Annotated in this window: 123 protein-coding genes (2 of these 123 cut by a window edge); 80 read left to right on the top strand and 43 right to left on the bottom strand. The window is 69.7% G+C overall.

Going from position 1 to position 110,875, the window contains the following annotated elements:
• The 4 genes from KF837_16460 to KF837_16445 form a co-directional block, all read left to right on the top strand.
• On the top strand, nt 1–368 hold the end of the coding sequence (locus tag KF837_16460; GenBank protein MBX3228916.1) for a phosphatase PAP2 family protein. Its footprint begins 754 nt before the window's first position; 368 of the gene's 1,122 nt are visible here — the last part of the coding sequence; the start codon falls outside the window, past its left edge; its stop codon occupies nt 366–368.
• A 233-nt stretch (nt 369–601) separates the two neighbouring features.
• On the top strand, nt 602–1,363 hold the full coding sequence (locus KF837_16455; GenBank protein ID MBX3228915.1) for a hypothetical protein: 762 nt from the start codon (nt 602–604) through the stop codon (nt 1,361–1,363).
• Between the two features lie 17 nt (nt 1,364–1,380).
• Nucleotides 1,381–2,700, top strand: a complete 1,320-nt coding sequence (locus KF837_16450; GenBank protein MBX3228914.1) for a carboxypeptidase regulatory-like domain-containing protein — start codon at nt 1,381–1,383, stop codon at nt 2,698–2,700.
• A gap of 51 nt (nt 2,701–2,751) precedes the next feature.
• Nucleotides 2,752–3,333, top strand: coding sequence for a histidine phosphatase family protein (locus KF837_16445; GenBank protein MBX3228913.1), 582 nt, complete (start codon nt 2,752–2,754; stop codon nt 3,331–3,333).
• Nucleotides 3,334–3,340: 7 nt separating this feature from the next.
• Here the strand turns inward: KF837_16445 and KF837_16440 are convergent, their stop codons facing one another.
• The 5 genes from KF837_16440 to KF837_16420 all read right to left on the bottom strand — a co-directional run bounded on the left by KF837_16440 (nt 3,341) and on the right by KF837_16420 (nt 8,874).
• Nucleotides 3,341–4,618, bottom strand: a complete 1,278-nt coding sequence (locus KF837_16440) for a hypothetical protein (protein MBX3228912.1) — start codon at nt 4,616–4,618, stop codon at nt 3,341–3,343.
• Entirely contained in the window at nt 4,618–5,919 is a 1,302-nt protein-coding gene (locus KF837_16435; protein ID MBX3228911.1) for a hypothetical protein, read from the bottom strand. The genes KF837_16440 and KF837_16435 overlap by 1 nt, the downstream gene beginning before the upstream one ends.
• Nucleotides 5,920–5,934: 15 nt before the next feature.
• Complete coding sequence (locus KF837_16430; GenBank protein ID MBX3228910.1) at nt 5,935–7,185, bottom strand: MFS transporter; 1,251 nt, start codon at nt 7,183–7,185, stop codon at nt 5,935–5,937.
• 20 nt (nt 7,186–7,205) lie between these two features.
• Nucleotides 7,206–7,685: a hypothetical protein gene (locus KF837_16425; protein ID MBX3228909.1), complete on the bottom strand. Its 480-nt coding sequence runs from the start codon at nt 7,683–7,685 to the stop codon at nt 7,206–7,208.
• A 127-nt stretch (nt 7,686–7,812) separates the two neighbouring features.
• Entirely contained in the window at nt 7,813–8,874 is a 1,062-nt protein-coding gene (locus KF837_16420) for a hypothetical protein (GenBank protein ID MBX3228908.1), read from the bottom strand.
• 387 nt (nt 8,875–9,261) lie between these two features.
• On the opposite strand from KF837_16420, the gene KF837_16415 reads away from it, so the two are divergent.
• From KF837_16415 to KF837_16290, 26 genes are all read left to right on the top strand, one after another.
• Nucleotides 9,262–10,023 carry an alpha/beta fold hydrolase gene (locus KF837_16415; GenBank protein MBX3228907.1) on the top strand — a complete coding sequence of 254 codons (762 nt, stop codon included), beginning with the start codon at nt 9,262–9,264 and terminating at the stop codon, nt 10,021–10,023.
• 92 nt (nt 10,024–10,115) lie between these two features.
• Nucleotides 10,116–10,544 carry a hypothetical protein gene (locus KF837_16410; protein ID MBX3228906.1) on the top strand — a complete coding sequence of 143 codons (429 nt, stop codon included), beginning with the start codon at nt 10,116–10,118 and terminating at the stop codon, nt 10,542–10,544.
• 57 nt (nt 10,545–10,601) lie between these two features.
• On the top strand, nt 10,602–13,412 hold the full coding sequence (locus KF837_16405) for a hypothetical protein (protein MBX3228905.1): 2,811 nt from the start codon (nt 10,602–10,604) through the stop codon (nt 13,410–13,412).
• Nucleotides 13,409–14,500 (top strand): formylglycine-generating enzyme family protein, encoded by a 1,092-nt coding sequence (locus KF837_16400; GenBank protein MBX3228904.1) that lies wholly within the window; start codon nt 13,409–13,411, stop codon nt 14,498–14,500. Before KF837_16405 ends, KF837_16400 begins: the two co-directional genes overlap by 4 nt.
• Before the next feature lie 244 nt (nt 14,501–14,744).
• On the top strand, nt 14,745–15,089 hold the full coding sequence (gene rplV / locus KF837_16395) for a 50S ribosomal protein L22 (protein MBX3228903.1): 345 nt from the start codon (nt 14,745–14,747) through the stop codon (nt 15,087–15,089).
• A gap of 10 nt (nt 15,090–15,099) precedes the next feature.
• On the top strand, nt 15,100–15,804 hold the full coding sequence (gene rpsC, locus KF837_16390; protein ID MBX3228902.1) for a 30S ribosomal protein S3: 705 nt from the start codon (nt 15,100–15,102) through the stop codon (nt 15,802–15,804).
• Between the two features lie 3 nt (nt 15,805–15,807).
• Entirely contained in the window at nt 15,808–16,224 is a 417-nt protein-coding gene (rplP, locus tag KF837_16385; protein ID MBX3228901.1) for a 50S ribosomal protein L16, read from the top strand.
• Complete coding sequence (gene rpmC / locus KF837_16380; protein ID MBX3228900.1) at nt 16,221–16,526, top strand: 50S ribosomal protein L29; 306 nt, start codon at nt 16,221–16,223, stop codon at nt 16,524–16,526. Before rplP ends, rpmC begins: the two co-directional genes overlap by 4 nt.
• A gap of 2 nt (nt 16,527–16,528) precedes the next feature.
• Nucleotides 16,529–16,873 (top strand): 30S ribosomal protein S17, encoded by a 345-nt coding sequence (gene rpsQ, locus KF837_16375; protein MBX3228899.1) that lies wholly within the window; start codon nt 16,529–16,531, stop codon nt 16,871–16,873.
• Nucleotides 16,874–16,878: 5 nt separating this feature from the next.
• Nucleotides 16,879–17,247 (top strand): 50S ribosomal protein L14, encoded by a 369-nt coding sequence (rplN, locus tag KF837_16370; protein ID MBX3228898.1) that lies wholly within the window; start codon nt 16,879–16,881, stop codon nt 17,245–17,247.
• Entirely contained in the window at nt 17,247–17,603 is a 357-nt protein-coding gene (gene rplX / locus KF837_16365) for a 50S ribosomal protein L24 (GenBank protein ID MBX3228897.1), read from the top strand. The genes rplN and rplX overlap by 1 nt, the downstream gene beginning before the upstream one ends.
• A gap of 8 nt (nt 17,604–17,611) precedes the next feature.
• Nucleotides 17,612–18,265, top strand: a complete 654-nt coding sequence (gene rplE / locus KF837_16360) for a 50S ribosomal protein L5 (protein MBX3228896.1) — start codon at nt 17,612–17,614, stop codon at nt 18,263–18,265.
• A gap of 19 nt (nt 18,266–18,284) precedes the next feature.
• The gene (locus tag KF837_16355) at nt 18,285–18,470 is read left to right on the top strand and encodes a type Z 30S ribosomal protein S14 (protein MBX3228895.1); all 186 of its coding nucleotides are present in this window, start codon (nt 18,285–18,287) and stop codon (nt 18,468–18,470) included.
• Between the two features lie 4 nt (nt 18,471–18,474).
• Nucleotides 18,475–18,873, top strand: coding sequence for a 30S ribosomal protein S8 (gene rpsH, locus KF837_16350; protein ID MBX3228894.1), 399 nt, complete (start codon nt 18,475–18,477; stop codon nt 18,871–18,873).
• Between the two features lie 4 nt (nt 18,874–18,877).
• Entirely contained in the window at nt 18,878–19,471 is a 594-nt protein-coding gene (gene rplF, locus KF837_16345; protein ID MBX3228893.1) for a 50S ribosomal protein L6, read from the top strand.
• An 11-nt stretch (nt 19,472–19,482) separates the two neighbouring features.
• Nucleotides 19,483–19,842: a 50S ribosomal protein L18 gene (rplR, locus tag KF837_16340; protein ID MBX3228892.1), complete on the top strand. Its 360-nt coding sequence runs from the start codon at nt 19,483–19,485 to the stop codon at nt 19,840–19,842.
• Between the two features lie 2 nt (nt 19,843–19,844).
• Nucleotides 19,845–20,393, top strand: coding sequence for a 30S ribosomal protein S5 (rpsE, locus tag KF837_16335; protein ID MBX3228891.1), 549 nt, complete (start codon nt 19,845–19,847; stop codon nt 20,391–20,393).
• Complete coding sequence (gene rpmD / locus KF837_16330; GenBank protein MBX3228890.1) at nt 20,390–20,572, top strand: 50S ribosomal protein L30; 183 nt, start codon at nt 20,390–20,392, stop codon at nt 20,570–20,572. The genes rpsE and rpmD overlap by 4 nt, the downstream gene beginning before the upstream one ends.
• 6 nt (nt 20,573–20,578) lie before the next feature.
• Nucleotides 20,579–21,052: a 50S ribosomal protein L15 gene (gene rplO, locus KF837_16325; GenBank protein MBX3228889.1), complete on the top strand. Its 474-nt coding sequence runs from the start codon at nt 20,579–20,581 to the stop codon at nt 21,050–21,052.
• 6 nt (nt 21,053–21,058) lie between these two features.
• Nucleotides 21,059–22,399, top strand: coding sequence for a preprotein translocase subunit SecY (gene secY, locus KF837_16320; protein ID MBX3228888.1), 1,341 nt, complete (start codon nt 21,059–21,061; stop codon nt 22,397–22,399).
• On the top strand, nt 22,399–23,034 hold the full coding sequence (locus KF837_16315) for an adenylate kinase (protein ID MBX3228887.1): 636 nt from the start codon (nt 22,399–22,401) through the stop codon (nt 23,032–23,034). Before secY ends, KF837_16315 begins: the two co-directional genes overlap by 1 nt.
• An 8-nt stretch (nt 23,035–23,042) precedes the next feature.
• Entirely contained in the window at nt 23,043–23,285 is a 243-nt protein-coding gene (gene infA, locus KF837_16310) for a translation initiation factor IF-1 (protein ID MBX3228886.1), read from the top strand.
• A gap of 27 nt (nt 23,286–23,312) precedes the next feature.
• Nucleotides 23,313–23,426: a 50S ribosomal protein L36 gene (gene rpmJ / locus KF837_16305; protein MBX3228885.1), complete on the top strand. Its 114-nt coding sequence runs from the start codon at nt 23,313–23,315 to the stop codon at nt 23,424–23,426.
• Between the two features lie 14 nt (nt 23,427–23,440).
• Entirely contained in the window at nt 23,441–23,821 is a 381-nt protein-coding gene (gene rpsM, locus KF837_16300) for a 30S ribosomal protein S13 (GenBank protein MBX3228884.1), read from the top strand.
• A 20-nt stretch (nt 23,822–23,841) separates the two neighbouring features.
• On the top strand, nt 23,842–24,258 hold the full coding sequence (gene rpsK / locus KF837_16295; protein MBX3228883.1) for a 30S ribosomal protein S11: 417 nt from the start codon (nt 23,842–23,844) through the stop codon (nt 24,256–24,258).
• Between the two features lie 274 nt (nt 24,259–24,532).
• Nucleotides 24,533–25,552: a P1 family peptidase gene (locus KF837_16290; protein MBX3228882.1), complete on the top strand. Its 1,020-nt coding sequence runs from the start codon at nt 24,533–24,535 to the stop codon at nt 25,550–25,552.
• Here KF837_16290 and KF837_16285 read toward each other — a convergent pair.
• The 6 genes from KF837_16285 to KF837_16260 form a co-directional block, all read right to left on the bottom strand.
• Nucleotides 25,535–27,781 (bottom strand): serine/threonine protein kinase, encoded by a 2,247-nt coding sequence (locus tag KF837_16285; GenBank protein MBX3228881.1) that lies wholly within the window; start codon nt 27,779–27,781, stop codon nt 25,535–25,537. The two genes, KF837_16290 and KF837_16285, sit on opposite strands and share 18 nt — an antisense overlap.
• Nucleotides 27,782–27,817: 36 nt before the next feature.
• Nucleotides 27,818–28,972: a hypothetical protein gene (locus tag KF837_16280; GenBank protein ID MBX3228880.1), complete on the bottom strand. Its 1,155-nt coding sequence runs from the start codon at nt 28,970–28,972 to the stop codon at nt 27,818–27,820.
• 14 nt (nt 28,973–28,986) lie between these two features.
• Nucleotides 28,987–29,244, bottom strand: a complete 258-nt coding sequence (xseB, locus tag KF837_16275) for an exodeoxyribonuclease VII small subunit (GenBank protein ID MBX3228879.1) — start codon at nt 29,242–29,244, stop codon at nt 28,987–28,989.
• Nucleotides 29,241–31,397 carry a HEAT repeat domain-containing protein gene (locus tag KF837_16270; GenBank protein ID MBX3228878.1) on the bottom strand — a complete coding sequence of 719 codons (2,157 nt, stop codon included), beginning with the start codon at nt 31,395–31,397 and terminating at the stop codon, nt 29,241–29,243. The genes xseB and KF837_16270 overlap by 4 nt, the downstream gene beginning before the upstream one ends.
• The gene (locus KF837_16265; protein ID MBX3228877.1) at nt 31,394–32,638 is read right to left on the bottom strand and encodes a thrombospondin type 3 repeat-containing protein; all 1,245 of its coding nucleotides are present in this window, start codon (nt 32,636–32,638) and stop codon (nt 31,394–31,396) included. Before KF837_16265 ends, KF837_16270 begins: the two co-directional genes overlap by 4 nt.
• Nucleotides 32,639–33,354: 716 nt before the next feature.
• A complete protein-coding gene (locus KF837_16260) occupies nt 33,355–34,032 on the bottom strand; it encodes a GTP cyclohydrolase II (GenBank protein MBX3228876.1) in 678 nt (225 codons plus the stop codon).
• A gap of 162 nt (nt 34,033–34,194) precedes the next feature.
• On the opposite strand from KF837_16260, the gene KF837_16255 reads away from it, so the two are divergent.
• Together KF837_16255 and KF837_16250 are read left to right on the top strand one after the other, a co-directional pair.
• Complete coding sequence (locus KF837_16255; GenBank protein MBX3228875.1) at nt 34,195–34,983, top strand: VOC family protein; 789 nt, start codon at nt 34,195–34,197, stop codon at nt 34,981–34,983.
• Between the two features lie 60 nt (nt 34,984–35,043).
• A complete protein-coding gene (locus KF837_16250) occupies nt 35,044–35,433 on the top strand; it encodes a hypothetical protein (GenBank protein MBX3228874.1) in 390 nt (129 codons plus the stop codon).
• Between the two features lie 10 nt (nt 35,434–35,443).
• On the opposite strand, the gene KF837_16245 is transcribed toward KF837_16250, so the two are convergent.
• Entirely contained in the window at nt 35,444–35,587 is a 144-nt protein-coding gene (locus KF837_16245; GenBank protein ID MBX3228873.1) for a hypothetical protein, read from the bottom strand.
• Nucleotides 35,580–35,825 (bottom strand): hypothetical protein, encoded by a 246-nt coding sequence (locus tag KF837_16240; GenBank protein MBX3228872.1) that lies wholly within the window; start codon nt 35,823–35,825, stop codon nt 35,580–35,582. The genes KF837_16245 and KF837_16240 overlap by 8 nt, the downstream gene beginning before the upstream one ends.
• Nucleotides 35,826–35,878: 53 nt before the next feature.
• On the opposite strand from KF837_16240, the gene KF837_16235 reads away from it, so the two are divergent.
• Nucleotides 35,879–36,229, top strand: a complete 351-nt coding sequence (locus KF837_16235; protein ID MBX3228871.1) for a hypothetical protein — start codon at nt 35,879–35,881, stop codon at nt 36,227–36,229.
• Nucleotides 36,230–36,280: 51 nt separating this feature from the next.
• Here KF837_16235 and KF837_16230 read toward each other — a convergent pair whose 3' ends face one another.
• Genes KF837_16230 through KF837_16205 form a run of 6 tightly spaced genes read right to left on the bottom strand, consistent with a single transcriptional unit; the run spans nt 36,281 to nt 42,958 of the window.
• Nucleotides 36,281–37,597 carry a sigma 54-dependent Fis family transcriptional regulator gene (locus KF837_16230; protein MBX3228870.1) on the bottom strand — a complete coding sequence of 439 codons (1,317 nt, stop codon included), beginning with the start codon at nt 37,595–37,597 and terminating at the stop codon, nt 36,281–36,283.
• A gap of 16 nt (nt 37,598–37,613) precedes the next feature.
• Nucleotides 37,614–38,483: a hypothetical protein gene (locus tag KF837_16225; GenBank protein MBX3228869.1), complete on the bottom strand. Its 870-nt coding sequence runs from the start codon at nt 38,481–38,483 to the stop codon at nt 37,614–37,616.
• On the bottom strand, nt 38,480–40,138 hold the full coding sequence (locus tag KF837_16220; protein MBX3228868.1) for a protein kinase: 1,659 nt from the start codon (nt 40,136–40,138) through the stop codon (nt 38,480–38,482). Before KF837_16220 ends, KF837_16225 begins: the two co-directional genes overlap by 4 nt.
• Nucleotides 40,139–40,146: 8 nt before the next feature.
• Nucleotides 40,147–41,085, bottom strand: coding sequence for a hypothetical protein (locus tag KF837_16215; protein ID MBX3228867.1), 939 nt, complete (start codon nt 41,083–41,085; stop codon nt 40,147–40,149).
• The gene (gene holA, locus KF837_16210; protein ID MBX3228866.1) at nt 41,082–42,146 is read right to left on the bottom strand and encodes a DNA polymerase III subunit delta; all 1,065 of its coding nucleotides are present in this window, start codon (nt 42,144–42,146) and stop codon (nt 41,082–41,084) included. Before holA ends, KF837_16215 begins: the two co-directional genes overlap by 4 nt.
• A complete protein-coding gene (locus KF837_16205; protein MBX3228865.1) occupies nt 42,143–42,958 on the bottom strand; it encodes a hypothetical protein in 816 nt (271 codons plus the stop codon). The genes holA and KF837_16205 overlap by 4 nt, the downstream gene beginning before the upstream one ends.
• A 229-nt stretch (nt 42,959–43,187) precedes the next feature.
• Between KF837_16205 and KF837_16200 the strand changes: the two genes are divergently transcribed.
• The 4 genes from KF837_16200 to KF837_16185 all read left to right on the top strand — a co-directional run bounded on the left by KF837_16200 (nt 43,188) and on the right by KF837_16185 (nt 46,976).
• A complete protein-coding gene (locus KF837_16200) occupies nt 43,188–44,984 on the top strand; it encodes a serine/threonine protein kinase (protein ID MBX3228864.1) in 1,797 nt (598 codons plus the stop codon).
• Nucleotides 44,985–45,063: 79 nt separating this feature from the next.
• A complete protein-coding gene (locus tag KF837_16195; protein MBX3228863.1) occupies nt 45,064–45,597 on the top strand; it encodes a Uma2 family endonuclease in 534 nt (177 codons plus the stop codon).
• 120 nt (nt 45,598–45,717) lie between these two features.
• On the top strand, nt 45,718–46,713 hold the full coding sequence (locus KF837_16190; protein MBX3228862.1) for a hypothetical protein: 996 nt from the start codon (nt 45,718–45,720) through the stop codon (nt 46,711–46,713).
• Between the two features lie 26 nt (nt 46,714–46,739).
• Nucleotides 46,740–46,976: a hypothetical protein gene (locus tag KF837_16185; GenBank protein MBX3228861.1), complete on the top strand. Its 237-nt coding sequence runs from the start codon at nt 46,740–46,742 to the stop codon at nt 46,974–46,976.
• An 8-nt stretch (nt 46,977–46,984) separates the two neighbouring features.
• On the opposite strand, the gene KF837_16180 is transcribed toward KF837_16185, so the two are convergent.
• From KF837_16180 to KF837_16105, 16 genes are all read right to left on the bottom strand, one after another.
• Entirely contained in the window at nt 46,985–47,374 is a 390-nt protein-coding gene (locus KF837_16180; protein MBX3228860.1) for an HPF/RaiA family ribosome-associated protein, read from the bottom strand.
• A 229-nt stretch (nt 47,375–47,603) separates the two neighbouring features.
• Nucleotides 47,604–47,909: a hypothetical protein gene (locus tag KF837_16175; protein MBX3228859.1), complete on the bottom strand. Its 306-nt coding sequence runs from the start codon at nt 47,907–47,909 to the stop codon at nt 47,604–47,606.
• Nucleotides 47,910–47,911: 2 nt separating this feature from the next.
• Complete coding sequence (locus KF837_16170; GenBank protein MBX3228858.1) at nt 47,912–48,787, bottom strand: hypothetical protein; 876 nt, start codon at nt 48,785–48,787, stop codon at nt 47,912–47,914.
• Between the two features lie 52 nt (nt 48,788–48,839).
• Nucleotides 48,840–50,207: a flagellar hook-associated protein FlgK gene (gene flgK / locus KF837_16165; protein ID MBX3228857.1), complete on the bottom strand. Its 1,368-nt coding sequence runs from the start codon at nt 50,205–50,207 to the stop codon at nt 48,840–48,842.
• Nucleotide 50,208: 1 nt separating this feature from the next.
• On the bottom strand, nt 50,209–50,514 hold the full coding sequence (locus KF837_16160; GenBank protein ID MBX3228856.1) for a hypothetical protein: 306 nt from the start codon (nt 50,512–50,514) through the stop codon (nt 50,209–50,211).
• Nucleotides 50,511–50,768, bottom strand: coding sequence for a flagellar biosynthesis anti-sigma factor FlgM (locus tag KF837_16155; GenBank protein ID MBX3228855.1), 258 nt, complete (start codon nt 50,766–50,768; stop codon nt 50,511–50,513). Before KF837_16155 ends, KF837_16160 begins: the two co-directional genes overlap by 4 nt.
• Before the next feature lie 67 nt (nt 50,769–50,835).
• Complete coding sequence (locus KF837_16150) at nt 50,836–51,114, bottom strand: hypothetical protein (protein ID MBX3228854.1); 279 nt, start codon at nt 51,112–51,114, stop codon at nt 50,836–50,838.
• Nucleotides 51,111–52,196, bottom strand: coding sequence for a flagellar basal body P-ring protein FlgI (locus KF837_16145; GenBank protein ID MBX3228853.1), 1,086 nt, complete (start codon nt 52,194–52,196; stop codon nt 51,111–51,113). The genes KF837_16150 and KF837_16145 overlap by 4 nt, the downstream gene beginning before the upstream one ends.
• Nucleotides 52,197–52,228: 32 nt before the next feature.
• Nucleotides 52,229–52,927: a flagellar basal body L-ring protein FlgH gene (locus KF837_16140; GenBank protein MBX3228852.1), complete on the bottom strand. Its 699-nt coding sequence runs from the start codon at nt 52,925–52,927 to the stop codon at nt 52,229–52,231.
• Complete coding sequence (locus tag KF837_16135; GenBank protein ID MBX3228851.1) at nt 52,927–53,682, bottom strand: flagella basal body P-ring formation protein FlgA; 756 nt, start codon at nt 53,680–53,682, stop codon at nt 52,927–52,929. The genes KF837_16140 and KF837_16135 overlap by 1 nt, the downstream gene beginning before the upstream one ends.
• Nucleotides 53,683–53,687: 5 nt before the next feature.
• A complete protein-coding gene (gene flgG, locus KF837_16130; GenBank protein ID MBX3228850.1) occupies nt 53,688–54,470 on the bottom strand; it encodes a flagellar basal-body rod protein FlgG in 783 nt (260 codons plus the stop codon).
• A gap of 338 nt (nt 54,471–54,808) precedes the next feature.
• Entirely contained in the window at nt 54,809–55,360 is a 552-nt protein-coding gene (locus KF837_16125) for a hypothetical protein (protein MBX3228849.1), read from the bottom strand.
• Nucleotides 55,347–55,562: a hypothetical protein gene (locus tag KF837_16120; GenBank protein MBX3228848.1), complete on the bottom strand. Its 216-nt coding sequence runs from the start codon at nt 55,560–55,562 to the stop codon at nt 55,347–55,349. The genes KF837_16125 and KF837_16120 overlap by 14 nt, the downstream gene beginning before the upstream one ends.
• A complete protein-coding gene (locus KF837_16115) occupies nt 55,559–56,377 on the bottom strand; it encodes an OmpA family protein (GenBank protein ID MBX3228847.1) in 819 nt (272 codons plus the stop codon). The genes KF837_16120 and KF837_16115 overlap by 4 nt, the downstream gene beginning before the upstream one ends.
• A 6-nt stretch (nt 56,378–56,383) precedes the next feature.
• Complete coding sequence (locus KF837_16110; protein ID MBX3228846.1) at nt 56,384–57,154, bottom strand: flagellar motor protein; 771 nt, start codon at nt 57,152–57,154, stop codon at nt 56,384–56,386.
• A 1-nt stretch (nt 57,155) separates the two neighbouring features.
• Complete coding sequence (locus KF837_16105) at nt 57,156–57,482, bottom strand: flagellar FlbD family protein (protein MBX3228845.1); 327 nt, start codon at nt 57,480–57,482, stop codon at nt 57,156–57,158.
• Nucleotides 57,483–57,583: 101 nt separating this feature from the next.
• Between KF837_16105 and flgB the strand changes: the two genes are divergently transcribed.
• From flgB to KF837_16040, 13 genes are read left to right on the top strand one after another with little or no spacing between them, the layout of a single operon-like run.
• Nucleotides 57,584–57,979 carry a flagellar basal body rod protein FlgB gene (flgB, locus tag KF837_16100; GenBank protein ID MBX3228844.1) on the top strand — a complete coding sequence of 132 codons (396 nt, stop codon included), beginning with the start codon at nt 57,584–57,586 and terminating at the stop codon, nt 57,977–57,979.
• The gene (gene flgC / locus KF837_16095; protein MBX3228843.1) at nt 57,979–58,428 is read left to right on the top strand and encodes a flagellar basal body rod protein FlgC; all 450 of its coding nucleotides are present in this window, start codon (nt 57,979–57,981) and stop codon (nt 58,426–58,428) included. Before flgB ends, flgC begins: the two co-directional genes overlap by 1 nt.
• A 2-nt stretch (nt 58,429–58,430) precedes the next feature.
• Nucleotides 58,431–58,775 (top strand): flagellar hook-basal body complex protein FliE, encoded by a 345-nt coding sequence (locus tag KF837_16090; protein MBX3228842.1) that lies wholly within the window; start codon nt 58,431–58,433, stop codon nt 58,773–58,775.
• Nucleotides 58,768–60,432: a flagellar M-ring protein FliF gene (gene fliF / locus KF837_16085; GenBank protein ID MBX3228841.1), complete on the top strand. Its 1,665-nt coding sequence runs from the start codon at nt 58,768–58,770 to the stop codon at nt 60,430–60,432. Before KF837_16090 ends, fliF begins: the two co-directional genes overlap by 8 nt.
• Before the next feature lie 60 nt (nt 60,433–60,492).
• A complete protein-coding gene (locus KF837_16080) occupies nt 60,493–61,473 on the top strand; it encodes a hypothetical protein (GenBank protein MBX3228840.1) in 981 nt (326 codons plus the stop codon).
• Nucleotides 61,473–62,057, top strand: coding sequence for a hypothetical protein (locus tag KF837_16075; GenBank protein MBX3228839.1), 585 nt, complete (start codon nt 61,473–61,475; stop codon nt 62,055–62,057). Before KF837_16080 ends, KF837_16075 begins: the two co-directional genes overlap by 1 nt.
• The gene (locus tag KF837_16070; GenBank protein MBX3228838.1) at nt 62,054–63,370 is read left to right on the top strand and encodes a FliI/YscN family ATPase; all 1,317 of its coding nucleotides are present in this window, start codon (nt 62,054–62,056) and stop codon (nt 63,368–63,370) included. Before KF837_16075 ends, KF837_16070 begins: the two co-directional genes overlap by 4 nt.
• Nucleotides 63,367–63,801: a hypothetical protein gene (locus KF837_16065; GenBank protein MBX3228837.1), complete on the top strand. Its 435-nt coding sequence runs from the start codon at nt 63,367–63,369 to the stop codon at nt 63,799–63,801. Before KF837_16070 ends, KF837_16065 begins: the two co-directional genes overlap by 4 nt.
• On the top strand, nt 63,798–66,605 hold the full coding sequence (locus tag KF837_16060) for a hypothetical protein (GenBank protein MBX3228836.1): 2,808 nt from the start codon (nt 63,798–63,800) through the stop codon (nt 66,603–66,605). Before KF837_16065 ends, KF837_16060 begins: the two co-directional genes overlap by 4 nt.
• 29 nt (nt 66,606–66,634) lie before the next feature.
• On the top strand, nt 66,635–67,327 hold the full coding sequence (locus KF837_16055) for a flagellar hook assembly protein FlgD (protein ID MBX3228835.1): 693 nt from the start codon (nt 66,635–66,637) through the stop codon (nt 67,325–67,327).
• Nucleotides 67,324–68,613: a flagellar hook protein FlgE gene (locus KF837_16050; protein ID MBX3228834.1), complete on the top strand. Its 1,290-nt coding sequence runs from the start codon at nt 67,324–67,326 to the stop codon at nt 68,611–68,613. Before KF837_16055 ends, KF837_16050 begins: the two co-directional genes overlap by 4 nt.
• Nucleotides 68,614–68,626: 13 nt before the next feature.
• Nucleotides 68,627–69,166 carry a flagellar basal body-associated FliL family protein gene (locus tag KF837_16045; protein ID MBX3228833.1) on the top strand — a complete coding sequence of 180 codons (540 nt, stop codon included), beginning with the start codon at nt 68,627–68,629 and terminating at the stop codon, nt 69,164–69,166.
• A complete protein-coding gene (locus KF837_16040; protein MBX3228832.1) occupies nt 69,163–69,975 on the top strand; it encodes a FliM/FliN family flagellar motor switch protein in 813 nt (270 codons plus the stop codon). Before KF837_16045 ends, KF837_16040 begins: the two co-directional genes overlap by 4 nt.
• Here the strand turns inward: KF837_16040 and KF837_16035 are convergent.
• Complete coding sequence (locus KF837_16035) at nt 69,972–70,775, bottom strand: hypothetical protein (GenBank protein MBX3228831.1); 804 nt, start codon at nt 70,773–70,775, stop codon at nt 69,972–69,974. The two genes, KF837_16040 and KF837_16035, sit on opposite strands and share 4 nt — an antisense overlap.
• A complete protein-coding gene (locus tag KF837_16030) occupies nt 70,772–71,602 on the bottom strand; it encodes a hypothetical protein (GenBank protein MBX3228830.1) in 831 nt (276 codons plus the stop codon). The genes KF837_16035 and KF837_16030 overlap by 4 nt, the downstream gene beginning before the upstream one ends.
• 94 nt (nt 71,603–71,696) lie before the next feature.
• Between KF837_16030 and fliN the strand changes: the two genes are divergently transcribed.
• The 25 genes from fliN (at nt 71,697) to KF837_15905 (ending at nt 96,010) form a co-directional block, all read left to right on the top strand.
• Nucleotides 71,697–71,966, top strand: coding sequence for a flagellar motor switch protein FliN (gene fliN / locus KF837_16025; GenBank protein MBX3228829.1), 270 nt, complete (start codon nt 71,697–71,699; stop codon nt 71,964–71,966).
• On the top strand, nt 71,963–72,670 hold the full coding sequence (locus tag KF837_16020; GenBank protein ID MBX3228828.1) for a flagellar biosynthetic protein FliO: 708 nt from the start codon (nt 71,963–71,965) through the stop codon (nt 72,668–72,670). Before fliN ends, KF837_16020 begins: the two co-directional genes overlap by 4 nt.
• Nucleotides 72,667–73,338, top strand: a complete 672-nt coding sequence (fliP, locus tag KF837_16015; GenBank protein MBX3228827.1) for a flagellar type III secretion system pore protein FliP — start codon at nt 72,667–72,669, stop codon at nt 73,336–73,338. Before KF837_16020 ends, fliP begins: the two co-directional genes overlap by 4 nt.
• Complete coding sequence (locus tag KF837_16010) at nt 73,335–73,604, top strand: flagellar biosynthetic protein FliQ (protein ID MBX3228826.1); 270 nt, start codon at nt 73,335–73,337, stop codon at nt 73,602–73,604. The genes fliP and KF837_16010 overlap by 4 nt, the downstream gene beginning before the upstream one ends.
• A gap of 19 nt (nt 73,605–73,623) precedes the next feature.
• Nucleotides 73,624–74,409 carry a flagellar biosynthetic protein FliR gene (locus KF837_16005; GenBank protein MBX3228825.1) on the top strand — a complete coding sequence of 262 codons (786 nt, stop codon included), beginning with the start codon at nt 73,624–73,626 and terminating at the stop codon, nt 74,407–74,409.
• Nucleotides 74,406–75,473 carry an EscU/YscU/HrcU family type III secretion system export apparatus switch protein gene (locus tag KF837_16000; GenBank protein MBX3228824.1) on the top strand — a complete coding sequence of 356 codons (1,068 nt, stop codon included), beginning with the start codon at nt 74,406–74,408 and terminating at the stop codon, nt 75,471–75,473. Before KF837_16005 ends, KF837_16000 begins: the two co-directional genes overlap by 4 nt.
• 250 nt (nt 75,474–75,723) lie before the next feature.
• A complete protein-coding gene (locus KF837_15995) occupies nt 75,724–76,011 on the top strand; it encodes a type II toxin-antitoxin system Y4mF family antitoxin (GenBank protein MBX3228823.1) in 288 nt (95 codons plus the stop codon).
• Complete coding sequence (locus tag KF837_15990) at nt 76,008–77,243, top strand: HipA domain-containing protein (GenBank protein ID MBX3228822.1); 1,236 nt, start codon at nt 76,008–76,010, stop codon at nt 77,241–77,243. The genes KF837_15995 and KF837_15990 overlap by 4 nt, the downstream gene beginning before the upstream one ends.
• Nucleotides 77,244–77,473: 230 nt before the next feature.
• Entirely contained in the window at nt 77,474–79,552 is a 2,079-nt protein-coding gene (gene flhA / locus KF837_15985; GenBank protein MBX3228821.1) for a flagellar biosynthesis protein FlhA, read from the top strand.
• A gap of 45 nt (nt 79,553–79,597) precedes the next feature.
• Complete coding sequence (locus KF837_15980; GenBank protein ID MBX3228820.1) at nt 79,598–80,641, top strand: hypothetical protein; 1,044 nt, start codon at nt 79,598–79,600, stop codon at nt 80,639–80,641.
• Nucleotides 80,638–81,357: an RNA polymerase sigma factor FliA gene (gene fliA / locus KF837_15975; protein ID MBX3228819.1), complete on the top strand. Its 720-nt coding sequence runs from the start codon at nt 80,638–80,640 to the stop codon at nt 81,355–81,357. Before KF837_15980 ends, fliA begins: the two co-directional genes overlap by 4 nt.
• A gap of 4 nt (nt 81,358–81,361) precedes the next feature.
• Complete coding sequence (locus KF837_15970; GenBank protein MBX3228818.1) at nt 81,362–82,084, top strand: flagellar hook basal-body protein; 723 nt, start codon at nt 81,362–81,364, stop codon at nt 82,082–82,084.
• Nucleotides 82,085–82,090: 6 nt separating this feature from the next.
• The gene (locus KF837_15965; GenBank protein ID MBX3228817.1) at nt 82,091–82,801 is read left to right on the top strand and encodes a glucosaminidase domain-containing protein; all 711 of its coding nucleotides are present in this window, start codon (nt 82,091–82,093) and stop codon (nt 82,799–82,801) included.
• Nucleotides 82,802–82,970: 169 nt separating this feature from the next.
• Nucleotides 82,971–83,642 (top strand): hypothetical protein, encoded by a 672-nt coding sequence (locus KF837_15960; protein MBX3228816.1) that lies wholly within the window; start codon nt 82,971–82,973, stop codon nt 83,640–83,642.
• An 85-nt stretch (nt 83,643–83,727) separates the two neighbouring features.
• A complete protein-coding gene (locus KF837_15955) occupies nt 83,728–84,315 on the top strand; it encodes a LysE family transporter (GenBank protein ID MBX3228815.1) in 588 nt (195 codons plus the stop codon).
• A gap of 18 nt (nt 84,316–84,333) precedes the next feature.
• A complete protein-coding gene (locus KF837_15950; protein MBX3228814.1) occupies nt 84,334–85,107 on the top strand; it encodes an alpha/beta hydrolase in 774 nt (257 codons plus the stop codon).
• A 44-nt stretch (nt 85,108–85,151) separates the two neighbouring features.
• Nucleotides 85,152–86,144 (top strand): hypothetical protein, encoded by a 993-nt coding sequence (locus KF837_15945; protein MBX3228813.1) that lies wholly within the window; start codon nt 85,152–85,154, stop codon nt 86,142–86,144.
• On the top strand, nt 86,141–87,271 hold the full coding sequence (locus KF837_15940; GenBank protein MBX3228812.1) for an HDOD domain-containing protein: 1,131 nt from the start codon (nt 86,141–86,143) through the stop codon (nt 87,269–87,271). Before KF837_15945 ends, KF837_15940 begins: the two co-directional genes overlap by 4 nt.
• A 228-nt stretch (nt 87,272–87,499) precedes the next feature.
• A complete protein-coding gene (locus KF837_15935; GenBank protein ID MBX3228811.1) occupies nt 87,500–88,327 on the top strand; it encodes a flagellin FliC in 828 nt (275 codons plus the stop codon).
• 99 nt (nt 88,328–88,426) lie between these two features.
• Complete coding sequence (fliD, locus tag KF837_15930) at nt 88,427–89,764, top strand: flagellar filament capping protein FliD (GenBank protein MBX3228810.1); 1,338 nt, start codon at nt 88,427–88,429, stop codon at nt 89,762–89,764.
• Nucleotides 89,765–89,790: 26 nt separating this feature from the next.
• Complete coding sequence (gene fliS / locus KF837_15925) at nt 89,791–90,177, top strand: flagellar export chaperone FliS (protein MBX3228809.1); 387 nt, start codon at nt 89,791–89,793, stop codon at nt 90,175–90,177.
• 98 nt (nt 90,178–90,275) lie between these two features.
• Nucleotides 90,276–91,085 (top strand): class I SAM-dependent methyltransferase, encoded by an 810-nt coding sequence (locus KF837_15920; GenBank protein MBX3228808.1) that lies wholly within the window; start codon nt 90,276–90,278, stop codon nt 91,083–91,085.
• Nucleotides 91,082–93,541: an HAD family hydrolase gene (locus tag KF837_15915; protein ID MBX3228807.1), complete on the top strand. Its 2,460-nt coding sequence runs from the start codon at nt 91,082–91,084 to the stop codon at nt 93,539–93,541. Before KF837_15920 ends, KF837_15915 begins: the two co-directional genes overlap by 4 nt.
• Before the next feature lie 128 nt (nt 93,542–93,669).
• Nucleotides 93,670–95,637, top strand: a complete 1,968-nt coding sequence (locus KF837_15910; GenBank protein ID MBX3228806.1) for a hypothetical protein — start codon at nt 93,670–93,672, stop codon at nt 95,635–95,637.
• Nucleotides 95,638–95,689: 52 nt separating this feature from the next.
• Nucleotides 95,690–96,010 (top strand): hypothetical protein, encoded by a 321-nt coding sequence (locus KF837_15905; GenBank protein ID MBX3228805.1) that lies wholly within the window; start codon nt 95,690–95,692, stop codon nt 96,008–96,010.
• A 3-nt stretch (nt 96,011–96,013) separates the two neighbouring features.
• Here KF837_15905 and KF837_15900 read toward each other — a convergent pair whose 3' ends face one another.
• Entirely contained in the window at nt 96,014–96,703 is a 690-nt protein-coding gene (locus tag KF837_15900; GenBank protein MBX3228804.1) for a hypothetical protein, read from the bottom strand.
• 209 nt (nt 96,704–96,912) lie between these two features.
• Here KF837_15900 and gnd point away from each other — a divergent pair, with 209 nt between their 5' ends.
• Nucleotides 96,913–98,373 carry a decarboxylating NADP(+)-dependent phosphogluconate dehydrogenase gene (gene gnd, locus KF837_15895; protein ID MBX3228803.1) on the top strand — a complete coding sequence of 487 codons (1,461 nt, stop codon included), beginning with the start codon at nt 96,913–96,915 and terminating at the stop codon, nt 98,371–98,373.
• 54 nt (nt 98,374–98,427) lie between these two features.
• Here gnd and KF837_15890 read toward each other — a convergent pair whose 3' ends face one another.
• Genes KF837_15890 through KF837_15880 form a run of 3 tightly spaced genes read right to left on the bottom strand, consistent with a single transcriptional unit; the run spans nt 98,428 to nt 103,890 of the window.
• Nucleotides 98,428–99,375 carry a glycoside hydrolase family 16 protein gene (locus KF837_15890; GenBank protein ID MBX3228802.1) on the bottom strand — a complete coding sequence of 316 codons (948 nt, stop codon included), beginning with the start codon at nt 99,373–99,375 and terminating at the stop codon, nt 98,428–98,430.
• A 2-nt stretch (nt 99,376–99,377) separates the two neighbouring features.
• Nucleotides 99,378–101,027 carry a bifunctional metallophosphatase/5'-nucleotidase gene (locus tag KF837_15885; protein MBX3228801.1) on the bottom strand — a complete coding sequence of 550 codons (1,650 nt, stop codon included), beginning with the start codon at nt 101,025–101,027 and terminating at the stop codon, nt 99,378–99,380.
• Complete coding sequence (locus tag KF837_15880; GenBank protein ID MBX3228800.1) at nt 101,017–103,890, bottom strand: TonB-dependent receptor; 2,874 nt, start codon at nt 103,888–103,890, stop codon at nt 101,017–101,019. The genes KF837_15885 and KF837_15880 overlap by 11 nt, the downstream gene beginning before the upstream one ends.
• Nucleotides 103,891–104,014: 124 nt before the next feature.
• On the opposite strand from KF837_15880, the gene KF837_15875 reads away from it, so the two are divergent.
• A complete protein-coding gene (locus KF837_15875; protein MBX3228799.1) occupies nt 104,015–105,301 on the top strand; it encodes an HlyC/CorC family transporter in 1,287 nt (428 codons plus the stop codon).
• A 2-nt stretch (nt 105,302–105,303) separates the two neighbouring features.
• Here KF837_15875 and KF837_15870 read toward each other — a convergent pair whose 3' ends face one another.
• Nucleotides 105,304–105,504, bottom strand: coding sequence for a hypothetical protein (locus KF837_15870; GenBank protein MBX3228798.1), 201 nt, complete (start codon nt 105,502–105,504; stop codon nt 105,304–105,306).
• 11 nt (nt 105,505–105,515) lie between these two features.
• Nucleotides 105,516–105,872, bottom strand: a complete 357-nt coding sequence (locus KF837_15865; GenBank protein ID MBX3228797.1) for a hypothetical protein — start codon at nt 105,870–105,872, stop codon at nt 105,516–105,518.
• Nucleotides 105,873–105,977: 105 nt separating this feature from the next.
• On the opposite strand from KF837_15865, the gene KF837_15860 reads away from it, so the two are divergent.
• The 3 genes in view from KF837_15860 to KF837_15850 are tightly spaced (at most 5 nt apart) and all read left to right on the top strand, a layout consistent with a single transcriptional unit that may run on beyond the window.
• Nucleotides 105,978–108,323 carry a TonB-dependent receptor plug domain-containing protein gene (locus tag KF837_15860; protein MBX3228796.1) on the top strand — a complete coding sequence of 782 codons (2,346 nt, stop codon included), beginning with the start codon at nt 105,978–105,980 and terminating at the stop codon, nt 108,321–108,323.
• A gap of 5 nt (nt 108,324–108,328) precedes the next feature.
• Nucleotides 108,329–110,029 (top strand): hypothetical protein, encoded by a 1,701-nt coding sequence (locus tag KF837_15855; protein MBX3228795.1) that lies wholly within the window; start codon nt 108,329–108,331, stop codon nt 110,027–110,029.
• Nucleotides 110,026–110,875, top strand: partial view of a bifunctional riboflavin kinase/FAD synthetase gene (locus KF837_15850; GenBank protein MBX3228794.1) — the 5' portion only. It continues 38 nt past the right edge of the window; only the first 850 of its 888 coding nucleotides appear in the window; its start codon is at nt 110,026–110,028; its stop codon lies beyond the right edge, outside the window. The genes KF837_15855 and KF837_15850 overlap by 4 nt, the downstream gene beginning before the upstream one ends.

Raw genomic sequence — 110,875 nt, 5'->3', positions numbered from 1 at the left:
CGCTCGACTGCACCGGCAGCACGCACTACCGCAGCTTCTTCAGCGGTCACTCCGCGTTCAGCTTCACGTCGGCGTCGCTGATCTGCTTCAACCACCTCGAGCTCGAGCTCCTCGGCAAGCCGTGGGATCAGATCTCGTGCGGCGCCGCCTACGCCGTCGCCGGCGCGACCGCGACGTTCCGCGTCGTCGCGAACGTGCACTACCCGACCGACGTCCTCACCGGCGCGCTGCTCGGCACCGCGATCGGCTGGGGCGTCCCGCTCCTCCACTTCCGCCAGCCCGAGCTCGCCACGGTGAAGACCACCGGCGGCCTCACGATGCGGCTCGTTCCCCACGGCGCCGGCGCCGGGGTCGTGGGGATCTTTTGAAGTCTTTTCATGGTCAGGGGCTTCGCCCCCGACACCCCCACCCCAGGACACGGCCCTCGCGCTGCGCGCTCGGGGCGCTGCGCGCCCGCATTCGCGGCCGCTTCCTGGGGCCCCTTTTTCTGCTTCTGCTTTTTTCGTCGGGGGCGTTTGCGCAGGGGGCGGCGCCGGGGGATCGGGTCGTCATTCCTGGGGAGCCGACGCATCCTCTCGATCCGACGCCGCCGCTCGGGTTGTTGCCGACGTCGAGCGACGCGCTCGTCGATCCGCGCATGGCGCGCTCGTGGGGCGCGGCGCCTGCGCGCTTCTTCCTCGCGACCACCGTCGACGTCGGGTTCGTGTACGCGCGCCCGCGCCTCTCCGCCGGTTACGGGAAGCCCTTCACGAGCTGGTTCGGCGTCGACCTCAACCCGGTCGCCTCCGGCAACGGCCTCGGCGCGTACGGCGGCCTCCGCCTCGAGGTCCCGTTCGTCGACGTCCGCGCCGGCGCGCGCTGGTTCCGCGCGTTCAACCGCACGTACCTCGATCCGGCGGACCGCTACGATCGCATCACGCTCGAGACCGAAGGAGGAGACCCTTCGCGCGCCCTCACCTACGAGGTCGAGCTCGACACGTCGATCCCGGTCGGCCCCGGCAACGTGATCGGCCGCGCGAGCCTCTCCTACGTCACGGGCGTGCCGGACGGGAAATACGTCTTCGAGGAGACGCTCCGCGTCATCGTCGACCCGCCCTGGGTCTGGCGCGCGCGCGGCGGCTACGTCTTTCGTCTCGGCAAGTACTCGCAGCACGGGATCGGCCTCGTCGTCGACTACCTCGACGTCCCGAAGCGCGACGACTCCGAGACGCTGCGCGTGGGGCCGATCGTCCGCTGGGTCCTCTCGCGCCGCGTCGAGGTGCGGGGGAGCTTCGTCCTCACGGTCATCAGCGCCGATCGGCTCGGCTTGGTCGGCAGCGACTTCACCGAGCTCGGAGTGCGTTATCGCTGGGCGACGGAGTGAGTGGTATGGTGCCCGGCGTGGCGCGACTCGCCGGCACCACGCTCCTCTTCGTCGCCTCCTTCGCCATCGCTTGCGACAGCGCGTCGGAGCACGAAGGCTGCATCGATCCCGCCGACCGGAGCAAGCCGGGCCCGGACCCTTCGCAGTGCCCGCGCTCGACGTTCCCGGAGCAGGGGTTCCGCGCGCTCGAGGTGAGCGGCATCGTCCGCCGCGGCGAAGACCCCGTCGCGGGCGCGCAGGTCCACGTCACCCCCGCGCCCGACACCACCACGCTCGCGGGCTCGCCGCCGTTCGACACGACGAGCGACGTCGCCGGCTTCTTCCGCGTCGCGAGCTCGGTGCCGAAGCGCTACGACCTCTCGTTCCGGCTGCCGGGCGGCCTCGACGGGCGCGACGACGTCCTCGTCTATCGCAGCGTCGGCGGGCGTTACCTCGAGCCGCACCTCGATCTCCCGGTGCGGACGCTCGCGACGGCGTGGGTCGCGCGCGTCGACGTCCGTCTCGCCACCCCGCTCGCGGCGGGCCAGGCGCTCCGCTTCCTCGCCGCCGGCGACGGCGTCGTCGGCGTGACGGGCGACGCCGCGAGCGGCCTCTTCGTCCATACGACGAGGTACACCGCGACGGCGACGCTCCACGCGATCGCCTACGACGCCGCGCGCGGCCTCAACAGCGCGACGGCGTACGCGAAGGTCGACGTGATCACCGACGCCGCCAACCCCAAGGTGCTCGCGCTGCACCTCGAGCCGCTCACCGGCGAGCGACCGACGCCGACCTTCGAGCTGGAGGAGGCTCCTCCCGGCTTCGTCCCCGGCGACGTGGTCGTGCGCATCGGCGTCGGCCGCACGAGCGACGCGGTCCTCGTCTCCATCCCGTGGGGCACGACGACGAGCCTCGCGCCGATCCCGAACCAGAGCTTCACCTACCAGCTCCGCGCGACGCGCGCCGACGGCGCGATCTCGGACAGCGGCGAGACCGGCTTCGACATCGGCGCGCTCACGAAGATCAAGCTCGTCGCGCCGCCGGAGGTCACCGCGCCGGCGGACGGCGCGACGATCGGCCCCGGCGATCTCCTCGGCGCGGGCGGCCCCGGCGTCATCGAGCACGTCTTCGAGCCCGCGAGCGCGACCGGCGCGGGGATGCACATCGTCCAGCGCCTCGGCCCCGAGACGCCGCTCCCCGATCCGCGCCCGCTCGGCGTGTCCACCCTCGCCGGCACGTACACGTGGACGGTCAGGAGTTTCCCGAACCTCACCTGGGTCGAGAACGTCTGGGGCCCCGACGGCCGCCGCTACCGCCCCTTCGCGATCTCGCCCCCGCGCACGATCACGATCCGCTGAGCGGGCGCGTTCATGCTCGACGCCTCCGCGAGGTTCGTGCAAACGGGTCGCATGCTCCCGCTCCGTCGCGTCGTCGCTCCCGCTCTCGTCTTCGCCCTCGCTGCGTGCGGCGGCTCGGAGGCGAAGCCGCCCGCGCAGGGAGGGATCTGCAAGGACACGCCCGCGGCCGCTCCCGCTTGTGTGCGCGGGCGCACGATCGTGCTCGTGCGCCATGCCGAGAAGGGCGCGGAGGGAGGGAAGGACCCGTCGCTCTCGGATCGCGGGAAGGCGCGCGCGAAGACGATCGCCGGCCTGCTCGCGAGCTCGGGCGTGACCAGGCTCGTCGCGACGCCGTACAAGCGGACGCAGGAGACGCTCGCGCCGCTCGCGTCGATGCTCTCGCTCCAGGTCGAAGCCGCGGCGCCGGACAAGACGAAGGCGCTCCTCGAGTCGGCGCCGGACGGCGCGGTCACCGTCGTCGCGACGCACTCGAACGTCATCCCGCCGCTCGTGAAGGAGCTCGCCGGCGGGGCGAAGCTCCGCGGCGTCGACGGCGATCTCCTCCCGGAGGAGGACTACGGCCGCGTCGTCGTGATCGCCCAGCCGTGCGGCGCGAAGCCGTTCGTCGTCGAGCTCAGCTCGAACGTGGAGTGAGGTCGCCTCACGGAAAGTCGCTGATCGGCGTCGCCGTGAGCGCGCGGTCGGTGCTGCCGTTGCCGAGCTGGCCGAGCGTGTTCGCGCCGAAGCACACCGCCTTGTCGTCGGCGAGCACGACGCACGTGCGATCGCCGCCCGTCGCGACGGCGCGCGCGGCGACGACGCCTCGCGCCTGGACGGGGGCGTCCTTCTTGTCGTTCGCTTCGACGGCGCCGATCCCCAGCTGGCCCTGACCCGCGAAGCCCCAGCACATGACCGCGCCGGTCGCGCGCACCGCGCACGCGTGATCGATCCCGGCCCAGACGTGCTTCGCGTCGGTGACGTCGCTGACGAGGATCGGCGAGGGGTTCGGCTCCGGGGAGGCCGCGCCGTTGCCGAGCTGCCCCTTGTCGTTCGCGCCCCAGCAGTACACGCGGCCCGACGCCTCGAGCGCGCACGCGAACTTCGCCGCCGCGACGACCTGCGTGACGTCCGAGAGCGAGAGCTTCACCGGGCCGATGCCGGCGCCCGCGTCGTCCGAGCCGATCCCGAGCTGCCCGGTCGCGTTGCTGCCCCAGCACACGACGTCGCCGTCGCCGACGAGCGCGCAGGTGTGATCGGCCGCGGCCGCGACCGCCTTCGCGTTCGAGACGCCCTTCACCTTCACCGGCCTCGAGGACGACGTCTTCGTGCCGTCGCCGAGGTTGCCGGAGCCGTTGTAGCCCCAGCACGAGATCGTCTTGTCCGCGAGCAGCGCGCACGTCGTGCTGTTGCCGCCCGACACCGCGACCGCGTTCGTGATCCCGATGACGTCGACCGGCGCGGACGAGCGGTTCGTCGTCCCGTCGCCGAGCTGGCCGAACGAGTTGACGCCCCAGCACGAGACCGCGCCGCCCTTCCGCACGATGCAGGTGTGCGCGAGGCCGGAGGCGATCGCGATCGCGTCGCTCACGTTCGGGACGCTCTTCGGGCGGAGGACGTTCTCGCGCGTCCCGCCGAACGGCTCGCCGTCGCCGATCTGACCGGCGCCGTTGTCGCCCCAGCAGCGCACGGTGCTGTCGAGCATGCGCGCGCAGCCGTGGTTGTAGCCGAGCGCGATCGTGGGGCGCTCGGTCTCGTCGAACGGCACCTCGCCGCTGTCGTCGTCATCGTCGTCGTCGTCGTCGCCGGGGGGAGGTCCGCTGTCGGCGCGCGGCACGAACGACTGCTTCAACTTGACGTCCTCGACGCCGATGATCGCGTTGCACGCGACGAGCGCGCCCGCGCTCGCGAGCGCGACGACGAACCACGATCGCAGCGGCATCAGAAGTCGCTCACCGGCGTGGGGACGTTCTTGTCTTCGGTCGAGCCGATGCCGAGCTGCCCGTCGCCGTTGCGGCCCCAGCAGAGCGCCTTGTCGTCCGAGGTCAGCGCGCAGGTGCGGCCGCCGCCGTTCCAAATGAAGCGTGCAGTCTGCACGTTCTGCACGTCGACCGGGATCGGGCTCTTGTTCGTCGCCGCGTCGACCGGTCCGATGCCGAGCTGCCCGAAGACGCCGTTGCCCCAGCACATGACGTTGCCGGCCTTGCGGACGGCGCAGGTGTGCGTGCTGCCCGCGCCGAGCGAGATCGCGTCGGTGATCGCGACCGCGATCGGCGAGGGGTTCGCCGCGGTGCTGATCGCCCCCGCGCCGAGCTGTCCGTCGCTGTTGCGGCCCCAGCAGTGGATCGTCCCGCTGCGCGTCCGCGCGCACGAGTACGCGGACGCGACCGCGACCTCGACGACGTCCGAGAGCGCGGTCACGCGCGTCGGCTTCGTCGTGTCTTCGAGCGAGCCGGTGCCGAGCTGGCCGTCGACCGCGCCGCCCCAGCACCAGAGCTCGCCGTTCGTCTTCACCGCGCAGGTGTGGTTGGCGGCGGGCGCGATCTGCGCGACGTCGTCGAGGCCGTTCACGGTGACGGGCTTGGTCGAGTCGGCGGTCGTGCCGTCGCCGAGCCCGCCGCGGAAGTTGTAGCCCCAGCACGCGGCCTTCTTGCTCTGGCGGATGACGCACGTGACGTTGCCGCCGGCCGAGAGCGTGACCGCGTCGTCGAGCTCCTTCACCTCGACCGGGTTCGACGAGTCGAGCTCCGTCCCGTCGCCGAGCTGGCCGTAGAAGTTGTCGCCCCAGCACAGCACCTTGCCCGACGCCTTGAGGATGCAGGTGTGGTTGCTGCCGGCCGCGATCTGGATCGCGTCCTTGACGTTGGGCACGTCCTTCGCGCGCAGCGAGTCGGGCGGGATCGGGGCCTGCGCGTCGCGCACCTCGGCGCCGTCGCCGAGCTGGCCGAAGACGTTGGCGCCCCAGCAGCGGACGGTGCCGTCGAGCATGCGGGCGCAGGTGTGGCTGAAGCCGAGCGCGAGCTGCGGCCGGTCTTTCTCCACGGTCGGTCCGGAGTCGCGCGGCCCGTCGTCGTCGTCGTCGCCGAAGTCGTCGTCGTCGTCGGGGCCGCCTTCGTTCTGGAGGCGCGTGCCGCCGCTGCCCTTCAGCTTCACGTCCTCGACGCCGACGATCGCGTTGCATGCGAACGCCACGCACGCAGCGCCCATCACGGCAAGCACCCAGCGCCGCGAGCCCAAAGCCATGGCGTCAGTTTAGCATCATGCTCGCGAAGCGGCCGCGGCTTGGTCCCACCGGATGATTAGCGATCCAGGCAGGAGGCAGACCACGGTCGCGAGCGCGAAGGTGGCCTGTTTTCCGACGAGATCGGCGCAGATCCCGCCGAGGAGGCCGCCGATGCCGAGCGCGAACGCGTTCAAGCTCGTCAGGATCGTGTACTGGAGCCCGGCGTTCGCGGGCCGCGTCGCGGTCATGAGCGCGGCGAAGAGGACCGTCGTCCCGAGGCCGCTCCCGAAGTGCTCGATCGCGAGGGCGGCGGTCGTGACGCCGATCGGCGCGTGCATCCGATCGACGACGACGAGCGGCGCGCAGACGAGCGCCTGGAGGACGAGCGCGCTCGCGAGCGCGCGCTTCTCGCGGAGGAACCGGTGCACCGCGCCGCCGGCCGCGGCGCCTGCGAGCGCGGAGGCGGAGCCGACGCTCACCATCGCGGCGCCGATCTGCTGCTTCGACCATCCGTAGTCGACCGCCATCGGCTTGAGCAGCGACACCGCCATGTGGAGCCCGAGCTTGAACGTGAGCGCGACGAGCACGACGCGCCGCGCGTCGCCGCCGAGCATGTGCCGCACGAGCGCCCAGCCGCCGAGCGCCGCGCTCTCGCCCGGGTCGCCGGCGCCGCCGCCGCGCGCCTGCTCCGAGCGAGGTCCCCCTTTGCGCGGCGAGGGGAGCGCCTCCTCCGCGCCGAAGAAGGCGCCGAGGCTCGCGGCGCCCACCGCGGCGGCGCACGCGAGCAAGGTGACGCGCTCGCCGAGGACGCCGACGAGCAGCAGGAGCGCCGCGCCGCCGACGAGCATGCCGAGGCGATACCCCGCGACCTGCGCGGTGTTCCCGAAGCCGCGCTCGTCGGGGCGGAGCACGCGCACGGCGAAGGCGTCGACGAACACGTCCTGCGTCGAGGCGAAGAGCGCGGAGAGGAAGGTGAGCGCGAGCCACAGACCGAGCGCGTTCTTCAGCGGCGCGATCGCGAAGCACGCGACCGTCACCGTCAGCGCGAGCTGCATCGCGAGGATCGCGCGCCGCGTATGGGGCCGCACCGAAGGCCGATCCGCCACGCTCGCCCAGACCATCTTGAGCTGCCACGGCAGCTGCAGCCAGAACAGCGCCGCGATCGCGGTGTAGCTCGCGCCGCTCTCGCGGAGGACGACCGGCAAGTACTCCGTCGCGAACCCGAACGGTATCCCCTGCGCGACGTACAACGCAGCGAGCGCCACCACGACCGACCGCCCGCGCACGCGGTCATGCTAGCAAGTCGTCAAACAGCCAGCATCCGGGCCGCCGCGAGGGCGCCCGACACGATCTCGACGGGGTGATCCCAGCTCGCGATCGTCATCCGAACCTGCCCGTTGGTGGAGTCGAGCGTGAGGACCTCACCCGGTCGACCCCGCCGACGGCCCGCCGTGACGAGCTGACGGAACTGGGGGTTCTGCAGGACGGCCGCGGCCTGGGGCGAGCCGGCGAAGCAGCGGTACCGGCCGTCGAAGTCGCTGTCCGAAGAGAGGGCGATCGGAATTCCGAAGGGCGCGTCGGTGGTGTGGTGGATGGCTCGGAGGGCGAGCGGCAGCGACGCCGGTGCTTGCACGAAAAGCACGGTCATGACGCTGTTCCCTTTTTGGTGGGAAACGTAGGTTTCCTCGTAACGAACCGGCAACCCCTGCCACCACCCGGTCGCGACGAACGGCTTCTCGGATGCCACGGTGAGCTGTAGCTGCGCGAGGGTCTTGCTATCGGCCATGGGCCACCGTAGCTCGGTCTTGGCGAAGCCGGACCTCGATTGCGGCGTCGACCCTCGCGTGCCACGATCACAGCACCATCGGGCGCTCGTCCGATGCGACGAAGACGGGCGCGATCGGCTCCTTCGGTCAGAGCGCGTCGATGCGGATGCGGTCGATGCTGAAGCCCTCGGGAAGGAGATGGACGACGGAGCCCGCGGGGACGACGTGCCCTTGCCCCGAAGGAATCGACATCGACTCGTCGCCCTTCGTGATGCGCACCTCGTCCTCGAGGAGCTCGAACGTCACTTCCTCGCCGTTGTCGATCGCGAAGCTGGAGAGCGTGCCGTTGATCAGGAGCTTGCTGTTGATGTGACGGATCTGGAGATCGCCGATGTAGAACGTGCCTCTCGAGGGGGTGTGGCCGTACGTCACGTGAAACGTGGAGAAGGGAGCCGACACCGTCAGACGCGCGTCGGTCCAGGGCTCCAGCATCGCGCCCTCGAGCCGCACGTTGTCGCCCCAGCTCTGTCGCGTGAAGCTCGCGTCGGAGAAGTCGTCGTAGAAGACGACCGGCGCGCCGTTCTGGTGACCGGCTGGGTTCGTGCAGCGCGTGTACGCGAGCGCCAAGCCGCTGCCCGAGAGCGCGGACTCGTACGTGTTGCGTGCCTTGTTCCAGCGCTCCTGCTCGTACGTGCTGGCGCCGACGCCGAGGCGCAGCGTCTCCTCCATCACGAGGTCGTCGCCGTCGACGCGCACGGTCTGGAAGGTCTGAATCGCTCCCGGCGTGTGGCCGGCGCGATAACCGATCAGCTCGCTCGGGACCTGCGGATCGCGGACGAAGCTGGCGCCGAACCCGTCCGCCTCGTTCGTCGCCTCGTCGTCGGCCGCGCCCGGCTGGAACGAGTAGTGGACGGTCGTCGCGCCCGGTTCGTCGCCGCGGCCCGCCGCCCGACGCGCGCACGTCCACACGCGACGAAGCCCGTCCGGGCTCCGGCTGCCGAAGCCGAGGGCCTTCGCGAGGGCGCTCCGATCAGCCGTCCGCGGGAGCGGGCTCGCGCCCTGGCGAAACGCCGTCCGCAGACGCGCGACCTCGACGTCCTCCGCCGAGGTCGCGTGCTGTTCGCTCGCGGCGCTCGTGTCGTCCGCGTTCACGGTGCAGCCGGCGAGCATGAGAAGAGGAAGGGCGAGGCAGGCGATGGAGCGAAGCATGTCCGCTCGCATGCTCTGCGCATGCCAACCTACATTGTGAGTGTAGCCTCGAAAAGGCGAGCGATTTCAGCGTGGTCGTCGGGGGGGCCTGGCGTGGAGCGGAACCAACCGTCACCCGTCGGGTGACAGCGCTTGCGTCGTGTGAGTGCTGCAGCGTGGACGCGGTGATGGATCGTCAACGCGTGCGGGCTGTCACACGCGCTCGTGTCTTCCTCGCGCTCGACCGCGCGCGGGACGTGAACCGAGCTCGACGCCGAGGACGCGCGCTACGCGCCGGAGGACACCGTGTCCTCGTCGCGCGCGGTGCCGAGGATGACCGTCGATCTCGACCAGCTCCTTCGCGATCGACAACGCCGGACGTCTCCGTCTATAACCCGGAGGATCTGAATGGCCGCGCGCGCACGAGCAGCCGACGATCGTCCCGCCCTCGTGCTCCTGCACGGGTTCGCGCTCGACTCGCGCATCTGGCGGCGGCAGGTCGAGGCCTTCGGGAAGGACCACCGCCTCTTGCTCGTGGACCTGCCCGGCTTCGGACCGCAGGCGCGCGAGGTCGGTGAGGTCGAATACGCGAGGGAGGTCGCGCGCGCGATGGACGCGGCGCACCTCGGCAAGGCCCACGTCATCGCGTGCGCGTTCGGCGCCGCGGTCGCGGTCGACTTCGCGCTGCAGTATCCCGATCGCGTCGCGTCCCTCGTCCTCGCGAGCCCGATGCTGCTCGGACGCAAGCTCGGGATCGAGTCGTGGCAGCGCTGCGTCGGCCTCGCGAACGACGGCGATCGCGCGACCGCGGCGGAGATGTGGCTCGAGGATCCGCTCTTCGAGTCGCTCCGCCACTCGGAGGAGCTCTTCGACGAGGTCCGCTCGATCGTCCTCGACTACATGGGCCATCACTGGACGGGGAAGGTCACCGCGACCTGGAACGAGCCCGACCCGCTCCTCCGCCTCGCGAACGTCCGCGCCCCCGCGCTCATCGTCTCGGGCGCGCGCGACCTCCCCATCTTCCATCAGATGGCGGACGCGTACGCGAAGTCGATGCCCAACGCCCGCCGCGAGGTCCTCGAGAGCGCCGGCCACCACGTCAACCTCGAAGCCTCCCAGGCCTTCAACGCCGCCGTCCGCACGCACCTGGCGGCGAACAAAACCGCGTAGCGCCGGTTTGGCGCCGTTGCGGCGCACCGTCACGTCTGACCCTTGACCTCTGCGGGTTGCGATGTTTTCGTGGAAGCCGACAAGGAGGGGCCATGAAGAATCGCCGATGGGGACGGTGGCTTGCGCTCGTGGTGGCGAGCGTCGCGCTTGGTGCGGGGTGCAGCGAGCGCGCGAACGAAGCGGCGCCGAGCGCTCGGAGCGGCGGTGAACGCGCAGGCAGCGTCGGAAGCGCAGTGACGCTGACCCCAAACCAGAACGCAGCCATCCTGCTTCCGTCGGGGCGCGAGCTGGCGGACATCGCGATCGCGGCTGGCGACGGGATCTCGATCGACCCCCATGCATCGGTCGTCGCGTCGCAGAGTGGAGCCGCCGGTCTCGTGTTCAACGCCGGTCTTTCGAAGACGCTCTTGAGCACTTGGTCACAGGCGCGCGACGTCGTGAGCGTGGGCCCTGTCGAATTGAAGAATCGTGCGACCGTCGACGGGGACGTCACATCGGCGGGGGCAGTTCTTCGTCATTAGGGCGCTACCATCACCGGCGCGACGCACCAGCACCAGGCGGTCCCCGTTCGCAGCATCGTGATGCCGCTCGTGGTGACGCCCGGAACGCAGAACGTCCCCGTGACCGCGGGCGCAAACGTTCAACTCGCCCCCGGGCGCTACGCCAGCGTCACGACGAAGTCGCAGAGCGTCCTCTCGCTTTCTGCCGGTCGATACGAGCTCAACTCGCTCGACATTCACTCGAAAGCCGCCCTCGCCGTCGACACGACCAATGGTCCGGTCGTGCTCCTCGTGCGCAGCGCGGTCGGGCTCGCCGGCTCGGTCGCGACGTCGGGACCGAGCGGCCGGTTCATCCTCGGCTTTACCGGCACCCAGGCAGTGAACGTGGACGGTCCGTTCCGCGGCTCCGTGTTCGCCCCGTACGCCGCGCTCTCGCTGAGGGCGCACCAGCACAGCGCCGGGATCCAGGGCTCGTTCTTTGCGAAGTCGGTGAAGATCGAGCAGCACACGTCGGTCCAGTTCGAGGCCTTCGAGCATTGGTCGCGACTCTTCGGGCTCCGTCCGATCCTCACGTGTCTCTCGCAATCGCGCGTCGACTCCGCTGCGGGCCTGTTCGGCTACGAAAACGAGACGATGGGTCCGATCGAACTCGCGCTCGGCGCCGACAATCGACTGGAGGGCACGTCCTTCAGCACGCCGTCGACGCTCTTTCAGCCGGGTCTGAACCCCTACGCGTTCTACGGCTACTTCGATCCTTCTCAGGGGTCGGCGACGTGGTCGATCCTCGGCACGTCCGTTACCGCGGAGAGTGGCTCACTGCGCTGCACCGCGACCGACGTCATCCCCGTGCCCACGCAGACGTTGGACCTCACGATCGACGCACCTGGTGAGCCGAGCGCCGCGGCGACGGCGCGAGCGGTGTCGAACTTCTATGGTCCTGGCTATTCGACCGCGCCCGTTCCGCCCGCGCCGTTCGCGGCGGCCTCGATGACGCTCAGCACCTTCGCGGGTCCAACTGGGCCGCGATTCCGGCTGCGTGTGACCGAGGTCACTCGCGGGGACGACGGCTGCGGCGACAACGATCCGGTGTTCAAGTCGGTGATCATCGGTGGCCATGAGCTCGGGCCGCGGGACATGCAAGAGTGCGCGGAAGAGAACAACTGCGACGAGCTTTTCGATGCCCCGTTGGACCTCGAGGCCGCGGAGGTCGAGGCGACGTTCGACGTCTGGGATGACGACGCCCTTCTCTGCGGTGGCGACGACCGACAATTCTACTTGAAACTGAGGTTCAACGCAGTGACGGGAGCCAATGTCGGCGGTTCGATCGACGAGTTCGACCCCTCCGAATCGAGATTCGTGGACGTGGGAAGCCGGTGCGTTCGAACACGTGACGGCGACGGGTTCTGCTGGTCGGTCGAGGTGATCCGTCCCACCGAGGTCTGCTTCGATTGGCCGGCCGACTTCGTCGACTCGGGGCCCTGGAGCAATGGTGCTTCAGAGGACTATTACGCCGCGCGCGGCGTGCAAGCGTTCCCGGCGTCCCGCGCGCTCGCGAGCGTGACGCTCATAGCCGACGGCGCCGTGCGGTACGCGTTCGATGGAGTCCTCGACGAACGCGGCTGCATTCCGAAGGACCGGCTCCCGGACCCGTTTGCGTGGGGCCGCGAGGACAACCTTCGCGCCGCGTTCTTCCTTCGACCGGTCATGTGCGCAGATCCGACCGGCGCTGCTTGTGCGGAGAGCACGACGAGCAGCCTCGGCGCTGCGAACATCGTCGTCGCGGACAGCGAGAATGCGAGCACGCCAAGGTTTTGCACTGCCTTCGCGGAGCGAGCGGCGGACGCGCCGAGCGCGTGTCGAACCGTCACGGCAGCGGAGGGGGCGTTTGCAGGATGGCCGAACGGCTACGGTCCTCCCATGCTTCGAATCAACGCCACCGACGTCGGGACCAAGGACTCGATCACGCCGACCACGCGCGTTGCGGCGGTGGTGAGCCACGCACTCGAACGCGAGCGCGAGACGGGCGGCGATCTGTCCGTCGTTCTCGGCCTCGTCGAGCGCCGCTACGCGGGCGCGACGCCGACGATCTTTGCGAATCAGGAGTGCCCTTCCATTCGTGGCACGGCGTGTACGAGTGGCAATAGGCTCTACCTTGAGCCCGACTTCGTGCAGCGACCAGGTGTGTTCGGCAGCAATCGGTTCAAGTTCGTCGTCGGACACGAGCTCGGACACTTCTTCCAGCACGCGTCGCAGGGGACGCTCGCCAAGTCGTACGGAACGGACGACATCAACCCAGTGTGTGCCTGTCGTCACGTTCCCCTGGTCGACGGGTCGCATTGCATCCAGTCGATGGAGACCGCAAATGCCGCACAGAGCGAGGGCTACGCGCACTTCCTCGCGGCGAAGCTCTGGAACCGGGACACCGACGCGGACTGCACATTCGGCTATTACAAGGAGTTCCTCGATACGACCTGTCGTTCGGGCGCAGAGGAGTGCGGCCTCGACCCCGAACCCGACCCCGGTCGGCCGGCGCTCTCCTTGACGAAGCCTCCGTATCCGATCTCGTGCACGGAGAAGAGGAGATGGCGGAACACCCACTGCTTGGACTCGACTGCGACGGACGACAAGTTGACGCAAGGAGTCGAGATGGACTGGCTAGCTTTCTACTGGGCCATCAACACGGGGCAGGCCGCTGAGCGATGGCCAACCCGCCAGATACACGACGCCTATCGCAGCGCGTGTGGCGCAGCTACCGGCGAAGGATGTCGGCAGGCCACCGTTTCGTGGGCGCAGCTGCGTGGCGCGGCCTTCGCTGTTGCCGAGACAAACGAGCACGCTCGGTTCCTTGAAGACACCGGGCGCGAGACCCGCGTCGACGACCAGCCATGAGGTTCGGCACGCGGTTCCGCGTTGCGCTCTGCGTGGTGGCTGGGGTTCCCGCCACGCACTGCAACACTACCGAGCGTGTGGGAGGTTCCGCCGACGCGGCGACGGCGAGCCCGGTGCCGCCTAGAGACGATGCGAGCGCCGCGGGCGAGGCCGGCCCGGTCGTCGTCATCGAAGCGACCAGTGGCTGGACGGCCGTGATCGACGGGAACTCGTGTACGCATGTGGCCGTCCGGCCGAGCTGTGCGAACGGATTGTGCCGCATCCCGCCAGGATGTTTCGTGCAGGGCTCACCGGACGACGAGCAAGGGCGAGGCGAGAACGCCGAGCCCCTTGCGCCCGTCACCCTCACGCGGGCCTTCGACATCGGCGAGACGGAGGTCACCGTCGAGCAGTGGCTGAAATTCAGCTCGAATCTCCCCAACAACCGCGCGGGGGCGAAGCCTGGGTTCACGTCCATGGAGGCGACGTGTCCCGTCACGCACACGACGTGGTTCGAGGCCCTCGCGTACTTGAATCACCTGTCGACGACCTCGGTACCCCCGCTGCCCGCGTGCTACCAGCTCGCCGGCTGCACGGGCGAGGTCGGCCGGGGCTTCGCTTGCACTGTCGTGAAGCTCACCGCGCCGAGCATCTACGAGTGCGCCGGCTTCCGTCTCCCGACCTACGCCGAGTGGGAGTACGCGGCTCGGGCGGGCTCGCGCACGGCGGTCTACTCCGGAAATCTCGTCCGCATCTCACGCCCTGGCGAGGTCATCTACGATCCCAACCTTGACGCTATAGCGTGGTATGCGTGGAACTCTGGAAATACGACACACCCGGTAAGAATGAAGCTCCCGAATGCGTGGGGTCTCTTCGACACGATTGGGAACGTCTACGAGTGGGTCAACGACCGGTACCGAAGCCACTTCCCCACCGGGCCCCAGACGGATCCCAGTCCCACGATCGAGGCGGATGTGTCGACCCCGCGCTCGTCCCGGGGCGGTGCGTTCTTTTCTTGGTCGACGGCGGCGCGTGCCGCAAACGCGTCGGGCCCGCCGTCAACGGCCGTCGTGCCTGATGGCTTCCGCATCGCGCGGACGATTCAGTGATGCGGGACGTCCGAGACGGAGCCTGAAAACCCGGGATTTCGAAGACCACGTCTCGAAAGAGTCCATATCGCTTGCGAAAACCCGCGCAGTGGGTAGAGTGCGCGTCCCTCGTCCTCCCTCGGGAGGTCGCGGGCTCGGGGAAACTCGAGTGTTTCTCAAGCTCTAAGCTGCCGTAACGGCCTCTGAAGCTCGTCCGAAAGGACGTCGGAGGTACGACGGGGCCCAAGAGGAAGGCTCCAAGACCATGGTTTCGAAGGCGATCGCCCGCTTTGCGCGGCTCAGCCCCCGCAAGGCTCGTGTCATGATTGAGCTCGTCCGCGGCCGTCAGGCCGGCGAGGCGCTGCAGCTCCTCGAGTTCACGAAGAAGGCGGGTGCGCCGGTCGTGAAGAAGCTCATCGAGAGCGCCGTCGCGAACGCGCGGACGACGAGCCCGGGCGTGGACCTCGACACCCTCTTCGTCGAGACCGCCTTCGTCGACAAGGCTCCGAACAAGCACATGCGCCGCTGGCGCCCGCGCGCGATGGGTCGCGCGACGCGCATCCAGAAGGGCATGAGCCACATCACCATCCACCTCGGCGCGCGCGAGTAGGAAATCAGCAATGGGTCAGAAAGTTCATCCGTACGGCTTCCGCCTCGGCGTCATCAAGACGTGGAACAGCAAGTGGTTCGAGGACAAGAACTACGCGAAGTGGCTCCACGAGGACGTCCGCATCAAGCGCGCCGTGAAGGAGTACCTCATGAACGCGAACATCGCGTCCGTCGAGGTCGAGCGCGCCGCGAACAAGGCGAAGGTCATCGTCTACACCGCGCGCCCCGGCATGGTCATCGGCAAGGGCGGCAAGGGGATCGAGATCCTCAAGATCGGTAACCTCAAGACCGCGGCGAAGGGCGAGACCAAGTTCCCCGGCGTCCAGTCGTTCACCGACAACGAGGTCTTCATCGACGTGCAGGAGATCCGCAAGGCGGAGACCTCCGCGCAGCTCGTCGCCGAGAACGTCGCGATGCAGCTCGAGCGCCGCGTCGCCTTCCGCCGCGCGATGAAGAAGGCCCTCTCGACGGCGATGAAGTTCGGCGCGAAGGGCATCCGCATCCGCTGCGGCGGTCGCCTCGGCGGCTCCGAGATGAGCCGCGTCGAGACCTACCGCGAGGGGCGCGTCCCCCTCCACACGCTCCGCGCCGACATCGAGTTCGGTCAGGCCGAAGCGCGAACCAAGTACGGCATCATCGGCGTCAAGTGCTGGGTCTTCAAGGGTGAGGTCCTCGCCCGCCGCCAGCGCCGCCCGCAGATCGCAGGAGCCACCTGAGTCATGCTCTCTCCCAAGCGCACCAAGTTCCGCAAGATGCAGAAGGGGAACAACAAGGGCATCGCGTACCGCGGGTCCGACGTCTCCTTCGGCGACTTCGCGATGCAGGCCGTCGAGCCTGGCCGCATCACCGCGCGCCAGATCGAGGCCGGTCGTATGGCGATCACCCGTCACGTGAAGCGCGTCGGCAAGCTCTGGATCCGCGTCTTCCCGCACCGCCCCGTCACCAAGAAGCCCCTCGAAGTTCGAATGGGTGGAGGCAAGGGCGGCGTCGAGGAGTGGGCGGCGGACATCCAGCCCGGCCGCGTCATGTACGAGATCTCGGGCGTCGACGAGAAGACCGCGCGCGAAGCGTTCCGCCTCGCCGGTCACAAGCTCCCGCTCGGTTACAAGTTCCTCATCCGCGGGAGCATCCAATGAAGGCGAAGGATCTGCGCGAGCGCAGCGTCGAAGACCTCCGCGAGCTCGAGAAGTCGCTCGCGAAGGAGACGTTCCAGAACCGGTTCAAGAACTTCACGAACCGCCTCGACGACACGAGCTCCATCAACAAGACGAAGCGCGACCTCGCGCGGGTGAAGACGATCCTTCACCAGCTCGAGCTCAACGCCGAAGCGAAGGGCGAAGCTCCGAAGAAGGTGGCGGCTCCCGCGAAGCCGGCGAAGTCGCCGTCTCGTAAGAAGGTCGCGTTGAAGGCCCGTCCCAAGAAGAAGAGCGCGAAGTAGCCATGGCAAAAGAATCCAAGAAGGGCGCGGCCGAGGCCGCGGACATCCCCGCCCCGAAGAGCTCGCGCACGCTCGCGGTCGAGAAGGCCGCGCACGGCTTCCGCCGCAAGATGACGGGCAAGGTCATCAAGGCGAAGATGGCGAAGACCGTCGTCGTCGAGTGCGTCACCTCCACGCGTGACAAGCTCTACGGCAAGTACGTCCGCTCGCGCACGCGCTACAAGGCGCACGACGAGACCAACCAGTACAAGGTCGGCGACGAGGTCGAGATCCAGGAGCACCGCCCGATCTCGCGCGACAAGCGCTTCATCGTGGTGCGCCTCGTGAAGAAGTTCGTGGAGGAATAAGCGCCATGATCCAGATGCGTACCAACCTGGACGTCGCCGACAACTCCGGCGCCAAGCGTGTCCAGTGCGTCAAGGTCCTCGGCGGCTCGCGCCGCCGCTACGCCCGCCTCGGCGACGTCATCGTCGTCGCGATCAAGGAGACCGTCGCCGGCGCGAAGGTGAAGAAGGGCGACACGGCGAAGGCCGTCGTCGTGCGCGTGAAGGACGACACGTCTCGTCCCGACGGCACGTCGATCCGCTTCGACGAGAACTCGGCCGTCCTCATCAACGCGACGCTCGAGCCGATCGGCACCCGCATCTTCGGGCCGGTCGCGCGCGAGCTCCGCGGCAAGAAGTTCATGAAGATCATCTCCCTCGCTCCCGAGGTCGTGTGATGAGCACCCAGCGTCTCCAGAAGGGCGATCAGGTCATCGTGATCGCCGGCAAAGACAAGGGCAAGAAGGGCAAGGTCATGCGTCTCTTCATCGAGACCGACCGCGTCGTCGTCGAGGGCGTGAACCTCGTGAAGCGCCACATGAAGCCCAACCCGCGCATGCAGCAGGGCGGCATCCTCGAGCGCGAGCAGCCGCTCGCGGCCTCGAACGTGATGCTCGTCGACCCGAAGACGGGCAAGGGCACGCGCGTTCGCATCAAGACCGACGACAAGGGCAAGAAGGTCCGCGTCGCGGTGAAGAGCGGCGAGGAGATCCCGTCGCCCCGTAAAGCGGCCTCCGCCGAGAAGGCGAGCTGAGGGTAGCCATGGCTGACGAGAAGAAGCCCAAGGGCGAGAAGAAGGGCAAGGGCAAGGAGCAGCGCGGCGGAAGCCAGGCTGTCATCGCGCCCGCCAACACGTCGAACACGCAGGCGATCGCCGCGCGCTTCGCGACGAAGTACCGCGACGAGGCGGTGCCGGCGCTGCAGAAGCAGTTCAACTACACGAACCCGATGGAGGTCCCGCGCCTCGAGAAGATCGTGGTGAACATGGGCCTCGGCCAGGCCGTCACGAACCCGAAGATCATCGACTCGGGCGTCGACGAGCTCCGCGCCGTCACCGGCCAGAAGCCGGTCGTCACCCGCGCCAAGAAGGCGATCGCGAGCTTCAAGCTCCGCGAGGGGATCCCGATCGGCGCGATGGTCACGCTCCGCAGCGAGAAGATGTGGGAGTTCCTCGACCGCCTCATCTCCGTCGCGCTCCCGCGCACGCGTGACTTCCGCGGCGTCTCGCGCAAGGCGTTCGACGGCAAGGGCAACTACACCCTCGGTCTCAAGGAGCAGATCATCTTCCCCGAGATCGACTACGACCGCATCGACGTCATCAAGGGGCTCAACATCTCCTTCGTGACCTCCGCGAAGACCGACGAAGAGGGGCGCGCGCTCCTCCAGGCCATGGGAATGCCGTTCCGCGCGGCCTGAAGGAAATAAGGACAAGACAATGGCTCGTGCGTGTCAGTTTGCGAAGCTCAATCGACCCCCGAAGTTCGAGGTCCGCCACGTGAACCGCTGCAAGGTCTGCGGCCGCTCACGCGGCTACTACCGCAAGTTCGAACTGTGCCGCGTCTGCCTGCGGCTCTATGCACTCCGCGGCGAGATCCCCGGCGTCATCAAGGCGAGCTGGTGAAATCATGAGCATGACCGATCCGATCTCGGACTTCCTCGCGCGTATCCGCAACGGCGCCCTTGCTCGCAAGGACCGCGTGGACATGCCGCACTCGTTCCTGAAGAAGAACATCGCCGATGTCCTCAAGCAGGAAGGTTATGTCGACGACGTCCGCGAGAGCGACGGCGAAGGCAAGAAGACCCTCACCGTCGTCCTCCGCTACGGCCGCGGCAAGGACAGCGCGATCGACGGGCTCCGTCGCGTGTCGGCTCCGGGCCGCCGCGTCTACGTCCGCCACGACCGCATCCCGCGCGTCCGCAGCGGCATGGGCATCTCGATCCTCTCGACCTCGCACGGCGTCATGACCGACCGTCAGGCGCGCGAGCAGAAGGTCGGCGGCGAGCTCCTCTGCGAGGTCTGGTGATCCAATGAGCAACGAAGCAGCCACTCCCACCGCGCCGCTCCGCCAGTCGCGCGTCGGCAAGCGCCCGATCGCGCTCCCGAAGGGCGTCACCGTCACCGTCGCCAACGGCAAGGTCGACGTGAAGGGCCCGAAGGGCCAGCTCTCGCGCCCGCTCACGCCGAACGTGAAGGTCGAGATCGCGAACAACGAGGTCTCGATCAAGCCCACCGTCGACGGCCGCGACGGCGCCCGCTTCCAGGGCCTCGCGCGCTCGATCATCAACGGCATGGTCGAGGGCACCTCCAACGGCTACACGAAGACGCTGCAGCTGGTCGGCACGGGTTACCGCGCCGAGGTGAAGGGCAAGATCCTGAACCTCCAGCTCGGCTTCTCGCACCAGATCAACTACCCGATCCCCGAGGGGGTCACCGTCCAGATCCCGGGCGACTCCAAGGGCACCATCGTCATCTTGACGGGGTCGAACAAGGAAGTCATGGGCCAGACCGCCGCGAAGATCCGCGGGTTCCGCCCGCCGGAGCCGTACGGCGGCAAGGGCGTTCGTTACCAGGGCGAGAAGGTCCGCGAGAAGGCCGGCAAGGCCGCCTCGAAGGGCAAGTAAGGAGCTCCGAGATGTCTCTCCAGATCGTCGGCCGCGAGCGCCGCAAGCTTCGCATCCGCACCAAGGTCAACGGAACGCCGGAGCGTCCGCGCATGACCGTGTTCCGCTCCAACGCGCACATCTACGCGCAGGTCATCGACGACGTCGCGGGCAAGACGCTCGCGCACTCCTCGACCCTCGCGAAGGACGTGAAGCCGCAGGCGGACGACACCAACAAGAGCGAAGCCGCCAAGCTCGTCGGGAAGACGATCGCGGCGCAGCTCAAGGCGAAGGGGGTCACCAAGATCGTCTTCGACCGCAACGGCTACATCTATCACGGCCGTATCAAGGCCCTCGCCGACGGCGCCCGCGAAGGCGGATTGGAATTCTGATCATGGCCATCGAACAGATCGACGAAGACAAGCTCAAGGAGCGCATCATCCACATCAACCGCGTCGCGAAGGTCGTCAAGGGCGGCCGTCGCTTCTCGTTCGCGGCGCTCGTCGTCGTCGGTGACGAGAGCGGTCACGTGGGGGTGGGCCTCGGCAAGGCGAACGAGGTCCCGGAGGCGATCCGCAAGGGCAACGACCAGGCGCGCAAGAACCTGTTCAAGGTCCCGCTCGACGGCGTGACGGTGCCGCACGAGGCGCACGGTCACTTCGGCGCCGGCAAGGTGTTCCTCCGTCCGGCGTCGCCGGGAACGGGCGTCATCGCCGGCGGCGCGGTCCGCGCCGTCGTCGAGTCGGCCGGCATCCACGACATCCTCACGAAGTGCATCGGCTCGGCGAACCCGCACAACGTGGTCCGCGCGACGCTGCAGGCGCTCCGCCAGCTCCGCTCGCTGGAGATGATCGCGAACAAGCGCAGGAAGCAGACCGGCGATCTCGTTGTTCCGGGCAAGAAGGCGGCCAAGAAGCCGCTCACGGAGGCGACGGCGTCATGAAAGAGAAGCTCCGCGTCACGCAGACGAAGTCCTGCATCGGCGTGAACTGGAAGTTCCGCCTCAACCTCAAGGGCCTCGGTCTCGGCCGTCCCGGCAAGACCGTGGAGGTCGCGAACACGCCGTCGTTCCGCGGCGCGATCAAGAAGGTCCTTCACCTCGTCACCGTCGAGGAGATCTGATTCATCATGGCTGACACTCTCAGCAAGCTCGCGAAGCCGGCGGGCTCGACCGCCAAGAAGCTCCGCAAGGGTCGCGGCGTCGGCTCCGGCCTCGGCAAGACCGCGGGTCGCGGCCAGAAGGGCCAGTACGCCCGGCGCGCCACGTTCAAGCCGTCGTTCGAAGGCGGTCAGACCCCGCTCGCGCGCCGCCTCCCGAAGCGCGGCTTCAAGAAGCACAACCGCGCCGTCGTCGCCGAGATCAACGTCGGTCAGCTCGAGGCGTTCGACGCCGGCGCCAACGTCGACGAGCGCGCGCTCCGCGATCGCGGCCTCATCAAGGGCCAGATCGACCGCATCAAGGTCCTCGGCTCGGGCGACCTCACCAAGAAGATCACGATCACCGCGCACTCCTTCTCGAAGACGGCGCAGGACAAGATCTCGAAGGCGGGCGGCAAGGCCGTCCTCGTCGCGCAGGCTCAGGCCGCCGCGTCGGCGGAGTAGTCGCGCATGAGCATTCTCGCCGGGTTCGCGAACATCAACAAGGTGCCGGAGCTCCGGCGCCGGGTCCTGTTCACGCTCGGAATGCTCGCGGTCTTCCGCATCGGCTCCTTCGTCACGATCCCCGGCGTCGACCGGAACGTGATGAAGGCCGTCGTGAACAAGCAGGGTGGAGGCCTCCTCGGCTTCTTCAACATGTTCTCGGGCGGCGCGCTGTCGAACCTCTCGATCTTCGCGATCGGCATCATGCCGTACGTGAGCGCGAGCATCGTCCTCCAGCTCCTCACGATGGTCTTCAAGCCCCTCGACGAGCTCCGCAAGGAGGGCGAGCAGGGCCAGCGCAAGATCAACCAGTACACGCGCTACGGCACGATCTGCCTCGCGCTGTTCCAGTCCTTCGGCATCGCGATGAGCCTCGAGGGCCTGAACAACCAGGACACCGTCGGCGCGACCGGCGACGTCGTCACCCACACCGGCTGGGGCTTCCGCCTCATGACGATGATCACGCTCGCCACCGGCACGTGCTTCATCATGTGGGTCGGCGAGCAGATCACCGAGCGCGGCATCGGCAACGGCATCTCGCTCCTCATCTTCGCCGGCATCGTCACCGACATCCCGGGCGGGGTCTTCGGCTACTTCCAGACCCACAAGGGCTCGATCCAGCCGCTGAACCTCTTCGCGGTCGGCGCCATCGTCCTCCTCACGGTCGCGACGATCGTGTTCTTCGAGCGCGGGCAGCGCCGGATCCCGATCTACTACGCGAGACGAACCGTAGGCAGACGCGTCTACGGCGGTCAGACCGCGCACCTGCCGCTGAAGGTCAACACCGCGGGCACGATCCCGCCGATCTTCGCGAGCTCGCTCCTGATGTTCCCGGCCACGCTCGCGAACTTCAAGATCCCGGGCATGGCGCTGCTCCAGCAGAGCCTCGAGCGCGGTGACTGGCTCTTCAACTGCGTCTACGTCGCGCTGATCATCTTCTTCTGCTTCTTCTACACCGCCGTCACGTTCCAGGCGGTCGACGTCGCGGACAACCTGAAGAAGCAGCAGGCGTTCATCCCTTCCATTCGGCAGGGCAAGCAGACGGCGGAGTACATCGACAAGGTCCTCACCCGCATCACGCTCGGCGGCGCGCTCTACGTCGCGGCGGTCTGCGTCGTGCCGACCGTCATCAGCGAGTACTTCAAGGTCCCGTTCCGCTGGGGCGGCACCTCGGTCATGATCGTCGTCGGCGTCGCGCTCGACACGGTCAGCCAGATCGAGGCGCACCTCATCTCGCGCAACTACGAGGGGCTCTCGGGCGGCGGCGGCAAGGCCACGCGCATCCGCGGGCGAAGGGATCTCGCCTGATGCGTCTGGTCTTCGTCGGACCGCCGGGGGCAGGCAAGGGCACCCAGGCGAAGGTCATCTGCGAAAAGTACGGGATCCCCCAGATCTCCACCGGCGACATGCTGCGCGCGGCGAAGGCCGCGGGCACGCTCCCGAAGGAGCTCCAGGACCTCATGGCGGCGGGCGGCCTCGTGCCGGACTCCGCCGTCATCGACCTCATCAAGGCGCGCACGGACCAGGACGACGCGAAGAAGGGGTTCCTCCTCGACGGCTTCCCGCGCACGGTCCCGCAGGCGGAGGCGCTGAACGCGCTCCTCGCCTCGCGGGGGCAGAAGCTCGACACGGTCCTCGCGCTGATGGTGGACAAGAACCTCCTCATCGAGCGCGCGTGCCTTCGTCGCACGGACAAACGCACTGGACAGATTTATCACCTGAAGTATAACCCGCCCCCCCCGGACGCAGATCTGGAGCATCGGGCGGACGATCAGGAAGACGTCGTCCGGAATCGCATCGAAACGTACGAGAAGATGACCGCGGATCTCCTGCCCTTCTACGAGAAGGCGGGGCTCCTTCAGAAGCTCGACGGCGTCGGGGCGGTCGAAGAAGTGACGAAGCGGGTGCTGGGAGCGCTCGAGGTAGTGAAGAAAGAGGCATAGGGAACTTGATGAGTGAACGTCGTGAGCGGAAAGAGCCGAAAGGCGACAAGCTCGAGTTCGACGGTGTCGTCCAAGAGGCGCTGCCGAACGCGATGTTCCGCGTGAAGTGTGACAACGGTCTCGTGGTCCTCGCGACCATCAGCGGGCGCATGCGGCAGTTCTACATCCGCATCCTCCCCGGCGACCGCGTCACGGTGGAAGTGAGCCCGTACGATCCGAGCCGCGGCCGCATCACCTATCGCCACAAGTAGATTCTGCTAAGTAGCAAGGGAAGTCCGATGAAGGTCCGTCCGTCGATCAAGAAGGTCTGCGACAAGTGCAAGGTGGTCCGGCGCAAGAACGTCGTCCGCATCATCTGCGAGAACCCGCGCCACAAGCAGCGCCAGGGCTGAGAGGGTAGTTAGTCATGGCTCGTATTGCAGGCGTCGACCTCCCGAAGCACAAGCAAGTCGCGTACTCCCTCCCGTACCTCTACGGCGTGGGGCGCAAGCTCGCGCAGGTGATCTGCTCGCGCGCGAACATCGACCCGACGAAGAAGACCGAGGAGCTCACCGAGGCCGAGATCAAGCGCATCCGCGATCTCCTCGAGACCGAGATCCGGGTCGAGGGCGATCTCCGCCGCGAAGTGCAGATGAACATCAAGCGTCTGATGGACCTCGGCTGCTACCGCGGCCTCCGTCACCGCCGCGGCCTCCCCGTCAACGGGCAGCGCACGCACACGAACGCGCGCACCCGCAAGGGCCCGCGCAAGGGCATCCTCTCGCGCGGCGGCCCGCGCAAGTCCTGATCGGTAGGAGTAGCTAAGTCATGGCAAGCGCGAAGGGCGCCTCGGGCGCGTCGGCGAAGGGCAAGCAGGTCAAGAAGAAGGTCAAGAAGAACATCTCGACCGGCATCGCCTGCATCCAGAGCACGTTCAACAACACGGTCGTGACGATCACGGACGTCAACGGCAACACGGTGGCGTGGTCCTCCGCCGGCTCCCGCGGCTTCAAGGGCTCGCGCAAGAGCACCCCGTTCGCGGCGCAGCTCGCGGCGGAGGAGGCCTGCCGCCGCGCGATGGAGCACGGCATGCGCAGCGTCGCCGTCTTCGTGAAGGGCCCCGGCGCCGGCCGCGAGTCCGCGCTCCGCGCGCTCCAGACGGCCGGCTTCAAGGTCACGCTGATCCGCGACGTGACCCCGGTCCCGCACAACGGCTGCCGCCCCCCCAAGCGCCGCCGCGTCTGACGCGAGCCACCGACCACATCGAACGCCGCGCTCCGCCGAGGAGCCGCGGCGTTCGCGCATTTGCGCGCTGCGCTGGGCGCGTCCAGGGCGTGGGGGCGGCGCGGCCGGATGCACTTCCGTGTACGCTGCGCGACGGCACGCCGGAGCACCGCCGCTCGATCCTGCGCTGCTTCTGAGCGCGCGCGCGAGAGAGGGGCGCCGGTGACGAGCGCAAGAAGGCGAAGACGTTGCGTCGGGCGTCGTCGTATCGTGAGGGCCCATGCGGGCACGAGAGATGGGCATTCCGTTCGAGGGGACGACGGGGCCGCACAACGCGATCACGGACGTCGGCGGCATCGAGGTCGGGTACACCACCCTGATCGAAGGTTCGGGCGTCCGAACGGGGGTCACCGCGATCCTCCCGCGCGGGAAGGCGTCGAAGGATCCCGTCTTCGCGAGCTGGTTCCCGCTCAATGGGAACGGCGAGATGACCGGCACGGCGTGGATCGACGAGTCGGGCTTCATGGAAGGCCCCGTCATGCTCACGAACACGCACAGCGTCGGCGTCGTGCGCGACGCGGTCGTCCGCTGGCAGTTCGAGAACGGCAAGATGTTCCAGCCGTACTCGTACCCGATCGTGGCGGAGACCTACGACGGGACCCTTAACGACATCAACGGTTTTCATGTAAAACCCGATCATGCGCTCGCCGCGATCGCGGCGGCGAAGACGGGGTCGATCGCGGAGGGGAACGTCGGCGGCGGCACCGGGATGGTGTGCTTCCAGCTCAAGGGCGGCACCGGCACGTCGTCGCGCGTCGCGGAGCCGTACACCGTCGGCGTGCTCGTGCAGGCGAACTTCGGGCTCCGGCACCAGCTCGTGATCGCGGGCGTACCGGTGGGCAAGGCGATCCCGATCCCGCCCGCGGAGCCGGCGCCGCCGGCCGGTGAGCAAGGCTCGATCATCGTCGTCGTCGCGACCGACGCGCCGCTCCTCCCGCACCAGCTCCGCCGCCTCGCGAAGCGCGCCGCGATGGGCCTCGCGCGCACGGGCAGCCAGGCCGGCAACGGCTCCGGCGACATCATGCTCGCGTTCTCCACCGCGAACGCCGGCGCGGCGAGCCCGGAGTCGGGCGTCGCGCCCGTCGAGCTCCTCGCGAACGCGAAGATCAACCCGCTCTTCGACGCGACGATCTTCGCGACGGAGGAGGCGATCCTGAACGCGATGGCCGCGGCCGAGACGATGACCGGCTTCGAAGGCCGTACGATCGAGGCGCTCCCCGCCGATCGCGTGCGCGCGCTAATGGCCGAGCACTAGACCGACGACGGGGCCGAGGAACACCTCCGGCCCGGTCGACGTCGCGATCTCCGCCGCCGGCGGGATCGGGAACCGTCCGTCCTTCGCGTTCGCGCTCGGCTGGACCTGCCGGCTCGGGAGGTCGACGAGCATCTGCACGCCGGCGAACAGCTTTCCGCCCGGCGTGTTTCCGATCATGACGCCGCCGTCGAGCACCAGCGTCGGCGTCATGTAGAGCTCGAAGTCGACGCGGTCGCGAACGTTCGTGTCCTCGACCGCGCGCGTGACGCCCATCGAGCGGCCCGAGAGCCCGAGCGCGAGGCCGGCGGTGGGGCGCACCGGCGCGAGCTCCGGGATCCAGCGCGCCCCGACCGCGAGGGTGCCGCCGGGTCGGTGGAACGTCCAGACGTCCTTCCGGCTCGCGTCGACGTCGACCTTCACCGAGGAGTGGTCGTACGCGAGGAGGAGCGCGCCTTCGATCCCGATCGGGCCGAGCGAATACCCCACCCGCAAGCCGACGCCGCCGCCGTAGAGGCCGGAGCCTTCGGTCGGGACGCCCGCGCCGTACGCGGAGCGATCCTCGACCGTGTCGTGGTGCCCGAGCGCGAAGAGGCCGGCGAGCTCGACGCGCGTGTAGAGGCCGCGCCACGGATCGTAGGCCGGCGCTTCGCTCGGCGGCGTGAGCACGATCACGCGAGGCGCCGGCGTCGGTCGCACGAGCGTCAACGCGAGCACGTGGTCCCCGCCGCGCGTCACGTCGACCGTCGCCGCCACCGCGCCGAGCTCGCTCTCGGCCTCGACGCGATGCCGCCCCGGCTCGAGGTCGCCTCGCCACGGCGCGGCGCCGACGACGTCCCCGTCGACGCGCACCGTCGCGCGCGGCTCCTCGGGCGCGACGGTGACCTCGACGTGCCCCGTCTCCGCCGGCGTGGTGAGCGGCTTGGTGAGCGGACCGGCGACGGTCACCTCGTCGCGCCCCGCGATCTCGAACGCCCGCTCCAGCGGCTCGAACCCTTCTCTCGTCACCGTGACCTCGTGCGCGCCGGGGTTGAGCCGCACCGTCACCGGCGGCGCCCCGACGTCCTTGCCGTCGACGACGACGCGCGCGTCCGGCGCCGGCACGGTCACCGCGACGACGCCGGTGAGCGTCGCGAGCTCGGCGCGCGCGCGCTCGGCGTTCGCCTTGTCGGCCCGCTTCATCGTCGCGCCGTACTTCGCGAGGAGCGCGTCGTACGCGGCGTGCGCCGCCGCGTAGTCGAGGAGGTCGCGGTGCGTCTGCGCGACGTTGCGTTGAGCGCTCTCGCGCGGCGCGAGGCGGTTCGCCTCCTGGAACGCCGCGAGCGCCTCGGTGAAGCGCCCCGCTTTGTGCGCGCTCATGTCGGCGGGGCGCGCGTTCGGATCGAAGGCCATCAGGTCGGAGACGAGCACGTCGAGCGCGGGGTCCACGCCGGGGAGCACGTCGCGGAGGCGCGGGCGCGGCTTCGTGACGAGGTGGAGGATCTTCTGCTCGTAGTTCTCGAGCTCGGGCACCGGCGGCTCTCCGGCGAGCATCTCGAAGAGGAGCGCGCCGAGCGAATAGACGTCGGTGCGCGCGTCGATCGTCGCGAGCCCTTGCGCTTGCTCCGGCGACATGTACTGCGGTGTCCCGACGACGCAGCCGCTCATCGTGAAGCGCTGTCCGAGCCCGTCCCGCGCCGCGTCACGCACGAGCTTCGCGATGCCGAAGTCCACGAGCTTCACCGCGGGCGGACCGTCTTCGCGGACGCAGAGGAACACGTTCGCGGGCTTGAGGTCGCGATGGATGATCCCGCGTGCGTGCGCGCGCGCGAGGCCGCGCGCCGCCTGGTCCGCGATCCGGAGCGCCTCCGCCGCGGGGAGCCGCCGCTCGCGGGCGAGGCGCGCCTCGAGGTCCTCGCCCGCGAGCAGCTCCATCACGACGAAGAGGCCGTGCTCCTCGTCTTCGCCCGCGTCGAGCACCTGGACGACGTGGTCGCTCTCGATCGCGCTCGTCGCCCGCGCCTCTTGCTTCAAGCGGAGGGCGATCTGCGGGTTCTTCGCGTGCACCGCGTGCACGAGCTTCACCGCGACGCGCCGGCCGATCTCGACGTGCTCCGCGGCATAGACCGCGCCCATTCCTCCTTCGCCGACGACGGACACGAGGCGGTAGCGGCCCTTGATCGTCTCGCCGATGAGCCCCTTCGCGTCCGGCGCCGCCGGACCTGCTTGCTGGAGAATCTCTGTCGCTGCCACGCCGGACCAACGCCGGCGAGGTGCAAGGAGCAGGCCTTACGCCGCGAGGCGCTCGGGCTCGGCGGCGGGGGGCGCGATGACCGCGGGCGGTGCGTCCTGGAGGTACTTGGTCTCCGGGTTCTCGCGCCGCCAGATGACGTGGTCCATGAAGTAGTGATGCAGGTTCACGTACGTGAAGAGCGCGGCGAAGATCGGGGTCGGGCCCATCTCGTCGACGTCGCCGGCCGGGAGCTTCTTCGTGAACGCGAGGTCGAGGAACTCCGGCGCGCCGTGGAAGAGGAACCAGCCGAGGCCGAGCGACGCGAGCGCGATCGCGCCGACCCGCACGGAGGCGGGGCGCCCGAACGACGGCGGTCCTTCGTGCGCCTTCGCCTTGTTCTTGTTCAGGAGGTAGACGAAGAAGAGGTACTGGATCGAGTGGAGCGCGGGGATCGCGTAGCGGACGAGCGGGTCCGCGCCGGAGAAGATCATCCAAGACCAGATGCTGATGAGCAGCCCGAGGAGCGGACCGAGCGGGATCATCTTTCCTTCGCGGATCTTCCGCGCCGCGATCACGCCGACGAGGAGGAGCGAGCTCGCGCCGAGCACGACTCCGGTGAGGATCATGAGCCACTGCGGGTGCGCGACGCCGCGGTAGACGAGGCCCTTCTCCTCGAAGTAGCCGCCGTCGGAGACGGGGCTCGCCCACGCGAACGCCCACCCCGCGAACGCGTGGAAGAGCGTCGCGCGGCGCTCGGTCGGCGTGATCTTCACGCCCCGGCGCGCGGAGAGCACGGTGAGCACGCCGAAGCCTTGCTTCACGTAGTGCCAGCCGACGAGGAGGTACATCAGCTGCACCATCCAGCCGAGCGTCTGCGCTTCGTTCTTCCGGATCGCGTAGATCCCCCACGCGACGAGGACGATCGGGACGACGACGCCGGAGACGATCCAGCGCGCGCGTTGCACGCGCGGCACCTCGGGCGAGAACGCGCGCTTCTTGGCGTCGCGATAGAAGAGGAGGTACGTCACCGCGAAGTGCGGATCGTTGATGACGTACGCGAGGTAGAAGAAGAAGAAGCTCGTCTCGTACTCGGCCGACTCGAGGCCGAAGCTCCGGCGGAGGAGCCACGAGATCGGATAGAGGAAGAGGGTCGCGCCGCCCGTGAGCATCACCTCGGCGATGGCTCGTCGTCGCGTGATCCCGGCGTTCATGCCGCCGGATTGTATCAACGGTCGTCGCGTTCGCCGCGCGTCTCGAACGAGCGCGAGGTCGGCTTTCCGTCGCGGTCCACCCCGAGGAGCTCTTCGACCTTCTTTTGTGCGCTGTCGAGCTTGTCCTGGGAGGTGCGCGAGAGGCCGACCCCCTCCTCGAACAGGCGAAGAGACTCCTCGAGCGGAAGATCGCCGCGCTCGAGGCGCTGGACGATCTCCGAGAGTCGCTTCACTGCGTCCTCGAAGGACAGGTCCTTCTTCTCGTCGCTCATTTCTTTGCCGCCGGCGCCGGTACGGTCGCGGTAGCGGCCGCGGGGAAACGTGGCGCGAGGACGAGGCGCGACTCGCCGGGCGGCAGGCCCGGCACGACCGCGAACCCCTCTTCGTCGAAGACGATCGGCACCGCGACGCCGTCCGAGCGCACGATCGATCCGACGTACGGCTCGCCCGGCGCCGCGCCGCCGTCGAGCGTGATGCGCAGCCAGGCCGCCTCCGCCACGCGCGCGGGCGCGAACGGGCTCGTCGCCCCCGCGATCGCGCGCTTCGCCGCGGAGCGCACCGCGGCGTCGGGATCGAGCTCGCTCGCGAGCGCGAGCGCGTTCTTGCGCGCGGGGGCGGACGCGTCCTGCGTGCGCGCGGCGATCGCGGCGATCGCCGCGCGGCGGACGTCGACCTCGGTCTCCCAGGTGTAGAGGTCGGCGAGGCGGCCGGTCGCGTCGGGGAGCGCGGAGGCGGCGAGGCCGCGCGCGGCGTGGGCGCGCAGCACCGCGTCCTTCGAGCCGAGGAGGAGTGTGACCTTGCGCGCGAGCGACTCGTCGGCGCGGCGGATCAGCGCGTAGGTCGCGAGCGCGGCGTCGCCGCCGCCGGACTCGGCGCGCTCGATGAGGTCGGAGGTCGTCACCTTCGCGTCGGGATCGCCGCCGAGGAGGCCGATCGCGATGACCTGCCGCGTGATGGGATCCTCCTCGTGCCCGAGGCGGCGGATGAGCGCGCGGTCGCGATCGGCGGCGTCGCGCGCGGGGACGGCGAGCGATCCCATCGCCGCCGCGCGGCGCACGCGCGGGTCCTTGTCGTCGATGAACGCGTCGACGTCGGCCTCGCCGAGCGCGACCTTCGCGAAGACCCCGAGCGCGCGCTCGTGACCCTGCGCCGATCGCGCGAGCTTGAAGATCGCGTCGTCGGACGAAGAGAGCCGCTCTCCGCGCACGAGCGCGCGAACGACGTACGCGCGCACCGCGAGCGACGCGAGCCGGGTCGGGAGGAGACCGCCGACGAGCGCGCTCGCGTTCGGCGCCGGCGATCGCGCGAGGGCGAGGACGGCGAGGTACGCGAGCTCCGGATCGCCGAGGAGCTGCGGCGCGACGAGCGCCTTGGCCGCGCCTTCGTCCGGCGAGCGCCCGAGCGCGCGGATCGCGTCCTTGCGCAGCTCGCGATCGGCGCCCTCGTTCGCGCGCGCGGCGACGAGCTTCGTGATCTCCGGCGCGTACACCCGCTCGGCCATGTGGACGCCGATCGACACCGTCGCGTCGTCGGCGATGAGCGCGGTCGTGGCCTTGAAGCGCTCCGGCGCGGCGAGGAGGATGAACACCTCGCCCGCGGCCGCGCGGAGACGCACGTCGGTCTCGGCGATCGCGGCGCGCGCGAGCGGCCCCGCGCGCTCGTCGCCGAGCTCGGCGAGCGAGATCAGCGCGGCGCAGCGGACGTTCACGTCGGTCGAGCGCGCGGCGGCGTGGAGGACGTCGAGCGCGCGGAGATCGCCGAGGCGTCCGAGGAGGCGCAACGTCGGCACGTTGAGCGACGCGCCGGCGGTCCCGAAGAAGCCGGGCGCGTGCGGCGGATGGGTCGCGAGCCCGACGATGGCGGCGCTCTGTCCGCCGCCGCCCCCGCGCGCCGTCGCGTAGAGCGCCTCGAGCGCGCGGTCTCCGCCGCGCTGCGCGAGCGCGATCGCCGCCGTCGCGCGCGCCATCTCCGTCCGCGCGATCGGATCTCCCTCCTCGAGGAGGTCGCCCGACGCCGTGCGCGTGGTGGTGGGGAGCCGGCCGGCGATGCCGGGGTTCGCCACGCCGATGATCGCGAGGAGACCGGTGCGCGCGCGCTCTTGATCGGCGAACCGCGAGAGCCCGCGCGCGGCGGCGAGCAAGGCGCGCGGGTCGGCGCGGATCGGCTGGTTCCGCTCCACCGCCTCGACGAGGAGCGTGATCGCCTCCGGCGTCCCGATCGCGGCCGCGCGCTCGATCCCGCGGATGCGCTCGTCGGGATCGCCGAGCAGGAACGCGGCCTGCTCCGTCCCGACGTGCGAGCGGATGTTCCCCGCGCGCGTCCGCGTGAGCGTGGTCGCCGTCGCGGGCTTGCCGGGCTGCTGCGCGGCGGCGGGCGCCGGCGCCGCCACCGCGAGCAGGAGCGCGAGGGCGAACGCGCGCTTCACGGCTTCGGCGCGACGAGGATGGTGAACCCGAGCCCCGACGCGGCGGCGCCGGGCTGGTTCTTCACCGCGTCCCAGCCGACCGTCTCGGCTTCGCCGTCGCGGCGCGAGAAGGTCGAGAGCACGCGCACGACCGCGAAGCTCCGCGCGAGCGCGTCGAGCTGCGCGTCCGGCGCGGTCGGCCGCGCGCCGATCGCGACGGTCCACTCGGGGTGTTTGTTCAGCTCCTGCGCGAGCGCGCGCAGGACGACGACGCTCGCGGGGTCGACCTCGGGGAGCTCCTTCGTCCCGCCGATCTTGATCGGCGCGGCGAGCTTGAGGATCGGGCGCTTCGGGTCCTTGTCGTCGATCGTGATGAGGGGCTTGCCGCCTTCGTCGGGGCAGCCGTCCTCGTCGTCGACGCCGTTGAAGACCTCGGCGCCGTCGGGACACTTGTCCTCGTCGTTGGGGTAGGTGTCGCCGTCGCGATCCGGGTTCGGGCAGCCGTTGATCCTCGGATCGGTCGACGGGTCGCCCTTCACGTTCGGACACGCGTCGTCCTGATCGTTCACGCCGTCGCCGTCGTTGTCGGGATCGGGGCAGCCGTCCTCGTCCTCGAAGCCGTCCTTGTCCTCGGCCTGGGTGGGGCACTTGTCGATCACGTCGTCGATGCCGTCGCCGTCGCTGTCCTTGGGCGCGCAGCCGTTGAGCCGCGGGTCCGCGTTCGGCACGCCCTTCTCGTTCGGGCACGCGTCCTTCGCGTCCTCGACCCCGTCGCCGTCGGCGTCGGGGAGCGGGCAGCCGTTCTTCTTCGGATCGCTCGACGGCACGCCCTTCACGTTGGGGCACGCGTCCTCGCGATCGATGATGTTGTCCTGATCGTTGTCGAGGTCGGGACAGCCGTCGGAGTCCTCGAAGCCGTCGATGTCCTCGGGGTGCTGCGGGCAGCCGTCGACGTCGTCCTTGATCCCGTCGTCGTCCATGTCGTGCGCGCGCGGCGACCAGCCGATCGCCGCGACCGCGCGGAAGATCGGGACGCCGACCGCCTGCGTGAGGCCGATCTCGCCGCCGACGGTGACGAAGACGTCGCGGTAGTGACCGATCTCGATGCGGTCCGAGAGCGCGAGCTGGACGGGGGAGAGCGCCGCGCTCCCGCGATCGCCGGTGCCGAAGGGACCGACCGGGCCGGCCGGCAGCCAGCCGTGGAGCGCGACCTCGACCCGCTGGCGGTTCTTCGGATCGATGCCGAAGACGCCGGGCTTCATCGCGAGCGCGACGGTCCACGGCAACTCGTCGCCGAAGCGCACGCCGCCGGCCTCGGGCTCGGGCCAGAACTTCCGCTCGGTGCGCAGCTTGTAGCCGACGCTGGCCTGCACCGCGGCCACGAGGAGCGTGTATTCTGCAAGCAGTCGTCCGGTCGCGGTCGGCGCGACCTCGCCGACGAAGCCGTTGCGGTCGCCGGTCGGGAGCGTGAGGAGCGCGAGCGCGGCGAGGCCGAAGCCGCCCTGCTCGTTCCGGATGATCGTGCCCTTGCCGGTGAAGCCGAGGTCGCCGATCGCGGACGAGGGCGTCGACTGCGACTCCGACACGGTGGCGGGGAGGGGACGCGTCCCGCTCTGGTTGACGATGACGGGGAGCGACGCGCCGAACGCGAGGCGCTCGCCGATGCCGATGTTCAGGAGCGGGGTGAAGGAGAGCTGGTGCGAGACCGGTCGCACCAGGACCTCGTCGGTGCCCGCGCGCCGGAGCGAGATCGGCCGGAACGCGAACCCGGCGTACGCGCCGAGCGACAGGACCTGATGCCCCGGCGTGACGGCGGGCTCGAGCACGAGCGACGCGTTCGGATCGGTCGAGGGCCGATACGTCGACATGTCGAGGCCGGGCCGATGTTGGGCCGAGGCCGAGGTCGTACCGGCGAGAACTGCAAAAAGGACGGGCGCAGCGAGCGCGCGCGCGGGCGACTTCACGCCCGCAGACTACTTCACTCGGCTTCGCCGTGTACCGCCGATTCCGCGTCGAGACGGGACGGGAGGACGTGGGCCATCCGGGTCCGCTTGGCCTCGAGATATCCGCGGGAGAACGGGGTCGGCGCGATGACGACCGGGAGACGCCCTTCGACCTTGACGCCGAGGCCCTCCAGGCCGGAGACCTTGGCCGGGTTGTTCGTCATGAGGAGGACGCTCTTCACGTCGAAGTGGTCGAGCATGTCCTTCGCGGCGTGGTACTCGCGGGCATCGTCGGGGAGGCCGAGGAGGCGGTTCGCGTCCACCGTGTCGTGGCCCTTGGACTGCAGCTCGTACGCGCGGATCTTGTTCGCGAGCCCGATCCCGCGGCCTTCCTGGCGGAGATAGAGCACCGCGCCCGCGCCGCGGCGGGCGACGTCGGCCATCGCGGCGTCGAGCTGCTCCTTGCAATCGCACTTCAGCGAGCCGAAGACCTCGCTCGTCATGCACTCCGAGTGGATGCGGACCGGGATGGCCGCTTTCTCTCGGATGTCGCCGAAGACGAGGGCGACGTGCTCCTGCTGGCAGGCGCCGTCGCCCGGCACGCTCGTGCGGAACACGTGGGTCGAGAAGGTACCGAAACGCGTGGGCAGCTCGGCGGAGGCAAGCCACAGCGTCTTGGGCTGAGGCCGGATCACCCTGTCGGGGACGTGCATCTCAATGATCTCCTGATTCTTTTTCGAAACCGGCCCAGAACGTAAGGCCGGACGACGGTTCTGTCATCCATGCGGCCCGGAAGCAAGCTGGCTGAGCATTCGATGACGCACGGCGCGCTTTCGTTCCACTGCTAGGGTCCGCCGTCGAGGAGGGGTATCCCCATGACGACTTTCACCGAGCACAAGCAGGGCACGTTCTCGTGGATCGAGCTGGCGACGAAGGACGCCGCGCAGGCGAAGAAGTTCTACGGTGAGCTCTTCGGTTGGTCCTTCGAGGACATGCCGGCCGGGCCGGACCTGATCTACTCGATGTGCAACATCGGCGGGAAACACGTCGGCGCGCTCTATCAAATGGGCGCGGAGATGGCGAAGGAGGTGCCCCCGCACTGGGACTCGTACGTCACCGTGAACGACGTCGACGCGACGACGAAGAAGGTCGCGCCCGCGGGCGGCAAGGTGGTGAAGGAGCCGTTCGACGTGCTCGACGTCGGCCGCATGTCCGTCGTCCAGGACCCGACCGGCGCCACGCTCTGTCTGTGGCAGGCGAAGAAGCACATCGGCGCGTCGATCAAGGACGACCCGGGCACGCTGTGCTGGAACGAGGTCTACACGTCGAACGTCGATCGCGCGGGCAAGTTCTACAGCGAGGTGCTCGGGTGGAAGCTCGACCCGGTGGACATGGGGCCGATGGGCGTCTACACGCTCTTCAAGGCGCCGGGGGTCGAGGACTCGGTCGGCGGCATGATGGGCATCACGAAGGACATGGGGGACGTCCCCTCGCACTGGTGCGCGTACATCGCGACGAACGACGTCGACGCGTCGGCGAAGAAGGCGACGGACCTCGGCGGAACGATCATGGTCCCGCCGACCGACATCCCGAACATCGGCCGCTTCTCGATCGTCTCCGATCCGGGCGGCGCGATGTTTGCGCTCTACAAGAACATGCACTGACACTGCTCGCGGTCGCGATCGCGGTCGGACGGCGTGTCGTCCGTCGGCTATGATCGGAGGGTGGGCATCTTCGACAAGCTGAAGGATCGCGTCGCCGACGCGATGGCGGACCGCGCGAAGCAGCACAGCGCGGACCTCGCGAAGGCGGCGGCGAAGAAGACGGCGGAGTCCGCGCTCGCGGCGGCGAAGGGCGCGGGCCGGAAGCTCGAGGAGGCGATCTTCGGCGAGCGCGACGAGCTCCCGGCGAAGGAGGACGACGAGTCCCCAGCGGCGAAGAAGAAGCGCGAGGAGGAGATGGGCGAGAAGCTCCGCGCCGCCGACCGCCGCGTGAAGGAGGCCGCCGCGAAGCGCGCCGAAGAGGAGAAGGCGCGCGCCGCGAAGACCGCCCGCACCGAACGCGAGGTCGACGACGAGCTCGCCGCCCTCAAGAAGAAGCTCGGCAAGCGCTGACCCGAGCGCGTCACACGTCGGCGCGCGCTCGCGCGAGCAGCTCGGTCAACCCGGCGCCCGCGGCGACGGAGTCGAGGTACACGTCGTCGAGCTCGGAGCCGACGGAGCGCAGGACCGAGACGTCGGCTTGGCGTAGCTCGTCGGGGTCAGTCATGGGGCCAGCCGAAGGCGGCGCGCATCGTCTCGGGATCGATGATGCGCGCGGCGAGGCGGAGCCGGTGCGTGCGGTCGTCCTCGTCGGGGTGGTCTTTGCGGATCTGCGCGAGCGCGGCCCCGTGCACGAGGATCGTGAGCGAGATCGCGCGGTCGACGCGCTGCGCCGGGGTCATGCGGCGGATGCCTTCGCAGACGATCGCCCAGGCCTCGGGGCTCGTGTCGCGCGGGCGCGTCATGGAGGAGAGCTTAGCAAGCGCGGTTTGGCGCGCGGCTTGCTTTGGGCGCGGCGATGATCCGGAAGGTTTGGGTGGCCGGGTTCGTCGCTTGTGGCGGCGCGGTCGCGGCGGACGGAGACGCCGGCGGGACACCCGTGCTCGACGCGGGCAGGGACGCAGGCACCGATGCCGCGGTGGCGCCGCGGCCGAAGGTGCGCGCCGACCTGCTCGGTGAAGCATGCACCGGAAGTGACGAGTGTTTCGACGTCGAGGCGTCGTGCGCGAACTACGACGCGGTCGACATCATGCCGCGCGGACCGCTGTGCGCCCCCGCGAGCCCGTGCTCGATCGTGACCTGTCCCGATGGTCAGGTGTGCTCGCAGAGCGAGGTGGAACCCATCACCGTGAACTGCGTCGCGCATTAATTTCCGTCAGCATCGTTACGGCCGCGCGTGCGCACGCTGACGGCGCTCGCGTCATTCTTTCTTCGCCGGACGGAGGCGCTCCATCATCCGGTAGAACGACGGGCGCGCGACGCCGGCGAGCTCTGCGGCCTTCGTCATGTTGCCGCTCGCGCGCTCGAGCACCTGCGGCAGGTAGCGCTCCTCGAAGCGGTCCATCACGAGCTTGCGCGCCTCGTGGAACGTGAGATCGGCGAGGTCCATCTCCGGCACCTTCGCCGTCTCCATCGCCTCGTCGAAGAGGCCCTTCGCGCCCTCGCCCAGCATCGCGTGACGCTCGACGACGTTGCGGAGCTCGCGCACGTTGCCGGGCCACGTGTACGCCGTGAGCATCGAGGCGAAGTCCTCCGGGAAGTCGGCGTCCTCGTCGCGCTTCAGCGAGCGCAGCATCGCGCGCGCGATCGGCAGGATGTCGTCGGTGCGATCGCGCAGCGCCGGGACCGACGCGCGGATGACGGCGAGGCGGTAGAAGAGGTCACTCCGGAACTCGCCCGTGCGCGCGGCCTCGGTGAGGCGGCGGTTCGTCGCCGCGACGAAGCGCACGTTGATCGGGCGGACCGCGCTCGAGCCGACGGGGCGCACCTCGCGCTGCTCCATCACGCGGAGGAGCTTCGGCTGCATGTCGAGCGGGAGCTCGCCGATCTCGTCGAGGAAGAGCGTGCCGCCGTTCGCCTCTTCGACGACGCCCTTGCGCGCGCGATCGGCGCCGGTGAACGCGCCGCGCTCGTGGCCGAAGAGCTCGCTCTCGATCAGCTGCTCCGGGATCGCGCTGCAGTCGGCGACGACGAACGGCTCGTTCGCGCGCGCGCTCTTCGCGTGGACCGCGCGCGCGAGGACGTCCTTGCCGACGCCGCTCTCGCCCTCGATCAGGATCGTGAGGTCGGTCGCGGCCGCCTTCTCGAGCTGCGCGAAGAGGTGGCGCATCGCGGCCGAGACGCCGATCGCGTCGCCGAAGCGATCGCTCGTGCTGAGCGGCAGCTCGATCGACTCCGTCGCGAGCGTGACCGCGATCATCGTCTCGCCGATGCTGAAGGCGACGTCGCTCGTCACGAGCACGTCGTGGACGCGGAGGCCGCCGCAATAGGTGCCGTTCTTGCTGCCCTCGTCGCGCACGCGGATGCCGGCCGGCATGAGCGCGAAGCGGAGATGCTCGCGCGACACGGCGGGATCGGTGAGCCGGAAGTCGGCGGACTCGCCGACGCCGATCACGAACGACGGCTGATCGAGCTTCACCGTCCGGCCGGTGTCGGGACCCTTCGTCACGCGCAGCGTCGCGGCGCGGAGCTTGATGCTGCGCGGACGGAACTGGAGGCTCTTGGTCCCTTCGAACATCGCCTGCGAGCATAGCTCAGCGCAGGAGCAGGATGACGGTGGTGATGCCCGCCGCGAGGAGCGTGGCGCCGAGCGCGATGTCGGTGCCGAGCGCGAGGCCGTTCTGGTACGACTGGGCGGCGGCGAGATCGCCCTGCGTGATGCCGAAGCGCTCCGAGCGCGCGAGGAGCTCGCTCTTCGCGCTCAGCGTGAGGATGCCGAGCACCGTCGTCGTCGCGGCGAACGCGCCGGTCGTGCCGAGCCCGAGCCAGAGCGGGAGGCGGCTCTTCTCTTCCTGCGGCGGCGCCGGCTTCGTGACGAAGAGCACCTTCGCCGGCGGCGGGGCGGGAGGCTCGACGAGATCGAGCTTCACGTCGACGGTGGGGAGATCGCCGGGGACGTCGAGCGCCTGGCGCGCGGGGAAGAGCGCGTCCTTGCTCGCCGCGACCGTGCGGCGACCGGCGGCGACGAGGACGGGACCGGGGAGCGGGCTCGTGCCGACCGGCGCGTCGTCGACCGTCACCGCCGCGCCGTCGACGCTCGTCGTGATGTTCAGGTACGCGACGTGCGCGGTGAGGCGCTTGACCTCCTCGCGCGCGGTCGCCTTCTTCGCGCGCGGCACGCCCGGCGTCGCGGCGTACTTCTCGAAGGTCGTGTACGCGCAGACGTAGTCCTTCAGCTCGGCGCACGCCTGACCGATGTTGAAGAGGATGACCGGGCTCGGCGCGCGCGCGTACGCCTCCTTGAACTCCGCGAGCGCGGGGGCGTACGCGCCCTTGCGATAGAGCTCGACGCCCTTCTTGAAGTGCGCGCGCCCCGCCTTCTGCGCGCTCGTCGGCGCGGCCTCTGCGTGCGCCGCGCCGGCGAAGAGCGCGGCGGCGACGAGGAGGGCGGACGCGCGCTTCATCGATACGGATCGCCGTCGTCGATCGGGCGCCCCGCCGGCTTCGGCTTGCCGCGCGGCTTCGGCGCTGGTCGCGGCGCGGCCGCGGGCTCCTGCTGGGCGGCGGAAGGCGCGGCCGCGGGCTCCTGTCGCGCCAGCGCGAGCGTGAGGTTCGTGTCCGCGTCGGCGCGGAGCTCGCGCGCCGTCGTCACGTAGCCGTCCGCCTTCGCCTCGAGCTGGAGCACCGTGCCCTTCGGCACCATCTGCGAAAAATGTGTACTTTGCACGTTGCCGTCGAGCGTGACGACCGCGCTCGCGGGCTGCACGTCGACCGTGAGCCGTACCTCCTCGACGACGGCGGGCGGCGGCTTCTCGGCCGCGGTGCGCCAGACGATGAGGCTGCCCGCCGCGACGACGCCGATGAGCACGCCGACGACGGCGAGGCTCATCATCGAGAGCCCGCTCGCCGGCTGCGGCGCGCGCGAAGGACGCAGGTCGGAGACCTGCACGTCCGCGGTCGACACCGACGGCGCCGGCCGGCTCGATGGCGCCGCGGGATGGAGGGGGAGCGGCCCGCTCGGCGCGGGGCGGCTCGATACCGGCGGCGGCGCGAGGAGCTGCGTCGACGCGGGCAGCGCGAGGTGCGGCCCCGACGGGTTCGCGGCGAGGGTCATCGTCGCCGTGTGGGCCGCGCCCTCCTCCGCGCCGTCGCGGCCGGCGGTGGCGATCGCGTCCTCGGTCGCCTTCTTCGACGCCGCGCGGTGCTTCGCGAACCGCGACTGCATCATGCGCGCGACGGCGCGCGGCTCGAGGCGCACGGAGGAGAGGAAGCCCGCGAGCGCGTCGTGCAGCTCGAGCGCGGTCGCGTAGCGATCCTCGGGCTCGCGCGCCATCGCCTTCTCGCAGATCTCGAGCAGCGCCGGCGGCGTCCCCGGCAGCGCGTGCTTGCGGATCGAGGGATCGCGGCCGTCGAGCCGGCGCGCGAGCGCGCTCATGTCGTCCTCCGTCCGCGACACGAGCTTCCGGCACGCGAGCGCCTCCCAGATCATGACGCCGGCGGCGAACACGTCCGCGCGGCGATCGACGACGCGCCCGGCGAGGAGCTCCGGCGCGATGTAGCCGACCTTGCCCTTGATCACGCCCGACTCGGTCTTCTGCGAGCCGGAGATCTTCGCGATGCCGAAGTCGACGAGCTTGGCCTGTCCTTCGTACGTCACGAAGAGGTTCTGCGGAGACACGTCTCGATGCACGACGTGGAGCGGCCGCCCGTCGACGTCGGCGAGGTCGTGGGCGTAGTGCAGGCCGAGGAGGCCCTCCGCGATGACGTGGAGGTGGACGTCGCGATCGATCTGCTCGAAGCCGTCGCCGGCGAGGATCTGGCTGAGCGCCTTGCCTTCGAGGTACTCCATCGCGAGGTACAGCTCGCCCGCGTCTTCGCCGGCCTCGTACGTCTGGACGACGTTCGGATGCGACAAGAGCGCCGCGACGCGCGCCTCGTCGAGGAACATCCGCCGCAGCTCGGGGTCCTCCTCTCCGCTCTGCCGCAGCACCTTGAGGACGATGAGCTTCGAGAAGCCCGCCGCGCGCTTCGAGAGCGCGAGGTACACGCGCGCCATCCCGCCCTCACCGAGGGGGCGCACGAGCTGGTACCCACCGATCTCGCGCGGCGCGCGCGTCATCGGCGCGATCATAGCGCCCCCGGCGAGTACCGTACCCCCAGCGTCGTCAGCTTGCCCGCGACGAGCACGACGCGGGCGTCCGCCCATTCGAACTGGCCGTACCGCACCTTCACCGCGAACTGACCGCGCGGCGCGAAGAAGAAGCCGAAGATCCCGGAGCTGCCGGTCGCCTTCTCGCCCAGCGTCGGCGTGCCGTTGACGTCGTAGAACGGCGTGATCGGCCGGTCCGGCCCCGCGTCGGTCGCGGTCGGGGTCGCGTCGACCGGCTCGCCCTCGACCTTCGCGCCCGGGAGCGGCCGGTCGTTGCAGTCGTAGACCGCTCCGAACACGATCGCCTTGTCGTCCACGAACGGCAGGTTGACGTCACCGAGCAACGTCGACAGGTCGCCCCGCGTCGCGAGGCGCGCCGCCTGGTACGCCTCGATCGAGAGGTCCGCCGGCTCGTCTTCGGTGTTGAAGCGACGGCTGTGGAGGATCGTCTTGATGAACTCGCCCTTGTGGACGGCGGGGTCCCACGACGCGGGCATCTTGTCGACGTAGAACGTGCCCCTGAACGCGTAGGGGACGTCGGCCGTGACGTAGCCTTGCGCGTCGGTCGTGAGCGGCCCGTCGATCGGCTCCGACGTCGAGCAGTCGACGTCGGTGTCCGGACAGACGAGGACCTCGGCGCCTTCGACCGGCTCGAGCGCGGCGATGTCGAAGAAGCGGACGCGCGTCCGGACGTAGCGCGATCCGTCCTGCTGCGGGATCGTCACCTGGCCGGACGCGCACCAGAGCGGATCCATGCACACGTCGTCGACGCAGGCGGAGCCCTCGAAGTTGGGATCGGCGCGCGTCTGGCAGTCCTTGTCCGTGCGGCACTGCACGACGTCGCGTGCGATGATCGCGTTGCACGCGACGACGAGCAGCGTGACGCCGCCGAGCGCCGCCCCCGCGCCGAGCTTCATGCCGAGCGCCGGCAGAGCCGCGTGAACATCTCCTCGAGGATGGCGTCCGCGGAGCGGCGCGAGCTCTTGAGCGCGACGTCCGTCTCCTGCACGACGACGATCCAGCGTTCGAGCTCACGCGGGCGGAACGCCTTCAGCTTCTTCGCGTGGTCGCGCGCGCGGAACGCGGGGTAGATCCCGGCGCGGCGCGCGGCTTCGTCGATGCTCGCGCCTTCGCGGAGCGCGGAGTCGAGCTTGAGGAGCTGCCGCAGCGACCACGCGATCGCGCCGACGAGCGGGAGGCCGCGATCGCGCGGGTCGTAGACGTCGGCGAAGAGCGCGAGGACCTTGCCGAGGTCCTTCGTGCTCGCCGCGTCGACGAGCTTCCACGTGTCGGCGAGGCGCACGCGCGTCACGCAGGTCGCGACCGCGTCCTCGGTGATCGGGTTGCCGCCGCTCTCGTTCCGCCCGACGTAGAGCGAGAGGCGCTCGAGCACGTCGTCGAGGTACGAGAGATCGGGGCCCGCGATCTGCGCGATGAGCTCGCACACGTCGCGATCGATCGCGTGGCCCTTCTGATCGGCGCGCGCCGCGATCCAGCCCGGGAGCTGACGGCTCTCGACGGTGGCGCAGTCGACCTGGAAGCCGCTCTTCTTCGCGAGCGTGACGAGCTTGCGGCGGCCGTCGAGCTTCTCCGCGACGAGGACGAGGCAGGTCGTGTCGATCGGCGCCTTCGCGTATTCGGCGAGGCGATCGAGCGGCGGCAGCGCCTTGATGTCGGCCTTTCCTTCGTCGTCGCCGGCGCTCGCGTTCGCGTTGTCCCAGCGCTCGAGCCCGCGCACGATGACGACGCGGCGCTTCGCCATCATCGGCACCGTCTTCGTCGCGGCGAGCACCTTGTCGATGCTCGTCTCGCCGGCGGTGTACTTGTCGAGGTTCAGCTCCGCGAGGCCGCCCGCGAGCGCGGCCTTCGCGATCGCGGCGAGGGCCTGATCGCGGAGCAACCGCTCCTCGCCGGTGAGGAGCCACACCGGGAGGAGGTCGCCGCGCTCGGCGCGTTGGATGGCGTCGTGCGGGGTCACGCGCGGCGACGGCGGCGATACGAGACGACGCCGGCGGCGGCGATCGGGAGGAAGAGGACGAGCGCGCTCGCGGGGCTCCGCGCCCCCACCGTCTCGCAGCCGCAGCCGCCCGGCTTCGTCTTGATCTTCTCCTCCTCCGTCTCCTGGAGGCCCTCCTTCGGGACGAAGCCGGTCGCGGTGCCGGTGGGCGTGACCTCGCCCGGCGCGCCGGCGTTGTTGTTCGCGGGGAGCTCGTTCGAGTCGTTCATCGCCTGGTTCGACCCGGCGTCGTAGCCCTCGATCTTCTTGACCTTCGGGTCCTTCGCGTTGAACGCCATCGAGCGGCGGTCGACGACGGGGTTGTCGCCCTTGAGGATCAGCGTCTGCTTGCCGCCGATGATCGTGTTGTCCGACGTGCGGAGCTCCACCGAATACTCGCCGGCCTCGTAGCCGCGGACGCGGGTGAGGCCGAAGTCGAAGTTCGTGCCCTTGAAGATCTTGCCGGTCGCGTCGCTGAAGTTCACGTCGAGGCTCTCGGTGCTCGGCGACTGGCCGGTGAGCGACTGGCGGTTGATGACGGGCTCGGCGTGACCGTCGATGAGCGAGCGCTCGTAGACCATCGTCTTCGTGAAGACGAAGCGCATCGTCTGGTGGGCGGTGAGCGGCGCCTTCGGGAGCTCGATCTTCGCGTAGATGTGCCACGCGCCGGAGACCTCCTGCGCCTCGCGGCTCTTCAGCTGCCAGGAGCCGACCGCCGCGTCGGCGGTGGTGACGAGGGAGACGAGCGTCGCGAGCACGGCGACGAGGAGGAGCCTGACGGGGGAGGAGCGCATCTCGGCGTGGAACCGTAACAGAGGCGCGATCCCTTGGAAAAGAAGGCTTGCACGCGCGTCGTCTCGGTCCTGTTTCCGCCCCCGTTTCCTCGGGGTCGCTTCGTTGACACCCCTCACCCAGGCAGGCACACTTACACGAAGCCGTAGCCTATTTTTCTCAGGGATTTCTTCCATGTCCGAGCACAAGCCGGCGACGAAATCGGGGGCGCCTGACCCTCTGATCGGCCGCGTGATCTCGGACCGCTACAAGATCACGCACCTCATCGCGCGCGGAGGGATGGGGAAGGTCTATCGCGCGGAGCAGGCGCCGCTCGGGCGCTTGTGCGCGATCAAGGTCCTCAACCCGAACTACAGCGGCGACGCCGATCCCGAGTTCCATCGCCGCTTCTTCCGCGAGGCGAGCGTCACCTCGAAGATCACGCACCCGAACTCGGTCACGATCTTCGACTACGGCAAGACCGAGGACGACATCCTCTTCATGGTCATGGAGTACCTGGAGGGCAAGACGCTCCACCAGGCGCTCCGCGAGGCGGGCGTGTTCCACGAGATCCGCGCCGGCCGCATCGCCTCGCAAGTGTGCCGCGCCCTCCGCGAGGCGCACCACCTCGGCGTCATCCATCGCGACCTCAAGCCCGCGAACATCTTCCTCACCCGTCCGTCGACGCGCGCGCCCGACGTGAACGGCACGATCCCGCCGCCGACGGAGGACGACGAGGACTTCGTGAAGGTCCTCGACTTCGGTCTCGTGAAGCACCTCGGCGAGCGCCCGGAGGAGCAGCTCACGCAGACCGGCCTCTTCATGGGCTCGCCGAAGTACATGGCGCCGGAGCAGATCCAGGGCGGTCACGTCGACGAGCGCACGGACATCTATTCGCTCGGCATCATCATGTACGAGATGCTCGCGGGGAAGGTCCCGTTCGAGCGCGCGACGAGCGTGAACATCCTGATGGCGCACGTCGGCGAGCCGCCGCCGCCGATGCGCGAGGTGAACCCGAACCTCCTCTGCTCGCCCGCGTTCGAGGAGATCATCATGTGCTGCATCTCGAAGGAGCCGAGCCAGCGCTTCTCGACGATGGACGAGCTCCTCCAGGCGATCCGCCGCGCGCACGGCGGCTCGATGACGGGCCAGATCGTGGCGCACCCGGGCGCGACCGGCGCGTACTCGGTGAACAACACGGGCCCGCCGCCGCCGATGCGCATCAGCCAGCCGCCGCCTCCGCCGTGGCTCCCGACGCCGAGCCCGGCCCCGGTCCCGCCGGGCCTCGCGGTCTACGGCGCGCGCGCGTCGGCCTCGCTCAAGGCCGCGGCCGCGGCGGCGCAGTCCGGTTATCCGCCGGCGGTGTCGGCGACGGGCCCGCCGCCGCCGATGCGCCCGGCGTACCGCTCCACGCCCGGCGTGACCGGCTCGCACACGGGCATGGGGATGATCCGCGCGGAGCAGGTCGCGGACTACTCGGGCGTGGTGGAGGCGCGCCCGCGCTCGAAGATCTGGGTCGTCTTCGGCATCCTCGTCGCGGCCGGCGTCGGCGGCGGCCTCGGCATGCTCGCGTTCCACTACACCGCGCAGACGCTGCCTCCGGCGCCGGGCTCGGTCGCGCCGCCGAGCGTCGAGCCGCCGGTGGTCCCGCCGCCCGTGCTCCCGCCGGTGCTGCCTTCGGCCTCGGCGTCCGCCGCCACATCCGCGTCTTTGCCGGTAAAACCGGAGAAGCCGGAAAAGACGATCACGATCCGCGTGACGAGCGAGCCGCCCGGCGCGAGCGTGCACGAGGGCGGCAAGGAGCTCTGCGCGAAGACGCCGTGCGAAGTGACCTTCAAGGGCGACGACGCGACGAAGCCGCACAAGCTGCTGCTCGAGGCGAAGGGCTTCAAGCCGGAGACGCGCACGGTGAAGCCGAACGAAAAGACCCTCGACGCGAAGCTCACGAAGGCGGGGAACACCGTCGCGCCGTCGCCTTCGCCGAAGCCCGCCCCGAAGCCGGACCCGTCACCCACCCCGAGCGGCTTCAAAGACGCCTACGAGAAGTAGCGTGACCAGCGCGCCCGACGCAGTGTTCCCGAACCTGCGGCCGGAGGTCGTGGCCGGCTATCGGAACGCGCCCGAGAACGTGTACGCCGAGGTCCTCGACGGCGAGCTTTACCTCACGCCGCGGCCCCGGCCTCGTCATGCACGCGCGGCGGGGGAGCTATTCGGAGAGCTTCGCGGTCCGTTCGATCACGGTCGCGGAGGGCCGGGCGGCTGGACGTTCCTCTACGAACCGGAGCTTCACCTCGGTCGGAGACCGGACATCGTCGATCCCGACATCGCCGGCTGGCGCGCCGGCCGCTTGCCTGCCGATGTCTTCAGCGACGAGGCGCCGGCCGCGATTTCCGTCGCTCCGGATTGGGTCTGCGAGGTGCTCTCCGACAGCACCGAGGCGATCGACCGCGGGAAGAAGCGGCGCATCTACCGGCGTGAGTCGGTCGGTCACTACTGGCTCGTCGATCCGCGCGAGAAGCTGGTCGAGGTCTATCGGCTCGAAGGCGGCCGCTGGGTCGAGGTCGGCGAATACGAAGGTGACGCGGTGGTGCGCGCGGAGCCGTTCGACGCGATCGAGCTCGATCTCTCGCTCCTCTGGAGAAGGCCCGCGCGCGATCCGTAGATCGACCCGGCCTCGGCGCGGAGGCCGCCAGGGCGAGGTCTGCGTGCCTCAAGTGCGCGATCCCACGTAGGGCGATGTGCGGCCTGCTTCGTGCGTGATGCCCGGGCGGAGGTTGGGGTCATGCTTGCTCGTTCGTTCTTCTTCGTTGCTTCTTCGATCGTCTCGCTCTCGCTCGTCGCTTGCTCGTCGCCGCCCGCCGGCGAAGAGGTCGCGGAGGACAGCGCGGATCAGACCGCGCCGATGTGCACCCCCGGCAAGGCGTTCCGCAGCCCCGGCTTCGAGGAAGAGATCGGCGTCGTCGCCTCCGCCCGCGCGCCCTATGTGAAGACGGGCGTCCTGATCGGCAAGGACCTCTTCGCCGACGCGACGAAGGACCCGGTCACGCTCCTCGCGCTCGGCAGCGGTGAGCGCGCGGGGAACGTCCAGCGGATCGCGGACGAGGACTGGCGCCACTGCGGCGGCGCGATCGTCGTCGCGCCCAAGGCGCACGCCGTGTTCGGTGGCGGCGGTCTGACGGCGGCGCAGCTCGAGGGCTGCGCCGAAGACCTCACGCGCCCCGAGTGCGCGACGATCGCGCATTACTGCGAGCCGCGGTCGTTCGAGCTCCCGCCGGGCGCGGCGCCGCGGTGTCTGCTGAAGGAGGGGATCGCGATCGACGCGACCGTCCACGGCGGACCCGCGTGCATCCCCGGCGCCGCGTTCCCGCGCCCCGCCTTCGACGACGAGCTCGAGACGGTGGTGCAGGCGAAGGCCGCGCACGACGCGACCGGCTACGTGCTCTCGCGTGACGTCCCCGCCGGCGACGACATCCGCGCGACGGTGATCGCCGCCGGCAGCGGGGCGCTCGCGGGGAACTTCCAGCTCGTCTCCACCCAGGCGTGGGAGGTCTGCGGCTCGCAGCTCCGTGTCTTTCCGCGCGCGCAGATCGAGTTTCTCGGCGGCGGCCTCACCCGCGAGCAGCTCGAGGAGTGCGCGGCGGACCTCACCGCCGCGCATTGCGCGACGATCGCGCACTACTGCGACGCCGGGAGCTTCTCGCTTCCGTCGCAGGCCGCGCCGCGCTGCCGCCTCCGCGAGGGCATCGAGGTGCAGGCGACCTTCTCGCGCCGGAAGTGACGCGGGCACGCCGCCGTTCGGTACGGGTGCGCGCGCGGCGCTTCGACGACCGCCGTCGCGCGCAGAGCGAAGAGCTCACGACGAACGAGCCCCCTACCTGCGTGCAGCCGAAGGGCGAGCGCGACGTGGCTCAGCGCGACGACGGCGCCGGCGGTCGTCGCGAGCCACGTGCACGCCCCGTCGCAGAGGACGACGAGCAACGCGAGCGCGACGACGCCGTGCAGGAGCTGGACGACGCCGAGACCACGAAGATCGAGCTCTAGCTCGCGCCTCACGCCTCGTCCGCGGCGGCGGCCTCGAGCCGTGCGCGACGGCTCGGCCGCCGGGCGCGGCTCGGCCGCCGGGCGCGGCTCGGCCGCCGGTCACGGCGAATGGCCCGCGTGGCGCGCGCGCCGAGCCGCGCCGCCGCGTGCCCGACGGCGACGTAAGCGTCGGCGTCCGTCGCCGCCGCGAGCACGCTCTCGACCGGCGACGAGAGATGCGCCGACATCGTGCAACGCTTGTCCGGTCCACCCTTCGGACCGTTCTGGTCGACGAGGCGGACGACGACGTCCTCGACGCGCACGGCGTGGCGCCGGAGCGCGAGCTCGAGCTTGCGTCGAATGTGCAGCGCGAGCGCCTCCGAGATCGCGACGTTGGAGGCGCGGACTTCGATCCTCATGCGGGCTCCTTCCTCCCACGAGACGTAGGAGCGATCCGCCTGCCGCTGAAGACCCCATTCCGTGGCCGCAGTGTCCGCCGAAGAGGACGGTCCCGGCGCTCGGTCGTCCCTAGATTCCCATCATGATCGACCAACGGACCTTCATCGCCAAGCACACCAAGACGTTCGGCCTCGTCTTCGTGTTCATGACGGCCGCCGCGATCCTCGTCGAGCTGATCAGCTAGCTCGTCTAGCTTGCTTTGCGGAGCGACGGCGTCTTCGCGCGGTCGCGCTTCTCCGCGGCGATGAACGCGGCCGCGTGTGTGAACAGGATCATGTTGTGGCGGAGCTCGGGCTGGAGCTCTGCGAGCGCCTCGATGAGCGGGCCGCGGTCCTCGTGCGGCGTCTCGTGGAGCCGCGCGAGCACGGCCTCCTTCGCGTCGCTCGCGCGATCCATGCCGTCCGCGTCCAGGCGCCGGATCGCGTCGCGCTCCTCGAGCAGGATCGCGCGGAGGGTCTCGAGGAGTAGCTCTTTGGTCAGCGGTAGGGTGGGCATCGTCAACCGTGCGTGTTGAGGGAAAGGATCTGTTTCGTCACCGCGATGCTGCGCTCGTAGGCCGTGCGCGCGAGCTGGAGCTCCGTGATCTGGGCGGCGGGGTCGCCCTCGATCTCCCTCGCTTCGCGCTCGGCGACGACGCCCTTCGTGTTGGCGAGGACGTCGATCGCGTCGGCGAAGCGGCGCGCGCCGTAGCCGGCCTCGACCTGCGTGCGCACGAGCTGATCGTGGCCGCTCTGGAGGTGCACGATCGTGGCCTGGATGCGGTCCTGATCGTTCGCGTCGAGCGCGTTCGCGAGCTCTTCGAGGTCGGCGAAGACGTCGCGCCCGCCGGCGGCGGTGAAGGCCTTCGCGCCGCTCACGTTGGCGGGGAGGTGCACGCCGTCCATGACCGGGACGCTGATGACCTGGTCGTTGCCCTTGAACGCCCCCGTCGCGAGCTCGAACGGGATCGTGTCCGACTTCGTGCCGCTGAAGATGTAGCGGTCGCCGTATTTGGTATTCCCGACGCTCATCAGCTCGGCGCGCATCGCGCGGACGTCCTGCGCGAGGAGCTTGCGCGTCTCGGGGCTCGCGGTCGCGTTCGCGCCGAGGGCCGCCGCCTCCCGCGCGCGCACCATGATGTCCACGCCCGCCGAGAGCGCGTTGTTGGCGATCTCGAGCTCGCCCTGCGTGCGCGACGCGGTCTGCGCGCGCGTCTCCAGCATCGCGAGGTCGTAGTCGCGCCGGATCTTGGCGCCCCAGGCCGCGGGATCGTCCGAGGGCTTGGTCACGTTCGAGCCGTCCGCCGCGATGCGGGTCGCCTTCTCGAGCCGGGACGCGGCCCGGCTCTGCGCGAGGGTGAGTCCTTCGATGCGGGAACGTTCGGTGACGCGCATGGCTAATGGCTAATGGCTAATGGCTAATGGCTAATTGGATAACGGTCAGTCGTTAGATGGCATTGAGGAGTGTTTGCAGGAGCTCGTCGGCGGTCCGCATCACGCGCGAGGCGGCCTCGAACGCGCGCTGGTATTGGGTGAGGTTGACCATCTCCTCGTCGAGCGAGACGCCGTTCGCGCTGTCGGAGAGCGCCTGCGCGACGGCGAGCGTGTCGGTGCGCAGCTGCACCTCCGCGTCGGCGCCGGCCTTGCGGAAGCCGATGTCGGTCGCCATCGCGGCGTAGCGATCGGGGAGCGTGGCGCCGCCGAACGCGTGCGTGTCGGAGAGCCCCGCGAGCTCGAGCGCGACGACGTTGCCGCCCGGGAGGTTGCCCGCCGCGTCGGAGGCGCCGATGCGCTCGGGGTGGCCGGCGAGATCGGGGTTCAGCGACAGGCTCGCGGCGGCGCCCTTCTCGGCGCCGGAGACGGCGAAGAGCGCGCGGTCGCCGGCGCCGTCGAGGCCGACGCCCTTCTCGTGCACGGCGTTGAAGGCGTTCGCGACGTCGAAGGCGTAGGAGTCGAGGTTCGCCATCGTCTTCGCGAGGTCGGTGTCGCGCGCCTCGCGGAGGCCGCCGAGCGTGCCGGTGTCGACGCGGGCGGTGATCTCCTGCTTCGTGCCGCCCTTGGGCTGTGCGTAGAAGCGCATCGCGCCCGTGCTCGGGTCGAGATCGATCGAGAGCTGCGACGCGTCGTTGCCCGAGACGAGGACCGCGCCCGCCGCGAAGAGCGTGACCTGACCGTTCTCGTCTTCGATCGCCTTCGCGCCGAGGCGCTCGCCGACGCCGTTGATCACCTGATCGCGCTGGTCGCGGAGCGCCCCCGCGTCGCCGCCGCTCGCCTGCGCGATCGCGATCTGCTTGTTCAGATCGGCGATCCGCTTCAGGTTCGCGTTCACCTCCACCGTGACGTCGCCGGCGCGGCCGAGCAGGCTCTCCGACTGCGCGTTGATCGAGGCGGCGGTGGACCGGAGCGCGGCGGCGAGGTTCTCGGTCTTGGCGAGGACGTCGGCGCGGAGCGCGGGGTCGATCGGGAACGCGGTGAGGGCGTTGAACGCCTTCACCAGCGCGAGCGCCTTGTCGCCGAACGAGCCGTCCGGCGGAGCGATCGTGGCCTCGAGCTCGGCGAGCGCGTCGCTCCGCGCGCGGGCGGCGCCTTGCTTGGCCTTCTGGTCGACGACGTGCGCCTGCGCGAAACGATCGACGGTGCGGACGGTCTGTGCGTAACGCACACCGCCGCCCGCCGTCGCCGTCTCGAGGACCGCCGTACGCCGGGCGTAACCCGGGGTCGCGACGTTCGCGACGTTGTTGCCCGTCGTCTGGAGCGCGGCGCTCGCGGCGGTGATGCCGCTGCGCGCGGTCCCCATCAGGCCGAAGAGGCTCATGTCACAGGCTCGCCTGGAGCCGCGGTCGCGCCGGCTTCGCGGAGGCGCAGAGCGCGATCGCGTCGCGGAGGTAGTCGCGCGCGTGCGCGAGCAGGACGAGGTTCTGCCGGAGCTCGCCCTTCAGCTCGAGGAGCGCGCTCGCGAGCTCCTTCTTGTGCTCGTGCTCCGGCGCGGCCATCACGCGCGCGAGGATCGCCTCCTTCGCCGCGCTGGCCGCGGTCACCCCTTTGACGTCGAGGCGCCGGATGGCGTCGCGCTCCTCGGCGAGCGCCTGGCGCATCTGCACGAGGAGCTCCTGCGGGCTCATTCGTCGCCTCCGACGATCTTCGAGGCGATGACGTCGGGATCGACCTTGAAGGTGCCGTTCGCGATCTGACGCTTGAGGTGCTCCACGCCGGCGGCGCGGTTCGAGAGCTCCTGCGCCTGGGCCGACATGTGGATGTCGAGGATCGACGCGCGGTCCGCCGTGGCCGTCGTCGCGGTCGTCGTCGACGTGGCAAGGACGGGCTTCGCCGGCGCGACTCGCTCGATCGTGCTCTGGTATCGGTCGGTGATTCGCATCGTCTTGCTCTCACTCGGAGGAACGGCGGCTTTCGCCGGACCTTGAGGAAGATTCGCTTCTTTTTTCTCAGCTCTTCTCGAGCGCCGCTTTCGCGAGCTGATCCGCGATCATGCGGCCGAAGCCGAGGCCGCCACCCGCCGTCACCGCCGACGCGAAGGCCTCGCTCGCCATGTCGCCGTAGCCGCCTTTGCCGCCGACGTGGACGTTCGAGAGCATCTGCCGCACGAGGATCGCCTCGAAGTCGCGGCCGACCTTCTTCGCGTCTTCCGCCTTCTTCGCGTCGGAAGTGTCCTTGGTTTGCTGGACGTTCTGCGCGAGCGGCGGCGCCTGGACCTTGAAGCTCACTGGACCACCAGCTCCGCCTCGAGCGCGTTCGCGGCGCGGAGGGCCTGGAGGACGCCGGCGAGCTCGCGCGGCGAGAGGCCGAGCGCGCCGAGCGCGGCGGACACGTCGGCGAGCGTGGGCGCGCCCTTCATGTAGGTCACGTCCTTCTTCTCCTCCGTCTTGATGTCGGAGCGCTGGAGCACCTCGGTCCTGCCGGTGCCGAACATGGCCTGCGGCTGCGACGCGATCGGCGTCTCCTTCACCGTGATCGTGAGGTTGCCGTGCACGATGACCGCGGGCGCGAGGCGCACGTCGCCGCCGGCGACGATGGTGCCGCTCCGCTCGTTGATGACGACGCGCGCGCGGCGGACGGGGGTGACCTCGATGTCCTCGAGCTGCGCCATGAGGTCGACGGTCTTGTTCTCGAAGCCGGCCGGCACCTTCACCCGCACGGCGCCGCCGTCGAGGGGGGAGGCCGCGCCGGGGAACTTCGCGTTCACCGCCTCGGCGACGCGCGACGCGACGGTGAACCCCGGCGTCCGGAGCTCGAGCTTGATCGTGCCGTTGTCGACGATCTGAGCGGGGATCTCGCGCTCGACGATCGCGCCCTCGGGGATGCGCCCGGCGGTGAGGGAGCCCTGCTTCTGCGAGGAGCCGCTCGCGCCTCGAGCCTCGTAGCCGCCGAGGACGAGCGCGCCCTGCGCGACGGCGTAGGTCTTCTGGTCCGCGCCCTTCAGCATCGTCTGCACCAGCACGCCGCCGGTGAGCGATTTGGCATTGCCGATCGAAGAAACATTGATGTCGATCTTCGTGCCGGCCTTCGCGAAGGGCGGAATGTTCGCGGTGACGATGACGGCCGCGACGTTGCGGAGCCGGATCTGGTTACTGTCCGTCTGCACCCCGAGCCGCCGCAACATCGACAACACCGACTGCGACGTAAACGGAACGCTCACGTCATCCCCCGTCCCACTCAGCCCAGTAACGAGCCCATACCCGACGAGCTGGTTCTCCCGCGCCCCCCCCGCATCCACCAGATCCCGCAGCCGCTCCGCCCTCGCCTCCCCAGGCCGCAACACGACCCCGAGCACGACGCCGAGAAACACGACCAAAGAGGCAATACGACGCATGGAGACTTTCAAAAAGGATTGACGGTTTCGACGAGCTTGGCGAGCCAGCCTTTGCGCTGTTGATCGGCGATGTCGCCGCGGCCGGTGAACTCGATTTGGGCGTCGGCGATCTTCGACGACGCGATGCTGTTGTCTTGTTTGATGTCGGCGCGGCGGATGAGGCCGGAGACGTAGAGGTGGTACTCCTCGTTGTTGATGAGCACGACCTTCGTGCCCTCGAGGAACAGGTCGCCGTTCGGCATCTCTTTCGCGACGCGGACGGCGATGTTGCCGGAGAGCTCGCCGTTGCGCGCGGTGTCGCCGGCGCCGGCGAAATTCGATTTCGACGCCATGTCGATCAGCTTCGTCGGATCGATGTCGGGATAAGCCTTCTTCAGCGCGGGGACGAGGCCGAGGAGCGCGCTCGCGCCGCCGGTCGTCGACGAGTCCTTCGAGAGGTTCGTCGTCGAGTTGCCCTTCGCGTTGGCCTGCTCGTCGATCTTGATGACGACGAAGTCGCCGACCCGCACCGCGCGCGTGTCCTCGAGCCAGCCGCCGTTCGCCTCGCTGAAAAGCGAGCCGTTCGAGGGCTTCGCCGCCGCGCTCTCCTGCGCATACGCGCCGGGCTCGTACACGCGATGGCGGGGCGTGAAGGGCTGGACGTGGCGCGGCCCGCAGCCGGTGAGCGCGACGACGCCGAACAGGACGAGCCCGAGCGACCGGCGCATCACGAGTCCTCCAGAAGGGCGGCGTGGTCCTTGTCGACGGCGCGGCAGCGAACGATGCGCCCCGAGGGCTTCAGCGTCACCGGCACGATGCCGCCGACGTCCGCGTCGAGCGCGGCGACGCCGGGCACGCTCACCTCGACGAGGCCCTTCTTCACGACGATCGTGATCGGCGCGCCCCGCGGGATGTCCGCGAACGCGGCCTCGGGCGGGAGCGAGACGTCGAGCGGCACCACCGTGCGGAAGATCGGCGTGTCCGCGCTCTCGCTCAGGAACGTCACCGTCGCTTGCACCGTGGTCGGACCGGCGCGGCGCGGCACTGGCGGCAGGTCGACGTTCACGTGGTGGTAGTCGTCGGCGACCTCGACCGCGCTCGCGCGCACCTTGACGAGCTCGGCGCCGCGGGGGAGCTTCTGCGTCGAGAGCGCCGACTTGACGGCGCCGTCGACCTCGAGCGCCGAGAGCTTCCGCGTCTTCCGCGACACGCGCACCGCGCTCGGGATCTTCTTCGGCGCCTGCGCCTTCGCCTCCGCGAACGCCTTCTCGATGTCGGCCTTCTCGATCACGCGCGTACTGCCGATCGGCGGCGTGGGGCCGAGGTCGACGTCGGCGACGGCGCCGGGGAAGATGTCCTTCGCGCGGACGCGCGGACCTTTGACCTCGACGCGCGTGGTCGCGGCGGCGGCGGGCGCCGGGGGAGCGGCCTTCGCGGCGTTCGCGAGGCCGGCGACGAGGACGAGCGCAGCGAAGACCTTCATCCCGCTCACCGCACCTGCGTCGCGTTGCGGAGCATGTCGTCCGCCGCGCTGATGACCTTGGAGTTGACCTCGTACGCGCGCTGCGTGCGGATCATGCCGACCATCTCCTCGACCATCTCGACGTTCGATCCCTCGAGCGCGCCCTGGAGGATCGCGCCGCGGCCGTCCATGCCCGGGTTGCCGCTGATCGGCTCGCCGGACGCGAGCGTCGGCGCGAACATGTTGTGGCCGACCGCCTCGAGCCCGTTCGGGTTGGGGAACGTCGCGATCTGGAGCTGGCCGAGCTGCGTCGTCGTGCGCGCGCTCGCCGAGGTCGCGCTGATCGTGCCGTCGGAGCTGATCGAGATCGACGCGGTGTCGGGCGGGACGTTGATCGGCGGCTCGAGCGAGAGGCCGTCGTTCGTGCAGACGCGGCCCTGCGCGTCGACCTTGAAGTTGCCGGCGCGCGTGAAGCCGATCGTGCCGTCCGGCTTCGTCACGGTGAAGAAGCCGTTGCCCTCGATCGCGAGGTCGAGCTGGTTGCCGGTCTGGATCGTCGCGCCCTGCGAGAACGATCGCGACGTCGACACGACGCGGACGCCGGTGCCGACCTGCGTCCCCGACGGCGCCGCCCCTCCCCCCTGCGTCGGCGCCGCCGCGCGGATGTTCTGATAGAGCAGATCCTCGAACTGCGCGTCCTGGCGCTTGTACCCCGTCGTATTCACGTTCGCGAGGTTGTTCGAGATGGTGTCGAGCTTCGTCTCCTGCGCGACCATGCCCGTGGCGGCGATATTCAGCGATCGGAACATGCGTCATTCCTCTGCGAAGCGTGTGCCCAAGAAAAAGCGTCAAACCGGCCGTCGACCGTCACTGGTCTGACGCTCCCGCGTCGCCCACCACCGACGAGCTCGCGAGCACCTCGTCCGTCCGACACGTCCCATCGACACACGCATACGGCGCATCGCAGTCCGTCTTCCGAAGACACGCCCCATCCCCCGCCGAACACGCCCCGACGACCACCCCGAACGCGAGGACGACCGCGAGGCCCGGCGCGCGAACGCGACCGCCACAGCGGTTGCGAAGCAACCCGCGTCTTCGCGGGTCGTGTTCGCGCGCGCGCGGGGGTGTCGGGGGCGGAGCCCCTGACCTAGAGAGAGACACGCATCCCTACCAGGAAGAGGCCTTGCCAGATGACGGTGCGGTCCGGCAGATCGGTGCCGACGACGAAGACGTTGGCTTCCGGGCCGGCGGTGAACACGAAGCCCTTGCCGAGCGGGATGCGGTACTCCGCGGCCGCGACGGGGCCGACGAGCGACGCGGGCTGGAGGATGCCGATCGCGCCACCGCTGAAGGCGAAGCGCTGCGCGACGACGCGCGTGTAGCGGAAGTCGAGGCCGAACGCGGAGCGCGGCTCGACCGCGACGATCACGGCGGCGCCGAAGATGTCCTGCGGATCCTCGTCGACGAAGAGGTCCGCGCCGATGCGCGCGCGGGTCTGCGCGCGCCCCATCGTCGCGACGCGTCCTCCCCCGCCCTCGATCCCGCTCGAGAACTGCGTCACGCCGCTCGTCACCCACTTCTGCGCGTGCGCGGCGCCGCTCGAGAAGAGGATCAGCGCCGCGGCCAAGACCGCGAGCCCCCAACCCGCGCGGCGCTCCGCGAGCGCCCGACCCCCGCGGCGGCGCTCAGCGAGCGCCATTCGTGTTTCCAGGGCCCGGCGCGCCTGCGCGGACCGCGGGCATCGTCGCGGTCGGGCGCACCGCGGGCATCATCCCCGAGCTCCGGCCGAGGAAGCGCGCGCGCGCGGCGGCGCGGCGCCACTCCTCCGGCGTCGTGGTGCGCGTCGGCTCGGTGGCGGGGGCGGGCGTCATGGCGGTGGCGGTGGCGGTGTGTTGGCTCATCGTGGATGACCTTCATGCGAATCGTGGGCCGAAGCTGGAGCGGGCGCCGGCGCCGGCTCGGGCTCGTCGCCGGCCTGCGGGACCGGGATCGTCACGACGATGTCGACGCGGCGGTTCTGCTTCCGGCCCTCGTCGGTCGTGTTGTCGGCGACGGGGTGGAACTCGCCGTAGCCGGAGGCCGAGAGGCGGTCCGGCGCGATCCCTTCGCCGATGAACGCCGCGACGATCGTGGTCGCGCGCGCGGTGGAGAGGTCCCAGTTGGAGCGGAAGCGCGCCGTCTTGATCGGGCGGACGTCGGTGTGCCCTTCGACGCGGATGTCGACCTTCCGTCCCTTCAGCTCGTGCGCCAGCTTGACGACGACCGCCTTCGCGTTCGGCTCGAGCGTGTCGGTCCCGGTCTCGAAGAACAGGTTGTCCGACAGACGCAGCACGAGCTCGTTGCGGCGCGCGATGATCTGGACCTTCGCGAGCTCCGCGTCGTCGTCCTTCGTGCTCACGAGCGCGTTGCGGATCGCGGCGAGCTCCTCGGGGAGCGCGCCCTGGCCAGGGCCCTTGCCGGCGGTGGGCTGGTTGTCGGTCTCGACGATGGACCCCTCCAGCGCGCCGGTCATGAGGCCCTTGCCCGGCTGCGGGAACATGTCGATGCCGACCGCCTTCGAGAACTGCTCGGTGAAGCGGCCGACCTTCTTGGAGTCGACCTGCGACACCGCGAACATGACGACGAAGAACGCCATCAGGAGCGTCATGAAGTCGGCGAAGCTCACGAGCCATCGCTCGTGGTTCACGTGCTCCGGATGCTTCTTTTTCCGGGCCATCGGCGCCTACTTCTTCTTCTCGCCGTGGCCGCCGTGGTCGCCGAGGAACTGGACGAGGCGGTCGCGAACGAGCTTCGGGTTGAGGCCGGCCTGGATCGCGAGGACGCCGGTGAGCTCCATCTCGCGGAGCTTCGCCGTCTCGGCGATGTCGAGCTTGATCCGCGCCGCCATCGGGAGGCAGATCAAGTTCGCGAACGCGACGCCGTAGATCGTCGCGACGAACGCGCCGGCGATGCCGACGCCGACCGCGGCGATGTCGGAGAGGTTGCTCATGACGTGGATGAGGCCGAGGACGGCGCCGATGATGCCGACGGTCGGCGCGTAGCCGCCGCCTGCTTCCAGCACCTTCGCGCCGTTCTCGGCGTGATGCTCTTCGACGCCGATCGTCACCTCGAGCGTCTCGCGCAGCGTCTGGGAGTCGACGCCGTCGACCGCCATCATGAGCGCCTTCTTGAGGAAGGGATCCGACGCCTGCTCGCCGACCTTCTCGAGCGCGAGGATGCCGTCGCGGCGCGCGCGGTTCGCGTAGTCGACGATCTCCTCGACGAGCTTCTCGCCGTTCAGCTTGTGCGGCTTGAAGAGGCCCGCCATCAGGCGGAGGCCCGTCTTGATGTCGCTGAAGGGGTACTGGACGACGATCGCGCCGACCGTGCCGCCGATGACGATGAGGAAGGCGGGGCCGCCGACCAGCGCGCCGACGTGGCCGCCTTCCCAGATGTTGCCGCCGACGATGCAGCCGACCGCGATGAGGATGCCGATGAGGGCGCCGGGGCGCATCTCAGCCGTCCTCGTCGATGATCGACGGCGCGATCATCGCGGCGTCGAGCGCGGGCCGGTTGAACGCGCCGGAGGGGCGCGAAGGCTGGAGGCTGCGCCGGCCGCTCGACGACGGCGGCGGCATCGAAGGGACGTTGATCGGCCCGGTCCCGCCCATCTTGGCGCGCGCGGTGGTGAAGCGCTCGATCACCTCGTCCAGCGATTCGCGGACGATGATCTTGCGGTCACCGATCAGACAGAGCGTCGTATCCGGGGTGGCCTCGACCCACGCGATGTGGTCGGGGTTGATCGCCACCGTGCGGTGGTCGAGACGGGTCAGCTTGAGCATCGCGGGGGGCCCATCGCAACGACCGAGCCATCGCGGAGCGCCGGTTCCATGACGCTCGGGCGACGAGGAGCGATGGAACGGTTCATGGACGAGGGGACCGCATGGCCCTCCTCGATAGCGTCGAGCATCTCCGCGGCGCGCTCGACTACCACCTCGACCGGCACAACCTGCTCACGTCGAACCTCGCCCACATCGACACCCCGGGCTACAAGCCCGTGGATCTCGAGCGAAACGTGAATTTCGCCGGACAGCTCCACGTCGCGATGGCGGCCACGAACGCCGGAACGTCCATCGGGGCGACTCCTGGAGGAGAAATTCACGGAAAGGTGATCGAGGACCCGGGCGCGGCCGCCGGCGGCGACGAGAACGGCGTCGACCTCGATCGCGAGGCCGTGAAGATCGCCTCGAACCAGATGCGGTACGACATGCTCGCCCAGCTCGCCTCGAGCGAGCTCGCGTCGCTCGCGTGGGCCGCCTCCGACGGGAAGCACGGCTGATGAAGATCGGTGCCGCCAACCACGCGGGTGTCTTCTCGGCGATGGAAGTCGCGGCCTCCGGCCTCTCGGCGGAGCGCAGCCGCATGAACATCACCGCCGGCAACCTCGCGAACGCTCGCACGACGCGGACCGAGGAGGGCGGCCCCTACAAGCGGCTCGATCCGGTCTTCGAGGCGAAACCGCTGAATTCCGCGACCCGCGACCCTGTCCTCCGGAAGATCGAGACGGTCCGCCTGGCCGAGGTCCGGCCCGACCAGAGCCCGGGGACGATGGTGTACGAGCCGGGACATCCCGACGCAAATCCGGAGGGTTACGTCGAGTACCCCAACGTCAACACGGTGACGGAGATGGTCAACATGATGACTGCCTCCCGCGCCTACGAGGCGGGGATCACCTCGATCGAGTCGCTCAAGGCGATGGCCCGCGCGGCCCTCCGCATCGGGAAGTAACCGTGAAAATCGAGTCTTCCGGCTACGCCAGCATGATGCGCCAGGCCGCGATCGAGCGCCGCCAGGAGCTGCAGATCGGCGGCGAGCCTGGCACGCCGGAAGCAAAGAAGAGCGAGCACGTCACCGGGCCGTCGTTCGGGAAGGTCCTCGAAGACACGGCGATGGCCGCGAGTGACAAGGAGCGCGAGGCGATGGCGAAGGCCGAGGCGCTCGCGGCCGGCACGTCGGACGACCTGCACGGCACGATGATCACGATGAAGGAAGCCGACATCTCGATGAGGCTCGTCGGCTCGGTCAGGGACAAGCTCATGGACGCGTTCCACGAGCTCTGGAGGATCAATGTCTGAGGGTACGGGAGTCGTCGACAACCTCGTCGCGAAGGCCGGGCCGGCGAAGCCCGTCCTCGAGAAGGTCGTGGCGAAGATCAGGTCGATGTCGAGCGGAGCGCGCATGGCGGCGCTGTTCACGCTCATCGGCGCCCTTACGATCGGCGGCTTCTTCGCGTTCCACCACGCGGAGCCGCCGTACGCCCCGCTCTTCACGAACCTCGATCGCGACGACGCGGCGGTGGTCGTCACCAAGCTCAAGGAGCTCAAGGTCCCGTACAGGCTCCAGGGCGACGGCTCGCTCATCGAGGTGCCGGAGGACAAGGTGCGCGAGACGCGCCTCGAGCTCGCGGGGCAGGGGCTGCCGCGCGGCGGCAACGTAGGCTTCGAGAGCTTCGACAAGATGCGCCTCGGCGCGACCGACTTCGAGCAGCGCATCCTGTATCGCCGCGCGCTCGAGGGCGAGCTCTCCCGCACGATCGGCGCGATCGGCGCGGTCGAGAGCGCGCGCATCCACCTCGTCTTGCCCGAGAAATCCGTGTTCGTGAGCAAGAACGAGCCGTCCAGCGCGAGCGTCGTCCTGAAGCTCCGCGGCGGCCGCGCGCTCGGCGGCGGCGAGGTCGCCGGCATCGTGCACCTCGTCGCGACGTCGGTGCAGGGCCTCTCACCCGATCGCGTCGCGGTCGTGACGACGGAGGGCCAGGTCCTCCATCGGCCGCGCCGCGCGGGCGAGGACGGCATCGGCGTCGACGACGACAAGGAGTCGAAGGCCCGCGCGCTCGAGGCCACGCTCGAGGAGCGCGCCCGCGCCATCGTCGAGAAGGTCACCGGCGCCGGCCACGCCGACGTGCGGGTCACCGCCGACATCGACTCCGCGCGCGTCGAGCACGTCGAGGACCGCTACGATCCGTCGCGGACGGCGCTGCGGAGCGAGGAGTCGACGATCGAGCGCACGGCCGGCGAGGAGCCCCCGGTCGCGGGCGTGCCGGGGGCGGAGTCGAACCTCCCGAACGGCTCGGCGGCGGGCGCGAAGGCCGCGGACGGCGGCGCTCCCGAGGTCGCGAAGGGCACGCTCCCCACGCGCGAGCAGCACACGCGGAACTTCGAGGTCGATCACGTGAGCGAGAAGCGCGTCGTCGCCGGCGGTGTGTTGAAGCGGCTCACCGTCGCGGTCGTCATCGACGGCAACCGCTCGAAGGAGGAGCTCGACAAGATCACGGGGCTCGTCCGCAGCGCGGTCGGCTTCGACGAGCGCCGCGGCGACGCGGTCACGGTCGAGGCGGTGCCCTTCCTCGTGGTCGCCGAGCCGCCGGCGCCGCCGGCGCCGACGACGAAGCTCCCGATCGACCTGAAGAACCCGCTCCACGTCGGTCCGCTCGCCGGCGGCGCGCTGCTCTTCCTCGTCCTCGTCGCGCTCATGGTGAAGCGGAGCCGGAAGAAGGCGCGCGCGGTGAGCGAAGCGCTCGCGCTCGTGGCGGCGAAGGAGAAGGCCTCCGCCGAGCAGGTGACGGTCGAGATCCTGGGCAAGAACGAGGAAGAAAACGAGACCTCGGCCGACGACCTGAAGCAGCTCGTGCGCGAGCGCGCGCTCCTCGACCCGTCCACCGCGGCGCTCATCGTGAAGGGCTGGCTCGGCACCGCGAGCGAGGCCGCCGGCGTCCGCGAGGAAGCGGCCTGAGCGAGGCGTCATGGCGCTGACACTCGGCGCTGGCTCGATTCCTGAAGTGATGACGGTTCGATGACGACGCAGATCACGAACGCGGAGAAGGCGGTGCTCTTCCTCCTCTCGCTCGACGAAGAAGTGGCGCGCCCCATCGTCGACGAGCTCTCCGAGGACGACCTCAAGAAGCTCCGCTCGGTCGCGTCGACGATGCGGGTCGTCCCGAAGGACGCGGTGAATCGCACCTTCAAGGAGTTCCTCGAGAAGGCGAACACCGCGGTCGCGGTGCCGCGCGGGGGCCTCGGTTACCTGCGCCGGCTCTCGGCGGGCTCGATCGGCGAGGACCGCGCGCGCGCGCTCTTCGAGGAGCACGGCGCGACGTCGCCGCTCGTGAAGCTCGAGACGGCCGCGTCCGAGGACGTGGCGAGCCTCCTCGCGAGCGAGCCTCCGCAGCTCGCGGCGGCGGTGCTCTCGATGATGGACCCGAGCGCGGCGGCGGAGATCCTCGCGGTGCTCGACGACGCGAGCAAGGCGCCGATCGTGCTGCAGATGGGGCGCATGAAGCAGCTCCCCGCGAGCGTCATCGAGGACGTCGCCGCCGCGCTCGCGGCGCAGCTCCCCGACTCGGAGGCGAGCACGCTCGTCACCGTCGACGGCGTCGCGAAGGCGGCCGAGCTCCTCAACGGCACGTCGAAGGCCGCATCGGCCGCGATCCTCTCCGAGCTCGAAGCGGAGGACCCCGAGCTCGCCGCGATCATCAAGCAGGCGATGTTCACGTTCGACGACCTCGCGCGCCTCGACTCGAAGGCGATGCGCACGCTCCTCCGCGAGGTCGCGACCGATCGGCTCACGATCGCGCTGCGGAACGCGCCGGAGGAGGTCATGGCCGCGATCTTCTCGGGCCTCTCGAGCCGCGCGGCGGACCTCATCCGCGACGACCTCGCGAACATGGGGCACGTCCGCAAGGCGGACGTCGAGGCCGCGCGTCGCGAGATCATCGACGCGGCGCTCAAGCTCGAAGAGGAAGGCAAGCTCTCGCTCGGACGCGAGGAAGAGTGATGCAGCCGAAAGCGCCCTGGATGTCGCCGGGCGCGCCGCGGATGGCGAAGCCCTCGTGGCTCCGCATGCGAGCGCTCGCCGACGCCGTCACCGAGGTCGAGTCGTCGCCTCCGTCGCGGCCGGCGTCGCCGCCGTCGTCGGTGCAGCTCATCGCGTCGGTGCCGCCGCCGCGGAGCATGCGCCCGTCCGTTCCTCCGCCGCCTTCTTCGCGCCGCGGAAGCCCCCACATCCAGACGACGCGCGAGCTCGAGCTCGAGCGCGAGGTCGCGGCGCTGCAGAGCGAGCTCGCCCGCGTCGTCGCGGAGAGCGCGTCGACGCGCGCGCGCGTGATCGAGGAGAGCGAGCCCGCGATCGTGAAGCTCGCGCTCGCGATCGCGCGGCGCGTGGTCGGCCGCGAGGTCGAGAGCGATCCGGCGCTGATGCAGGCGTGGATCGACGAGGCGCTCGCGATGTTGCCGGGTGGTGAGGTCGCGTTGGCGGAGGACGGCGCGAGCGCGATCGTGCGCGCGGGCGACAGCACGGTGGAGGTCGGCGCGGAGCCGCGCATGGCGGCGATCGCGGACGCGCTCGGAGTCGGGTCATGATCGATCTCTCGCACCACCTGGACGTCGTCGCGAGCGCGCCGCTCGTGCGCGCCGAGGGCAAGGTCGACAAGGTGGTCGGGCTCCTCGTCGAGGTGAGCGGCCTCAAGGCGGCGCTCGGTCGCGAGCTCGAGGTGGAGGCGGACGGGAGGAGGCTGACGCTCGAGGTGATCGGCTTCCGCGACGGCAAGCTCCTCGCCGCGCCGCTCGGTCCGACGGCGGGCATCGCGCCCGGCACGCGGGTTCGCCTTCGCACGAGCGAGGCGTCGGCGGAGGTCGGCGAGGCGCTGCTCGGCCGCGTCATCGACGCGTTCGGCCACCCGCTCGACGCGCGTCCCGCGCCGCGCGTGGGCGGTCGCGCTCCGCTCTACAACCAGCCGCCGCAGCCGTTCGCGCGCCGCCCGATCGACACGCCGCTCGGCACGGGCGTCCGCGCGATCGACTCGACGCTCGCGTTCGGCGAGGGGCAGCGCATCGGCCTCTTCGCGGGCACCGGCGTCGGCAAGTCGACGCTCCTCGGCATGCTCTGCCGGCAGGCGGACGCGGAGGTCATCGTCGCGGCGCTCATCGGCGAGCGCGGCCGCGAGGTCGGCGATTTCGTCCGCCACGCGATCGGTCCGGAGAAGATGCATCGATGTGTCGTCGTCGCCGCGACGAGCGACGCGCCGCCGCTCGTGCGCGTGCGCGGCGCGCTGCGGGCGACGGCGATCGCGGAGCACTTCCGCGCGCAGGGCAAGAAGGTGCTCCTCGTGATGGACTCGGTCACGCGCTTCGCGATGGCGCTGCGCGAGGCCTCCCTCGCCGCCGGCGAGCCGCCGCTGACGAAGGGCTACACGCCGACGGTGTTCGCGTCGATCCCGCTCCTCCTCGAGCGCGCGGGCCGCGACGCGGGGGCGGGCTCGATCACCGCGGTCTACACCGTCCTCGTCGAGGGCGACGACATGAACGATCCGATCGCCGACACGGTGCGCGGCATCCTCGACGGTCACATCGTCCTGACGCGCCGCCTCGCGGACAAGAACCACCACCCGGCGATCGACGTGCTGAAGAGCGTGTCACGTGTCGCGCGCGACGTCTCGACGAAGGAGCACACGCAGGCCGCGTCGCGGCTCCGCGAGATGCTGGCGGCGTACGAGGAGGCGGCGGACCTCATGCAGATCGGCGCGTACGTGCCGGGCTCGAACAAGCACGTCGACGCCTACAAGGCGCAAGAAGACGTGATCCAGGCGTTCCTCCGGCAGACGCCGGACGAGGCGACGCCGCAAAGCGAGACGATCGCGCGCCTCTGCGCGATCGCGGAGAAGTCGAAGCGATGAGCAAGCAAACGAAGATGATCTACCGCCTCGTCGACATCAAGCAGCGCGCCGCCGACGCGGCGGAGACGGCCCACGTCGCCGCTCACCACGCGACGCTGGAGGCGGAGGCCGCGCTCCGCCGCGCGATCGCGCTCTGGAACGCCTTCATCGCGACGACGTCCGACGACGTCGCGACCGCGGCGGATCTCCAGCACCGTGACCTCGAGCACAAGTGGCTGCGTCGTTCGATCGAGGACCACGAGCGCGCGGCGCTGGTGGCGCGCACGGAGGAGGCGGCCGCGCGCGAGGCGATGACGACGGCGCGCATCGAGCTCCGCCGCTACGAGACATGGCTCGAGAACACGCAAGAGCTGGCACGCATCGAGGCGAAGCGCGTACAACGCCTCGCCGACGACGAAGTCGCCGCCCGCAAGCGGAGCGTGGCGGTATGAGCTCGACGACAAGCCTCGGCCTCCTGACGGCCCTAAGGGCGTCCACGTCGAAGGGCCGCACGCAGGAGGCGACTCCGGACAAGAGCGCCTTCGAGGACACGCTGTCGTCGCTTGTCGAAAAAGACGAAAAAGAAGATTTTGTCAAAAGGTGGCACGAGCGCATGGCCGCGGCCCTGCAGCTCCCGCCCACGCAGGTCCCGAGCGCAAACGGCTCCCACGTTGACGCGGCCACGAGCGGGCATGGCGAGCGCGACTTGGGCGGCCGCAGCGCGGGAGGTCGCGGCGCGGGAGGATTCGGCGCCGGCGCGGGAGGTCGCGGCGAGGGCGGCTTCGGCGCCTCGGATTGGGTTGGCGCGGGCGCGCACAGTGCGGGCGGCTTCGGCGCCGGCGCGGGTTGGGTTGGCGCGGGCGCGCACGGCGCAGGCGGCTTCGGCGCCGGCGCGGGTTGGGTTGGCGCGGGCGCGCACGGCGAGGGCGGCTTGGGCGCGGGCGCGGGAGGTCGGGGCGCGGGCGCGCACGGCGCGGGCGGCTTGGGCGCGGGCGGCTTGGGCGCCGGTGCGGGTTGGGTAGGCGCGGACGGACGCGGCGCGTCCGGATTCAGCGCCGGCGCGGGTTGGGTCGGAGCGGGTGGACGCGGCGCAGGTGGGGTCGGCGTCGGTGCGAACGGAAGCGCGGACGACCTCGGCGCGGGTGGACTCGGCGCGGGTGGACTCGACGCGGGGGCGAACGGAAGCGCGGGTGGTCGCGGCGCGGTCGGATTTGGTGCGGGGGAGAGCATGGGGAGCGCGAGCGTCGCCGGCTTCGGCTCGCGTAGGAACGTGAGCGGTGCGTTTGGCGCCGCCGCGAATCAAGCGATGAGCGATGGCGGCGCGGGCACGACCGGCGAGCTCGGAGCGACCGGCGCGCTCGGCTCCGGAGCGAACCGCGCTCTCGCACACGGCATCGTCGCCGCCAGCACCGAAGCTCTCGGCGCGTCCTCGGCGGGCACGGGTGGCGGTGCGCTCGGCGCGCTCGGTGCCGCTGGCGCGAGTGGCAGTGCACTCGGTGCTGCGAGCGTGAGCGGCAGTGCGCTCGGTGCTGCTGGTGCGCTCGGTGCTGCGAGCGTGAGCCGTGCGCTCGGTGCTGCTGGCGCGCTCGGTGCTGCTGGTTCGAGCGGCGGCGTGTTCGGCGCGACTGGTGCTGGTGCCGGTGGCGCGTTCGGCGCGACTGGTGCTGGTGCCGGTGGCGCGTTCGGCGCGACTGGTGCTGGCGGCGCGCTCGGTGCGACTGGTGCTGCTGGTGCTGGCGGCGCGTTCGGTGCTGCTGGCGTGCGTGGTGGTGCGTTCGGCGCAAGCGGCGGTGCGTTTGGTGTGGCCGGAGTGAGCGGTGTTCCCGTCGCGGGGGCGTTCGGCGGGAGTGGTGGTGCGTTCGGCGCGAGCGGTGCGTTCGGCGTGAACGGTGCCAGCGGTGCGTTCGGTGCGAGCGACGGCGCGAGCGGCGAGATCGGCGCGGGTGCTGGTGCGTTTGGTGCGAGCGAAGCTGGCGTGCATGTTGGTGCCTTCGGCGTGACAGATGCGTACGGAGCGAGCGGTGGTGCGAGCGCGAAGGGGCCGGGCGTAAACGGCGCGAACGGCGCGAACGGCGCGAACCGCCCTGCAGTCGATGCACGCGCCGGGATCCGCATGAGCGACGACGCCTTCGGCCCGAACGACGCAGCTGCGATCGGCATCGCACTCGCGACCGGGCACGGCGGCAACGACGATGCGCGCGGCGCAATCACGAACGCACACCAAGCGGACACCGCCGCGAGCACGAGCAACGCGCCCGGAGCAGACGCCGCCACGAACGGCCCGACCGGCACGAACGACCCGACCGCCGCGAACGTCGCAAGCGCCGACGGCACCGCATCGTTGAGCCTGTACGGAGCACCCATCGGCCCGACCGCCGCGAACCTCGCGAGCGCCGGCGGCGCGAACGGCCCGACCGGCGCGAACGTCGCGGGCGACGCCGCCGCGAACGGCCCGGCCGGCGCGGACGTCGCGAGCGCCGGTGGCGCGTACGGCGCTCCTTTCGCGAGCGCCCATGCGGGCGGGGTTGCGTCCTACCCGAACGGCGGCCCAACCATCGGCGCCGCCACGCGAGCAGGTCATGTGCCGAGCGCGACCGTGCATGCGGCGATCGACGCGAGTCACTTCGGCGGCTCGAGCATCTCTCACGACGGCGAACGCGACGCCGCCGCCGCCGCGCCCTTTGCGTTCGCGTCGAGCGTGAGCACGATGGAATCCTTCCTCGCGCTCGCGGCGGACGATCCCGACAGCCCCGACGACCTCCCCCCCACCCCTGCCGCCGCCCCGCCGCTGGCGGCGGACGTCGCACACGTCAAAACCGTGACGAAAGCCGCGCCCCCGCTCCCCCGCGTCGACGCGGAAGCCGCGGTCCGCGCCGCGGAGGCTCTCGGGCACAAGCGCGTCCTCGCGTCCGGTGAGGCGCGCGGGCACCTCGTCTTGCCCGAGCTTGGCCGCGTCGAGGTCCGCGCCCAGCTCGACGAACGCTCCAACGTCGACGTCCACGTCCGCGCCGACGACGCCGACGGCCGCGCCCTCATCGCCGCCCACGCATCCGAGCTCCGCGCCCACGTCCAGGCCGAGGTCCCGCAGGTCCACGTCACGGTGGAGCACCATCACCCCTCGAACCCTTCGTTCGAGCGAGGAAATTCAGGTAATTCGCAGGCCGGCGAGCAGCGCGAGCAGCACGAGCGGCAGCCCCAAGAGCCCCAAGACCCCGTCAGGCGTCAAATCCGTGGTCGGGCCCGCTTCGTGCTTTGACCCTCCGTCGGAGACGAATCGGAAAAACCATGACGCTCGCATCCGTCAGTAGCGCAACGCAATCCGCGGCGACGCAGTCGCCGGCGTCGGCGTCGGACAAGGCGAACAAGGCGGCGATGGACAAGGACGCGTTCCTCAAGCTCCTCGTCGCGCAGCTCGCCCATCAGGACCCGCTCCAGCCCACCGAGGGGACCGAGTTCATCACCCAGCTCTCGCAGTTCGCGCTCGTCGAGCAGTCGATCGCGCAGAGCTCGAAGCTCGACGTCGTCTCCGCGCAGCTCGCCGGCATGTCGAGCAACGAAGCGGTCGGCCTCGTCGGCAAGGACGTCACCGTGCGCGGCAACGGCATCGCGTTCGACGGCATCGCCGCGACCTCCAGCAGCGTGAACCTCTCCGCGAACGCGGCGAAGGTCACCGTCCAGATCCAGGACAAGGACGGCAAGACCGTCCGCACCCTCGAGATGGGCGCGCGCACGGCCGGCCCGATGCCGATCGCGTGGGACGGCAAGGACGACAGCGGCGTGCCCGCCGCGCGGGGGACCTACTCGATGAAGGTCGAGGCGAGGACCGCCGACGACAGCATCGTGAACGCGGCGCAGGACGTCGCGGGCAAGGTCACGAAGGTCGCGTTCGACAAAGGGTATCCGGAGCTCACTCTCGACTCCGGGGTCACGGCTCCAATTTCGGATCTCGTGAGCGTTTCAGGAGGATCGATTCGATGAGCATCACGAAAGCCATGTACTCCGGTGTCTCGGGCCTCGTTGCGGAGAGCGATACGCTCAGCATCGTGGGCGAGAACGTCGCCAACACCAACACGATCGGCTTCAAGAAGTCGCGTGCGACGTTCGAGAGCGTCCTCGGCGGCGCGGTGGGCGCGCAGCAGACCGGCGGCGGCGTGCGGCTCGGCAGGGCGCAGCAGATCTTCGCGCAGGGGGCGCTCGTGAGCACCGGCAACGCGACCGACCTCGCCATCTCCGGCGACGGCTTCTTCGTCGTGCAGGGCACCGTCAACGGCGTGCACGGCGACTTCTACACGCGCGCCGGTCAGCTCACGGTGAACAACGAAGGCAAGCTCGTGAACATGGGCGGCCTCGCGATCCAGGGCTACGCGGCGAACGGCGACGGCACGTTCACCTCGAGCGTCGGCACGCTCCAGCTCTCGACCGCGCAGCTCCCGCCGCGCCCGACGGGAGCGATGACCCTCACCGCGAACCTCGACGCCGGCGCGACCGCCCCCGGCGCCGCGTTCGACGCGCAGAGCCCCGGCGACACCTCGAACCTCTCGACCTCGATGACGGTCTACGACTCGCTCGGCCAGGCGCACGCGGTCGACGTCCACTTCCGCAAGGGCACGAACCCCGGCGAGTGGGAGGTCCACGTCCTCGCGAAGGGCGACGAGCTCGCCGGCGGCGCGCCGGGGCAGAACGTCGAGATCGGCACCGGCACGCTCACCTTCAACCCGTCGGGCGCTCTCCAGGACGTGCAGTGGGCCACGCCGATCTCGGCGAGCTTCACCGGCGCGAAGGCGAACCAGGCGATCTCGGTCGACTTCGGCCAGCCGATCGCGGCGGGCGGCACCGGCCTCGGCGGCACGACGCAGTTCGGCTCGAACAGCGCGATCAGCGCGCAGTCGCAGGACGGCTATGCGTCGGGTGACCTTTCGGGCGTGAAGATCGACTCCGACGGCGTCGTCAGCGGCGTGTACTCGAACGGCCAGACGGTCGCCGCGGGCAAGCTCGCGATCGCGAAGTTCCGCTCCAACGACGGCCTCGCGAAGGCGGGCTCCAACGTGTGGACCGCGACGCGCGCCTCCGGCGAGGCCGCGCTCGGGGCGGCGGGGGAGGGGGGCCGCGGCGCGCTCGTCTCCGGCGCGCTCGAGCAGTCGAACGTCGACATCGCGGAGCAGTTCGTCGACCTCATCGCCCATCAGCGCGCGTTCCAGGCGAACAGCAAGACGATCACGACCGCGGATCAGATGCTGCAAGAGCTCATGATGATCAAGCAGTGATCTTGGCGCCACCATGAGCGAAGAAACCAAGAAGACCGAAGAGGCGAAGCCGGCCGACGCCGCTCCGCCCGCGTCGAAGAAGCCGTCCGCGGTGGGCGGCGTCTTGAAGCTCGTCATCCCGGCGCTCCTCGCCGCCGGCGCCTCCTACGGCGGCACTCGCTACGCGAAGGCGCAGAACGCGATCGTCATCGTGAAAGAGAAAGAAGAAGCTGAAAGCGGTGGAAAGGGCAAACATGAATTGCATCCGCCCGGCCCGACCGTCTCGCTCGAGCCGTTCCTCCTCAGCGTGTTCGACGCGAGCAAGAAGCCACACCCGATGAAGATGACCGTCGCGGTCGAGTTCGACGCCAAGGCGGCGGCGCACGACGACCCGAAGGCCTTCATGCCGCGCATCCGCGACGCGGTCCTCACCCACCTCCGCAAGACGACCTACGAGGACATCTCCGATCCCGCGCACTACGACAGGCTCCGCAAGGAGCTCCTCGAGCAGTGCCACGAGGTCGGCGCCGAGTCGGCCAAGAAGATCCTCATCACCGACTTCGTCATTCAATGAGCACGACGGATCCGCAGATCAAGACGCTCGCCCAGCCCGGCGGCCGCGGCCGCGCCGCGTGCGCCCGAGCGGCCGAGGCCGGCCCCGAGCTCGCGACCGCGCTCCGGCGCGCGCTCCCGTTCCTCGCGCGGAAGCGCGTGAGCATCACGGTGGACCCCACGCGCTGCACCAGCTTCGCCGATCTCGCGGCGGATGGATCGATCGTCTACACCGCCGCCTTCAACGAGAAGTCCTCGAGCACGCGCGGCCTCGTGCTCTTCGACGAAGCCGCGCTCGCCCGCGTCCTCGACGGCGTGCTCGGCGGCGGCAGCGCGACCACGCTCCCGTCGGCGAAGCTCACCTCGGCGCAGAACGCGCTCGCTTCCCGCGTCTCCGTCGGCGTCCTCCGCGCGTTCGCCGACGCGCTCGCCGCGCGCCTCGGCCTCACGCTGGAGCCGTGCGCGAGCAAGGAGATCGACGCCGGCGCCGCGGTCGTCGTCGCGCTCGTGCTCGAAGGCGGCGGCCGCGTCTCGATCGCGCTCCCGCTCGGGTGCATCCGCACCGACGAGCCGTCGGCGGATCCGGCGCGCGTCGACCCCGGCATCGAAGCGGCGATGACGGACGTCGAGCTCGACGTCGTCGCCGAGCTCGGCAAGGTGCGCCTCTCGCTCGACGCGATCATGAAGCTCCAGGTCGGCGACGTCGTTCGCCTCTCGCTCCCGCTCGACGAGAAGGCGCGCGTCTCCGCTGGCGGAGCGGTCCTCTTCCACGGCCGCCCGACCGCGAGCGGCGAGGTCGTCGCCGTCGCGCTCGAGCGCTCCGTCGGCTAAGGCGCGTCGGCGTCCGCGTCGGACGAATCGGCGTCGGGCGCGTCGGGCGCGCCGGCGTCGGGCACCACCGGCGCCGTCCCGCACGCGAGCTTGCTGACGAGCATGAAGTATTCGAGGTTCGTCAGCAGCGTCCCGTCGCTCGCGTTCGGGTCCTCACCGGTGATGCAGGGCCCGTAGGCCTTGCTCGTGTAGGCGCGCTCGCACTCGGGGCTGTCGAACCTCTCGAGCCCCGCGGTGCAAACGGAGCCGATCGCCGCCTCGTAGCAGGCCTGTCTCTGTTCGTCGGTGGCGCCGAGGCACGACGCGGTGCAGGCGGTGAACGCGCACGTCTCGACCTGGCCGAAGGCGACGGCGCACCCGTTCGGATCGGTGTCGCCGGAGATGTTGCTCATGCACGTGGCGGAGCTCGGGCGTGGTCCGCTCTCTTCGGCATAGAGGACGAGCGGATGGGCAGGGTTCGACTGGAACGTCCCGAACATGCAGTCGAAGCACGCGCGCAGGCCGTTGAACGTCTCCTCGCATTTCTGCTCGGTCGCGTTCTCGAAGACGCAGTCGTTCAAGACGCGCTCGAGCTCCGCGTCGGTGCACTTCGCCTGGTAGGCGGGCGGCGGCACGAACGTGATCGGCGGCGGAGCGATCGGCTCGCAGAAGCCCGCGACCTCGACGTCCGGACGCGGGACGACGGTGACGCCACCGTCGTCGTCGGTGCGTTCGGCGTCGCTCGAGCACGCGCCCGCGTTGGCGAGCAGCGAAGCGGCGGTGATCGCGAGCAGCGTCCTACCCGCGCGATGGTGCCTCACGGCTCGATGTCTGCGTCCGTCTCGGCGTCCGCGTCGCTCCCGGCGTCGTGCACGATCGGGCCTCCGCCGCCGTCGGGGTTCGGGCCGCACGAGATGCGCATGACCTTCTCCTCGAACTGGTCGTTCGTGATGCCCGCGCCGATGCAGGCGTCGAACTTCCCGTCGTCGATCTCCTTCTGGCACTCCTCGGAGAAGACCTTACGGCTCGCGGTGCTGTAGCAGACGCTCTGCGCCGCCAGGATCTCGCAGTTGACCTCCTCCTCCTGCGTACCCTCGCGGCAGGGGCCGACGCACGCGAGCTTCGTGCACGTGTCGAGCTCGCCGATCGCGACGGCGCAGCCGCTCGGATCGGTGTCGCCGCGCACGGCCGTGAGGCACGTACCGAGGCTGGAGATGTACGGCACGCGGCCGTCGTACTGGACGAGCGCGGCGTTCGGGTTCGCGCCTGCGGCGTTGAAGAGGCAGTCGAAGCAGTCGTCGGAGGCCTGATCGAGCGCGCTCTGGCACGCGGCGTTCGAGGCGCCCTGCGCGCGGCAGCCCTTGAAGATGGCGTCGATCGTCGCGAGCGAGCAGCGGTTCTGGAACGGCGGCGGCGTGATGAACGGACGCGCCGGCGGCGTCTGCGGCTGACACACCGTGGGCACCGGGTCTTCTCCCGCGTCGTCGAGGATGACGACGCCGCCCTCGCGCCGACCCCCATCGGTCCCGGCTTCTTGCGTGACGTAGACGACGTCGGGATCGTCTTCGCCGCACGCGCCCAGCGAGAGCGATCCGAGGGTAAGGACGAGAACGGAAGCGGAAAGCGGAAGCGCGCGACGGACGTTCATATCCCTCATCCTACGTGGGGGAATGCGCAGCGTCACGTTGGTGACGCTCGGGCCCGAATTTCGTGCGGCACGGGCCTTGAAGAAAGACCGGCCCATGACGAACGCACTCGGACTGCTCCGCGACGTCGAGGTCGAAGTGAGCCTCGAAATCGGCCGCAAGCGCATGAAGATCGGTGACCTCCTGCGCCTCGGGACGGGCCAGACGCTGGAGCTCGACAAGCCGGCGGGCGAGCCGCTCGAGATCGTCGTCAACGGCCGCCTGATCGGCCGCGGCGAGGCCGTCGTCCTCGGCGATCGCTATGGCCTCCGCATCACCGAGATCATCGCGAAGACCGACCCCAAGCCCGAAGGCGAGGACCAGTGAGGAAGCTCGCCCTCGCGGTCGCGACCGTCATCGCGGTGACCGCGGCGACCGTGTCGACGGCCTTCGCGGACGAGCCTACACCGGCGCCTGCGGCATCGACGCCGCTCCAGGTCCGCCCGCAGAAGCCCCTCAACCTCGCCCCGACGAACGAGGGCACGCCCTTCGGCTACAAGCTCCTCGCCGGCGGCGTCGTCGTGGTGGCGGCGGGCCTCTGGCTCAAGAAGAAGAGGGGCGGCCTCACGTCTTCGAAGACGAAGAAGCGCTCGTCGATCGACGTCCTCGGTCGCACCTCGATCGGCGTCCGCAACGAGCTCCTCGTCGTCGACGTCGAGGGCACGCGTCTCCTCGTCGGCATGACGCCGGGCTCGATGCAGACGCTCGCGGTCCTCCAGACGCCGGAAGGTGTGGTCGGCGAGGAGAGCCCGCTCATGGGCGAAGAGGCCTACATGCGCGAGGACGCCGAGGAGGAGGTCGAGGAGCTCAGCGACCGCGTGCGCTCGCTCCTCGAGGCGCGGAAGAAGAAGGCCGCTCTCGCTCCGGCTCCTCTGGCTCCTCCGGCTCCCGCGGAGTCGCGGCCGGTGATGACCGCTCCGCGCCGCGTGCAGCAGCCGAGGGCGCGCGTGCCGGGGCAGGCGAAGGGGCTCCTCCTCTCGCTCCAGGAGAGCGTGGACGATCGCAGCGTGACGAAGCTCGGTGACTGGTGAACGATCTCCTCAACGCGACCGCGACGAACGGTCCGGGTCTCGCGCCGCAGCTGAAGATCCTCGCGATCCTCACGCTGCTCTCGCTCCTCCCCGCCATCGTCCTCACGATGACGTCGTTCACGCGCATCGTGGTCGTGCTCGGGTTCGTGAAGCAGGGGATCGGCGCGCAGCAGTCTCCGCCGAGTCAGGTCCTCGTCGGCCTCGCGCTGTTCCTCACGATGTTCACGATGGCGCCGGTTACGAAGCAGGTCTTCGACGAGGCCTACACGCCGTACGCGGCGGGCCGGATCTCCGACGCGGAGGCGATGGAGCGCGCGGCGGTCCCGCTCCGGAGCTTCATGTTGCGGCAGACGCGTGAGGCCGACCTCGCGCTCTTCTACGAGGCGTCGCACGCGCCGCTGCCGCAGACGGAAGAAGAGGTGCCGATGCGCATCGCGTCGCCGGCCTTCGTCGTGAGCGAGCTCACGACCGCCTTCCAGATGGGCGTGCTCGTGCTCCTCCCGTTCCTCGTCATCGATTTGGCGGTCGCCGCGATCTTGATGGCGATGGGCATGATGATGGTGCCGCCGGCCTCCATCTCGCTGCCGCTGAAGCTGCTGCTCTTCGTCGTCGTGGACGGCTGGCATCTCCTGGTCGGGTCCTTGCTTCGGAGCTTCAGCGCTCCATGAGCTCGGACCAAGCGCTCGCGACCATCCTCGGCCTCTTCCAGACCGTCATGTGGGTGGCCGGCCCGGTGCTCGCCATCACGCTCGTCGCGGGCCTCCTCGTCGGCGTCGCGCAGACGGTCCTCCAGATCAACGAGCAGAGCGTGGCGTTCGTCGTGAAGGTCATCGCGGTGGTGGGCGTCCTCGTCCTCCTCGGCCCGGTGCTCGCGAACAAGCTCATCGACTACACGACGCGCTCGCTCGGCTCGATCGAGTCCGTCGTGCACTGAGCCTCGCCGCTCGCTCCGCATGGATCCGCTCGCGAACATCATCACGGCCGAGGCCGCGGCGCTCGTGCTCGCGATCGCGCGGCTCGCGGGGTTCGTCCTCGTCTCGCCGTTTCCGGGCAAGAGCACGCCAACGCAGGTGAAGGTCGGTCTCGTCTTGCTCCTCGCGTGGGTGGTGCGCGCGGGCCAGCCGTACCTGCCGTCGCTTCGGCTCGACGGCTCGCTCGTCGGTCTGGTCCCGTGCGAGCTCGGCGTGGGTCTCCTCATCGGCTTCACCGTCCGCGTCACGTATTCGGCCGCCGAGATCCTGGGCTCGTCGTTCGCGCAGTCGACGGGCCTCACGATGGGCGCGGTCTTCGATCCGGCGATGGGCACCGAGGATCCGGTCCCGGCGCGCGTGATGACGCTCCTCGCGATGCTCCTCTTCCTCGCCTGCGGCGCGCATCGCGTCGCGCTGGGCTATCTCCTCGAGTCGTTCCGCGTCGTCCCGATCGGCCAGACGGTGGACATCGGCGCGACGGCGCCTTCGTTCGTCGGCTTCGTCTCGCAGGCGGTGGAGGCGGGCGTGCGGCTCTCGCTCCCGGTCATGGGCGTGGCGCTCGTGGTGCAGCTCGCGCTCGCGCTCGTGTCGCGCGCCTCGCCTTCGCTCCAGGTCTTCAGCATCGGCGCGGGCATCAGCGTCGCGGCCGCGGTCCTCACGATCATGGGCGCGATGGACGACACGGCGGCGGGCCTCGCCGCCGAGATGCAGAACGAGGCGCCGCGCATCGAGCAGGTCCTCGGCGTCGCGACGGGGACCTCGCCGTGAGCGACGACAGCGAGCGGACCCTAGATCCGACCGACGCGCGGAGGGAGGAGTTCCGCAAGCAAGGCCGGATCGCCCGCGCGCGCGACCTCGGCGGCGTCGTCGCGACGGGCGCGGTCCTCCTCGTCCTCTCGGGCTCGCAGAGCCGCCTCTGGGACACGACGCGCACGATGTTCCAATCGACCCTCGGCGACCTCGGCGCGATCGAGCGCGCGGGCGTCGGCCCGGTCTTCTCCGCCGCCGCGACGAGCCTCCTCGCGCTCGCGGGCGTCGCGGTCGGGGCGGCGATGACGTCCTCCGTCGCGATGTCGCTCGTCCAGACGCGCGGCCAGCTCTTCGGCGAGCTCCTGATGCCGAAGGTCGACAAGCTGAACCCGGTGAACGGTTTCAAGCGCCTCTTCGACGTCAAGAAGCAGGGCCTCGAGACGTTCGTCGCGGTCCTCCGCATCGCGCTCCTCGCGGTCGTCGCGTGGAAGGCGCTCGCCGCCGATCTCCCGAGCATGACCGCGATGTCGCGAATGCCTCTCGTCGGCGCGATTCCTCTTCTTCTGTCCGCGCTCGGCCGCACCGCCGCGTACTGCACCGCGACTCTCCTCATCGTCGCCGCCGTCGACTTCGCGCAGAGCTGGTTCACGCTCTCGAAGGAGATGAAGATGACCCGCAAGGAGCGGGAGGACGAGTCGAAGCAGTCGGAGGGCGACCAGAAGGCGAAGCACAAGATCCGCGCGAAGGGCCGCGCGAACCTGAAGAAGCTCCAGATGAAGGCGGTCAAGCAGGCCGACGTCATCGTCACGAACCCGACGCACGTAGCCGTCGCCCTCCGCTACGGCCCGAAGGACCCGGCCCCGGTCGTCCTCGCGAAGGGCCACGACGACATCGCCCTCCGCATCCGCGCCGAGGCCCGCAAGCACGGGATCCCGATCATGGAGAACCGCCGCCTGGCCCGCGCCCTCGACGCCGAGGTCCAGGTCGGCCGCCCGGTCCCCGCGGCTCACTTCGCCGCCGTCGCGCGCGTCCTGGCCTTCGTCTACAAGCTGCGCGCCCAACGCAAACCGAAGCGCACCTGAACAACCGCCCGGCGACTCAGTCGAGTTTCCTGAAGCGAGGATTGTGTCCCGCGCGCGGCTCTTCCAGGAGCGCGTCTCTCCAGGAGCGCCGATGATCCTGGACCGGCGGCCTCGGCGAGGAAGGACAGCCATGCGATCGCATGGATTCCACGTGGTGCGCCCGCCATCCGGGCCGCTATCGACAATAATCCATGCAATCGCATTGAATGTTGTGCATCACACGAGGTGGCAAGGTAGAGTCGGAAGAAATATGGCCGTTCGCATGGATTCATCGAGCTCACCCCATGCTGCTCGCACGGCGCGGCTCGGCCGGGTCGTTCGTGCGCGACGGAAGACGCTGAAGCTGACACAGATCGATCTCAGTCAGCTCGCAGGCTGTGGCCCCGACTTCGTCTACGACGTGGAGGCCGGCAAACCGTCACTGCGCCTCGACAAGCTCCTCGATCTGCTCGCCGTGCTTGGCCTCGAGCTCGTCGTCGCCCAAGGAAAGAGCGTTCTTCGCGTTGCGGCGGAGCTCGAGCCCCAGACGTCTGGATGACGCGCGCCGAGAAGCCCGCCGTCGCGAGCGTCATCCGCGATGACTCCGTCGTCGGACGTCTCCTCCGCACGTCGCAGGGGGCGGTGTTCGAGTATGACCCGTCGTTTCTCGCCGCCGGGCACGCTCCCTGGGATGGCGGGATCAGTTATCGCCTGCCGCGGGAGGTGCCCCGCGTCGAGACGCGGGGCACGAACCTGCACCCCTTCTTTGCTGGTCTCCTCCCAGAGGGAATCCGTCTCGAGGCGCTCATCCGACGGGTCAAGACGTCGAAGGATGACTTGCTCTCGTTGCTCGTCGATGCGGGGGCCGACTGTATTGGCGACATCTCCGTGGTGGTCGACGCCGACCATCCACCAAGCGTGGCGCCTGCGATCGACACCCTCTCACTATCCTCGGCGAGCTTCTCCGAGATCCTGAGCGCGAGCCTTTCGGGGAAGAGAGGTCTCGAGCCGACCCTGCCAGGTGTCCAGGACAAGGTCTCGGCAGCCATGATCTCCTTGCCGCTTCGAGCAAAGGGCGGTGCCGCTTACATCCTCAAGCTCAATCCTCCGAAAATGCCGCGCCTCGTGGAGAACGAGCACTTCTTCCTCGAGATCGCGCGCACGGCCGGACTCTCGGTCGCGAGGGCCGAGCTCGTCCACGATCGCGAGGGCGCGGCAGGCCTCCTCGTCGAGCGCTTCGACCGGATCTCGCCGCGCAAGGGGGTCGTCAAGAAGGTCCACCAGGAGGACGCCTGTCAGTTCCTCGATCGCTATCCAGGTGACAAGTACGTCCTCTCCTACGCCGACCTCGCGCGCGGGATCGGCGAGCTCGGCTCCGCTCCGATCGTCGAGACGGCGAAGTACCTCCGGCTCATCGCGTTCTCCTACCTGATCGCAAACGGCGACCTGCACGCAAAGAACGTCAGCCTGCGAACGGATCCGGCGGATGGCCGCGTCGAGCTCACGCCGGCATACGATGTCCTCACGTCGCTCCCTTACGGTGATCGCACCATGGCGCTCTCGTTCGACGGGCGAAATGACAACCTGAAGCGAGCTGGCTTTATCTCCTTCGGCGAGCGCTTCGGCGTTCGCCGCGCGGCGACCGAAGCGATCCTCGACGAGCTGTGCGACGCGACGTCGGCATCGGTCGTGCGGCTGGGCGAGATCGGCCTCGAGGCGCGCAAGACCGCGGACCTCGCCCGGACCATCAAGAAGCGCTGCGTCGACCTGGGAACGAAGCAAGAGGCATGATCTGCCGTCCCCGAGCAGCCTCCAGCGCCGCCCCCGGCGTTCGGAGGGCTCGGGCGTCAATCCTGCGACCTCATCCGTGCCGCGGGCGGGCGACTGTCTCCTACCCCGGCGTCATATCGGGGAATTCGTGATGGCGGCGAAAAAGCGGCTCAAGGTCGGTGTCGATGTGTCGTTCCTCGCGGTGTGGGGGCGCGCCCTGAGCGGGCATGCGACGTGCTGTTCAGGCTCGTGTGAGTCAGGGCAGCGTCAAGGGCGTGACGTCGCGGAAGGACGTCATCGTTCCGGTCGCCATCATCGGGATCATCCTCATGATGATCCTCCCCATGCCGCCTTGGCTGATCGACGCGATGATCTCGCTGTCGATGGCGATCTCGGTGGGGGTGTTCCTCACCGCCCTCTTCATCGAGAACGCCCTCGAGTTCTCGGCGTTCCCCGCCTTCGTGCTCGTCGGAACGCTCCTGCGGCTGAGCCTCAACGTCGCGACCACACGGCTCATCCTGCTTCACGGCGGGGAAGGGAACGGGGCGGCCGGCGGCGTCGTCGAGGCCTTCGGGCGGTTCGTCGTCGAAGGGAACGTCGTCGTCGGGCTCGTCGTCTTCCTCATCCTCACCGTCATCAACTTCGTCGTCATCACGAAGGGCTCCGGCCGCGTCGCCGAGGTCGCCGCGCGCTTCACGCTCGACGCGATGCCCGGCAAACAGATGGCGATCGACGCCGACCTCGGGTCCGGCACGATCACGAACGACCAGGCCCGCACGCGCCGCGACGACCTCGCGCGCGAGGCCGACTTCTACGGCGCGATGGACGGCGCCTCGAAGTTCGTCCACGGCGACGCGATCGCGGGCCTCCTCATCATGGCGATCAACCTCCTCGGAGGCCTCGCGATGGGCATCGCCCACGGGATGGACGTCGGCAAGGCGGCCGAGACGTTCTCGATCCTCTCCGTCGGTGACGCGCTCGCTTCGCAGCTGCCCGCGCTCCTCATGTCGGCCGCGTCCGGCATCGTCGTCACGCGCAGCGCGACCGGTGACCAGCTCGGCCGCGCGCTGTCGACGCAGTTCTTCGCGAAGACCCGCGTCGTCAACATCACCGCCGGAATCATCGCCGCCCTCGGCCTCATGCCCGGCATGCCGACGCTGCCTTGCTTGTCGCTCGCCGCCGTCCTCGCGTACATGGCGCGCAAGACCAAGGCCGCCACGCCGGCGCCCGGCTCGCCCGCGGCCGCGATCGCCGAGGCCGAGGCGGCGGCCGGCGAGCCGAGGAAGACCGCGCAGGAGGAGATCGACTCGACGCTCACGATCCATCCCCTCGCGATCGAGGTCGGCTACGAGCTGGTCGGCATCGTCGACGGCGCGCGCGGCGGCACGCTGCTCGATCGCGTCGCGAAGCTCCGGAAGGAGGTCGCGAAGGAGCTCGGGATCGTCGTGCCGCCGGTGAACGTCACCGATGACCTCTCCCTCCCCGCCGGCGCGTACCGCATCCTCGTGTTCGGCACCGAAGTCGCGATGGGCGAGTGCGCGCCCGGCCGCGTGATGGCGATCGACGCGACGGGCTCGTCGCCGCCGATCGACGGCGACCGGACGGTCGACCCCACCTTCGGGCTCCCCGCGTACTGGATCGCCGAGCGCGACCGCGAGCTCGCCGAGGCGCTCGGCTACACCGTCGTCGATCACTCCACCATCCTCGCGACGCACCTCGGCGAGGTCGTGCGCGCGAGCGCGCCGCGGCTGCTCGGGCGGCAGGAGGTCCAGCACCTCGTCGACATCCTCGCGAAGTCGAGCCCCAAGCTCGTCGACGACGTCATCCCGAACCTGCTCCAGCTCGGCGACGTCGTCCGCGTCCTCCGGAACCTCGTGAAGGAAGGGATCTCGATCCGCGACATGCGGACGATCCTCGAGTCGCTCGGCGAGCTCGCGCAGGTCACGAAGGACCCCGAGCAGATGACGGAGATGTGCCGCGAGCGCCTCGCGCCGCAGATCACCGCTCGCTTCAAGGCGGAGGGCGTCGTCAACGCCATGACGCTCGATCCCCGCCTCGAGCAGGTCCTGCGTCAGAGCCTCTCCGAGATCGCCAAGGGAACGGGCGGCGCGCTCGACCCGAACATGCTCAAGAGCCTCGCCGACAACGCGGAGAAGAGCCTCGCCGGGTTTGGCGTGCATGGTGCATCTCCCCTCGTGGTGACCGCTCCGGACCTCCGCCGCTACGTGCGCGCCATCCTCGAGCGCAAGCTCCCGCAGGTCCCGGTCGTCTCGTTCCGCGAGATCGACTCCTCCGCTCCCCTCCGCGTCGTCGACCGCCTCGCTGCCTGACTCCCTCGTGAACGTCAAAACGCTCACCTCCTTTAGGAAGACATCGTGAACAACCCCTACGCCCCGAAGCCCGTCAAGAAGACCACGCGCGAGATCCTCTTCGCTCCCGAGGTCTACGCCGACGAGCCCGTCCGTCCCCGCGCGCGCGCCGAAGAGGCGGCGCAGGCGGAGATCGCGCGCCTCCGCGCCGAGCTCCGCGGCGAGACCCGCGCGCTCCGCGCGGCGGTGAACCGGCCGAAGAAGGAAGAGGCGCCCGAGCTCGCCGCCCAGCTCGCGTCGCTCCGCGCGATGGTGGCGGAGCTCGTCGCGGCGCAGACGACGCAGAGAGAGAGAGACGAGATCACCACCGCCATCGCCGCGTGCGGCGTCGAGGGCCCCGCCGCGGCGGCGCTCGCGCGGATCGCGAACGCGAAGAAGTCGGGGGAGAAGGTCCGCGCCGCGCTCGCGTCGATGATCGACACCGCCGCCGCGCCGTGGGAGCTCGCGGCGGAGGGGCCGGTCCTCGTCGGGCTCGTCGGCCCCGCCGGCGTCGGCAAGACCACGACCGCGGCGAAGCTCGCCGCCCGCGCGATCATGGCCGGCAAGAGCGTGGCGCTCGTCTCGTGCGACGCCTTCCGCGTCGGCGCGATCGACCAGCTCGGCAAATACGCCGACCTGATGGAGGCCCGCTTCCACACCGCGATGAACCAGGACGAGCTCCTCGACATCGTCGCGACCGAGACCGCGGACGTCATCATCGTCGACACGGTCGGCCGCCCCGTCGAAGCGTCCGCGACGGAGGCGCTCCTCGGCGCCGACGACGTCCGCGCCACGCGCGGGCGCAAGGTCGAGGTGCTCCTCTGCGTCCCCGCCGCCATCCGCGCCGGCGACATGACGCGCGTGCAATGCGACTTCGCGAACGCGAACCCGACCGGCCTCATCGTGACGAAGCTCGACGAGACGTCGACGCCCGCCGGCGTCATCCACGCGTCCTTCGCGACGAAGCTCCCCATCACCGCGGTGTGCAACGGCCAGCGTGTCCCCGAGGACGTCATGGCCGCCGAGACGCGGACGCTCGTGGACGCCCTCTCGCCGAGCAAGGTCCAATGAGCGCGGCGGAGAAGATCCCGGCGCCGGCTCCAAAACGGAGGCTCACGCGCGCCGACTACGACCGGTACTTGCCGCTCGTCCGCCGCACCGCGATGAAGCTCGCGCGGCGCCTGCCGAGCCACGTCACGGTGAGCGACCTCGTCAGCTACGGCTGGGTCGGCCTCTGCGACGCGTTCGAGCGCGCGCCGGAGGGGATGACCGAGGACGAGTTCGAGGCCTTCGCGATGTTCCGCGTCCGCGGCGCCGCGCTCGACCACCTCCGCTCGCTCGACCCCGCCACGCGCTCGGCCCGCGCGATGTCGCGCAAAGTGGCCAAAGCGATGGGCGAGCTCACCTCGAAGAGCGACGGCAAGACGCCCGAAGAAGAGGACGTCGCGCGGAAGCTCGGGATGAGCGTCGCCGACTATCGAACCGCGATGGAGAAGCTCGGCAAGTCCGGAATGGACAAGCTCGAGATGCTCGACATCGACGAGACGCCGGTCGCGACGCCGGCCGAGCTCCAGGAGGACCTCCTCGGCAAGAAGCAAATGCAGGCCGTGGTCGCCAAGGCGATCAAGCAATTACCGGAGCGGCACCAGCTCGTCCTCGCCCTCTATTACCAAGAAGAGCGCACGCTCCGCGAGATCGGGACCATCCTCGATATTTCGGAGTCGCGCGTATGCCAGATCCATACGGAGGCCGTCCACCGCCTGCGCGCGGCGGCGGGGAAGGAGTGATCGAATGAGCCGCGGTCTCTATGTCGCGCTCTCCGGCGCCGTCGCGCAGGAGCAGGCCCTCGAGGCGACGGCCCAGAACATGGCCAACGCCACGACGGCCGGATATCAAAAGATGCGCCCGATCTTCAACGAGGCCTTGCGCGGCGCGACGCGGAGCGGCCAGGCGCTCCACTACGGCGCGGTGAACCGCACCGCGCTCGACACCACCCGCGGACCCATTCGCGCGACCGGGAATCCGGCCGATATCGCGCTCAAGGAGAACGAATACCTCGCGGTGACGACGGCGCGCGGTGAGCGCTACACCCGCGCCGGCGACCTCAAGATGGGCACCGACGGCGTCCTCCGCGCCGCGGGCCAGCCGCTCGTGCGCGAGGACGGAAAGCCGATCCAGCTCTCGCCGAGCGAGGGCCCGCCCGCGATCACGGCCGACGGACAGGTCACGCAGAAGGGCGCCGTCGTCGCGCAGCTCAAGGTCGTGAGGCCGAACGAGGGGACCACGTTCGTGCACGAAGGCAACGGCGTCCTCGCGTCGCGCGGGAACGTCAGCCAAGTGGCCAATCCCGAGGTGGAGCTCGGCGTCGTCGAGGAGTCGAACGCGTCGGTCGTGAGCTCGATGACGGACATGGTGCAGGCGTCGCGTACGTTCGACGCGTTCAAGCAGATGCTCGACACCTTCAGCGAGTGCGACCGCAAGGTCCTCACCACCACGCCGGGCGCGACGGAGTAATCGCGTATGGGCATCGGCGCGATCGGCGGCAACAGCGCCGCGCTCCACGCGGAGCGCCCGAAGCGGGAGCCCGTTCCGGTCGAAGCCCAGCGCACGGCGGTCACGCGCGCGGACATCCGCGGCGCGATCGCGCGCGCGCACGAGAAGGTCACCGGCAGGGCGCCGTCGGCCGCGCTCCTCGACACGCTGACGGCGCAGGCGTCGCTCGAGACCGCGAGCGGCGCGTCGATGTACAACTACAACTTCGGGGGCATCAAGGGCGGCGCCCCCGGCACGAACGAGACCGCGCGCCTCCGGACGAAGGAGGTCAAGGGCGGCAAGGAGGTCGAGGTCCGCGACGGGTTCCGCGCGTATCGATCGCTCGACGCCGGCGCGGAGGACTACGTTCGCCTCATGCGGAGCCGCTTCGGCGCCGCGGTCGATCGCGCCGAGGTCGGGGACATCAACGGCTTCGCGCACGCGCTCAAGCAAGCGCACTACTACACCGCCGATGAAGCGAAGTACGCGAACGCGCTGAACGTGCTCTCGGGCAAGCCCGCCACGATGACGCAGGTGTCGAAGCCGCCTGCGCTCGCCAACTTCAGCGACACGTTCGGAGGCGGATTGGGAGCTTCGTCGTCGAGCGACTTCGCGGACACCGTCTCTCTGGGCCGCGTCTTCGACGCCATCGCGCGTCATCCTGTCCGCGCTGCCGACGACGACGACGACGACGAGTGATTGGAGCGATCAGGTGGCCCTGAAATTGTCCGCGCTGCCTGGATCGCGGCCGGAGCGCGCTCGACGCGAATGCGCAATTCGTCGCGCAAGTAAGCGCGCTCGAACGACGAAAATACTCGTGAATCTCTGATGAAAGAGCGCGGTACGCCGGTTGCTCGGACCGCCGCCCATGCGCAGAGCTTCGGCGGTTTCGCTCCTCGTCGGGTTCCAGATCCTCACCGCGTGCGGCGGCAAGCTCGCCGACGACGGAGAGACCCCCTCCGGCGTCACGGTCCCCGACGCGCGGACCGAACCGCGCTCGGACGACGACGACGCGATCGCGTTCCCCGACGTGCCGGAGGAGGTCTGTTCGATCGCGGGTCCGCGCGGCACGTTCCACGAGGAGACCGACGGCTTTCGTATGGGCTTGGACGCCGAGCACGTGACGGTCTTCGTCGACGACGGGGAGCTCTCGCTCCAGTTCTCGCGTCCGACGGTGCACGGGTTCGATCCCGAACGCGGAGCATCGCGCACCGACGACGGGTGGACGTACATGATCGCCGCGACGTCGAGCTCGTCGCGTGAGCCCTTCACGCGCATCGGTACGCCGGAGCCGGTCGAGGTCCACGGCGTCATGAGCTGGGCGAGGACCTGTTACGCGGACGGGTCGGAGGAGGGCGGCGGAGGCGGCACCCCCGGCGGCGATCCCTGGACCGGCCAATTGACGATCACGTCGCGCACGGAGGATCGACTGACGGGCGTCCTCGAGGTGAAGCCGTACGGCGACGCCCTCACGCGGATCGTCTTCGACGCGCCGATCCGGTCGCCGGACGACGACGGCGCGTGCTGCATCGAGCCCTGAGCGACGCGACGAAGTGAGGTAGGCTCGCTGCCTGGCGATCGTCCTCGCGTTCCTCTTCGCGTTCGTCCTCGCGTTCTGCGGGACGATGGCGCTGCCTGGTCCCTCCGGCGTCATGGTCGTCACGCGCGCGATCGAGGGGCGCTTCACCGAGGCGCGGAAGATCGGCCTCGGCGCGGCGCTGCCGGAGGCGACGTACGCCGGGATCGCGTTCGCGTCGTCGTCGTCGCTCCTCGACGCGCATCCCTCCGCGCTCCCGATCGTCCGCGCGCTCACGTCGATCGTGCTCATCGCGGTCGGCGCCACGTTCGTGCGCTGGCGGCCGCAGGAGACGCCGGGCGCCGCGCCTGCGAGCGGCCGTGCGCGCGGCGCCTTCGCCCTCGGCTTCTTCACCGCGCTCTTCAATCCGGTCGCGATCGTCACCTGGGCGACGACGGCGGGCGTGCTCACGTCGCGCGGCCTCCTCGCGACGAGCTATGCGCTCGGGCTCCCGTTCGGCCTCGGCGTCGTCGCGGGGATCAACGGCTGGTATGCCATCTTGCTCGTGCTCATGACGCGATATCACGATCGCATTCCGCGTCGATTCTTCACCTGGCTCATCCGCGGGATTGGCGGTTTCCTCATCGCCTCGGGGTCCTGGACCGCGTTCGGAGTCCTTCGAAACCTGATCCGCTGAGCGAGCATCGAATTCCCAATGGCGAAGGAGCATGTCCTCTTCATTCACTCGACCGGCGTGGGGCCGTTCCTTTGGTCGGGTGTCCCGGTCGCGGCGGTCGGCGGGCGGAACATGCTGCTCCCCGCCAACCTCGGCTACGCGCCGAACCCCACCGTCGAGCGCGGCGTCACCGTCACGGTGGAGGACGAGACGCGGCACCTCCTCGCGCGGATCCCCGACGACGGCGCGAAGGTCCACGTCGTCGCGCACTCGTATGGCGGGCTCGTCGGCCTCTACGTCCTCGAGGCGCTCGGGTCGCGCGCGGCGTCCGCGTTCCTCTTCGAGCCCGTCCTCTTCGGCGCGCTCGCGAACGACGAGGCGTCGGACCCGGAGGCGGTCGCGCAGGCGAAGGCGTTCGCGTCGCATCCCACGTTCGTGCTCGACCTCGAGAGCGGCGGCCGCGAGCCCTGGCTCGAGACGTTCGTCGACTACTGGAACCGCCCCGGCTCGTGGAAGAAGCTCCCGCCGATGATGCGCGAGCTGAGCCTCGCCGCGGGGTGGAAGATGTTCCAGGAGGTGCGCGCGTGCTTCTCCGACGATCGCCCGTTCGCCGACTGGAAGCTCGAGGTCCCGGCGACGATCGTGCGCGGCGAGCGCTCCACCGTCGCCGCGCGCGCGATGGCGCTCGCCCTCGCGCGCGGCCGCCCGAACGCGACGCTCGTCGACCTGCCGGGGGCTCCCCACATGGCCCCACTGACGAAGCCGGAGCTCGTCATTTCCGAGGTTTCCTCCCATTTTGCAAGGCTGAGCTAGCCCGCCCCTTCAGGACTCCGGCGGCGGGCCGTTGTCCATGGGCGATGGAACCTCTCATCTCGTCTCCGCCGCCGAGCATGGGCCGCGCGCGTACGATGGCCGAGCTCGAGGACCATCGCGCCCGCCTCGAGGAGGCGCTCACCGATCTCCGGAGCACCCAGGCGCGCCTCCTCCAGGCGCAGAAGCTCGAGGCGATCGGCCAGCTCGCCGCCGGCATCGCTCACGAGATCAACACGCCGACGCAGTACGTGACCGACAACGTCGAGTTCCTCGCGCGCGCGTTCGATCGCCTGAAGGACCTCGTCCTGACGTCGCGCGCCGTGATCGAGGCCGCGCGCGCGGGGGAGCTCACGCCCGAGCTCGTCGCGAGCGCCGCCGCCGCCTACGACGCCGGACGCGTCGACTACGTGCTGAAGGAGACGCCGCGCGCGATCGAGTCGTCGATGGAGGGCCTCCACCGCGTCGCGCACATCGTGTCGGCGATGAAGGACTTCTCGCATCCGAGCGGCGGCGAGAAGGTGCCGTGCGACCTCAACGAGTCGATCGCCACCACGATCACGGTCGCGACGAACGAGTGGAAGTACGTCGCCGACGTCGAGACGTCCTTCGATCCGGACATGCCGCTCGTGAAGTGCCTCCGCGACGAGATCAACCAGGTCGTCTTGAACCTCATCGTCAACGCGGCCCACGCGATCGACTACGTCACGATCGGCGGCTCGAACGGCAAGGGCGTCATCCGGGTCGAGACGCGCCACGCCGGCGGCTGGGCCGAGATCCGCGTGTCGGACACCGGCTGCGGGATCCCCGACGCCGCGCGTAATCGGGTATTCGACCCGTTCTTCACGACCAAGCCGGTCGGGAAGGGGACGGGGCAGGGGCTCGCGATCGCTTATTCCGTCGTCGTCGACAAACATCGAGGCGAGATCGGCTTCGACACCGCCGTCGGCGTCGGTACGACCTTCATCGTCCGGCTTCCGGTCGACATCCACGAGGAGCGTCCTTCGACGCTATGGGCACCATTGAGGCAACTGGTATGAAAGTCCTATTCGTCGACGATGAGCCGCGCGTTCTCGAGGGCATTCAGCGAATGCTCTTCGACGCCGCGGGCAACTGGCAAGTCGCGACCGCGACCAGCGGCGCGGAGGCGCTCGAGAAGCTCGCCGCGTCTCCCTTCGACGTCGTCGTCACCGACATGCGCATGCCGGGGATGGACGGCGCCGCCCTCCTCGCCGAGGTGCACCAGCGTTATCCGTCGATCACGCGCATCGTGCTCTCGGGCCAGACCGAGCAGGAGCACGCCTTCCGCGCGCTCGGGACCGCGCACCAGTTCCTGAGCAAGCCGTGCAGCCCGAAGATGCTCACCGAGGTGGTGGAGAACGCCTTCTACCTCCGCGCGCTGACGCCCAACCGCCGCGTCGCCGAGCTCGCCTCCGCGGTGCAGCGCCTCCCCGCGATGCCGCGCGTCCACAGCAAGATCCTCCAGGTCATCGCGAGCCCCGACGCCTCGCTCCGCGACGCCGCCGACCTCGTCGCGCAGGATCCCGGGCTCTGCGCGAAGGTGCTGCGCATCGTGAACTCGGCCTTCTTCGCGCGCGGCCAGATCGTGCGCGACGTCCGCACCGCGACCGCGCGGCTCGGCCTCGACCTCCTCCAGGCGGTGGTCCTCACCGAGTTCGCCGCGACGGGCATCCCCGCCGCGAAGCTCGAGGCGATGCACCGCGCGTCGCTCGACGCCGCCGCGCTCGCGACGCGCATGGTCGGGCCGGAGGAGCAGCGCACCGCGTACACCGCCGCGCTCCTTTGCGACATCGGCGCGCTCGTCCTCGAGCAGGGCGCGCCCGATGAGGTCGCCGCCGTGCGCGCGCACGCGGAGGAGTTCATGGTCCCGATCCACGTCGCGGAGAAGGAGCTCCTCGGGTCGAGCCACGCCGACGTCGGCGGCTACGTCCTCGGGCTCTGGGGCGTCCCGCCGATCATCGTCGACGCGGTCCTCGGTCACCACGAGCTGCCGCGCACGGCGTCCTTGGTGACGACGGCGGTGTACGTCGCGCACCAGATCGTGAGCGGCGACGTGGTCGATCCGGCCGCGGTGGCGCGCCTCGGCCTCGCGACGAGCGTCGACCGGCTCCGCGATCAGTACCTCGCCGAACGAGACGCCGCGTGACCCGACCGGGCGCGTACTCGGCGATCGCCGCCGACGCGCCCTCCGTGCCTGCGTCGTGGAGCTGATCGCGCGGATGATCGCCGGCGTGCGCGAGCCGGTCCGCGTCTATGCGAACGGCTGAGCCCGAAAAAAAGAATTCAAGGAACGAAGCAAAATACCGTTCCCCAGAATGTAGCGAGACGATGAAACGCTACGAACCCTCTACAAGATAACAGGAAGAAAAAAACCATGGGCCTCAGCGTCAATACCAACGTTACTTCGATGAACGCGCAGAACCAGATGGCGAAGTCGCAGGAGGCGCTCAAGACGTCCTTCGCCCGCCTCGCGAGCGGTATGCGCATCAACAGCGCCGCGGACGACGCCGCCGGCCTCGGCGTCGCGAAGTCGATGAACGCGCAGGTCCGCAGCTACGCGGTCGCGGAGCGCAACACGAACGACGGCATCTCGATGCTCCAGACCGCGGACGGCGGCGCGGAGCAGGTCCACGGCCTCCTCACCCGTATGCGCGAGCTGGCGGTGCAGGCGTCCAACGGCTCGATGAGCGCGAACGACTACGCGAACATCGACAAGGAGTACCAGCAGAACCTCCAGGAGATCGACCGCGTCACGTCCTCGGTGCAGTTCAACGGCATCAACCTCCTCTCCGGCGCGACCGCGTCGAAGAGCTTCCAGGTCGGCATCGGCACCGCCACGACGGACCGCATCAGCGTCGACTTCGGCGGCGTCGACTCGACGAGCCTCTCGGTCAACGCGAGCAAGGTGGACAGCTTCGACGACGCGCAGGCGGCGATCACGTCCCTCGACGCCGCGATCCAGACCCTGTCCGGCAAGCGCGCGCAGTTCGGCGCGAGCATGAACCGCTTCAGCGCCGCGGTCACGAACCTCCAGTCGATGCAGACGAACACCGCCGCCGCGCTCTCGCGCATCCAGGACACGGACATCGCGTCGGAGACGGCGAACCTCTCGAAGAACCAGGTCCTCTCCCAGGCCGGCGCCGCGATCCTCTCGCAGGCGAACCAGACGCCGCAGGTCGCGCTCTCGCTCCTCCGCGGCTGATCCCCAAACCCCTGACCGAGGGCTCCCCGGCGCCGAGGGTCGCCGGGGACCCCCTCGCATCTCCCTGATGCAATAGCCACCCTCGCGGAGCACGTGTTCATGCCGATTCAGCTCTCCGGCCTCGCCGGCTTCGACTCTGCGAGCCTCGTCGATCAGCTCGTCTCTTATGCCCAGAAGCCGATCGTCCAGCTGAACACCAAGAAGGGGCAGGTCGACTCCGCGTCGCTGACCGTGAATTCCTTCTCGACGAAGCTGAACGCCTTGAAGACGGCGGCCACCGCGCTCGCGACCCCCTCCGGCTTCGTCTCGATGGCGGCGACCTCCTCCGATACCGCGCTCGTCGGCTCGGTGACCGGGAGCGCGGCCGCGGGCACGTACGAGGTGAGCGTCCAGCAGCTCGCCAAGGCGCAGAAGATGCGCAGCGACGCGCAGCCCTCGTCGACGACGCCGCTCGGTCAGGCCGGCACGCTGAGCCTCCAGATCGGCTCCGGCGATCCGGTCGACATCGAGATCGTCGAGACCGACACGCTCACCGACGTCGCCGCCAAGATCAGCCGGAGCGGCGCCCGCGTCAGCGCGGGGATCATCAACGCGGGAGGCTCCTTTCACCTCTCGCTCCAGGGGCTCGACACCGGCGCGAGCAACGCGATCACGCTCACCGAGGGCGGCAGCATCGACCTCGGGCTGACGAAGCCGGCGAACCTGGTGGACGTCGCGCAGGACGCGAAGCTCACGGTGGACGGTCTCGCCGTCACCCGGTCGACGAACTCGGTCGCGGACGCGATCCCGGGCGTCACGCTCGCCCTCACGAAGACCACGACGGCGCCCGCGACGATGACGATCGCGAGCGACTCGAGCGCGCTGAAGACGAAGCTGAACGCGTTCGTCAGCGCCTACAACGACATCGTCAGCTCGGCGCACCTCGCGACGGGATATGGCTCGACCAAGGCGCAGAACTCCGTCCTCGCCGCCGACTCCGCGATTCGACGCTGCCTCGACAAGGTGAGCGCGCTCGTGACGGGCCAGGTCCCCGGCACCTCGACGAGCCTCTTCCGCTCGCTCTCCGCGGTCGGGCTCAGCACGTCGAAGGACGGCTCGATCGCGCTCGACGCGGCGAAGCTCGACGCCGCGCTCGCGAAGGACCCCGCCGCGGTGAGCCGGCTCTTCGTGACCGACGCCCAGACCGGCGCGACCGGCCTGATGAAGACGCTCGCCGACACGATCTCCGACCTCGTCGGGACGCAGGGCCCGGTGAAGACCCGCATCGACGCGCTCGCGGCGCAGAGCAAGCGCCTCACCGCGTCGATGGAAGAGAAGCAGAAGCGCGTCGACGACTACGCGACCGGCCTCAAGAAGCAGTTCGCCGCGCTCGACCAAGCGATGGCCAAGTACAACGCGATGTCCGCCAGCCTCGGCGCGATCACCAAATTCGAATGACCCTCCCTCTCGCAAGAAACCCCGCCATGACGAGCCCGCTGATCTCCGTGACCGCCGCCGCCTCCAAGTACCGCGGCGTCCAGCTCCAGACGTCCTCGCCCGCGCAGCTCGTCGTCATGCTCTACGACGGGATCCTCCGCTTCGTCACCGAGGCCCACGCCGCGATCGAGACGGACGACCGGGCCCGGATGGGCGATCGCGTCGGCCGCGCCCTCGCCATCGTCGACGAGCTCACCGCGACGTTGGACCCCAAGTACGCCCCGGAGCTCGCCGAGAACATGACGGCGCTCTACGGCTTCTGCAAGCGGCGGCTCTACGAAGCGAACCTCCACCGCGACCCGCAGGCGCTCGCGGACGTGAAGACCGCGATCGTCCCGCTGCGCGACGCCTTCGCGAGCATCTCCGGCAAGTGACCGGGATCACGCGGCCTCCGGCAAAATCGATAAATTCATCGGTCCGCCTACATCCCCTCCCTGAAGGGCGCTCGAGGCGGGCCGTTCCTGTGGTGGCGATGGCGAACCTGCTCCTCCACAGCCTGTCCGAGCTCGACGAGATCGTCCTCGGGCTCGTCGACCGGTGCTCCCCCCGCGCGATCCTCGAGATCGGCTCCGAGCACGGCGGCTTCTCGCAGCAGCTGCACGATCGCTGCGCGAAGGCAGGCACGAAGCTCCACACCGTCGAGCCGTTCCCCGCGCCGGCGGTGGTCGAGCTCGCGAAGACCTCCGAGACGCTCGAGCTGTACGTCGACAAGAGCATCCCGCACCTGCTCCAGCGCGGCTGCGGCGCGGACTTCGTCGTCGTCGACGGCGACCACAACTGGTTCACCGTCTACAACGAGCTCACGCTCATCGCGAGGTCGTGGGAAGAGAAGGAGATGACCGGCACGATCGTGCTCCACGACGTGTCGTGGCCGTGCGCGCGCCGCGATCAGTATTACGATCCGGCCGACATCCCGGCGGAGGCGCTCCATCCGTATTGCTATCAGCAGGGCGTGACGGTGGGCGTCGACGAGATGGTCGACGGCGGCTTCCGCGGCGAAGGGGCGTTCGCGTACGCGGTGAAGGCGGGCGGGCCGTGCAACGGCGTCCTCACCGCGATCGAGGACTTCGTCGCCGACAACCCCGGGTGGACGTACCGCTCGATCGACGCGGTCTTCGGCCTCGGCTGCCTCACGCGCGCGGGCACGCGCGAGGACGCGATCGCGGCGGAGGTGTTCGCGCCTTATCAAAATAGCCTCGTCGGCCGGCTCGAGGCCAATCGCCTCGCGCTCTACTTGAAAGTCATCGAGCTCCAGGACGCGCTGAAGAAGGTGGCGGCGTGAACCAGGCCACGATCGCGACCCCGTCGCCGAACGTCCGCCCCGCCGTCCGCGCGAAGGAGCTCGCGACGCTCCTCGACGAGCACCCGGAGATCGAGGTCCTCTCCCTCGACTGCTTCGACACCATCCTCTGGCGCAACACCGCCGCGCCGGTCGACGTCTTTTACGATCTCGCGCATCGCCCCGCGTTCGCGAAGTGGGGAATCAACGCCCGCCTGCGCGTGACGTCGGAGGGCCGTGCGCGCGATCTGAAGACCGCGCGCACGGGGCTCCCGGAGGTCACGCTCGCGGAGATCTATCGCGCGGCGTTCCCGGCCCTCCGCGACGCGGACGTGGCGGAGCTGGCGGCCGACGAGCTCGCGGCCGAGGCGGCGGCGTGTGTGCCTCACCCCGAGACGATCGCGCTCATCCGCGCCGCCGCGGCGCGCGGCCTCTCCGTCGTCGTCGTGAGCGACACGTATTTCACCGAGACCGAGCTCCGCGCGCTCCTCGCCGCGACGCTTCCGGCCGACGCGTATTCGGCCATCGCGCGCGTCTTCGTCTCCTCCGCGATCGGCAAGCCGAAGGCGGGCGGGATGTTCAAGCCGGTGCTGGACGCGCTCGGCGTCCGCGCGCGCGACGTGCTCCACGTCGGCGACAACCTCCGCGCCGACTACGTCGCGGGCAAGGCGATCGGCATGAACGCCTGCCACCTCGTCCATCACGGCCCCGAGGTGGAGGAGGTGCTCCGCATGCAGACGACGGCGGCGAGCCTGCTGATGCCGGCGCTCCGCGAGACCGCGGCGCTGCCCTCGCCGTTCCGCGGGCTCTTCGCCGCGGAGATCGGGGAGGACGATCGCGACGCGGTGCGCTCGCTCGGATATGCCGCGCTCGGCCCAGTGCTCCATGCCTTTGCGCGCTGGCTCGGCTCCGAGCTCGATACCCTACGCGCGGCGGGCAAGCGCCCCAGACCGATATTCCTACTTCGTGATGGGTATTTGCCAGCGCGCGTCTGCGCGGCGGTGGCCGGCGCGGAGGTCGGGCCGTGCGTCTCGATCAGCCGATTTGCGTCCTTCGCCGCCTCGTTCCGGAGCGCGGCGGAGATCGAGCGCTACGTCGCGGCGTGGGCCGGCGGCGGCCGCTTCCTCGACGTCGCGCGGCAGCTCCTCCTCACCGACGACGAGGCGCGGATGATCATCGCGCGCACGCGGAAGGCGGAGCGCCCGGCGGAGGCGTTCGTCCGCGAGGTGATGAAGCCGAAGATCGTCGAGCTCGTCGTCGCGCGCTCCGCCGCCTACCGCGCGCGCATGTTCGCGCACGTGACGACGACGGCGAACGTCGAGAAGGGCGACACGCTCGTCTTCGTCGACCTCGGCTACGAGGGCACGGCGCAGCGCCAGCTCGAGCCGGTCTTCCGTGACGAGCTAGGCGTCGACGTGCAGGGCCGCTACCTCATCGCGGCGCGGGTCCCCGGCTGGCAGTCCACGCGCAAGGGCCTCCTCGATCCGTCGTGGTGCGACGATCGCCTCATCTCCACGATCGTCACGTACGTCGCGCTCCTCGAGAACCTCTGCGCCGAGGACGCCGGCAGCACGATCGACTATGCCGCCGACGCCTCCGGCGCGCCGATCCGCGCGCGGTCGCTCGTCGCGAAGGAGCAGAGCGCGCGTGTGGCTCCGGTGCAGGACGCGTGCGAGCGCTTCGCTCGCGACGCGGAGGCCTATTTCTCCCGCACCGGCCACGCGGCCTCCGTCGAGCAGCTCCGCGTCTACGCGGCCTCTGCGCTCGCCCGCATGCTCTTGCTCCCGACGCGCACGGAGCTCGACTACCTCGCGGGCTTCTGTCTCGACATGAATCTTGGCGCGGACGACAACCTGGCCCTGTTCGATCGCGAGCGCGGCCTCGAAGGCCTCCGCCGCCAAGGCCTATTTTTCCTCGGCTCCGAGCGCGCGGACTCGAAGGCCGCGCGCATCGCGGGCCCGGTCGAGCTCCGCGCGGCGAGCCTCACGCTCTCGCTCGCGATGGTCGCGCAGCAGCGCTTCGGCCTCGAGATGACGCCGAACGACATGACGCACCGCCGCGAGCCGCTCGGTATCCTGGCGCTGCGCGGCGACGTCCCGATCCGCGCGCAGGTCGAGGCCCGCGCGACGCACGACGGCTACTTCGCCGCGGTGGTCCCCTACGGCGCCGAGGACACGGCGCTCGGGTTCCTCCTCGGCGAGCGGAGCGCGTGGGTCCAGGTCGAGAGCGTGACGCGCATCGAAGCGAGCGCGCTCTACACGTCGCGCGAGACGGAGCGCTCCGAGGACGTGAGCGCCCACCTCCACGCCGAGGGCCTGACCCGCCGCGCCCCCGGCCTCTTCGAATGCACGACCCCCGAGGGCTTCCTGCTCCTCGCCGCCCCGCCGCCCCCCAAGCGCGACACCCGCTACGTCTGCCGCATCGTCTTCCGCCCGGTGGCGCCGCGCGTCGCCGCCTGAGCCGGCGACGTTCGTTCATCGTCGACGGGTATAAGGGATTCTACTTAACGACGATTTAGTCGATTGACGAAGGCTTGTCGAGCAAGCATAGTGTCGCCATGTCGAGAGCTCGGGGGCGGGCGGCCGGCGTGGTCATCACGGCCATCACCGCGCTCTACTGCATCGTCATGGGCGCTTGTGCGAAGCCCCTCGTCGTGTTCCACACGCCGCCGGCGGCATCGCCTGTCGACGAGGACGCCGGCATCGAGCGCGCGGTCCCGAAGGGAACTCGTTATTGGACCGCGTCTGCGTTTGTCGAGGCGCGGAATGTCGGGATACTCGCCGGTTCGTCGGACGACTTCATCGTCACGGTAGAGGTTGGGGTCCCAACCCGCGAGGGACCGCGCACGTTCGAGGTTCCGCTCTTCTTGGTGCGCGATCGCGCGATCGAGGGGAGCTCGAATATCGACGTGTTGCGGCACGCACCCATCGTCGAGAACGCGCGAGATCAGCTGTCGGTGAAGCTCAAGGTCAAGTTGATCCCGAACAAGGAGCTTGGAAAGCAGGTACGGCACGTACTGCAGACGCTCACCGACTCGAAGCTCACCAACATTGCGAAGGACTACACGACCGCCCTGATGGTGGCCGACTCGGCGAGCAAGATCGTCGACGGCATGCTCGCGGATCAAGAGAAGAGCCCACCGAGCTCGCTCACGGTCTGGCTCGATTCGAAGAGCGTGCACGACTCATCGGAGGCGATACAGGTCTACGTCATCGCGCCAGGAGACGAGCTCACGAACCCGAATTACAGAACGATCAAGCCATTTCGGCCATGTGCGGACAAGGCTCAAGCGATCTGCTACGGAGCGGACAAGGGCGATGCCGGGACGTACGAGAACACGCGTGTCACCGACCTGTTCTACGTCTCGCTGACGTTTCACGCCGACGACACGGTCTATGATCCAGGCGCTCTCCTCCTCTCGCCGCAGTCGGACTGCTCCGAGATTACCCGTCCGAGGATCGAACGAGTTCGCGCGCATATCGAGAAGACCGAGGACTCCTTTGCGGCGGAGGATGTCGCGATCGTTCGACAGACGCTCAGGATGGCCGAGCTGTATCTGCAGGCGCGCGAGCTCGTCGCCGAGGGCGACTTCGCGCGACTGCTGGACGTTGCGTCGGAGAGTGGGCTCACGGCGGAAGGCCTCAGTCGACGCGCGAACCGCTTCGATGAAGTTCGCATCGCGGTATCGAGCTGCAACGCCGAGTTCTGGGCTGCGGTTCCGGGTCGAGACGTCGCGGCCGCGTTCGCGATCGCGCGTGATTCGCAGTCCCGCAAGACGCAGCCATCCGCTCCGGGCGTGCCGGGGGCGAACGAGGTCACACCCAAGCAGGGCGACGCGGGCGATGGGACGGGCGAGGAGGACGATGTGCGCGTGCTCGACGACTATGCGGTCGTCCTTCAGCGTCTGAGCAACATGGTCGGCGAGGTGTACTCGCCCTTCGCGTCGTCCTCGCCGATCGGACGTGGGCGTCTGGCGAGGATCCTCCACGATCGCGCTCACGCCATCGCCATCCGTCAGCTGGCCTTGGTCGAGCAGACCGCCGACTGCGATGCGAAGGCTGCTCTCTTGCAGGACAAGCGGATCTCCGGTGCGTGCGACCGCTGCGCTCAGAAAATCGAGGAGTGCCTCGCCAAAGTTCGTAAGCCGGATCCGGCGAAGACGGCGGAGGTGAGCAGCAAGTCGAGCAACCTCCGTGCTGAAGCAGAGAAACGTGTCGAACAGCAGACGGTGACCGCGTTGAAGTCGCCCGATGCGTGGCAGGCCGATGCGATCGGTGCGCTGCTCGTTCGAGACGCCGACGGCGCCATCGAGGCCTTTCGTTCCGCTCAGGTGGCGAGGCCGGGGTACGGCCGTGCCTACGAGATTCAGAGGTTCTTACTCGCGCAGAAGGCCGCCGGATATCTGGCGTGTGACAACTTCGCTGGATGGGAGGGCACCTATCGCGTCATTCTTCGCTCTTTTGCCGATGGGCTTCCCGAGTCTGGGCGCGCGAAGTTGGAGGAAGAGGCCGCGATTGTCGTGAAGAAGCAGCCTTCGACGCCATGCAAGCACTGATGGGCGCGCCAACACGTTTCCGAGCGGTGAACAGACAATGAAAAATCGACGCGTGCACGGCCTCGCGGTCTCGGCCGGAGCCTTCTTCGTCGCCGCTCTCTCGTCCGGACGCGCCAGCGCCTGGACGTTTCCCGAGCACGTCACGATTGGCCAGCGAGCGGTCACGAACCTTCCGCGCTACTATTTTTCGACCCCGCTGATCTCGATGCGCAATCGCCTTCCCTTTGCCGGCGCTGCCTGGGCGGTTTCGAGCGATTTGATCATCGACCTTGGAGGTCAACTCGGCTGGTCCTACCACCCGGCAGACACGCAATCGCGCTTTCTTGGTGGTCTCAGCCTATCCGCGAGCATGGGCGCGAAGATCTTCCCTTGACGGCTACTGGTCGTCGTCGGGCTCTTCTTCGAACTCGTCGTCGACGATCGCGCCCTTCTGCGCGGTGGTGGGGGGTGTCATGGCTTCGAGGAGGCCGCGCTGCATTTGCTCGAACATCTGGCCGATCTCGAAGGAGCCGGCGGCGCCGAGGGGGCCGGCGCCGCCTTGGAGCTGGCCGGCGAGCTTCTCGAGGAGCGTGGGGTCGATCGCGCCGCCGCCCATCATGCCCATCAGCTGCTGTAGGTCGAGGGCGGCCTGGCCGCCGGGCTCCATGAAGTCGTCCTCCTCTTCCTCGTCGTCGGCGATGACGTCGCCGAGGGCGATCCACATGCCGTCGTCGGCGGCGGCGCGCACGACGTCGTCGTAGGTCTGCGGCTCGTCCGGCTCTGCGTCGTCGGGGAAGAAGAGGAAGCCGCGCGGATCGTCGTGCACCTCCGGGAGCGCGACGCCGAACTGCGCGAGCCAGGTGCGCGCCTCGGTCGGGTTCTCGGCGAAGAGCGCGTAGGGCTGGAACGTGTGGAGGAGGAAGGAGCCGTCGGGGAGCTCCTCGGCGTAGATGCCCTCGTCGTTGTCGCCGTCGTCGAGGTCGAGGAAAGGAAGGATCATCGCCTTGTTGCGCGGGCGGAACAGGGCGATCGCGTCGACGGACTCGCTCTCGCTCTCGGTCTCGCTCTCGGTCTCGGGCTCGGACATGGCCTCGGACTGTACACGCTTCCGCGAGGGGCGCGAGACGCGGCGCTGCCCGAAGGGCGCGCACACGAAGCGACGGTCGCATGGAGAGGACGCCGCGTACGAGAGGAGCTCGCAGCGCCGCACGCGAAGAGGTCGAAGTACGAGACGAGGTCGTGCGCGCCCAAAGAAAGCAGACCGTCGCTGCGGTGTTGGGGCTTATGCTGGCGCGCATGACGAACGCTAGCGCAGACATCGGCCTCATCGGTCTGGCAGTCATGGGCGAGAACCTCGTCCTCAACATGGAGTCGCGCGGCTACACCGTCGCGGTCTACAACCGCACGGTCGAGAAGGTCGACGCGTTCGTGAACGGGCGCGGCAAGGGCAAGAAGTTCGTCGGCGCCAAGTCGCCCGCCGAGCTCGTGAAGGCGCTCAAGCGGCCGCGCAAGATCATGATCCTCGTCAAGGCCGGCAAGCCCGTCGACGCCGTCATCGACGAGATGCTGCCGCTGCTCGAGGCGGGGGACATCCTCATCGACGGCGGCAACACGCACTTCCCCGACACCGCGCGGCGCATCAAGGCCGCGAACGCGAAGGGCGTGCTGTTCGTGGGGGCGGGCGTGAGCGGCGGCGAAGAGGGGGCGCTCAAGGGGCCCAGCATCATGCCGGGCGGGAACGAGGACGCGTGGCCGCACGTGAAGGAGATCTTCCAGGGCATCGCCGCGAAGGTGGAGGGCGGCGCGCCGTGCTGCGACTGGGTCGGGCCCGAGGGGGCCGGGCACTTCGTGAAGATGGTGCACAACGGGATCGAGTACGGCGACATTCAGCTCATTTGCGAGTCGTACAACCTGATGCGGGACCTCGCGGGGCTCGATCCGAACCAGCTCGGCGACGTGTTCGCGACGTGGAACAAGGGCGTGCTCGACAGCTACCTCGTCGAGATCACGGCCGAGATTTTCAAGTACGTCGATCCCGAGACGAAGAAGCCGCTCATCGATTTGATCCTCGACACGGCGGGGCAGAAGGGGACCGGGAAGTGGACGGTCGACAGCGCGACCGAGAACGGGATCCCGCTCACGCTCATCAGCGAGGCGGTGTTCGCGCGGAGCTTGTCGGCGCAGAAGGAAGAGCGCGTGCGCGCGGCGGAGGTGCTGAAGGGACCGAGCGCGACGCCGGCGAGCGACAAGCAGGCGTTCATCGACGACGTCGAGCAGGCGCTCTACGCGAGCAAGCTCGTGTCGTACGCGCAGGGCTACGCGCTGATGGCGGCACAGGCGAAGGCGAGCGGCTGGAAGCTCAACAACGGCGGCATCGCGCTCATGTGGCGCGGCGGCTGCATCATCCGGAGCGCGTTCCTCGGGAAGATCAAGGACGCGTTCGACAAGAACGCGGCGCTGCCGAACCTCCTCGTCGATCCGTATTTCGCGGAGCAGATCCAGAAGGCGCAGGCGGCGTGGCGGCGGGTGGTGGCGGCGGGCGTGACGAACGGGATCCCGCTCCCCGCGATGAGCAGCGCGCTCTCGTACTTCGACGGCTACCGCACCGCGCGGCTGCCCGCGAACCTCCTCCAGGCGCAGCGCGACTTCTTCGGGGCGCACACCTACGAGCGCACCGACAAACCGCGCGGCGAGTTCTTCCACACGAACTGGACCGGCCGCGGCGGCACGACGTCGAGCACGACGTACAACGCCTGAGCGCGCTCGGCGCGCGGGTGGAGATCGAGTGCTGGGCGTCGCGCTGACGCTGCGTCAGCCGCCGTCGAGCGGTATCACGTTCGGGTCCCTCGTTCCGCAGCCGACGCCGCCGTCCGGATCCTTCGCGCATTCGTAGACGTGCACGTAGTCGACGGTCATCTCTTGCGGGAACGTCGTTGCGCCGTTCGGAGCGCCCGGCCAGTTGCCGCCGACGGCGACGTTGAGCATGAGGCGGAACCGTCGATCGAATGGCGCAGGATAGGGGTGGCCGGGCGTGAACCAATGCCGTTGCGTCGCGTAGTGCTTCTCGTCGACGAACCAGCGGATCTCGTCGCGCTGCCATTCGATCGCGTAGACGTGGAACTGAGTCCATGCGTCCGGCACCGGTGTCGTGACGTCGCCCTTCTCGTGGGCCGGGCCACCGAAGTGGAGCACGCCGTGGACCTCATTCTGAAGACCGCCGCCGTCACCGAGATTCACGGCCTGCACGACGTCGATCTCTCCGCTCCGCGGCCACTCTCCGTACGCCGCCTCCGCCGGCAGCATCCAGAATGCGGGCCAGAGGCCCTGTCCGTGGGGGAGGCGGATTCGTGCTTCGATTCGGCCGTAAAGGAACGTGTCCTTCGTGACGAGCTTTGCGGACGAGTACGTTTTGCCCTGCGGGCCCGGCGGAGTGTCGTCCAGCGCCAGGATGTGGAGCTCGCCGTTCAGCGCGAACGCGTTCTTCGTCTCGGCGGTGTAGCACTGCATCTCGTTGTTGCCGCCGCCGTCGCAGCTGACCTCGCGCGTCCATTTCTCCGTGTCTTCGAACTCGTCGCTCCAGACGAGCCTCCAGCCGGTGGCGGGATCGGGAAGCTCCGGCGGTCTTGGCGGTCCTGGCGGCGTTGGTGGCCCTGGTGGCGCCGGCGCGTCGGGGTCGGGGCCGCCGTCGGCGGTGGGGAGGGCCGTGCCGAAGGAGCCGCACGCTGCTGCGATGAGGAGCGAGACGGGCCAGATGCGCATCTCTATGGTTTTAGCAGCCGGCTCTTCTTCGGGGGATCCACGACTTTGTGGGTCGCAAAATAGGCCTCCAGCGCCTCGAGATCGAGGACGCCGGGGGTGCGATCCTCGATCTTCGCGAGGGCGGGGTCGCGGTCGGCGACGAAGTTGTTCGTCGTGATCTTGAGGGTCGCGGTCGGCTTGATCGGCTTGCCGTCGAGGAGGAGGAGCGGCGGGTCCTTGCTCTCGCGGTCCCACTTGATGACGAGGCCGTCGGAGACGTAGACGCCGGCGCCGCGGAGCTCGCGGCCGAGGCAGGCGGTGAGGTCGGCGCCGGTGACCGTCATCGTGATGAGGCGGTTGCCGAACGGCTGCGCGGCGAAGGCCTCGCCGTAGGTGACGAGGCCGTCCTCCTTCTCCTCGCCGCTCTTCGCGTACACGATGTCGCTCCGGATGCCGGCCGCGTTCACGAACGCGACCTTCGCGCCGATCTTCTTCGTCGCGGCGAGCTGCGCGTCGGCGATCACGCGGCCGAGGGTGGACTCCTGGCCGTTGCGCGAGCCGCCGGCGAGGGTGCCTCCGATGCGGCCGATGACGCGGTTCTCCATCGGCGCCGCGGCGGCGGCGGCCTTGTCGACGATCGCTTGCACGGCGGGGTCCGGCGCGACGTCGTGCGTCACGGCGTGGTTGTGCGCGACGACGCGGGTCGGCTCCTTCGTCTTCGGATCGATGTCGAGGTCGATCGTGGTGATGACGCGGCCGAACGAGCTCGCGCTCGTGACGGGGCGATTGCCTACTTTGCAGTTGTATAGCTGGTGCGTGTGGCCGCTGACGACTGCCTTGTAGGCGGGATCGAGCTTCTCGGTGATGCCGACGATCGCGCCCTTGAAGTCGTTGCACTCGTCGAGCCCCGGCGGCCTCGAGTCCCCACCTTCGTGGATGAGGAGGATGATCGTGTTGGCGCCTTTGGCCTTGATCTCCGGGACGAGGGCGTTCGCGGTCTTCGCTTCGTCCGCGAAGGTGAGGCCGGCGACGCCCTCGGGGACGACCGAGCGCGGCGTGTCCTCGAGCGGCATGCCGACGAAGGCGATCGGGACTCCGCCGACCTCCTTGATCACGTAAGCGGGGAGTGGGGATTCGGCTCCGCGCGTGACGTTGGCGGCGAGCCAATCGAACTTCGAGCCGGGGAACTCTTTTTCGAATTTGCAGCCGTCCTTGGGGTGGCAGCCGCCGCGCTTGAGGCGGAGGAGCTCGTCCATGCCCTCGTCGAGCTCGTGATTGCCTATCGCCGTCACCCCGAGGCCGATCGCGTTCATCACCGCGATCGTCGGCTCGTCGTGGAAGAGCGCGGAGGTGAGGGGGCTCGCGCCGACGAGGTCGCCCGCCGCGACGACGACGGTGTTGGGATGACCGGTCGCGAGCCGCTTCAGGTGCGCCGCGAAATAGGCCGCGCCGCCGACGGGGCCGTCGACCTTCGGGACCTTGTGCGTGGGCGGCTTCAGGTTGCCGTGGAAGTCGTTGAACGCGAGGAGGCGCACCTGGATCGGCGCGGCGGGGGCGGCGGCGTCGGCGGCGGCGACCGGGGGCGGCGCGGGCGCGGGCGTGACCGGCGGCTCCGTCGGGCCGCCGCACGCCGCCACGAGAACGAGCGCGGCGACGAGCGCCCTAGAACTCATAGCGCGCACCGAGGGTGAACGAGCGGAAGCCGTTGCGCGTGGAGGCGAGGCCGAACTGGGTGGAGGTCGGCGCGCCTTCGCTCGTGTTGATGCCGGTCGCGGTCTCGAGCGCGAGGAGGTTGTTGATCTGCAGGTTGACGATCACGTGCTGCTTGATGAGGGTGTTGAAGTCGTACGAGACCATGACGTTCGTCGTGAAGAGGTCGGGCGTGCGGAACGTCGACCACGAGCGGAGGTCGCTGTAGGTCCCGAGCTGGCCCGGGTTCGCGGTGCCGGTGTTGGGGTACGAGCCCGGCTCGAAGCCCGTCGGGGCGCGGCGGACGCTGTAGCCGGACTCGTTGGCGGAGTAACTCTTGATCAGCGCGCTGCCGGAGCGCCAATTGAGGATGAGCCCGATCGTGAATCCGGGGAACGGGTGGAACGTCGTGCTCGTCTTGATCGCGTGTCGCGTGTCGACGTTCTGGAAACTTTGATAAAATGGCGCGAAGCGTGGGTTGTCGAACGCGCCCGAGCCGGCGTTTCCCATCGACTGCGAGAGCGTGTAGGAGCCCTGCACCTCGACGATGGGGAGCCTCGTCTCGAGGATGAGGTCGAGCCCCGAATAGCGCGCGGTCGAGGCCGGGTTGAAGCCGTAGAGCGTCATGCGCTGCGGAATGCCGTTGACCCAGCCGACCGTGCGCGTGCCGGTCGGGTCCATGATCGCGTTGACCTCGGCCGTCTCGTACTGATTGCGAATGTAGCGATACGTGTAGTCGGCGCGGATGAGGACGCCGTTCGTGAGCTCGCGGCGGCCCGAGACGAGGATCTCGTCCGCGCTCGCCGGGGTCTTGTCGAAGTTGAGGCGCGTGCCGGCGGAGCCGCCCGTCGTCTGCGCGAACTGGAAGCGCCGCGTCCGCTGGTCGTACTGCTCGACGACGCCGACCTGGCGCCGCGCCTGGTCGTACGAGACGACGCCGGAGAGCGTCGGCATCTCGGTCATGCGGCCGTACGAGACCTGCGCGATCGTCTTCTGATCGTTCGTCACGTCGGCGATGACGGAGAGGCGCGGGCCGAAGCCGTGCGCGGTGACGGCGACCGCGCTGTCGGTCGCGCGCACGGTGCCGACGTCCCAGCGGACGCCGGGGAGGACGGTGAGCCAGCGCCGCGGCTTGTAGCGGTCCTGGATGTACGTCGCGAACTGGTTGCCGCTCGAGTGGCCGGCGAAGCTGCGACTGTACGTGCGGCGGAAGCAGCCCGTGCCGGTGTAGTTGCCGCTCAGCGCGCCGGGGTTGAGCTGGGGGTCGAGGTCGCAGAGGCGCGTGTCGAGCGGGCCGCCGCCGCGATCGGTGTAGAATACACCGTAGCCGGTCGTGTCGTTCGGGCCGCTCGTGCCGCCGGGGTAGCTGAGCTGCGAGCGCTGCTCCGTGAACATGCTCTGGAGGCCGAACTCGGCCTCGTGGCGGCCGCCGAGCTCACCCGTCGCGGTGACGGCGGCGTCGAGCTGCGCGCGGCGGCGCGTGATGACGTTGTGGCTCCCGGCGTTGAACCAGCTCGTCCCGTCGTCCTGGTTCTGGTGGTTCGAGCGGAACCAGTCGTAGGGGACGCCGTTCGTGAGGTCGCTCGAGTCGATGCCGCGGAGGCCCTGCGGGCCGGTCTCGATCGTGCTCTCGTTGCCGCCGATCATGACCTTCGTCGCGACGTGTTTGTTCGCCTGCCACGCCCACTCGAGCGTGCCGCGGCGGCCGCCGGCGAAGCGGCCGGTCTGCGAGTAGGGCGTGGTGGAGTTCGCGCTCGCGCCGGTGTTGCCGTCGTAGTCGGCGTGGGTCGGATCGAAGAAGCTCTCGACGTGGATGCGATGCGCGGGCGTGGGGACGAACGTGACGCCGCCGAGGATGTAGATCGACTCGAAGACGGTGCTCGGCGCTTGCGCGTTGCGGGGCGGACCGGCGGGCTGCACCGAGCTCGAACGCTCATAGCGGATGCCGGCGTTGAAGAAGAGGCGGTCCTTGAGGATCGGACCTTGCGCGTTGACGTTCAGCTCGTAGCGGCCTTGCTTCGGCTTGATCGCGCTGTAATCGAACGGCTTCGACCCGTCGTAGATCTGCGAGCCGTACGTGTCGTAGTCGACGAGCTCCGACGGCGCCCAGTACGCCGCGGCGGAGCCGTGGAAGTTGTTCGTCCCGCGCCGCGTCTGCACGGTCGTGATCGCGCCGAGCGCGTTGTACTTCGCCTCGAAGCCGCCGGTCGTGAGCTGGACGCTGTCGAGCGCGTCCATCTGGAAGCTCGCCGTCGCCTGGTTCGTGACGGGATCGGTGATGTCGAGGCCGTTCACGAGGAGGCGGTTGTTGTTGAGCCGCCCGCCCTTCACGCTCGGGTTGCCGCCGCTCGTCGTCGCGCCCGGCACCTGCGCCGAGATCGCCTGGTACGCGCGGGAGACGGGGAGCTGGTCGGTGCGCTCGCGCGCGTAGATCTGACCCGTCTGCGGCGAGTCCGGGTTCGTGAGGCGGCGCTCCTCTTCGACGACGGTCGTCTCCTCCTGCGCCGCCTCCGCCGACCACACGATCGTGACCGGCGTCGCGGCGTCGGGGTTGACGACGACGCGCCGCTTGAACGGCTTGAGGCCCTCGTAGGTGACGACGAGGTCGTAGGTGCCGGGCGGGATCTGCGTCGCCTCGAACGTCCCTTCTTCGTTCGTCTGCACGACCATCTTCACGCCGGAGCCGCCGGAGACGGTGACGACGGCGCCCGGGATCGGCGCCTTCGATTGCCCTTCGATGACGGTGCCGGTGACGCGTCCCGTCGCCTGACCGATCGCGAACGCGTCGGCGGTCGCGAGCGCGACGCCGAGCCCCACGGCGAGGGCAAAGAAGCGAGAAAGACGCATCCGAAGCGGCGGCACCGTGGCGATGTGCCGCCGTGGCGTCAAGCGCCATACCGCCTCCCGTCGAATTCGCTACGTGTCCGACACCGTCGGGGCATGGCGCGGCGTTCGCATGTTGGATGCGTGTATGGCGGCGCTCGTCGTTTCGGTGCTCTGCCTCGCGCTGAACGCGTTCTTCGTCGCGGCCGAGTTCGCGGTCGTGAAGGTGCGGCTCAGCGAGCTCGAGCTCTTGGCGCGTCATGGCGATCGCCGCGCGGCGCGGGCGGCGGGCGTGCTCGAGAAGCTGGACCGCTACCTCTCCGTCACGCAGGTCGGCATCACGATCGCGAGCCTCGGCCTCGGCTGGGTGGCGGAGCCGGCGATCGCCGCCGTCGCCGATCGCGCCGCGGTCGCGGTGACCGGCAGCGCGCTCGGCCGCACCGGTCACCTCGTCGTCGACGTCGTCGGCCTCGGCACGCTCACGTTCCTCCACGTCCTCGTCGGCGAGCTCGTCCCGAAGGCGATCGCGATCCGTCACTCCGTCGCGACGACGCTCGCGACCGCGCCGGCGCTGCGCGTCGCGAACGTCGTGCTCTGGCCGATCCTCTGGGTCCTCGACCACGCGCAGCGCGCCGTGCTGCGGCTCATCGGCGTCGACCCCGAGATGACGGAGGGCTCGCTGAGCGAGGAGGAGATCGTCGGCATCCTCACCGCCAACGCGGGCCGCTCGCCGGAGGCGATCGACAAGCGGCACACGCTGGAGCGGGTCCTTCGCTTCGCGGTGCGGCCGGTGCGGCAGATCATGGTCCCGCGCGTCGACGTCTTCGCGCTCTCGATCGACACGACCGGCGCGGAGGCGTTCGCGCAGCTCCAGAAGCACGAGTACTCGCGCATCCCGCTCTACGACGGCACGCTCGACGACATCGTGGGGTACCTCTACGCGAAGGAGTTCCTCCTCGACGACGGCGCGCGGTCGCGCCCGAACCTGCGCGGCCTCGAGCGCCACACGCTCTTCATCCCCGAGACGCGTGACGGCCTCGACGCGCTCCGCGATCTGCAGCGCGCGCGCACGCCGATGGCGTTCGTCGTCGACGAGTACGGTGGCACGAGCGGCATCCTGACGATCGAGGAGCTGGTGGAGGAGGTCTTCGGCGAGATCCGCGACGAGCTCGACGCCGAGCACGCGAAGATCGTCCGCCGCGCGGACAACGACTGGTCCGTCGACCCGCGCGTGAGCATCGACGACCTCCGCGACGCGGGCGTGCCGCTCGAGCACGTCGGCCCGATGGAGTCGGTCGGCAAGATCGTCCTCGACCGCCTCGCGCACGTCCCGCGCGTCGGCGACGTCGCGGTCCTCGCCGACGGCGTCGTCGCCGAGGTCGTCTCGATCGCCCGCCGCCGCATCCGCCGCCTCCGCGTCCGCGCGGCGACGTGACGCTAACGCCGACGCCGCGCCGCCGCGCCGATCGCCTCGAGCTTCGCGCACAGCGCGCTTACGTCGGAGAGCTCGCGGAGGCGCGCGGCGATCGCCGCCGCGGACATGTCCACGCCGCGCTGCATCGGCGACGGCCCCGCCGCGCTGAGCCGCGCGAGCTCGCGGAGGCGCGCGGTGATCGCCTCAGCCGTCATCGCCGGCATCGGTCGCCTCCTTAGAGTCGTTGGACGTCGACGAGGTCTTGCGGCCGCGCCGCGGCGAGCTTCAGCGTGATGAGCCGTCGCGCGACACGACCGAGAGCGTTCCGTCCTCGTGCGGGAGCCGCTGCCGCGTCGCGAAGACGGCTCCGAGCGGACCGGATGCGATGAGCGCATCGAGCATGAGCGTCTCGCGCGCTTTCACTACGGAGCGAAAATGTGTCCAGGTCTTCCTCACGCACGAGCACGTCGATGTCCTTCGTCGCTCGCGGAACGCCGTGAATCGCGAGCGCGACGGCGCCGCAGAGCGCATAGTCGACGCCGGCTGCGTCGAGGGCGGCGGTGAGGGCTCGGAGCTCGGCGAAGAGGTCCACGGGACGAGAGTAGCGCGATACGCTGGCGGGTCCGTGTCTCTGCGTGCTCGCAGTGTCGCCTTTGGGGTTTGTCTCGTCCTTCTCGGGGCGAGCGCGCGCACGGCGTTGGCCGATGCGCGGGCGGAGGCGCGGACGCACTTCAAGGCGGGCATGGATGCGATCGCGGCGAAGAAGTACGCCGAGGGGATCGCCGAGCTCGAGGTCGCGTACAAGATCCTCCCGCACCCCAACGTCCTCTTCAACATCGCGCGGGCGTACGCGGACGCCGGGAACGCCGAGAAGGCGCTCGAGTACTACAAGCGCTACGCGGCCGAGAACCCGCCCGACAAGGAGGAGGTGCTCGCGACGATCGAGCGGCTCGAGGCGGCGAACAAGAAGCCGGAGCCGACGAAGCCTTCGGAGCCCGTCGTGCCGCCTCCCCCGCCGCCGCCGCCCCCCACCGGCGAGCCGGCGCCGCCGCCGGAGGACGTCTTCGCCGAGAAGATCGTCACCGCCTCGAAGGGGTCGCAGAGCCCGCTCGAGGCTTCGGCGTCGACCGCCGTCATCACCGAGCAGGACATCCGGCTCTCCGGCATCACCAAGATCCCGGAGCTGCTCCGCCGCCTCGCCGGCGTCGACATCATGGAGGTCACCGGCGCGCAGACCGAGGTGTCGATCCGCGGCTTCAACCAGCGGCTCTCGAACAAGACGCTCGTCCTCGTCGACGGGCGCTCCGTCTACGCCGACATCCTCGGCGCCACGATCTGGCAGACCTTGTCGATCGGGGTCGAGGACATCGAGCGGATCGAGATCGTGCGCGGGCCCGGCTCCTCGCTCTACGGCTCCGACGCGTTCAACGGGGTCATCAACATCATCACCAAGCGTCCGGGCGAGGGGAAGAACGGGATCGCGGGCGGGTACGGCTCGCAGGCCACGACCCACGGCTCGCTCTGGGCCTCCGGCCGCGAAGGCGAGCTCGGCTGGCGCACGGCGGCCGGCTACGACTACCTCCCGCGCTGGTCGCGCGAGGTCCCGAACGGGCGCGCCGACGTGCGCACCGGCGTCGGCGACCAGGTCGAGAGCGCGCGCACGATCCGCCTCGACGCGCGCGGCTCCCGCACCTTCGGGCGCGCCGGCACGCTGAATTTTGGCGGCGGCCTCGCGCAGGGCTCGGTCGAGATCCTCGGCATCGGCTCGCTCCAGGACATCGTGCTCCCGACCTTCACCCAGACGGACCTCACCACCTCGTGGACGTCGGAGCACTTCGACGCGCGCGTCTTCTGGAACCGCCTCCGCGCCAACTCCACCCTCAACGTCAATTACGTCGGGCAGTCGCTGCTCCCGTCGCGCATTCAGCAGAACGTCGTCGACGGCGAGACGGTCTACAAGACGCGCTTCTCGTTCTCGGAGTCGGTCAAGAACGACCTCCGCGTCGGAGGGGCTTATCGCTACAAGAACGTCGAGTGGAGCTATCTCGATCACGATCGCTTCGAGCACCACTATTCGCTCTTCCTCCACGACGAGCTGAACGCGGGAGAGCGGCTCGCCTTCATTGCCGATTATCGCGTCGACTGGGTGCCGTATCTCGCCAGCTTCCAGCAGTCGCCGCGCGGCGCCGTGCTCGTCCACCCGTCGAGCCAGTCGACGATGCGCGCCTCGGTCGCGACCGCGTACCGCAAGCCGACGTTCCTCGAGTCGTATTTGCGATTGCCGACCCAACTCCCCATCACCGGCACCGCCTCGTACGCCGACGGCGTGCGGCGCGACGATCCGAATTTTCGCGTGAACGTCGAGCGGATCTTCAGCGCCGAGGTGGGGTATCTGAACCAGGAGAGCGACCGCTTCACGGTGGAGGCGGCGGCGTACTTCAACCGCGTCTCGAGCCTCATCCAGCTCGCGAGCAACCGGCCGCTCACCGTCGCGGACTTCCCGGTCGCGGGGCGGCAGGACCTCTCGACCGGGTTCTTCCCCGCCGGGTTCACCGGGTTCGAGAACCAGTGCCAGGCCTACAACGTCTACGGCGGCGAGGCGGGCGTCCGCACGTTCCCGATGGAGGGGCTCGACGTCTATGGCAACTACACGCTGAACCTCCTCCAGCAGGACAACTCCGATTGCACGCCGGCGCAGCTCTCGCGCGTCGTGCCGGACCAGCGCACGAGCCAGCACAAGGTGAACGCCGGCGTGCAGCTCCGCACGAAGCCGGGGTTCGACGGCTCGCTCGACTTCCACTTCGTCAGCGTCCAGTCGTGGGCGGAGCAGGTGACGAACTTCGTGCGGCAACAGATCGAGCAGCAGCGCTTCCGCGTCGCCGGGTATGCGCTCCTCAACGCGCGCGTCGGCTATCGTTTCCTCGGCGATCACGCCGACGTGTCCGTCATGGCGTTCAACCTCTTCGGCGTCCAGCACCGCGAGCATCCGTTCGGTCAGCTCCTCGACCGCCGCTTGATGCTCCTCGCTACGTACAAGTTCTGACTCCGATGCTCGCGCGCCTCCTCCTCTTCTGTCTCGTTCTCCTCGCCGCGTGCGGCGACGTGCCGATCGACGACCAGCGCAACGACCGCCGTCTCTTCCCGCCGCGCGGGCTCATCCGCGGGACCGTGACGTACGTAGGTCCGCGCCCGTGCTCGCGCGCGGGCGACATCGTGGGCAACGCCGTCATCCTCGTCTTCGATCGCCGGAACCCGCCGCCGCCGACCGGGCTCGCGACGTCGGCGGTCAACTTCGTCGCCGTCCCCGGCAACGTGCTCTTCGCGAACGAGCCGCGCTCGACCTCGGGCGAGCTCTATTGCCCCGACGACGGCGCAACGGTGGAGGCCTCCGCCCCGTTCGCGGTCGCGCCGCTCCAGGGCGGCTCCTACGTCATCTCCGCGTTCTACGATCGGCGCGGCCGCTTCTGGCCCACGTTCAAGTTTCGAAACCTCCCCGAGGCCGGCGACATCGCGGGCGGGTTCATCGACGTCGAGGACGCGCGGAAGAACGCCGGCAATCTCGCTTACACTCCCATTTATCGTCCCATCGACGTCGGTATCGCGCAGCAGGCGCCCGCCGGCGAGATTCCCAACTTCACGATCCCGGACAAGGGATTCGTCGCCGACAATATCCCAGTTACGCTCGGCTCCGTCGTCCCGTTCACGCGGCCGTATTTCCACCCGCGGCGCGTCGAGCGAGAGGGGAGAGAGGACAGCAGCGACGTCATCGGCACGGCGGTGCGCTCGACGGCGAACGAGCGCGCCGATCCGTTCGCGGTCCCGATCCTCGCGATGACGCAGGACGTGCACATCCTCGCGCCGCCGACGAACCCGACCGCGGAGTCGCTCGACGCGTTCCAGCGTGGGTTCCAGAGCCTCCGCATCTCGTGGGGATTGCCGGAGCAGGAGGTCGCCGACGCGGTCGACCCGCGCCAGCCGTTCGGCTTCCAGCTCCCGTCGCTGCCGCCGCGCGGAAAGGGCGGCCTCCTCGTGTTCTCGCGCGGCGGTACGATCCCGGAGAACCCGGCCGTGCCCGCGCTCTGGCCGCAGGTGGCGCTCGTGAAGCTCGCCGACGATCCGCAGCGCAGGACCGACCTGCAGTCGCTCGTCGTGCAGGGCTCGCTCGAGGAGAGCAACGTCACCGGGAAGCCGCCGGGTCCGCTCGTCGTCATCCAGGCGATCACGCTCGATCGCGACTCGCTCGCGAAGACGGTCGCAGGACCGATCTCGGCGTCGCCGTCCACCGCCGCGCTCCGCAGCCACTTCACCGCGCTCGTGCGGCCCGCGGCGCTGTGCTTCGACCCGCGCCGCGTCGATCTCGGCGGCGTCCTCGTCGCGCCGCACTTCACCGGCATCAGCGCCGACGCCGCGGAGACGGGTGAGCTCCCGCTCTTCGACCGGCGGGCGCTCGAGCGGCAGCCGCTCGTGCGCGAGGTGCGCCGCGGCTGTCTCCCGCTCGGCCGGTACGCGATCAGCCTCGTCTATCCGAGCGGGCAGGCGTGGACGGTCCCGAACGAGAGCGGCGGGTGCTCCGAGGCGGAGGGATCGATCCGCCTCGCGGAGAAGTCGACGTGCTCGACGAAGCCGCGCACGGTGCTCCTCTCGCAAGGCGCGCGCGCGGTCGTCGAGATCGTGGGCCCGAGCCAAGAAGGTCTCGACAGCGGCGTCTGCTCGGACAACCCTGTTCCGCCGGAGTGTCTGCCCCCGTGAGCAGCGTCATCGTCATCGGAAACCTCGACGGCGTGCACCGTGGCCATCAGGCGGTGCTGCGCCAGGCGCGCGCGATCGCCGACGAGCGCGGCCTCACGGTCGGGGTCCTGACGTTCGATCCCCATCCCACGCTCGTCCTCCGCGGCTCGGGCCCGCCGCTCCTCACCACGATCGCGCGGCGCGTCGAGCTCCTCCGTCATCACGGCGCGGACGACGTGGTGGTGGAGCCCTTCACCGCCGCCCTCGCCGCGATGACGCCGGCCGACTTCGCGAAGGAGCTCCTCGCCGAGCGGCTCCGCGCGAAGGTCGTCGTCGTCGGCGCGAACTTCCGCTTCGGCGCCCAGCGCGCCGGCGATCTCGAGACGCTGCGCGCGCACGGCAAGGACCTCGGCTTCGACGTCGCCGCCGCCGAGATCGCGGGCGACGCGAAGGGCAAGTACTCGAGCACGCGTGTCCGCGCGGCGATCGACGCGGGCGATCTCGCGGAGGCGGCCGCGATCCTCGGACGCCCGCACTCGATCTCGGGGACCGTCGAGCACGGCGATCACCGCGGGCGCACGATCGGGTTCCCGACCGCGAACCTCGGCGGCGTCACCGAGATGCTGCCGCCGCATGGTGTGTACGCCGTGCTCGCGGACGAGCGGCCCGCGGTGATGAACCTCGGCGTGCGCCCGACCGTGGACGGGCAGAACCTCCGCCTCGAGGTGCACCTCTTCGACTTCGACGGCGACCTCTACGGTCAGGCGCTCCGGGTCCACTTCATCGCGAAGATCCGGGACGAGAAGCGCTTCTCCGGGCTCGACGAGCTGAAGGCGCAGATCGCCGCCGACGCCGCCTCCGCGCGCG

The organism is Labilithrix sp., from assembly GCA_019637155.1.
Classification (GTDB): domain Bacteria; phylum Myxococcota_A; class Polyangia; order Polyangiales; family Polyangiaceae; genus Labilithrix.
The sequence above is the reverse complement of the archived record's forward strand: the minus strand, read 5'-3'. Positions and strand labels throughout refer to the sequence as shown.

Excerpts from the sequence above, each read along its gene's own strand:
- KF837_15885 (MBX3228801.1), bottom strand. The coding sequence starts at position 101,027 with ATGAGTTCTAGGGCGCTCGTCGCCGCGCTCGTTCTCGTGGCGGCGTGC.
- KF837_16415 (MBX3228907.1), top strand. The coding sequence starts at position 9,262 with ATGGCCGCGCGCGCACGAGCAGCCGACGATCGTCCCGCCCTCGTGCTC.
- KF837_16410 (MBX3228906.1), top strand. The coding sequence starts at position 10,116 with ATGAAGAATCGCCGATGGGGACGGTGGCTTGCGCTCGTGGTGGCGAGC.
- KF837_16115 (MBX3228847.1), bottom strand. The coding sequence starts at position 56,377 with ATGGCCCGGAAAAAGAAGCATCCGGAGCACGTGAACCACGAGCGATGG.
- flgC (MBX3228843.1), top strand. The coding sequence starts at position 57,979 with ATGAAGATCGGTGCCGCCAACCACGCGGGTGTCTTCTCGGCGATGGAA.
- rpsE (MBX3228891.1), top strand. The coding sequence starts at position 19,845 with ATGGCCATCGAACAGATCGACGAAGACAAGCTCAAGGAGCGCATCATC.
- KF837_16105 (MBX3228845.1), bottom strand. The coding sequence starts at position 57,482 with ATGCTCAAGCTGACCCGTCTCGACCACCGCACGGTGGCGATCAACCCC.
- KF837_16065 (MBX3228837.1), top strand. The coding sequence starts at position 63,367 with ATGAGCAAGCAAACGAAGATGATCTACCGCCTCGTCGACATCAAGCAG.
- rplN (MBX3228898.1), top strand. The coding sequence starts at position 16,879 with ATGATCCAGATGCGTACCAACCTGGACGTCGCCGACAACTCCGGCGCC.
- KF837_16135 (MBX3228851.1), bottom strand. The coding sequence starts at position 53,682 with ATGAAGGTCTTCGCTGCGCTCGTCCTCGTCGCCGGCCTCGCGAACGCC.
- KF837_16160 (MBX3228856.1), bottom strand. The coding sequence starts at position 50,514 with ATGAGCCCGCAGGAGCTCCTCGTGCAGATGCGCCAGGCGCTCGCCGAG.
- KF837_16060 (MBX3228836.1), top strand. The coding sequence starts at position 63,798 with ATGAGCTCGACGACAAGCCTCGGCCTCCTGACGGCCCTAAGGGCGTCC.
- KF837_15955 (MBX3228815.1), top strand. The coding sequence starts at position 83,728 with ATGGCGCTGCCTGGTCCCTCCGGCGTCATGGTCGTCACGCGCGCGATC.
- rpmD (MBX3228890.1), top strand. The coding sequence starts at position 20,390 with ATGAAAGAGAAGCTCCGCGTCACGCAGACGAAGTCCTGCATCGGCGTG.
- KF837_15945 (MBX3228813.1), top strand. The coding sequence starts at position 85,152 with ATGGAACCTCTCATCTCGTCTCCGCCGCCGAGCATGGGCCGCGCGCGT.
- KF837_15935 (MBX3228811.1), top strand. The coding sequence starts at position 87,500 with ATGGGCCTCAGCGTCAATACCAACGTTACTTCGATGAACGCGCAGAAC.
- rplF (MBX3228893.1), top strand. The coding sequence starts at position 18,878 with ATGAGCAACGAAGCAGCCACTCCCACCGCGCCGCTCCGCCAGTCGCGC.
- KF837_15880 (MBX3228800.1), bottom strand. The coding sequence starts at position 103,890 with ATGCGTCTTTCTCGCTTCTTTGCCCTCGCCGTGGGGCTCGGCGTCGCG.
- KF837_16010 (MBX3228826.1), top strand. The coding sequence starts at position 73,335 with ATGAGCTCGGACCAAGCGCTCGCGACCATCCTCGGCCTCTTCCAGACC.
- KF837_15900 (MBX3228804.1), bottom strand. The coding sequence starts at position 96,703 with ATGTCCGAGCCCGAGACCGAGAGCGAGACCGAGAGCGAGAGCGAGTCC.
- KF837_15950 (MBX3228814.1), top strand. The coding sequence starts at position 84,334 with ATGGCGAAGGAGCATGTCCTCTTCATTCACTCGACCGGCGTGGGGCCG.
- KF837_16355 (MBX3228895.1), top strand. The coding sequence starts at position 18,285 with ATGGCTCGTGCGTGTCAGTTTGCGAAGCTCAATCGACCCCCGAAGTTC.
- KF837_15990 (MBX3228822.1), top strand. The coding sequence starts at position 76,008 with ATGACGCGCGCCGAGAAGCCCGCCGTCGCGAGCGTCATCCGCGATGAC.
- KF837_16280 (MBX3228880.1), bottom strand. The coding sequence starts at position 28,972 with ATGAACGCCGGGATCACGCGACGACGAGCCATCGCCGAGGTGATGCTC.
- rplX (MBX3228897.1), top strand. The coding sequence starts at position 17,247 with ATGAGCACCCAGCGTCTCCAGAAGGGCGATCAGGTCATCGTGATCGCC.
- KF837_16400 (MBX3228904.1), top strand. The coding sequence starts at position 13,409 with ATGAGGTTCGGCACGCGGTTCCGCGTTGCGCTCTGCGTGGTGGCTGGG.
- KF837_16435 (MBX3228911.1), bottom strand. The coding sequence starts at position 5,919 with ATGGCTTTGGGCTCGCGGCGCTGGGTGCTTGCCGTGATGGGCGCTGCG.
- KF837_16120 (MBX3228848.1), bottom strand. The coding sequence starts at position 55,562 with ATGAGCCAACACACCGCCACCGCCACCGCCATGACGCCCGCCCCCGCC.
- KF837_16110 (MBX3228846.1), bottom strand. The coding sequence starts at position 57,154 with ATGCGCCCCGGCGCCCTCATCGGCATCCTCATCGCGGTCGGCTGCATC.
- KF837_16425 (MBX3228909.1), bottom strand. The coding sequence starts at position 7,685 with ATGGCCGATAGCAAGACCCTCGCGCAGCTACAGCTCACCGTGGCATCC.
- KF837_15855 (MBX3228795.1), top strand. The coding sequence starts at position 108,329 with ATGCTCGCGCGCCTCCTCCTCTTCTGTCTCGTTCTCCTCGCCGCGTGC.
- KF837_16180 (MBX3228860.1), bottom strand. The coding sequence starts at position 47,374 with ATGAGGATCGAAGTCCGCGCCTCCAACGTCGCGATCTCGGAGGCGCTC.
- fliD (MBX3228810.1), top strand. The coding sequence starts at position 88,427 with ATGCCGATTCAGCTCTCCGGCCTCGCCGGCTTCGACTCTGCGAGCCTC.
- KF837_16125 (MBX3228849.1), bottom strand. The coding sequence starts at position 55,360 with ATGGCGCTCGCTGAGCGCCGCCGCGGGGGTCGGGCGCTCGCGGAGCGC.
- rpsQ (MBX3228899.1), top strand. The coding sequence starts at position 16,529 with ATGGCAAAAGAATCCAAGAAGGGCGCGGCCGAGGCCGCGGACATCCCC.
- infA (MBX3228886.1), top strand. The coding sequence starts at position 23,043 with ATGAGTGAACGTCGTGAGCGGAAAGAGCCGAAAGGCGACAAGCTCGAG.
- KF837_16140 (MBX3228852.1), bottom strand. The coding sequence starts at position 52,927 with ATGCGCCGGTCGCTCGGGCTCGTCCTGTTCGGCGTCGTCGCGCTCACC.
- rplP (MBX3228901.1), top strand. The coding sequence starts at position 15,808 with ATGCTCTCTCCCAAGCGCACCAAGTTCCGCAAGATGCAGAAGGGGAAC.
- xseB (MBX3228879.1), bottom strand. The coding sequence starts at position 29,244 with ATGAGCGACGAGAAGAAGGACCTGTCCTTCGAGGACGCAGTGAAGCGA.
- fliA (MBX3228819.1), top strand. The coding sequence starts at position 80,638 with ATGAGCGCGGCGGAGAAGATCCCGGCGCCGGCTCCAAAACGGAGGCTC.
- KF837_16260 (MBX3228876.1), bottom strand. The coding sequence starts at position 34,032 with ATGCACGTCCCCGACAGGGTGATCCGGCCTCAGCCCAAGACGCTGTGG.
- secY (MBX3228888.1), top strand. The coding sequence starts at position 21,059 with ATGAGCATTCTCGCCGGGTTCGCGAACATCAACAAGGTGCCGGAGCTC.
- KF837_16235 (MBX3228871.1), top strand. The coding sequence starts at position 35,879 with ATGATCCGGAAGGTTTGGGTGGCCGGGTTCGTCGCTTGTGGCGGCGCG.
- KF837_16040 (MBX3228832.1), top strand. The coding sequence starts at position 69,163 with ATGAGCACGACGGATCCGCAGATCAAGACGCTCGCCCAGCCCGGCGGC.
- flgK (MBX3228857.1), bottom strand. The coding sequence starts at position 50,207 with ATGAGCCTCTTCGGCCTGATGGGGACCGCGCGCAGCGGCATCACCGCC.
- KF837_16215 (MBX3228867.1), bottom strand. The coding sequence starts at position 41,085 with ATGAAGCTCGGCGCGGGGGCGGCGCTCGGCGGCGTCACGCTGCTCGTC.
- KF837_16005 (MBX3228825.1), top strand. The coding sequence starts at position 73,624 with ATGGATCCGCTCGCGAACATCATCACGGCCGAGGCCGCGGCGCTCGTG.
- KF837_16070 (MBX3228838.1), top strand. The coding sequence starts at position 62,054 with ATGATCGATCTCTCGCACCACCTGGACGTCGTCGCGAGCGCGCCGCTC.
- rplE (MBX3228896.1), top strand. The coding sequence starts at position 17,612 with ATGGCTGACGAGAAGAAGCCCAAGGGCGAGAAGAAGGGCAAGGGCAAG.
- KF837_15940 (MBX3228812.1), top strand. The coding sequence starts at position 86,141 with ATGAAAGTCCTATTCGTCGACGATGAGCCGCGCGTTCTCGAGGGCATT.
- KF837_15965 (MBX3228817.1), top strand. The coding sequence starts at position 82,091 with ATGGGCATCGGCGCGATCGGCGGCAACAGCGCCGCGCTCCACGCGGAG.
- KF837_16245 (MBX3228873.1), bottom strand. The coding sequence starts at position 35,587 with ATGACTGACCCCGACGAGCTACGCCAAGCCGACGTCTCGGTCCTGCGC.
- KF837_16255 (MBX3228875.1), top strand. The coding sequence starts at position 34,195 with ATGACGACTTTCACCGAGCACAAGCAGGGCACGTTCTCGTGGATCGAG.
- fliF (MBX3228841.1), top strand. The coding sequence starts at position 58,768 with ATGTCTGAGGGTACGGGAGTCGTCGACAACCTCGTCGCGAAGGCCGGG.
- KF837_16205 (MBX3228865.1), bottom strand. The coding sequence starts at position 42,958 with ATGCGCTCCTCCCCCGTCAGGCTCCTCCTCGTCGCCGTGCTCGCGACG.
- KF837_16225 (MBX3228869.1), bottom strand. The coding sequence starts at position 38,483 with ATGAAGCGCGCGTCCGCCCTCCTCGTCGCCGCCGCGCTCTTCGCCGGC.
- KF837_16175 (MBX3228859.1), bottom strand. The coding sequence starts at position 47,909 with ATGCCCACCCTACCGCTGACCAAAGAGCTACTCCTCGAGACCCTCCGC.
- KF837_16290 (MBX3228882.1), top strand. The coding sequence starts at position 24,533 with ATGGGCATTCCGTTCGAGGGGACGACGGGGCCGCACAACGCGATCACG.
- rplO (MBX3228889.1), top strand. The coding sequence starts at position 20,579 with ATGGCTGACACTCTCAGCAAGCTCGCGAAGCCGGCGGGCTCGACCGCC.
- rplR (MBX3228892.1), top strand. The coding sequence starts at position 19,483 with ATGTCTCTCCAGATCGTCGGCCGCGAGCGCCGCAAGCTTCGCATCCGC.
- KF837_16315 (MBX3228887.1), top strand. The coding sequence starts at position 22,399 with ATGCGTCTGGTCTTCGTCGGACCGCCGGGGGCAGGCAAGGGCACCCAG.
- KF837_15960 (MBX3228816.1), top strand. The coding sequence starts at position 82,971 with ATGCGCAGAGCTTCGGCGGTTTCGCTCCTCGTCGGGTTCCAGATCCTC.
- flgG (MBX3228850.1), bottom strand. The coding sequence starts at position 54,470 with ATGTTCCGATCGCTGAATATCGCCGCCACGGGCATGGTCGCGCAGGAG.
- KF837_16440 (MBX3228912.1), bottom strand. The coding sequence starts at position 4,618 with ATGCCGCTGCGATCGTGGTTCGTCGTCGCGCTCGCGAGCGCGGGCGCG.
- KF837_16240 (MBX3228872.1), bottom strand. The coding sequence starts at position 35,825 with ATGACGCGCCCGCGCGACACGAGCCCCGAGGCCTGGGCGATCGTCTGC.
- KF837_15875 (MBX3228799.1), top strand. The coding sequence starts at position 104,015 with ATGGCGGCGCTCGTCGTTTCGGTGCTCTGCCTCGCGCTGAACGCGTTC.
- KF837_16080 (MBX3228840.1), top strand. The coding sequence starts at position 60,493 with ATGACGACGCAGATCACGAACGCGGAGAAGGCGGTGCTCTTCCTCCTC.
- rpsM (MBX3228884.1), top strand. The coding sequence starts at position 23,441 with ATGGCTCGTATTGCAGGCGTCGACCTCCCGAAGCACAAGCAAGTCGCG.
- KF837_15995 (MBX3228823.1), top strand. The coding sequence starts at position 75,724 with ATGGCCGTTCGCATGGATTCATCGAGCTCACCCCATGCTGCTCGCACG.
- KF837_15970 (MBX3228818.1), top strand. The coding sequence starts at position 81,362 with ATGAGCCGCGGTCTCTATGTCGCGCTCTCCGGCGCCGTCGCGCAGGAG.
- rpmC (MBX3228900.1), top strand. The coding sequence starts at position 16,221 with ATGAAGGCGAAGGATCTGCGCGAGCGCAGCGTCGAAGACCTCCGCGAG.
- KF837_16075 (MBX3228839.1), top strand. The coding sequence starts at position 61,473 with ATGCAGCCGAAAGCGCCCTGGATGTCGCCGGGCGCGCCGCGGATGGCG.
- KF837_16230 (MBX3228870.1), bottom strand. The coding sequence starts at position 37,597 with ATGTTCGAAGGGACCAAGAGCCTCCAGTTCCGTCCGCGCAGCATCAAG.
- KF837_15870 (MBX3228798.1), bottom strand. The coding sequence starts at position 105,504 with ATGCCGGCGATGACGGCTGAGGCGATCACCGCGCGCCTCCGCGAGCTC.
- fliN (MBX3228829.1), top strand. The coding sequence starts at position 71,697 with ATGACGAACGCACTCGGACTGCTCCGCGACGTCGAGGTCGAAGTGAGC.
- KF837_15890 (MBX3228802.1), bottom strand. The coding sequence starts at position 99,375 with ATGCGCATCTGGCCCGTCTCGCTCCTCATCGCAGCAGCGTGCGGCTCC.
- KF837_16190 (MBX3228862.1), top strand. The coding sequence starts at position 45,718 with ATGCTTGCTCGTTCGTTCTTCTTCGTTGCTTCTTCGATCGTCTCGCTC.
- KF837_15920 (MBX3228808.1), top strand. The coding sequence starts at position 90,276 with ATGGCGAACCTGCTCCTCCACAGCCTGTCCGAGCTCGACGAGATCGTC.
- KF837_16220 (MBX3228868.1), bottom strand. The coding sequence starts at position 40,138 with ATGACGCGCGCGCCGCGCGAGATCGGTGGGTACCAGCTCGTGCGCCCC.
- KF837_16170 (MBX3228858.1), bottom strand. The coding sequence starts at position 48,787 with ATGCGCGTCACCGAACGTTCCCGCATCGAAGGACTCACCCTCGCGCAG.
- KF837_16055 (MBX3228835.1), top strand. The coding sequence starts at position 66,635 with ATGACGCTCGCATCCGTCAGTAGCGCAACGCAATCCGCGGCGACGCAG.
- rplV (MBX3228903.1), top strand. The coding sequence starts at position 14,745 with ATGGTTTCGAAGGCGATCGCCCGCTTTGCGCGGCTCAGCCCCCGCAAG.
- rpsH (MBX3228894.1), top strand. The coding sequence starts at position 18,475 with ATGAGCATGACCGATCCGATCTCGGACTTCCTCGCGCGTATCCGCAAC.
- KF837_16050 (MBX3228834.1), top strand. The coding sequence starts at position 67,324 with ATGAGCATCACGAAAGCCATGTACTCCGGTGTCTCGGGCCTCGTTGCG.
- KF837_16265 (MBX3228877.1), bottom strand. The coding sequence starts at position 32,638 with ATGAAGCCCGGCGTCTTCGGCATCGATCCGAAGAACCGCCAGCGGGTC.
- KF837_16030 (MBX3228830.1), bottom strand. The coding sequence starts at position 71,602 with ATGAACGTCCGTCGCGCGCTTCCGCTTTCCGCTTCCGTTCTCGTCCTT.
- KF837_16420 (MBX3228908.1), bottom strand. The coding sequence starts at position 8,874 with ATGCTTCGCTCCATCGCCTGCCTCGCCCTTCCTCTTCTCATGCTCGCC.
- fliS (MBX3228809.1), top strand. The coding sequence starts at position 89,791 with ATGACGAGCCCGCTGATCTCCGTGACCGCCGCCGCCTCCAAGTACCGC.
- KF837_16155 (MBX3228855.1), bottom strand. The coding sequence starts at position 50,768 with ATGCGAATCACCGACCGATACCAGAGCACGATCGAGCGAGTCGCGCCG.
- gnd (MBX3228803.1), top strand. The coding sequence starts at position 96,913 with ATGACGAACGCTAGCGCAGACATCGGCCTCATCGGTCTGGCAGTCATG.
- rpsC (MBX3228902.1), top strand. The coding sequence starts at position 15,100 with ATGGGTCAGAAAGTTCATCCGTACGGCTTCCGCCTCGGCGTCATCAAG.
- flgB (MBX3228844.1), top strand. The coding sequence starts at position 57,584 with ATGGCCCTCCTCGATAGCGTCGAGCATCTCCGCGGCGCGCTCGACTAC.
- rpsK (MBX3228883.1), top strand. The coding sequence starts at position 23,842 with ATGGCAAGCGCGAAGGGCGCCTCGGGCGCGTCGGCGAAGGGCAAGCAG.
- rpmJ (MBX3228885.1), top strand. The coding sequence starts at position 23,313 with ATGAAGGTCCGTCCGTCGATCAAGAAGGTCTGCGACAAGTGCAAGGTG.
- KF837_16445 (MBX3228913.1), top strand. The coding sequence starts at position 2,752 with ATGCTCCCGCTCCGTCGCGTCGTCGCTCCCGCTCTCGTCTTCGCCCTC.
- KF837_16045 (MBX3228833.1), top strand. The coding sequence starts at position 68,627 with ATGAGCGAAGAAACCAAGAAGACCGAAGAGGCGAAGCCGGCCGACGCC.